This window comes from Paenibacillus sp. 1182, assembly GCF_017833915.1.
Taxonomy (GTDB): Bacteria; Bacillota; Bacilli; order Paenibacillales; family Paenibacillaceae; genus Paenibacillus; species Paenibacillus polymyxa_D.
In genome coordinates this window covers 1-115343 of record NZ_JAFICR010000015.1, presented here as the reverse complement: position 1 = coordinate 115343, position 115343 = coordinate 1, and the positions used below count along the sequence as shown (strand labels likewise).

Sequence of the window (115343 nt, the reverse complement as noted above, 5' to 3'; positions counted from 1 at the left end):
GTTATCATAGAGGATGCATAATTTATTCTCTGATCCTTCCGAAAAGCTGGTAGAGACGATAGGATTATGGCTGGAAAAGTGATAGAATAGAGATAATCGTTTTAATGTAAGTTGACTGCTCCTGTACCCATGAATTCAGATATACATATAGGGGAGTGGGACAACAAATGTCGGGTGAGTACGTGGAGTGTACCCGCTTACGGCGCTGTTTCATATAGAAGGGTCTACGATCCGCGTAAGGAACTGTTTTTCACGAAGCGCTGTTAGTATGGTGCTATTATGAAATTAGGTGGTATTATACGGAATGAAAGAACAATTTTCCAAGCTATTTGGTTTGACGGAGCGATCTACTGGGGACGAAATAAAACAAATTCCAGTTCGGGATATTGTCAGCAGTCCTTATCAGCCCCGTACCATATTTGACGACGAGAAGATTGATGAGCTATGCCAGACCATTAAGACGCATGGTGTAATTCAACCGATTGTCGTTCGTTTCCGTAATGGGCAATATGAGATTATAGCAGGGGAACGTCGTTGGAGAGCTGTCACCAAGCTGGGTATGGAATCTATTCCAGCTATTGTTCGTGAGTTTAATGATTCACAAGCTGCATCCATCGCGTTGATTGAAAATCTTCAACGGGAAGGGTTAACTGCGATTGAAGAGGCTGTAGCTTACCAAAAGCTGATTGATCTACATCAGCTCACCCAGGAAAGCCTCGCTCAACGACTTGGCAAAAGCCAATCCACTATTGCTAACAAGATACGGCTGCTTCATCTACCGGAGAGAGTGAAAGAGGCTCTAATGGAACGGAAGGTATCCGAGCGTCATGCTCGTGCATTATTGTCATTAGAGACTGAAGAACTACAGTACAAGGTTTTAGATGAAGTCATTGCCAAGGAACTCAATGTGAAGCAGACAGAGGCACGAGTTGCCTTTTATAAACAAGTATCCACTAATAAGAAATCGAAGCGGATTTCCTTTACCAAGGATGTCCGGCTTGCGCTGAATACAATTCGTCAATCCATTGATATGGTGTCTGGCTCAGGCTTGGATATCAAGACCAAGGAATCTGATCATGAGGATCACTATGAGATTGTCATTCAAATTCCCAAACGTAAGTAAGGGATGAAGCGTACAGGCGGCAGCAATTGCCGCTTTTTCTGTCTAACGCCGAATAAAACCGCAGCATACTCAATTCTATTCTGAAATTGCCGTTATCCCTAAGATAAGGACTAAGTAACGTCTCCATAGAGCGTTTTGCAGGTATGGAGTGTAGCAGGATTCCGATTAAATTATGAGGTGAATGAAGTGTCAAAAATAATAGCCGTAGCCAATCAAAAGGGCGGAGTAGGCAAAACAACTACTTCCGTTAATTTGGGCGCCGGACTTGCTTCCCTCGGCAAAAGGGTATTGCTCGTGGATATCGACCCGCAAGGTAATACAACCAGCGGTGTGGGTATCAATAAGGCGGATGTGGCAAATTGTATTTATGATGTACTCATTAACGAGGTTGATCCTAGCGAAGCTATTGTCAGTACACAGGTTGAGGGATTAGATATAATTCCGGCAACCATTCAGTTAGCAGGCGCGGAAATTGAACTGGTGCCGACTATTTCTCGTGAGTTGAGATTAAAAAGATCGCTTCAACTCGTTAAGCATAATTATGATTATATACTAATTGATTGCCCACCATCGCTGGGTATTTTGACGCTCAATTCATTGACGGCTTCCGATTCAGTCATTATCCCAATCCAGTGTGAATATTACGCATTGGAAGGATTAAGTCAATTGTTGAATACCGTGCGATTAGTGCAAAAACATCTGAACACCTCATTGCAAATTGAAGGTGTGTTGTTAACCATGTTTGATGCTCGCACGAACTTGGGTATACAGGTGATTGAAGAAGTGAAAAAATATTTTCAAAGCAAGGTTTATCAGACGATTATTCCACGCAATGTGAGACTCAGCGAAGCACCTTCACATGGCCAGTCCATTATTACGTATGATCCCCGTTCCCGTGGGGCAGAGGTATATATTGAGTTGGCAAAGGAAGTGGTATCTTATGAGTAAACGGTTGGGAAAAGGACTTGATGCACTCATTCCCTCCCTTACGGTCAATGAAGAGGATAAGGTTGTTGACATTCCGCTGAGCCAGTTGCGTGCGAACCCGTACCAGCCTCGCAAAACGTTTGATGAAGAGTCCATTAAGGAATTAGCCGAGTCCATTCGTCAGCACGGTGTTATCCAACCTATTATTGCACGTAGTGTATTGCGAGGATATGAAATCATAGCCGGGGAAAGACGATTTCGGGCATCTCAATTTTGTGGGAATCCGACGATACCTGTGGTTGTTCGTAATTTTACGGATCAGCAGGTGATGGAGATTGCTCTGATTGAGAATTTGCAGCGTGAGAATTTGAATGCTATGGAAGTAGCAGTAGCTTATCAGGGATTAATGGATCAATTTTCTTTAACTCAGGAAGAGTTGTCCATGAAAGTGGGAAAATCACGCTCTCATATTGCCAATTTCCTTCGCTTGCTCGCATTACCTGAAGAAGTTAAAGATCATGTTTCACGTGGAACATTGTCTATGGGACATGCTAGAGCTATTGTTGGCCTCAAAGATCCAGACATGGTGAAACAGTTAGCACAACAATGTATTGAACAGCAGTGGAGTGTTCGCGAGCTGGAGGAAGCCGTACAGCAGTTGGATCATAAGCCTGGTGAGGCGAAAGCCAAAGCAAAGGTACGAAAAAAGGACCCCTATATTGACCATATGGAAGAGTCCTTGCGTGAACGCTTTAAAACAACTGTGAAGATCAAGCATAATAAAGATAAAGGCAAAATTGAATTGAATTATTACAGTCAGCAGGATTTGGAAAGATTACTGGAGCTATTACAGTAGTTTGTTGAAATATGGACATGTCTCCTTGAGCAAAATGGAAAGTGAGATATGTCTTTGCTTTGTCTGGAATTGCAGGAATTAGAATGGTTTTGATGGATAAACTAATAGCCTTGTGTTATTTGTTTCGCTGTTCTCAAACGTATAAAATATAAGTATGCAGTAATATGATTTTTGGGGTAGAGGAGTAGAAGCAAGCATATGGCTGAATTGAATGGACTAATCATGGAACAGCTTGCCGGAATCGTTGCAGGGATCGTGCTTATTTTGCTCATCCTGTTGATTGTTATTATTGTGCAGGCTGCAAAGCTAAAGAAGATGCGGCGAAAGTATGAAACCATGATGGCAGGCAGTGGTGTCGAGAATTTGGAAACACTGTTGATTGATTTGAAGGTACAGATGGATACGATTGAGGATGAGCAGGAAACCCATCGTGCAAGTATGAAATCACTACGTAGTAAACTGACAGGCTTGAAGGGACATATAGGCATCAAACGCTATAATGCCTTTGGTGAGAGAGGAAGCGATTTAAGCTTCTCTCTGGCTATTGTAGACGACAATCAGGATGGTATGGTATTAACCGGCATTTATAACCGAGATGGCTCATATGTGTATGCCAAGCCTCTAGAAGCGGGACAATCCACCTATTCCTTATCACCTGAAGAAAAAGAAGCCGTCACTCTTGCGCAGCAAGCAGGACAGAACGGTAGTGCCACTCCTTAATCGCGGAGTATAGGCTGCCAGCAATGATATCTGATAATTTCATTACCAAATTTAGTCTTGTATTTTGCAGCACGAAGTATTCCATGAAGCCGCCGACGTTAACGATACCAGTCAAATGGATATCGCCGACCGGCGGTAATTCTTTATTTACACCTGCTCCAGGCTTGAGAGGACCATCTGAAACCTGAATGCATCCAACGCTGGAGGTTTGTCCAAGACATGCATCTATACCAATGATATAAGGCTGTTCATATCGGGCTTGTATGCCGTTCAGTGTCGTTTGCAGGTTCATGGCATGTACAGGCTCCTCTAATGTACCGTATAGGTTAAACAGAGGGCTTTTGTAGCGTGATAAATGCGTACCTACGAGCGGACCCAGACAATCTCCAGTAGAACGGTCAGTGCCGATGCAAATAATGACGATATTTTGCAGACTCGGTGCCTGATGGAGATGGAACAGTAGACGATGGATGATGGCTGATTGGATCCCGGGATCTGTGTGTGATATTTTTAAACTTAGGGGTTCTTGCCCCGGAATGAAGTCAGATGGATGAGTCATGGAATCTTCCTTTCGCTCTGTAGTGGAGTGTGAAGGTTACGCTCGCAGTACCTTGAGATAACAATTAGCCTGCGGGTAACATTTATGCTCAGGATAGTAGCTAGTATATGGATAAACTTATGCTTTTATACTCACAGGAAGTAGAATATTCATAGCCATATGTTTGAAGTCGGTAGATAAGCTTATATAGTGAGGATTTTGCAAAATCCTGATAGTAGGAAATAGAATTCGGGAAGCAGGAAGAGTAGTTCCCTTGTTTAAGGAGGAGTACAGCATGACCTTTATACATTGGTTGACCGATAATTTAGACACGGGTGACGTAGTGAAAGGTGCAATTCACTGGAAGGATGCTGTATTGAAATGGCTTACCGATAGTGCGATGTGGTCGACCTTTTTGTTTGTAATTTTGAAAATCGCGATTATTTTTATCATCACACGTATCTTTATTCGAGTTATTAATAAAATTATAGATAAGTCGATGCAACAAAAAGGAGATAACGGCAGGTTTCGATTGAATACAAGGCGGTTAACGACTGTTGGGGAACTACTGAAAAATGTAACCAATATTGTATTTAATTTCATTTTGATTATGCTGGTACTATCGCAAATGGGCATTAATCTCGGCCCTCTGATTGCTGGAGCTGGAGTGCTTGGATTGGCTGTTGGTTTTGGGGCACAGAGTTTGGTTAAGGATGTAATTACCGGATTCTTTATTATTTTTGAAGATCAATTTGCCGTAGGAGATGTCATTCAGACAGGTACTTTCAAGGGTACGGTGGAAATGATCGGGCTGCGCACAACCAGACTGGTGAGCTGGAAAGGTGAGGTGTACATTTTACCAAACGGCTCAATTACAACGGTAACGAACTTCTCTATGTCCAACGCGTTAGCGGTAGTGGATGTGCCAATGAAGGCCGAGCGTAGCCTGGAGGAAGCAGTTGGTTTGGTAAAACAGGCAATCCAAGGTATTGAAGAGTCCAATGTACAGATACTTAATATACCGGATGTGTTAGGGGTTCAGTCCATGACTACCTCAGAGTATATTGTGCGTGTTGTGGCAGAATGTATGCCGAATACAGGGGCCGTGGTAGAGCGTGATATTCAGAATAACATCAAGAAGGCCCTAGAGGATGAGGAACATCGTCAGGCAGCCTTGGAGACAGCGATAACCCTAGAAAAAGAAGATGAACAAGGAAGAAAAGGGGGAGAGAAGGGTGGAGCGTAAGTCATTTGAACTAGGGGACATTGTACAGATGAAGAAGCCTCATCCGTGTGGAACGAATGAAATGGAAATTATCCGCATGGGGATGGATATTCGAATCAAATGTGTCGGTTGCCAGCATAGTGTGCTGATTCCGCGTGCCAAGTTCGAAAAGAATATGAAGAAAGTGCTGCGATCAAAGGCTAATGCCGACGAGCAAAACACAGAAGCAAATTGAGCTAAGAAAGATGAATGGTGATGAACCAGAATCAGCTTGCGTCACAGTTGCAATGATGATATAATTATCCTTGCTGCGGAAAGGTACCCAAGAGGTCTAAGGGGGCTGACTCGAAATCAGTTAGGCGTCGCAAGGCGTGCGTGGGTTCGACTCCCACTCTTTCCGCCACTAACTTCATTAAATAAACCAATCTCTTACGTCTGTGACGTAGGGGATTTTTTGTTTGTGGAATAAAAGGTCAACAGACTGTGATAAAGTGAAAAGCACTAAGATAAACCATGAGAGTAAAGGAAGAAACAATTACAAATCTATTGGGATGAATAAGGCGTTATAGCAAAAAAATGCTCCTGACAGCGGGGAAATTATTGCCGTTAGGAGCACTCTTTTGTTATAGCTGGTTAGGCGGGTAATGATAGCGTTTTGTTTTTTTTGAGCCAGAGATCATCAGAAGGATCGCTGCAATCAAATGGAGAGCCCAGCCTACAAAGGGTATCCAGGCCAGCAAAGAAGTGAGTACTCCCCATACGGAGCCGTAGATCGCTTCCTGATTGCGTAACGACAGGATAAGTGTTACTGCATGCAGGACAAGCATAAATCCCAGAGCTGAGTAGCCGGTCCCCATGACAATAGCTCCCCCCACAATCGGTACGGCAAGCACCAATTCGAATATACCTGATATCCACTTTAATATTCGAGAATAGCTCATCTTTAAACCTCCGTAGATAGTAGGTCTTTGTACTTGGATATATTCTAGCAGAAGGAGCTGAATTAATCTGCATTTTACCAGGATATGCAAAAAGTCCGATAATGCAACAAAGGAGGACCACAAAGGTCCTCCATCGTAGGCGATACATTTTTAACAGGATACGATCTGTCCAATCACATCATGAAACTCGGTGTACTGACAAGCAATACCGTGTTGAAAAGACAGTGTCCTTTTACACAAACCTAACGCTTCTAATGCCCGGAATGGATCTCCTAACAGTTTGTCCGGCTACGTCGTCCAACGGAACCACACCTCTCTGTTGTATCGCCTAATCATAATATGGCCAGGATTCCGAGGAAATATACATTAGTGGACACGAGCTTTCGTTTTTTTCTTCCATTTGCGATTATGGTTGGCGGTCTCCGGAAAAGAATCGCCTCTTTCCAGCGTTACCTGCTGCGGATTTTGGATTTCAGTATGGAAGCTCTTTTCTCCGACCTCCATGTATACGCCGTCGTTTGGGACCTTATCCCCTGGTTCGAACTCAGTCTTTTCACCCATACGGTGGTGCCTCCTTAGATAAATGAATTTGAACTGCAACGGTTATTGTGCGCTGTCTTGAACAGAAACATGCGAAATCGGGTATACAGATAGTGAGTGAATCAAATGATTTCCTTTATATATGCGAAATTTTTGATGTTCTATAAAATTGTATAAAGCTAATGATATGCAGGTGTATTTAGCCGTGGTAGGCTTGTGTATTGAATTTGTAGGTTGCATTCAGTTGCTCGATTTGGTAAACTGTTTTAGTGCGAGCTTAGGCTCGTTCCTTGCTCTCAACTGAGATTGAGGGCCTTATGTCCATAAGGAGGTGTAAAGAATGCGCAAATATGAAGCGATGTATATTATTCGTCCTGACATTGAACAAGAAGCTGTTCAAGCGACAGTCGATAAATTCCAAGGTATCATCTCTAACGGCGGTGGCGAAATTACGAGTCACGATGTAACTAAACGCCGTCTTGCGTATGAGATCAAGAAATTCCGTGATGGTTCTTTCGTTCTGGTAAACTTCACAGCAGAACCTGCTGTTGTTACTGAGCTTGAGCGTATCATGAAAATTTCTGACGAAGTAATTCGTTATCTCATTACGAACGACGTAGCTTAATTATTGTACGTGATTATGTAATGAACAACGCTCAAAGGAGGGGATTGGATTGTTGAACCGTGTCATTCTGATCGGTCGTTTGACCAAAGATCCAGAGCTGCGCTATACACCGTCTGGTGTAGCAGTAACCCAGTTCACCCTGGCTGTAGACCGTCCGTTTACGAGTCAAGGCGGCGAACGGGAAGCGGATTTCTTGCCGATCGTAACCTGGCGTCAGCTTGCTGAAACATGCGCTAACTATCTTCGCAAAGGTCGTTTAACGGCTGTTGAAGGCCGTGTTCAGGTGCGTAATTATGAGAACAATGAAGGAAAACGTGTATACGTGACTGAAATTGTAGCTGATAATGTGCGTTTCTTGGAATCTAACCGCGATGGCGGTAACGGTGGCGGCAATAGCGGTGGAGCTGCGCGTGAGGAGTCTCCTTTCGGAGGCGGTAACAGCAATAGTGGACGCGGGAATAATAACTCGCGAAACAATCAGGATCCTTTTTCCGATGACGGAAAACCGATCGATATTTCGGATGATGATTTACCATTTTAATTGGGAAAGGACTGACAAAGAATGGGCTTCAGACAAAGAGAAGGCGGAGACGATAACAAAAGACCAGCTCGTCGTGGTGGTCGCAACAAACGTCGTAAAGTATGTTTCTTCACTGTGAACAAAATTACTCACATTGACTATAAAGATACAGACCTGCTTAAAAAATTCATCAGCGAACGTGGAAAAATTCTTCCTCGTCGTGTGACTGGAACAAGCGCGAAATATCAACGTATGTTGACAATCGCTGTTAAACGTTCCCGTCAAATCGCATTGCTTCCTTACACTACTGAATAGTAGTGGGTGGAAAAAAGAGACGTTCCCGATCCCGGGAGCGTCTTTTTTCGTGATCTTTTATATTGACAACAAGTGCCATCTATTGTAACTTACTAATAATACAATCCATGTTTACCCATAAACCATAGTATACCTTTTAATGGCTTGTGAAATTACAAGCTCCTCAACTCGCCAGAGTAAACAATTTAGCCTCCCGGAATGTTATTTTATATTACATGTAATCTTGTTTTTTGTCATTTTCCACAAGTAAAATTCATAAAGTTTACATAAATAGATATTTTGCATTTTTATATTACATAAAAAAAGATATTGACGTGATATTATTTTACACTTAAGATAAACCTTAATAAAAATGTAATGGTTGTTAACGCACAAAATTGACCAGAGGTCTAAAACACGTGTTTACGCTATTAAAGATAGTAAGGAGGATGTGCAAACTTCATTTTCAAACCTCAAGCTTTAACGAATCACCGCAGGAATGAGACAGGCTGTTAAATAAAGAACCGACTAAGGGGGATTAACAGGATGATGCAGACGAAGAAATGGGTTTCTTTGCTTATGATGCTTACGATCGTTGGTGTTCTGTTTGCAGGATGTAGCGGAGGTGCCAATGAGGCACAGCCACAGCAAGGCAATGCGGGCAATAAAACAGAGGGAAATGAAGCAAGTGCACCTGTTACGGAGGGCGTTATTAAAGCAACTGATCTGTCGCAAAACCCTCCGGGAGCGACTAATCGGAAAGATAACATTGTAGTAGGTATGACATCACCTAAAGGGGTATTCAACCCGCTATTCTGGCAAACGACTTACGATTTATATGTAGTCAGAACAGTATTTGATTCCTTCTTACAGGTGAAGGCGGATGGTACATATGAAAATAGTTTGGCTGAAAAGGTTGATGTATCGCCGGATGGTCTAAAATACACATTCCATCTGAAACCAGGTGTGAAGTATAGTGACGGCACCCCAGTAACCGTAAAGGATTATGCTTTTGTACTCAAAGTGCTGCATGATCCGAATTATGATGGAGAAACCGATGTATTGTCTTTTAAGATTAAAGGCGGTAAAGAATATCACGATGGAAAAGCAAATGATATCTCGGGGATCAAGGTCATTGATGATAATACAGTAGAGGTCACCGTTACAGAAGCAACAGCGTATACGAAGGATTTTCTGGGTGAGCAATACTTTATGCCAGAAGCTTATTACGGAAAAGGATTTAAAAAAGGTAACCTGGACAGCATCAAGGCGCTTAATAATAAGCCGATCGGCTCTGGTCAGTACGTACTGAAGAGCTTCTCCCCAGGTCAACAAGTCGTATTGGATGCGAATCCAAACTACTTTAAAGGCGCACCAAAGGTGAAATCAGTTATTTTTAAAACAACAACAGAAGAAACGAACCTGTCTATGCTGCAAACGGGCGAAACGGACATGGACAACATCACAGTTACGGAAGACAATGTAGAGGAATTAAAGGCTCTAGGCTTCTTGGACGTGAATATTATGCCGACAAATGGCTATGGATATATAGCGTTTAATCACAAGGAAAAGAAATTTCAGGACCCTAAAGTACGTCAAGCTCTAACGATTGGTTTGAACCGCAAAGAGATTGTGCAGGGCGTGTATGGTCCATATGCGAATGTTATTAACATTCCACAATCTACAGAATCTTGGTCTTATACGGATGAAGGTATCAACAAATATGAATTTGATACAGCTAAGGCGAAGGCTTTGCTGGATGAGGCAGGCTGGAAGGTTGGTGCTGACGGAATTCGCGAAAAGGGCGGAGAAAAGCTGACCATTAACTTCTCTGCGACTGCTGATAATCCAGTTGTAGAGGCCTTGCTACCGATCATGTCCAATAACTATAAGGAGCTAGGCATCAAGCTGACTTCCGAAACTTTAGATTTTAACGCCATTATGGATAAAAAGGATACAGGCAAGTTCGATATGTTCTTCGCGGCTTGGGGCTTAACTCCAGACCCGGATACAACAACTTTTATTACGAATGGTGCACAAAATGATATCGGCTATTCCAATAAGAAGGTCGATGAACTAACGCTTGCTGGTAAGCATGAGCTGGATCAAGAGAAACGGAAACAGATTTACAAACAGCTCTATCAAGAATTGAACAAAGATCTGCCAACTATTTTTATGTACCAACGCAGAGATATGTGGCCAGTTAATGGACGTGTATCTGGCTTAGAAATTACTCCATACAAAGATTTTGAGTTCACTCTGCATAACGCTCAGATCGCTCAATAAGGGTTGCCAAACGTATGCTCAGCTCTCACGAGCTGGGCATATCACTTTATTCGTCTGGAGGAATGAATATGAAGCAGTACATTATTCGAAGACTGCTGCAACTCATCCCCACACTTATTGGCATATCTATTATCGTATTTGCGATTTCAGCCATGGTGCCGGGTGATTATATTACAGCCAAGCAGAACCCAAATATGACCGCCGAAAAGGCGCAGCAGCTACGACATATCTACGGGCTGGATAAACCGGAATACCAACGCTATTTTATATGGGCCGGTAATATGTTAAAGGGGAATATGGGGGATTCATTACAGCATAAGCAGCCGGTAACGAAGGTCATTGGCAATTATGTATGGAACTCATTTATTATCGCTTTTTTTAGTCTTATTTTCAGCTGGTTGATTGCGGTTATTGCAGGGGTATTTTCAGCCAAGTTCCAATATTCGTTATTCGATAAGTTTGTCACATTATTTATTTTCTTATGTATGTCGCTGCCTTCATTTTTTATTGGTCTATTGGTCATCAAAATATTTGCCCTGGAGTGGGGAATTCTCCCGGTTGGGGGCATGACCACAGCAGGGATGGAGCCAGGCTCATGGGCTTATATGGTGGATGTTCTCAAGCATATGTTCCTGCCGACACTCGTACTTACGATGCTGAGCACAGGAAGCCTGACCCGGTATTTCCGTACAGGCATGTTGGAGGTCATTCGTCAGGATTATATTCGTACCGCACGCGCCAAAGGCTTGAAGGAACGGACAGTTATTTTCAAGCACGCACTGCGCAATGCACTGATTCCAGCCATCACACTACTCGGCTTCGAGCTTCCGGCCTTATTTGGCGGGGCGATGATTCTGGAGAAGGTATTTGTGTGGCCAGGTGTGGGTCAGGTTTATCTGGAGTCGATTAGTATGCGGGATTATCCGTTTATGTTGGGCTTCACGATTTTCTTAGCGTTACTTACGCTTATCGGTAATTTGCTCTCTGATGTATTGTATGGCATGGCAGATCCAAGAATTCGCTTGAAGTAGGAGGGATACTATTGTCCGCAGAAACAGTCACGATTGAAACGAATCAAAAGGCGGCGATCCGTCCTGAAGCGTCTCCATGGAGAATCGCCGTTCGCCGTTTTAACCAAAACCGTCTGGCTTTGGCTGGTCTCGTTATATTAATTCTGATGGTTGTCATTTGTAGTTTTGGACCGATGATTTCACCTTATCATTTAGATGATTACAGGCTAGCTGACAAAAACTTATCGCCTAATGCTAAGTACTGGCTCGGTACGGATAAGTTTGGTAGAGATATTTTGCTGCGAACAATGCTGGCTGGCCGTATTTCCTTGACGGTAGGGCTGGTCGCCACGTTTATTTCGGTCATGATCGGCGCAACGCTGGGTGCGCTGGCAGGGTTTTATCGTAAAGGCGTGGATACGGTTATTATGCGGATTGCCGATATTTTCATGGCACTCCCTACATTACCGCTACTTATTATTTTAGGTGCTGTTCTGTCGGATTTGAAGGTCGATCCGTCGAATCGCATTTATTTTCTGATGCTCATTATCGGGGTCCTGAGCTGGACTAGCTTGTCCCGTCTGGTCAGAGGGCAGATTCTTACGCTGCGTGAACAGGAGTTCATGCAGGCGACGGAAGCGCTAGGCTTGAGAGACCGTCGCAAAATATTCCGGCATTTGCTGCCGAACACGATTCCTACCATTATTGTTACGGCTACGCTTGGAGTAGCGGGTGCGATTATTACAGAATCTGCGCTCAGCTACTTGGGAATCGGTGTTGTGCCGCCCACACCTTCGTGGGGGAATATGATATCGGCTGCGAATAACCTAATTGACTTCCGCAAACGGCCTTGGATATGGGTTCCACCGGGAATGTGTATTCTCATTACAGTTGTAGCGATTAACCTGATTGGCGACGGTTTGCGTGACGCACTGGACCCTAAAATGAAGAAGTAGGAGACGAACGTTTATGAAAAATGCTTTGATTGAATTTCGTAACCTGAAAACCCACTTTCATACCTCTAGCGGAACTGTCAAAGCGGTCAATGACGTCAGTTTTAAAATTCGTGAGGGTGAAACGCTCTGTGTGGTAGGGGAATCTGGCTGCGGTAAGAGTGTAACAGCGATGACGATGATGCGGCTGATTGATTCTCCCCACACCTCAGACGGTGAAATCTGGTTTGAGGGCAAAAACCTCTTAACGCTTAATAAAGGTCAAATGCAGCAGATTCGCGGCAATGACATTTCGATTATTTTTCAGGAGCCCATGTCTTCTCTGAATCCCGTGCTTACGATTGGGGAACAGATCACGGAGCCATTGCTGATGCATACATTAATGAGTAAAAGAGAAGCACATGCTCGGGCAATTGAGCTGATTAATTTGGTGGGGATTTCACGATCGGAAGAAATATTTCATTCCTATCCTCATGAATTGAGTGGCGGTATGCGCCAGCGGATCATGATTGCCATCGCATTAAGCTGTAATCCGAAGCTATTGATTGCGGATGAACCAACAACGGCACTGGATGTTACGATTCAGGCGCAGATTCTGGATTTAATGCGGGATTTGAAGGATAAGCTTAAAACCTCCATTATGCTCATCACGCACGACTTAGGCGTTGTGGCAGAAATGGCTGACTATGTGGTCGTTATGTATGCTGGAAACGTCATTGAAGAGGCGCCTGTCATTGAGCTGTTTAAAAATCCGCAGCATCCATATACTCAAGGCTTACTAAAGGCGAAGCCCGTCATTAATCAGAAAATGGATCGACTGTATTCCATCCCAGGACAGGTTCCAAACCCGATTGAGTTGGGGGAAAATTGTCATTTTCATGATCGGTGCTCCCATTGTATGCAAATTTGCAAGGATCAGGCTCCTCCCTTGAATGAAAAGGAGAATGGTCATAAGGTTGCCTGCTGGCTATATGAGAAAGAAGGAGGGCAACGGATATGAGCGAGCCTTTGATTCAAGTGGAAGGGCTGAAAAAGTATTTCCCGATCACAGGCGGGATTTTTCAGCGTACTGTCGGACATGTGAAAGCAGTCGATGATGTATCCTTTAACATTCATAAGGGTGAATCCTTCGGTCTGGTAGGAGAATCGGGTTGCGGCAAAAGTACGATTGGACGAACAATTCTCAGATTGATGGATAAGACAGAGGGATCGGTACGATATAAAGGAGAAGACTTGCATGCGTTAAACAAAGAGCAGATTCGTGCGCTTCGTCCGAAGTTGCAAATCGTCTTTCAGGACCCTTTTAGCTCACTGAATCCGAGAATTAAGGTCGGTGAAGCCATTGGAGAGGCGTTGCTGGATCACGGGTTGATTGATCGTAGTGAGCTGCGGAAGAAGGTCAATGAAACGCTGAATATTTGCGGCCTGTCCTCGTATCATTATGATCGGTATCCGCATGAGTTCTCTGGCGGTCAGCGTCAGCGGATCGGGATTGCACGGGCTTTGATTTTGAATCCTGATTTTATTGTGGCTGACGAGCCGGTATCTGCTCTGGATGTGTCTATTCAGGCCCAGATCATTAACTTGTTAAGTGATTTGCAGCAGGAACGCCAATTGACCTATCTGTTCATCTCGCATGATCTAAGTGTAGTCGAGCATCTTTGTAGCCGGATTGGTGTGATGTATCTGGGTTCAATGGTAGAACTTTCCTCCAAGGAGGAACTGTTCAGTAATCCACTTCATCCGTACACGAAGGCGCTGCTATCGGCAGTACCGATTCCCGATCCCACGATTAAGAGACAACGGATTGTGTTGAAAGGAGACATCCCATCTCCGGCCAATCCGCCTTCAGGATGCAAGTTTCATACACGTTGTCCTATGGCAGAAGCACGTTGTAAAACAGAGATTCCGGTATACCGCGATGCGGGCGATCAGCATTTTGTAGCCTGTCACTTTGCCTAAAATATAATAATTAGGACAGCAAAATATCCGTCATCCTGAAGCAGAATTGACGGATATTTTGGCGTGGAATAAAAAAGGTAAAAAAATTGTATCTTTTTTTCGAAAAATTGCAGACAAAATGGATTTTTCATCGTCTAATAGAGTATGGAGGTTATTACGATGATGAAAAAACACTGGATACGTTGGGCTATTGTCGTCCCGTTACTTATTATATTGATTTTTATTACACTTGGACCCCGCCTGTTGATCGGAAAGCCGAATGTGGATGCAGAGGCAGCGGTGCTGATGGACATGCATACTGGGGAATTGCTGATGGATGTGAACGGTGATACACCTATGCCTTCCGCAAATATGTCCAAGCTCATGACCGAGCTATTGGTGCTGGAGGATATTCGGGCCGGACGGTTAGGTTGGAATGATGAAGTGCGAATTAGCCGTTACGCGAGTACGGTGGGTGGTGTAAATCTGTCTCTTCGGTATGGTGAAAGGATGACCGTATCCGAGTTGTTCCAGAGTATGGTTGTGTATTCAGCGAATGATGCCGCTGTCGCGTTAGCCGAGCGTTCAGCAGGGAATGAATCAGCTTTTGTGAAGCGTATGAATGGAAAAGCTGCTCAAATTGGGTTGTCATCCGATAGTCGCTTCAGCAATGCCTCTGGTGCAGGTCAGAGTGAATTGGGGCCGAATCACCCTGAGGATATTCAGGGAGAGACGAAAATGACAGCAAGCGACACGGCGAAGTTGGCCTCCTATTTGATTACGTCACACCCGGAGATTTTGAGAACGTCCAGTCGTACGCAGATGGAGTTGAAGGATAAAGGCATCTACATTAGTAATACGAACTGGATGCTGCCTTCCTTGGCTGGACCGTACTCTTATGCAGGAACAGACGGACTGAAAGCAGGGTACACAAGCGATGCTGGATACTGCTTCACGGGTACCGCTGAGCAGCATGGAAGACGGCTAGTTGCTGTGGTGCTGGGTGCTCCGAGCAAGGAAGAGCGTTTTGAGCAGACCCGGAGGTTGTTCGATTATGGTTTTGCCCTGTCGACTTCTTTTCCGGTGCGACTACAAAATTTGGCGAAACTGGCTCCACATTAAGGGAAAAATGACTTTGAAAGCTACATAGGATACGAATAAAAACATGAATTGGGGCTTTGACCGTGAGGTCGAGGCCCTTTTTGGTATGAATTCGAGGAGCTGACCACGCCATGACACTTTTGACAACAAGGTAGCAGACCTTTTATGCTTTGAGGGGAAGTTTTCGCTTCATGAGGGATCAATTCGGTTTAATGAAGAGATGGGATTTGTGACGGAAAGAAGGAAGGTACCGGTTATGGAGAGAAGACATAGGAGAAGGACCCGTGGAAAGACCAAAAAGAAAAAGAGGTTTACCGCTCTATATATTTCATGTATTGTTTTATTTTTGATTGCATTGGGAGGCTACCTGTTCCGCAAACAGCTGACACTGGTGGCTTTTGACTGGTTTGTATCACCGACGTTGGAAAGCAAGCTGGAGAAATCCTATCAGCCCCGACAATCCGGGGAACAGCAGCAGCAAGAGACAGTAGCTTACCGTAAGGAACCTTTTTCGGTACTGTTATTGGGTACGGATCAAAGACCCAATGAAAAGGCGCGTGGTCGCTCGGATACGGTTATGTATGCGGTAGTACGGCCCGCGGAATCGCGTGTGCTTCTGGTTTCTATTCCAAGGGATACGTACGTACAGATTGCCGGACATGATCCGAATCGCGATGGCGAGGATGATTTTGATAAGTTGGGGCATGCTTATGCGTTCGGAGGCGAAGATATGTCCATGGCTACAGTAGAGAAGTTGATGGAGCATAAGCCCGATTATTATGCTACGATTAATTTCCAGGGTATTCAGGATGCGGTGAATGCGGTGGGTGGAGTTGTGCTTCCAATCGACAAGCCCATTGAGAATAAGAATCCGCTGCATATCAAGTTCCGTATTGAGGCGGGCAAGCCGCTTTATAATGGTGAGGAAGCCATGTATTATGTTAGATATCGGGAAGATAGCGACTTCAATCGTACCAAACGACAGCAAATTTTCCTGAACGCTATGGCGGATAAGCTGCTGAATATCAACGGAATTACCAAGATTCCAGAGTTGCTCGATATTATGGGAGCCAATTTCAAAACCGACATGGAACCTACTTTTATTACTGGGCTTGGCAAGCAGGCTATTTCACAGGGGAATCCGCAAATTTCAAGTTTTACGATTACGGGGGAAGGGTTCAAGAAGAAGGGCCTGTATTATGACCGGGCTAATGAACAGGAACTTGAATATGCCAGACTCATAATTGCCAACTGGCTAGATTCCGATACAACCCCGCAGACGCTGAGGCTTCCCGACAAGCAGGACATTCAGTGAATAATCAATTGATTTATATTTGATTTTGAGGGGGATTCGTTTCTCATGAATATCGCTTTTTTCTTGCTTCCCAAACAGGAAGTTGCTTGTGTAACGGCGGATGCTACTTTACGGCAAACGTTGGAACGGATGGAATATCACCGTTTTACAGCGGTTCCTATTTTAGATAAGGAAGGTAGATATACAGGTACGGTTACAGAAGGTGATCTGTTGTGGCATATGAAAGAGTCCGAGGGAAAAATCACCTTTGAAAACGCTTCTAAGTTTATGCTTAAGGACGTTCCGTTGCGGGTTACGATGAAGCCCGTGTCCATTGATGCTAACATGGAGGATTTAATCAATTTGGCTAAGGTACAGAACTTTGTGCCCGTTGTAGATGATATGGAACGGTTTATTGGCATTGTACGTCGGAGCCAGATTATTGAGTATTGTGAAAAATTTGTATCCAGGGAATCGCTTAATACTTCAAGCTAAAATAAGCAACAAAGCTGCTCCGAAAATAACAATTTACCCTACAGTTATTTTCAGAATAGGATATGCTATAATGGAGAATAAAGCTTTTTCAGAGGGGTGTGACTCTTCATCATATGCCTAAAGAAATGGATGTAGTTAAACGAGCCAAGGTTATTGAATGGCTTAAAACAGAGGTGCTGGACCAAGTCTCCCGTTTGTTTAAGGCAATGTGGGAAGGCAGTACAGCCCGCATTGGTGATTGCTTGGCGAGCTTAGTGATGAGCAGTTATATTTTGGGGAGGCGCCTTGGAGTGTCTTACCGTGAATTGGATGATCTACTCATCGACAAGCTAAGAAAGCACAGAAAAGAAGGACACCAGCTGGAGGATTGGTATCAGGACATTTCCGCACTGGAAGAACATATGCGTAAGAGGTGAAAACGTTGAAATTCCGCTTGGCAACTGTAGCATGGAGCGTCATTTATTTGCTTCTGCTGCTGACTCTATTGACACCATTAAGAATCATTACCGTATTTTTGCTGATTGTGCCTGGCGCTGTATTGTTTTCATCGCTGCCTTTCAAAGGATTTCTGGTCCACGTCATACCGGTGCTGCTCATTATAGCGCTACTCGATGTGTATTCGCTGCTCCCTGCGATTTATTTTCTGATTCCTTCAATCATGATGGGACGGATATATAAAAAGGGAGGACCTGCTTTTCAGGCGTTGATGACCGGAATGGGCATTATTTTAGCCGAGTTGTTGGTTGTTCTGTTTATCGCCACGTATTCCTTTGGGTTTGATCTTGCACAGTATCTTCGTGATCAGGCTGCGATATCGGCAAGTATTGTACAGCAGGTTTTGAGTGCTAATCCGATGTTTTCAAACATGAATTGGACGGCAGAGGATACGCAGAAACTCGGCACAATGCTGATTGGAAAAATTCCGTATGTGCTGATCGTGACCTCGTTCATATTGGCAGTGATTACGCATGCTTTGGCACGTCCGGCATTGAGCAGTCTCGATGTACCAGTACGCAAAATGAAGCCTGCCCGCGAGTGGAGGCTACCGCGCGCGCTGATCTGGTATTATCTGCTGGCAATTGTAATTGAATGGATAGCAGGGTCTTCCGATAGCGGCTGGATTCAAATGGTCTCCATTAGTATGCTGCCGCTGATTCATGCATGTTTTATTATCCAGACAATTGGTTTTGTATACTTCTGGACGCATAGCCGTAAAATGAGCCCGGTGATTGCGTTGCTGCTGTCGCTCGTCGTTCTGGTGTTCCAGCCGCTCCGCATTATAGGTATTATTGATTTGGCCTTTCCGCTGCGTGAAGCTATTACAAGATCAAAGAAATAGGGTGAACAGTCATGCCTAAATTTCTACAAAAACGCTGGCACGGCTATCAGACGGTCTGGGCGTTTTTGCTGCTGCTGGTCCTTGTCATATGTATTTCCATGTACAACTGGGAACTGGGTGTGATAGGACTGTTGCTGTCATTCTTGCTCGGCGGGCTGATGCTGAAGACGGAATTGGATTTTCGTCGGGAACTGAATCAATATATCAGCGGTCTTTCCTTCCGGATCAAGCGGGTGGAAGGGGAAGCGATTAGCACATTGCCGTTCGGCATCATTTTATACAGTGAAAATCGAACGGTAGAATGGCACAATCGGTTTGCCGGGGAGATGTTTGAGGAGCAATCGCTGATTGGTGAGTCTCTTCATGATTTGTTTCCTCAACTCGCAGGTGCCCTAAGCACCAAAAAGGAAACAAAGGAGCCTGCTCGTGAGCTGAAGGTGGAGCTACAGCATGATGAGCGTCATTATCAGTTTCTGATCGTGCCCGATGAGCGTCTGATATATTTGTATGAAGTCACGGAGTTGGCGGTGCTACGCAAGCAGTATGAAAACGAGCGATTGGCGCTCGGTATCGTCATGCTCGATAATATGGACGAGGCTGCTCAGGGGATGGACGATCAGCAACGCACCGCGCTTATTGCGAAGGTGTCAAGTGAGATTACATCCTGGGCTAATCAGTACAATATTTATTTGCGTCGATTATCTTCTGAGCGTTATCTCATTATGCTAAACCATAAAGCACTTCAGGAGCTGGAGCAAAGTCGATTCGTCATTCTGGATACCGTAAGGGAAATGACGGCGGATTTGAAAGTACCGATGACACTGAGTATTGGCTTGTCCTTCGGTGCAGAGAGCATCAAGGAGCTAGGCGAGCTGGCCCAATCCAGTCTGGATATGGCGCTTGGACGTGGGGGCGATCAGGCAGCAGTGAAGGCGGGACAACGCCTGTCCTTTTACGGAGGCAAGTCCAATGCTGTCGAGAAGCGTACCAGAGTACGTGCCCGAGTGATTGCACATGCGTTGCGTGATCTGATGCAGGAGAGCGACCGCGTGCTGATCATGGGACACAAAATACCGGACATGGATGCGGTGGGAGCTGCCATCGGTGTGTGGAAGGCTGCGGCACTTTACAATGTAGAGGCACATATCGTACTCGATAAATCCAATCCGTCTATCGACCGAATGATGGAGCAGGTAAACAAGGATGAGAATCTATCGCAAGCGCTCATGACACCAGAGCAGTCGCTCCAGCTGATGACTGAGCACAGTCTGCTGGTCGTGGTGGACACGCACAAGGCCTCCATGACGATTGAGCCGCGTCTGGTGCAGACAGCTAGTCGGGTGGTTGTTGTTGACCATCATCGTCGGGGCGAGGAATTTATTAACGATTCGGTTCTGATCTACTTGGAGCCCTATGCGTCATCGGCCTGTGAGCTGGTGACCGAGCTGCTGCAATATATTCATGAGAAGGTCCAACTGACACCGCTGGAGGCAACATCACTGCTGGCAGGGATTACGGTGGATACCAAGCATTTTTCCCTGCATACAGGCTCGCGTACATTCGAGGCAGCCGGCTTTTTACGGCGTAGCGGAGCAGATACAGTTATGATCCAGCGCATGTTAAAAGAGGACTTGGATGAATATATTGCTAAGGCGGAAATTATTAAGCATGCTAAAATGATATATGGGCATATCGCAATTGCGGTAACTGAGCCCGGACAGAAAATACCGCAGCTCCTGATTGCTCAGGTGGCGGATTCATTACTCAATATGACGGATGTACTGGCCTCCTTTGTGGTCAGTGAACGTCCTGACGGCCTGGTGGGGATCAGCGCCCGTTCACTCGGACGCATGAACGTACAGGTCGTCATGGAACGGCTAGGCGGCGGAGGACATCTGACGAATGCGGCGGTTCAGCTGGATTGCCCGCTGGAGGAAGCTAAGCGCAGAGTGGTCGACGTGCTGGCCGAAATTGATGGGGAAGAGGGGTTATTTGAATGAAAGTGATATTCATTAAAGATATGAAGGGCCAAGGCAAGAAGGGGCAAATTAAGGAAGTGTCGGACGGTTATGCAGCGAATTTCCTGTTGCCGCGTGGTGTTGCCCGTCCAGCGACAGAAGGAAATATGAAGACGCTGGAAAACCAGAATGCTGCTGAGGAAAAGCGCAAGCAAGAGGAAAAGGAAGAGGCGCAAGCGCTCGGCAAAAAGCTGGAAGAGACAACGGTTCAGCTCAAGGCGAAGGCTGGTGAAGGTGGACGACTGTTCGGCGCGATTACAAGCAAGCAAATCGCGGAGGCAGTAGCTAAAACTGGTATCAAGCTGGACAAACGCAAAATTGAGCTGGAAGAACCGATTCGTACGTTGGGCGTGACTCAAATGACCGTTAAGCTTCATCCTGAGGTCAAAGCTACGCTGAAAGTACAGGTGACTGAAGAATAATTATGGGCGGCGAATTTTTTGATCGGATTCCTCCGCAAAATCTGGAGGCTGAACAGGCGGTTATCGGGTCTATTTTGCTCCAGTCTGAAGCACTGATTACCGCAATGGAGCGGGTGCAGACCGAGGACTTTTATGATAAGGCTCATCAGATGATTTACGAAGCAATGATTGAGCTGGGTGAATCCGGACAGCCGATTGACTTGGTTACGCTGACCTCGAAAATTCAGGACAAGGGACAGCTAGAGGATATCGGTGGTGTCAGTTATCTGGCGAAGCTGGCTCACGGGGTGCCAACAGCGGCTAACGTAGATTACTATGCCCAGATCATTGAAGAAAAAGCGATGCTTCGTCGCTTGATTCGTGCAGCTACGCAGATTGTGAGCGAAGGCTATAGCAGTGGCGAGGATGTCGCTGGTATGCTGAGCGATGCTGAGCGCAAGATTATGGAGATATCTAACGGGCGCTCAGGTAGTGGTTTTATTGCCATCCGCGATGTCGTGATGGAAGTGTTTGACCGCGTTGAATTGCTGCATCAGAACAAGGGCAATACGACTGGGATTCCGTCCGGGTTTGTTGATTTGGACAAGATGACGGCGGGGTTCCAGCGCAATGACTTGATCATTGTGGCCGCCCGTCCATCCGTAGGTAAAACAGCGTTTGCTCTGAATATTGCGCAAAATGTTGCGGTTCGGGCAAAGGAGACAGTAGCCATCTTCAGTCTGGAGATGTCGGCCGCTCAGCTCGTGCAGCGGATGATTTGTGCCGAGGCCAATCTGGACGCGAACGTCATGCGGACAGGTGAGTTTAAAGGCGACGACGATTGGGCGAAGCTGACGATGGGCATTGCAGCCTTGTCAGAGGCGGAAATCTATATCGATGATACACCCGGCATCACTGTGGCGGATATCCGTGCCAAATGCCGCCGTCTCAAGGCGGAAAAGGGACTGGGTATGATCGTAATCGACTACTTGCAGCTTATTCACGGACGAGGCAAAGCAGGCGAGAACCGGCAGCAGGAGGTATCTGAAATCTCACGGACATTGAAGCAAATCGCTCGTGAACTTGAAGTGCCTGTAATTGCCCTCTCCCAGCTGAGCCGGGGTGTGGAGCAGCGTCAAGACAAGCGGCCGATGATGAGTGACTTGCGGGAATCGGGTTCTATCGAGCAGGATGCTGATATCGTGGCGTTTCTGTACCGGGATGATTACTATAATCAGGAAACAGAAAAGAAGAATATTATTGAGATTATCATTGCCAAGCAGCGTAACGGCCCGGTCGGTACGGTAGAGTTGGTCTTTCTCAAAAATTATAATAAATTCGCTAATTACGAGCGTGCCCATTCGGATGCGTTCGCCGGATAACATATTAGTATCATTAAAAAAGGCTCTTTCGACGCGGATTTCGCGATCTCGAAGGGGTCCTTTTTTATAGAATTCACATATTTTCATATAAGGAATGAAACTCTCAATTACGAACAATACTATTTTCATGTAATATAATGTTCGCTTTTTATTTGACTTTAAAAAATGGTGCTGTTACACTTATAGTGCTGCTTCAACGCAGTGGGGAGAACATTACGCCCGGGGCTTTCCGAACCTACGGAATGTCTGCGACGGACGTTTTTTCCTGCTGTCCGAGAGCGCTCCATATCTGCTCGCTCAGGCGGTTGAAGTCGGATATGCGTAGTGTGTCAGCTCAAAATCAGAGTGTCTGTGGGCACTCCACGGAGGAATGAAACATGTCAACTGTAGTCGTTGTGGGAACACAATGGGGAGACGAAGGCAAAGGTAAAATCACGGACTATCTGGCGGAAAGCGCTGAAGTAGTGGCCCGTTACCAAGGCGGAAACAATGCTGGTCATACGATTCTCATTGACGGTAAAAAGTACAAGCTGAGCCTGATTCCATCCGGCGTTTTTTATGAAGATAAAAAGTGTGTTATTGGCAACGGCATGGTCGTAAATCCAGCCGCTCTTATTGAAGAAATTACTTACATTCATGATAATGGATTTTCCACAAAAAATCTGGTCATTAGTGACCGCGCACATGTGATTATGCCGTACCATATGACGCTGGATGTGCTGGAAGAAGACCGCAAAGGTCCTAACAAAATTGGTACTACCCGTAAAGGGATCGGCCCTGCTTATATGGATAAAGCTGCACGTAACGGTATTCGTATTGCTGATTTGCTGGATGCAGAGGAATTCGAAAAGAAGCTGCGCCATCAAACGAAAGAAAAAAATCAAGTGATTGAACAAGTATATGGCGGCGAGCCATTGGATGTAGAAGCAATACTAAAACAGTATCTGGAATATGCTGAATTTATCCGTCCTTATGTAGGAGATACATCTGTCGTGTTGAATGATGCAATTGACGCAAATCAAAAGGTACTGTTTGAAGGTGCGCAAGGCGTTATGCTTGATATCGACCAAGGTACGTATCCTTACGTTACGTCCTCCAACCCGTCGGCTGGCGGCGTATGTATTGGTTCCGGTGTGGGTCCATCCAAGATTCAACAAGTCATCGGTGTAGCTAAATCGTATACAACTCGTGTTGGCGATGGACCCTTCCCAACTGAGCTGAACGATGAAGTCGGCGATTACATTCGTGAAACAGGTCATGAGTACGGTACGGTTACAGGTCGTGCTCGTCGTGTAGGCTGGTTTGACAGCGTCGTTGTGCGCCATGCCCGTCGTGTCAGTGGATTAACGGGTCTTTCCCTGAACTCGCTGGACGTATTGACTGGCCTGAAAACGGTGAAAATTTGCACAGGTTACAAGTACCGCGGTGAGGTGATTACGCATTATCCGGCTAGCCTGAAAATGCTGGCGGAGTGCGAAGCGGTATATGAAGAAATGCCAGGTTGGAGCGAAGACATCACTGGCGTGAAAACGCTGGAGGAACTGCCTGAGACTACACGCAATTACGTACAACGCGTGTCTGATCTGACAGGTATCCCAATTGCTATTTTCTCGGTTGGGCGTAATCGTGATCAAACGAATCAGGTGCTTCCGATTTATTTGTAGGACAAGAATGATATAGCTATTAATACATGTTCAAAGAGAGAGGCTGTTAGCAGCCTCTCTCTTTTTTTATTCTGTGAAGTGTTAAATGGTATCTTTCCCTTTACATAATCTTATCTTCCTTGTCGATTTGTGATAACAAACCCTCTCTATAATCCAAATAGAAAAGAGATTTGGACGTCTAGACGTCTTGAGAGGGATGAATTATGAACTGGTATCTTCGCTCACTCGGCACACGCAAAATTGTTGAATTCATCGTGCTTATCATTTTCGTCATCTTTTTCCTGGGGCCTCTGACCAATCTCCTCCTCTTGGCGGTTTCAGGAAAATGGCAGTATCCTGCACCGCTCCCGCAGAGCTTGTCACTGGAATGGTGGAAGTTCGTACTTACCCAGGATGATGTAGTCAGCTCGATTTCCCTATCCTTCCTGATTGCGATTACCGTTACGGTCTGCTCCATTATCGTATGTATTCCTGCTGCTTATGCCTTTGCACGAATTTCTTTCCCGCTCAGTAAGTGGTTCCTTTTCTCATTCCTGCTTACGCATGCTTTTCCGAAAATGGGTTTGTATGTGTCCATTGCCGTGCTATTCTACCAATTCGGTTTGATGAACACTTTTGCAGGCATTGTGCTCATCCATATGGTAAACACACTCATGTATATGACCTGGATTCCATCCTCTGCCTTCCGCAGCGTACATCGCGCACAGGAGGAGTCGGCGCGGGATGCTGGAGCCGGACCCTTTCGGGTGTTTTGGAAAATCACCTTTCCTATGGCGCTGCCCGGCATTGTGGTCGCCTCCATCTTTACTTTTCTTGCTTCACTGGATGAAGCACAAGGGACACTCCTTGTCGGAACGCCGGACTATAAAACAATGCCAGTCATCATGTATTCCATCATTGCTGATTATCCGAGCACAACAGGTGCTGTTTTCTCAGTCATTCTAACCCTGCCAACGATCATTCTGCTATTGGCAGCCAAGCGTTTTGTAAGTGCCGATGTACTGGCAGGCGGATTTCAGGTGAAATAACGTAATTGGTCAAAAGAGGAGTTTGCAAAATCCTGAAAAAGGAGCCTAAGCTAATGCCCATTCAATTATCCATTCAAGAGTTAACCAAGCGCTTCAAGACAGGAGACGGAGTCAAAGGCATTTCACTTGACGTGATGAAGGGAGAGCTGGTGACACTGCTGGGACCTTCCGGCTGTGGTAAAACAACCGTGCTTCGCTCCATTGGCGGTTTTTTGGACCCGGACAGTGGCGACATTCAGATTCAGGGTAAAAGCGTACTCAAGCTGCCGCCCGAAAAACGTCCGACGGCTATGGTGTTCCAAAGCTATAATTTGTGGCCGCATATGACCGTGTATGACAACCTGGCTTTCGGGTTGAAGATTCGAAAGGTGAAGAAGACAGAAATTGACCGTCAGGTGAAGGAAGCGCTAGCGCTGGTTCGGCTAGAGAGCGCAGAGCGTAAAACGCCGGGACAGCTCTCGGGAGGTCAGCAGCAGCGGGTAGCACTCGCTCGGGCTTTGCTGCTAAAGCCTGATGTATTGCTGCTGGACGAGCCTTTTTCCGCGCTTGATGCCAAATTGCGCATGGAGATGAGAGAGGAGCTGCGTGATATTCAGACCCAGACAGGAATGACGATGGTGTTCGTCACCCATGATCAGGAGGAGGCGCTGTCCATTTCCGACCGAATCGTCGTTATGAATGCGGGCCGGATTGAGCAACTTTCTTCGCCGCAGGAGATTTATGACAAGCCACAGTCCCTTTTTGTAGCGGGTTTTATTGGCCGTATCAATTTATTAAAGGGGGTGAGCACAGGTCGCAGTGTCTCTGTGAGCGGAATACCGTTTGCACAAGAGCATGAATACACAGGTGAATCCATGGTTGGTGTAAGACCAGAGGATATTGTTCTGACGACGGAAGAAAATGGTTCTCTAGCCGGAACAATCAGACAAGTGATGATTCTAGGGCATTATGCGGAAGTTTCGCTGGATAGCGGTACCCATCATCTGAAAATGTTTGTGCCGCGTGAACGAGCGGCCGAGCTGCGCAGTGGAGAGCACATCAGATTCAGCTTCAGTAAAATAGTTACTTTTCCAGCAGCACAGTGAAGATTCACGATCAACCTCTATATCGCATCAATGTCCGTCACGAACGCATCATCTGATGATGCTGCGAACTTGTGCAACTATCTAAAGGAGGCAACAACGTGTTTGGGAAAAAGAATATGGGTCTGGTTTTGGCAGGGGTACTTAGTTTATCGTTGTTGGCTGGTTGTGGTAACGGCGGTAATGCCGCCACGGCTACAGGGGAAGCCAAGTCTACAAAAGCGGGGGCCGCTACGGGAACGACGGAAATTTCCTTGTACACTGGAGGGTCTCTGAACGTCAAAGAGCTGTGGGAAACGTTAATCAAGGACTTTGAAGCTAAAAATGATCACGTTAAGGTCAAACTGGTGTATTTGCCAGCAGGGACCGGAGGCGCATCTACACTGGATCGCCTGATTGCAGCCAAGAAAAGCGGGCAAACCGATACAGATATCGACCTGTACGAAGGCAGTCTGGATGACATCACCAAGGGGGTAGGCGAGAAACTGTGGGAAACGGTTGACGCTGCCAAGGTTCCAAATTTGAAGAATGTTGATGAAACATATCTCAAGCAAGTCAACAATCAGGCCATTCCATATCGTGCCTCTTCGGTTGTCCTTGCCTATAACAGTGCAAAAGTAGCGACGCCTCCGAAAACAGCCGACGAGCTGTACACGTGGATTCGCCAGCATCCAGGCAAGTTTGCTTATAACGATCCGTCTACGGGTGGGTCAGGCAGCTCGTTTGTGAACACGGTGATCTATAATTTCCTTCCGCCAGAGGCGATGAACAGTGATGATCCGGCAAATATGAAGAAATGGGATCAAGGCTTCTCACTGCTTAAGGAGCTGGGCCCTTCAATGTACCAAAAAGGAGTCTATCCTAAGAAGAACCAAGGCACGCTTGATATTTTGGCGAGTGGAGAGGTTGATATGGTTCCAGCCTGGTCTGATATGGCGCTCGAGCAGCTGGCTAAAGGGCTACTTCCAGACACGGTGAAGCTGACACAGATCGACCCTGCTTTTACAGGAGGCCCTTCTTATCTGATGGTTCCTTCGCTCTCCTCCAAAAAAGGAGCCACTCAGGAATTCTTGAATTATATACTGACGCCTGAAGCGCAAACGGTGGTTATTAATAAAATGTACGGCTACCCGGGGATTAAGTGGAATCTGATGCCAACGGAGCTGCAAGAGAAATTCAACAGTGTATCTTCTGGATACCGCAGCTTTAACAGCGGAGAGCTTCAGCAGGAAATCTACAAACGCTGGCAAAGTGAAGTAGCGGGCGGTTGATCATGAGTTCATTGTCAAGAAGGGGGATGCTGGGGCTTGCCCTGGTCATCCCGTCTTTTCTCATTTTGCTGGTCGTCGTTATTATTCCGATTCTCTATGCCGTGAAGGAAAGTTTGATTGATCAGTATGGAACGGGCTACGGGCTGGCCAACTATATTCGGCTGTTCACGGAACCTGCCATGCGTAGAAATATCATGTATACCATTAGTGTCACGCTAGTCTCGACGGCCCTTACTCTGGTCATCAGCTATGCTTTGGCGATTTATCTGAGATTCGGCAAAGGGGTTGTCGTGAAGTGGATAGGCCGGTTGTATTTTATTCCGATGTTTGTTCCCGGTGTAATTGCAACGTATGCGATCATTACCATGTATGGCAATCACGGTTGGGCTGCACGTCTTTTGCTGCCGCTTGGAATTGAAACGATCCCGAGGATTATTTATGACTACAAGGGTCTGGTGCTGGCTAATTTGTGGTTCAACATTCCGTTCGCAACCATGCTGCTCAGCTCGGCACTTGCCAGCATTCCAAACGCTGTCGTCGAAAGTGCCAGAGATGCTGGAGCCAGCACGATGCAGCTGTTTGGTCGCTTTATTTTACCCCTTTCCTATAAAACGATGTGGGTTGCGGTGACCTTCATTTTCATGGGAATCATGGGCAGCTTTACGGCTCCCTTCCTGATCGGTGCCAACTCACCACAAGTGTTGGGTGTTGCGATGCAGCAGGTGTTTTCCAGCTATCAGGAGACGCATACGGCCAGCGCAATGGCAGTGTTTATGTTTTTACTGTGTTCCTTTATGGGCTACTTTTATATTCGAACAATGGTGAAGGATGCGGATGCCAGCTAGACCGTCGTTATACACTAAGGAGGTTACAGGGATGAACAGCCAAGCAGAGGTGCAAATTACCGGGTTTAGTGGGCGAGTGTGGGAAAAGGATTTGCTGGATTGCGGTTATCGAATCGCCTTACACAAGGCTGAGGTTGAACTCAGTCCGGGAAACGGATTCCGGTTTAGATTCTCCATGCCAGAAGACGGATACGCGGAGCTTGATCTGTTCGCCAGATCAGACAGTGACTGGGCTGCGGCAGATCGAGAATCTGCCTTCGTACGTCTCTATCTGAATGAAGCCTATAATCAAGATGTCATTTTGTACTATGGCAGCAGTCAGGGAGTGTATACCCGTTTGTTGGGATATCTAAAAGAAGGCGATTATGAGGTCTATGCCGAATTTCGCGAACTGGAATCGGCTCCGCTTGTATCTCGAGCATGGATTGATGGGGTTGAAATGCGCTGCGTGGCTGATTCCTCTCCAAGAGCGCTGATTTATCGCCATACCCCGCTTTTATATGGCCGCAATCTGTCACATCCCTATGAGAATCGCTTTACGGATACACCACTTGTTTTGTTCTATTCCATAGAAGTGAACGAGGGGAAGACGGTCATCGAATACCAGATGATGTTCAGCCATGAAGATGAGGGAACGCCCGCGCCGCTGCTTATGAGCAAATGGGGAAGAACCACTGATATCGAATGGATGTACCGCGTCGAGCTAGATGCAGGGGGCAATGTTCTGGAAGCTGTTTTCCAGGGGGCACATCATATTACGACTGCGTTTAATGGCAGTTATGATCTGGGTGGCCATCCTGTTCTCCAATCCGCAACAACCAATGGAAACTTTAAGGATGACATTTCATCGGACTATCGTTTTATGCTGCCGCCTGCTTTCCAGTGGAAACCAGAGGAAGAGCCGCGTGAGGCGGTCATGAGCCGTTTTCCTTTTGCCTATCAGGTCACTGGGTGGGAGATGGAACGTCAGCAGGAGCTGGAAATGCCGTCACAAGCGTCTTCCATTGCACTTGCACACCAGCGTAGCTATGTGTTTATCCAGACTTCCAAACGTCCCTTACGGGATTCAGGCAGAGAATCGTCTCCAGGATTCAGGCCGGGCTTCAATCGGCGCGAGGAAGATGCATGCGTCGATATCCAGCTTCGTCTTCACGGCTCGGAGCAGTGGTATTCATCATGCCACCATGATCTGAGACTCGGGGAGTTTAGAGCCGCTTATGAGGGGGCAGAGTCACATTTTTCTACCACGGTCAAGCTATCTGGAGAGGCTGTGCTTGAGGATATAGCTGAAATTAGAGCCGTATTGCTGGAAGGCGGTGCGGACAGCATGGAAGTGGCTGGACTGTGTGCCTTTACGTTAAACGAGGATAATCTCCCGCAGTTTCCAGGTATTCATACAGACCGGGTGATTGAGCTGACGCGGCTTCAACCCGTAGGTGTTTTATGGACAGCCGACAAAGACGTGTCGGGTGATGAAGGACATCCTGTGAATGATATGGTGAAGCAAGTTGTGGATGAACCGTCCAGCCAGGATGGGCAGTCATGAGCAGGCTGCTGTATGTGGAGGGAACGGTCGATAGAACCTGCACCCAGAGCCATATTACGTACTCCTTCCATATTCCGCAGCCGACTGAAACGATTCGTATTCACTTCTCTTACACGCCCAAGTTATTGGAGGATCAAGAGCAAGCACGAGGAATCATTGAGGAAAGCATGTGCAAATACGGATACGACGAGTCGGGGCATTCATCCGATCTATGGAAGAAGTATATACCGCTGCAAAATTTATTAACGCTGTCTGTCGATGATCCTGTCCGTCACCGGGGAAATGCGCACCGTCCCGAGATGCAGCAGGAGCATTGGCTCGGTTCGTCTGCGGCTTCGCCGGGGTTCCTTGCAGGAGATCATCCGGCGGGCATGTGGCGGATTACGGTCAGTCTGCATGCCGTTGTGACCGAGACGCTTGCCTACCAAATTCATGTATTGGGGGAGGAAGCAGCATATGCTTAAATGGATTCCAGCTGAGCTTCACACCCATACGCTTCACAGCGACGGCAAGCACACGCTGGAGGAGCTTGTTCAAAGCGCAGTGGATCTGGGACTTGAATGCATCGCTATGACGGATCACAACACGCAATCGGCACTTGCGGATCAGGAAGGGGTTCAGCGGCAGTTCGGTCTCCCGATCATTTCAGGGATGGAGTGGACGACCTTTTACGGGCATATGCTGACGCTTGGGGTTGACCGCTTTATCGACTGGCGTGTGCTGGGGCCAGATGACATTCATGAGGGGATTCGGCAGGTGCATGAGCAGGGAGGCATTGCAGGGATTGCCCATCCGTTCAGGATCGGAAGTCCGATCTGTACGGGGTGCTTTTGGGAGTACACGATTCAGGATTGGCACGAGGTGGATTATATAGAGGTCTGGTCAACGCTGATGCCATCTATTAAGCGGGATAGCCAGCGGGCGTTTGCCATGTGGACCGATTTGTTGAATCAGGGGTATCGCATCACTGCCGTAAGCGGTCGGGACTGGCATGTATCTAAACCGGATGATTCACTTCCGGCTGTTACATATCTGGGGGTTCATGATGAAGCAGAAGAGCGAGAAGGTTTAGAAGGCCGGGCAGTTGAGGCGATTCGCCACGGTTCAGTGTCAGTTACGATGGGACCGCTACTGACGATGTGGGCGCAGATTAAGGGCAGAGAACATCGTTATCACATCGGCGAATGTATAGAGCTGACTGTAGAGGATCCACTATCTGTGACGGTTCAATTGAATGTAGAAGCAAGAGCAGCCCATTATAATCTCAAGCCTCAGAATCTTCGTCTTCTGCTGACAAGTAGTCAAGGCATATGCTCGGAGATTCAGATCCCTGCCCAAACAGGAGAATATACGCTGTCATTGCAAGACCCGCTAGGAAAGGGCTGGATACGAGCGGAGCTTTACGGCTGCATGGAAGACTGCGTGATGATGATTGCTTTTACGAATCCGATTTATATGGCTTAACACAATAGAAAGGCTGGGCTTCGGACGGTGTCAACCAAACAAGAGAACATCAAGCGGCGTATAGAAGAATATATGAAGGTTAATCAAATGGGTCCGGGGGATCGGCTGCCGTCGGAAACTGCACTTTCCCAATCGTTTCGTGTCTCGCGTACGACGCTGCGGGGAGCTATTCGCCAACTGGAATCGGAAGGTAAGTTACTAGTAAAACACGGGAGTGGCACGTTTGCGACTTGCCCGCTACCGAGTATTCCAAGCTCGCTGGACCGCCTGTACAGCATCGGGGACATGATTCGTTCGGCAGGGCTACGGGAAGACGAGCAGCTGGAATCCATTCAGAGAATTTCGGTTTGTCCTCCTGATATTGCCGAACAGATGAGATTTTCCGAGCATGAGCCCATGATTGCTCTAGAGCGTACACGTACTGCCAACGGAGAGGCTGTAGCCCACTCTATAAACTGGATGCCAGAGAAATTAGCCGCTCCCATTTTGGAAGATGACTCTTTTTCAGGCTCGCTTTTTCAGAGTCTTGAGTTCAAGGCGGGGGTACGAATTGTTGGAGCCTATTCCGAGCTTACCGTTCCAAACTATGACGACGCACATATGACACGTCTGCTGAAGCATCCGCAGGCTACGGTATTACTATTGAAGCAGCTTCACTATGATGAAATGAACAGGCAGGTGCTGTATTCCCTCGATTATGTCCGCAGTGACATTTTTCGTTTCTGGGTGCGTCGTACACGCTAATTCAATTAGAATGTGGCATCTCCTATTGAATGGTGCTAGTTTTACATATTTCATGGGTTAAAAATCGTCATATCTCGTCAATACTGATCTATATGCACTTCATGATGATACACACATGGCAGGATGCGTATAAGGAGGTAACGGGATATGAGGTGGCTTGGATGGCTGCTCAAAAAAGGAATGACGGTCGTGTTGGTTAGCGCACTAACGCTGGCAGTGACAGGTGTAGTCGTTAATGCTTATGTTCAATCGCTGCTACGGCAGTTTAACATTCAGCTTGATCAACAGCCCATATGGGGATTGGGTTGGCTAAAAGGCAGCGCGGGCACTGACCAAAGCACAGACACGGGGAAGAACAAGACGACAGGAAGTGGCTCGGGAAGTGTAACACCGCCTGATGATGCGTTGCCTGTCATGGGACAGGGCTTAGAAGAAAGCGGAAGTGAGGCAGGTGGCGCAGCCAATGGCAAGGTATCTCAGGAGGGGGCTGCGTCGGCCGGAACATCAGGCAACGAGTCACGGAAGCAGGCAGAAGGTACAACTACACCCGAAACGAGTATTGAAGGCCATGATTTAGTGATTACGCCCGACCATTTGACAGAGAAGAAGAACAACTTACCGGCTGCACAGAAACAGGAAATTTTTGCGATTCTGATGAATAAGCTGCCGCCGGAGGAGATGCAGAAAATATCAGCCGCGATGGAAGGCGGTCTCACTGAGCAGGAGCTTCAGGATATTCAGCAGGTGCTTGCGAAGTATTTGACCAAAGAGGAATATAACAAGCTGATGGCTTTGCTTAAATAAGTATTTTACAAAAATCCAATAAGCGACTTCCAATGAACAAGATATAGAGCGAAATGGGTTAGTTTGTCTAGATGAATTCATGGGCAATGCTTATGCTCAAAATAGGACTGTAGAATCCGCGCCATGCGCGGATTTTTTTGCGTGTCAGGAAGTAATTGGGGTGTAGTTGAATTCTTTGTAAAGGCTATGTTAAAGTAAACAGTGTTGTGAAAAGGTTAAATTTTTGAAACCTTTTACGCAACTATGCAATGATAGATAGCGACTAATATCATAGATGCTTGTGAATACAGGCTAAATTCATAGTGTGAAAGACCAATAATGAACGCATTTATATAGAGATAAGATATGCTGAAAAGGAGAGAGTCATGAAGGTTTTGAGGGAGCAGGATTCACCAGACAGCAGGAATGAAGGCTCAAACGTTGCAGACAAGCCTGCTGTGGAAGCGGGGAAAATAGCAAAGTGGTTGAGCGTTCGGAGAAAATGGTTGAGCTGGACGGCAGGCGGTGTGGTGATTGCAGGCAGTCTTATTTTTGCAAGTAATCAGTATGTCGGGGCTAACACAGTTCCTTATTATAAAGTGTATGTAAAGGGCGTCGAGGTCGGAAATATCTTGAATGAGCAACAACTTAAACAGCTATACGCAACGAAGAGCAAACAGTATAAGGATAAGTATCCCGGCGTGGATATGGTGCTCAATACGAACGCGGTAACGACAGATATTGAGAAGGCATATAAAGCGGATATTGACAGCGCAGCTACGCTGAAGAAGCTGGATGGTATGCTGACAGCGTATGCCAAAGGGGTAGAAGTGAAGGTCAACGGACAGACGGTTGGCATTGTAAAGGACAAGGCGACTGCACAGGCGGCTTTAAAGCAAGTGCAGAAGAAGTACACACCTGTGGGTGAGGGTACATCTTCAGGCATCAAGGGGCTGGTTCGCAAAACATCCGTGGGCAGCAGCCATGCGAGTGCTAGTACTAAAACCCCCAAAGCATGGCTGGAGTCTGCCAGTATCCGTGAGAAAATCGCGTACGAGCCTGTGAAAGCAGACCCGAACAAGGTGCTGACGGAGGCAGAAGCAGTCAAAGTGTTGACTGAGGGGCGTGAGGCTCCTATCACGTATACAGTGCAAGAAGGCGATTCTCTGTCGTCGATTGCAACTAAATTTAATATGACCGCTTGGGAGATTAAGCAGAACAATCCCGGCTTGCGTGAGCTGTATTTGCAAATTGGGGACGAATTGAAGCTTACTGCTCCGAAGGTTCCGGTTACGGTGCGAACAGTAGAGAAGGTCGTCGAACAGATTGCCATCGAGCCTGAGGTTGAGATTCGTCAGAGCGATGAACTGAAGGCAGGAGTTACCAAAGTGGTCAGACCGGGACAAGCAGGTCTTAAAGAGATGGACTATCGTTTGACCAAGGAGAACGGTGAGGTCGTGCAAGAGGAATGGCTCGGTCAAAAGGTGCTGCATCCGTCTATTACTGAGGTGGTTCTTAGAGGAACGAAGGTTGTAGGAGAAGGCTCAGGACAGTTTGCTTGGCCGGTGTCCGGCGCATCGATGTCGAGTAGCTTTGGCGCACGTTGGGGACGTATGCATGAGGGTGTCGACTTGGTCGGTAGTGCTGACATTCACGCATCAGATGAAGGCGTGGTATCATTTGCAGGTCAGCAGAATGGATACGGCAATGTCATTATGATCGATCATGGAAACGGCTACCAAACCGTGTACGGGCATTTGAGCAGCATTGGCGTTCATGTAGGACAGGTGGTTCAGCAAGGCGAGTCGATCGGGGTCATGGGGAACACAGGGCGCTCGACCGGGACGCATCTGCATTTTGAAATTCGTAAAGATAATACGCCACGCAACCCAATGACGTATTTAAGATAGGTTGGATGTTTATAACGAGAGTTACATGATTTATGAGGATCAATGAGAAAGGCCATGTTTTTCTGCATGCTTAACAGTAGGTGCAGGCATGGTTTTTTTCTGCGTAAAGAAAAGGGTCTGAAGAAGTAATGGAATGACGCACGGGTATGATAGAATAGAATAAGCATCTTATAGGTACTGACAAACGAAAGTTATTATAGAGGATGATCCGTGAAAAGAGGTGAACGCTGTATGCAAGGAACGATTCTGGTAGTGGATGATGAGCAGCCCATCGCTGATATTTTGAAATTTAATTTAGAAAAAGAGGGCTATCAGGTGATTTGCGCCTTCGATGGAATCAGCGCGGTGGATATTGCGGTCAAGCAGCAGCCTGATCTGATCCTGCTGGACCTGATGTTGCCGGGCATGGACGGCATGGACGTATGCCGCGAGGTGCGCGGACATCAGCTCCAGACGCCGATTATTATGCTGACCGCTAAGGACGGCGAAATCGACAAAGTGCTGGGGCTGGAGCTGGGCGCGGACGATTATGTAACAAAGCCGTTCAGCACGCGGGAATTGCTGGCACGAGTGAAGGCACAGATGCGCAGACAGCAACGCGGCGGGGCAGGCGCGTCGGAAAGCCGACCGCAGGAAGATAAGCAGGGGCTGCGTGTGGGCGACCTCTTTTTTGATACGGATATGTATACAGCTTACAAAAACGGAACACCGCTTGACCTGACGCACCGCGAATATGAGCTATTGCACTATATGGCTAAGAATGCCGGAAAAGTCATGACGCGGGAGCATTTGCTCCAGGCAGTATGGGGCTTCGAATACTACGGGGATGTGCGGACAGTGGATGTGACCATTCGGAGGTTGCGCGAGAAGATTGAGGAGAATCCGAGCAAGCCGGAGACCATCCTGACACGCCGTGGCCTTGGATATATCGTGAGCGGGGGCAAAGGTGGCCTGCGGGCATGAAATGGCTGTCTTTCTTTCGTACCATTCATGCAAAGCTGATTATTATTTATGTGCTACTTATCTTGGTGGCTATGCAGCTGATAGGGGTTTATTTTGTCAGCTCGATGAAGAACTCCCTCACGAGTAATTTTACGCAGGATTTGCAAGCACGGGCGGAGATGCTGTCCGTGCTGGCGGAGCAGGATCTGAGTGGCAGCGACGGCAAAATGGAAGAGGACAGCGTGGAAAGTCTACGTGCACGCGTGAATAATTTATTCGATTTCAGCGGCGCGGAAATTCAGGTGCTGGATGCCAGCGGGAAAGTATTAATTACTTCCCAAGGTTCACACGCCGATTATGTCGGACGCAAAAATACGCAGACAGTAGTCAGCCGCGCACTCCAAGGAATCCGAGATAACGAGGAATACATGGTGGACGAAGATAATGTCCGCAAGAAGGTCGTCGCCAAGCCCGTTATCAGCCAAGGCAAGATTGTCGGCGCGGTATACATCGCCGCTTCAATGACCGAGCTCTACGATACGATGAAACGCATTAACAATGTGTTTCTCTCAGGTATGCTCATTGCGCTCGCGTTGACGGCTGTGCTGGGCGTGGTATTGGCCCATACGATTACGCACCCGATCAAGGTAATGACACGCCATGCAACGGAGGTTGCCGAGGGCAAATTCGACCAGCAGATGCCTGTATTTGGTGAAGATGAGATCGGTAGGCTCAGCGTGGCCTTTAACTATATGACAGGCCGTCTGCGTGAGGCACTGTCCCAAAATGAAGAGGAGAAGGAGAAGCTCTCCTCCATCTTGACCAATATGAGCGACGGTGTGGTCGCTACTGATGACAATGGCCGGGTCATTCTGGTCAACCGTCGGGCCAGCGCCATGCTGGGCGTGAACGAGAACGAAATGACCGGCAGGCATATCGCGGTACTGCTGGGGATCGACCCGGAGGAAACCGAGGCCCTGTATAGCGGTTCTTCGGCCTCCACGCTCTTGCAGCTGGAGCCAGCTGGTCAGGATGAACCCATCGTCATCCGTGTGACATTCACGCCGATTCATCGGCGGGAAATTGGCATTACGGGGACGATTGCCGTGCTCCAGGACGTGACGGAGCAGGAGGAGATGGAGACGACACGGCGGGAATTCGTAGCGAATGTATCCCATGAGCTGCGCACTCCGTTGACGACCATCCGCAGCTACGCTGAAGCGCTGGATGACGGCGCGATGGCTGAACCGCAGCTCGCAGAGCGTTTTGTGGGCGTGATCCGCAACGAGACAGAGCGTATGATCCGGTTGGTTACGGATTTGCTGCATCTGTCACGGCTTGATTCCAATGAGGCGCCTTTGCGGATGCAACCAGCGGATGTGATGGAGATGCTGGACGAAGTCGCAGATCGGTTTTCTTTTCAAATGAAGCAAAAACACATTCGCTCAGGGATGTTCGTAGAGCAGGGAATCGGTAAAGTCGTGATCGACCGGGACCAAATTGAGCAGGTGCTGGACAACCTGATGTCCAATGCGCTGAAATATACGCCAGATGGCGGAAGTATTCGGATCGAAGCTCGCCGCAACAGTGAGGGAATGCTGTCCATTTCGGTACAAGACACCGGAATTGGTATTCCCAAAAAAGACTTGGACCGGATTTTTGAACGGTTTTATCGTGTAGACAAGGCGAGATCGCGCAATATGGGCGGCACGGGACTGGGACTGTCGATTGCCCGGGAAATTGTAAAGGCACATGGGGGCCAGATTTTTCTGGAGTCGGAATACGGTCAGGGAACCTGCACGACCTTTACGCTACCCATGTCGAGTGAAGGGAGGGAAGCACAGTGAAGGAACGCTTGAAGTCCTGGACGCTTATTTTGCTGGTTGCTTCCAGCCTGGTACAGACTTATTTTTTGATTTACCGCCTTCCAGGCAGTGATTCTGTACTCACTTCAGAAACGAACTATGTCAAAACCGAAAGCATGGGGCAGGAGAAAAAGATTGAGAACCTCGTGTTTCCTGATAAGATGCTAATTCACCAAGGTGAGAAGAAGCATACCGTTTTTTATCCGGGTGTTACTTTTTACGATTTAATTTATACACGGCTGGAAAGCCGAAGCTTTAACAACTTTCAACGTCGAAGTATTCAATCGGCGGACTGGGCGCAGATTCGCAGCGAAAACGAAGGCATCGAATTATCCTTTTCAGGCGGAGTCCCGGTTTCATTACTGGAGCGGGTTATGCGTCTGACGCCGGATTCGGTGTTTCAGGGAGAGACGATTAACCGCATTTGGATCTATATAGACGAAAAGAATGCCAAGCCACACGCGCTCTTTTTCAGTGCCAGAGGCGATGTGGTGTATGAGGCGAACCAGTTCGATATGACAGTAGAGGACATCCGCCAGCATGTGAATTTCGGTAAAAATGCCCCGTTGTACGAGCTGGTAAATAATCAGTACTACATTCCCGTGGATGATCTGGAAACTACGCAGCCTGTAGTGTATGCTGGATTGTTTACGACAGAGCAAATGCAGCGGAATTTGTTTTTCGATCCGGGGATTACGCGTAATATTCAGGAGAAGGACGGCTCCCAAATTTATACGGATAGCAAACGTAGTCTGCAAATCAAGCAGGAGCAACGTTGGATGAGCTATACCGATCCGAGTGCGCCAGGAGCGGGTGGAAGCAGCCCGATTAGGGATGTGCTGGCCGCAGTTGATTTCGTGAATCAGCATGGCGGTTGGGATGCTTCGTATCAGCTGAAATTGAGAAGCAGTGATGAAAATCGTACATCTGTGATGTTTCAGCAGTATTATGGTGCTTATCCAGTGCTCGACACACCATCGTTCCGCTTTGGTACGATTTCGCTGCAAATCCAGCAGGAAACGGCTTCTGTCTATGAACGTTCGTTGCTGTATCTCAAGGGAGGAGAGCAATCCTCGAAGAAGGTTATGCTGCCGGGCGGCGAGCCTTTGAAGAAGCAACTGGAGACTGTAGGCAAAGGGAAGACGATTCGGGATCTGACTCCCGTATATCAACCGGAGCTGACCAATGATGGATTGAAGCTTGCTCCTGAATGGCGCGTTTCGTTCGGTGACGGTTCTGTTGCAGAAATTCTTGCTGTTCCTGTAACGACAGCATCCAACACAACACAAACGAAGCCAGACCGGGAGACAAAGAGGTGACAGGAAGGGGGAACGGGAATGGATTGGAGCCGCGCCAAAAACGTATTGATCTGTACATTTTTGCTGCTCAATGTGGTATTGGGTTACCAATTGTGGCATGATGCGCAGGAAACGGCAGGGCCGAGTCTGGATTTTACTTCATTGGATGAAAATACGCAGCGTTTAATGGAAGAGAAAAGCATTCAGGTGCTGGCTCCGATTCCCGGCGATACCCCGCAGCTGCCTAAACTCTCTTACACATACGTTCATAGTGGAGAAAAGGATGATCGTGTGCAGCTGGTGAAGCCGGTGGACAGCAAACTGGTATTCACTCATGATGCGTTAGTTGAGGCATTGGAGCCACAAATCAAGGATATCGATAACTTTCAGTACGATCCGCTGGATGTTCAGGAGGAATTGGCATCCGGACAAGCAGATGCTTTTGTACTTCATCCGCTGGTTCAGGGCAAATGGCCGCTATTTAATGTGAAGCTGGCTCTGTTTTACAGCAATCAAAAGATTACAGGGTATCGCAAAATTAAGGTCGAGCTCCAGCCTTCGGATGAGGCAAAGAAAATGCTGCCTGCGTCCAAAGCACTGGCAAGGCTGATCGACGGCTATTTGCCGCGTGATACGATTGTGAAGGATATCCGGCTCGGTTATTACGGACAGACCTTTAACTCCGATAGTCAGGTGGCTGCCCCCGTGTGGCGGTTTATGCTGGACAACGGAAAAGGTGTGTATTATGTGCAGATGAACGGAGATGTCATTAGTCCAAAGACAGAACATACAGAAGGGTCTTGAACAGATATGGGGATTTCATTTACCGTGCTGTCGAGCGGTTCGACCGGCAACGCTACCGTTGTGCGGAACGAAGACACGACATTGCTCATCGATGCGGGTCTCAGCGCGAAGCGTATTGACGAATTGCTGAAAGAACGCGATCTGAGCGGAGAAGAGTTGGATGGTATTTTGGTCACGCATGAGCATTCCGATCATGTTAAAGGACTAGGCGCCATGGCGCGTAAATATAATTTACCTATATATGCTAACGAGAAGACATGGTTTGCCATCAGCAATGCTGTTGGGCAAATTGCAGATGATAACCGTAGAATATTGGAGACAGGCGCAACGCGGGAATTTGAATCATTACGCGTGGAGTCTTTTGGTATATCCCATGATGCGGCCGAGCCTGTAGGATATAGCTTTTATGATGGGGCGGAGAAGCTGAGTGTAGCGACCGATCTTGGCTATGTCAGCGACAAAGTGAAACAGGCGATATCAGATGCGGATGTATTGGTGCTGGAGTCTAATCATGATGTGGAAATGCTGCGTATGGGTCGTTATCCGTGGAACATCAAGCGCCGTATTCTCAGCGATATCGGTCATTTATCTAATGAGATGGCGGGCGCGATTCTTAGCGAGCTGCTGACAGGACGGACGAAGCGAACGTATTTGGCACATTTGAGCCGCGACCACAATATGATGGAACTTGCGAAGCTGACTGTGCGTGGGGCGATGGAAGACCGCGGCTGTTTTTACAAGGATAGTGAGTTTCGATTGTGTGATACGTACTATGATCGTCCTACACCTTGGGATAAGGTAAGTGAGCCATAAAGCTGTCCAGCTCGGCGGCTTTGCGTTCTACCTCTTCACGGGTCACTACGCCTTTGTCCACCAGTAGTTCAATCAATGTACTTAGCGCCAGTGTATTGCGGTAATGCTCGTCTTTCAAATCCGCCAGCTTGGCAGCCATGCGAACTTCATCCATAGCCGAACGATGTGAATTCATCATATATTCCTCCTAAAAAATATTTTAGAAATGGCGTGCAATGAGCTTGGTTCTGCCTGTGGTTTTGCTAAGTGCTGTGATACAATAAAGCTAACAACGAAAAGCTTTCTGAAGGAAGGCTCTCATCGAAAGTATAGGCAGCTTTAAGCGGACGGGAACAGGCCAGAACGTCTCTATGAGACGATCATTTTGTAATAGAATAGAAGACTTGTTACTATTGTAGTCCATTGGTTTGGAAATCATTCCTCTTTTTTCCTCTATTCGGAGTCAGATTCGGCGTGTATGCTAATTTATGAGATTCGGTTGCTTAGGAAGGCACCATTTGTGGTGATTAATAAGTAGGCCGGAACGATTGGTTGCTGGATTCCGATGATAAGGGATATTCAATCCATTTGAGATGTTCAACGGAGCAGGTTCTCTGTAGCATAGGTTGGCGCAAGCCCGAATAGCCCTAATTTTTTAGTGAGTGTCGGTGCATGACAACGAAGGGGAGAGGATTAGCATGGGCTTGTTTGAGGACGATTTTTATTCAACGAAGGTATCCACACGTGCGGCTAAAAAAATGGCATTTAAGGCACGCCGTGGAGGACGGGGACGTTGGCCACACAGGAAGCGTGGAGTAAGTCCGGTGCAAGCTGCTGTCATTAGCGGTGCAGTCAGTGCAGTGATTGCCGTGCTTCTGTTCAGTTTTATTACAGGTCTGCCCTCCACTACAGCGGTAAGCGGAGCCAGTCACTATCCCTTGCGGCAAGCAGCGGGTGACCCGTATGACCGGATTGTGCAGGCGGCAGCCAAGGTGCGCCCAGCCGTCGTTAGCATCGTGAATCTGAAAGATGAAGAGGGTAAAAGTACGGAACAATCCGCGCTTGGATCGGGTGTCATTTTCCGAGTGAGTTCGGGCAAAGCCTTCATTATGACGAATAACCATGTGGTCGAAGGATCAGATGATCTGGATATTGTAACGGTAGACGGTGTCAGAAAAGAGGCAAAGCTGATCGGGAAGGATCGCATTAGTGATATCGCGGTACTGGCAGTTGACGATAAAGGCATTAGCACAGTAGCGGATATCGGCGACTCCAGCAAACTTCGTCTGGGTGAAACGGTCATTGCTATTGGCAACCCGCTTGGCTTGGGAGATACGCTTACCTCCGGTATAGTAAGCTATACGAATCGCATCATTCCGATTTCCATTAATCAGGATGGGGTATATGACTGGGAGCAGCATGTCATCCAGACCGATGCGGCGATTAATGAGGGAAACAGCGGCGGCGCGCTGGTCGATCTGGACGGACGTGTGATTGGCATCAATACGATGAAAATCGCTGATACTGGTGTTGAGGGACTTGGTTTCGCTATTCCCGCCAATGAGGTAATGAAAACGGTGAATGAACTGGTTGAGGACGGCAAGATCACCCGGCCTTATCTGGGGGTATACACGGTCGATCTCAATAATGAATATGCACCGCTGGATGAAACTCAGCGCAAGGAGCTCAAGCTGCCGGACAGCGTGAAGAATGGAGCAGTCGTTCTGGAAGCCCACGGTCCTGCCAAAGAGGCTGGCTTGAAGCTGAACGATGTCATTACAGCGTTTGATAGCGAACCGATTAACTCTACGCTTGATTTGCGTCGCTACTTGTACGATAACAAGAAAATTGGCGATGAGCTGAAAGTTACTTTTTACCGGGCAGGCAAGGAAGAAACGATGACGTTAAAATTAACAGATAAGCCGGAAGGCTAAGGTATGATTATAGGCTTAACTATAAAAAGGCGTTCACCGGCTTAGTTCCGGGAACGCCTTTTTCGATCTTCTGCTGCGCCTTAGATTAAGATGTCGTTCCCGTTACACGGGTTCCGCTCTTAGTGATCTTGTATGTCACCACATCGCCGCTCCAGAAGTGGAACTTCAGCGTGACTTCACCATCTTTTACACTATTAAAAAATTCAGGCAATAGCTTGATCCCATTGGCATCATAGGCAGGGGAAAAGGTATTGCCAAATTCTTTATAAGGTGTCCAATCCTGTGGACCGGCATTACCACCATTCGTATACACGGCTTCCATCGTGGCAAGCTGGCTACCACGGAAGTCTGTTGGAATGGTAAAGGCTTGAGTAGTCCCTTCGACAGCACTTAATTTTGGGGTATCATACACGACGACTCTAAAATTCCAGTCTGCCCCCTTGTTAAACTTAGCGGTAATGGCGGCATTCTCCCCATATTTACCGGAAGTGGTCAGGCTGGTGAGCAAGCTGGCCTTGAACGTTAATGTATCTCCGCTCAGCGTATAGTCGGTGCCCTGTTTCAGTTGCTTGCTGTTAGCACTGAGTGTGTTCAGCTGATTGCCGTTCAGGTTTAAGGTGACTTTGGTGTCCTGAGCAGAGGTGCCTTTCTTCAAGTGAATGAGGTCACGGTCTGCATTGGAGGAACGCCCTTTTAGGCTGGCTTTAATAACATTAAAGAGTTCGGGATCAGACCATTTGTACGTTGTGCGATTAAAATGCTGGCCGTTATCCCAGAGTATGCCTGTTATTTTCTTCTCCTTCATGTAGTAGGTCAGGAACTCGAAGAATTTTAGCTTTTCGCCCTGTTCAATCACGCCTGTATGTTTATCGAAGCCGAGCAGGCCATATTCACCGACAATGACCGGAATCCCCTTGGCTACAAAGGTGTTATAGACGTTATCAAAGGTTTGGATGATATCGTTTTTAGTATCTTTATCAAAAGTAGTATGGCCTGCAATATTTACACTGAAAGGCCAATAACCATAATAGTGGACGGTGGCAATCAGGTTGGGATCGTTCAGCTTGGTTATCGTGTTGTACAGCTCATTGATTTTGGTCTGAGCAGGTGCGGTGTCCAAACCAGGCAGAACAAGGGGACGAGTGGCATTTTTACCGCCAGAAGCACGGACAATTTTGTGGAAGGATATATTCAGTTCCTGGAGCATCTGGTTCATTTTCGCTTCATCCGTAGTCCCTCCTTCGGAGAAACGGGGTTCGTTAATACTTTCGAACATCAGCTTGTTAGGCTGGTCTTTAAAGCGCGGGGCAATTTGTTTCCATAGTGCGTTATAGCGAGCTAGCACCTCATCATGTTTGGGCTCCATACTGCTTACCCACGTCCATGAATCATGATGGACATTGATCATGACGTACAGATTGGCATCTAGTGCCCAGCGAACAACCTCTTCCACACGGTTCATGTAGGCAGACTCAACGGTATAGTTCGGTGCTGCTCCAATGTGTTTATCCCAGGTGACCGGGATGCGTATGCTTTTGTACCCTTGGGCAGCAATTTGCTGAATCAACGCCTGGGTAATGCGCGGATTGCCCCAGGCTGTCTCATCCGCGCCGACAGCATCCAGAGAATTTCCTAAATTCCATCCAGGCTGCATGGCTTCTACATACGATTGCATGCTGCTCGCAGCCGCAGCTTGTGGTGCTTGTTCGTCAGATTCGGCAGCAGCGGCGACGGATGCGAACGTAGATAACAATAGAGTGATGGCAAGCGTCAACGACAGCAATGAAACGGGTCTTCGTTTTAACATAACAGGCCCCTTTACAAAGTTATTTTTGAAAGCGCTTTCTAATAAAACACTACCATACTATTTGAATATGGAATACCTGTATAATTCATGTAAAAATCATGTGTTTATTAGATATTTTAAATTTGTAAGCGTTATTATTGAAAAAATACAGAAATGAGTGTAGAATCTATGACCCTACAAAATCCTCAAATACAAAAGAAAGAAGGAGATGAATATGAATAAGTGGGACACGGAAGAGGCCATTCGACGCTGGGATATGCATGCAGAAAACTTTACGGCCAAGTACACTGAGGAAGGGGATCGATCTCGCGAAGTCCTGCTGAATCCGGCATTGCAAGCCTGTATGGGGCCCCTTGAGGGCAAAAAAGTGCTGGATGCCGGCCGTGGCGAAGGTTATCTAAGCCGGAAAATGGCCAAGGCGGGTGCTTTGGTAGAGGCTGTCGATTACTCGACAGAGATGCTGAGGCTAGCCAAAGAGCGAACGCCGTCAACGTTGGGAATTACATATCACCATGGCAATCTGGAAAAGCTGGAGATGTTCGGGGACCAGAGTTTTGATCTGATCGTGTCCAATATGGTCATACAGGACTTGGCTCAATATGAACAGGCGATTGCCGAAATGCAGCGGTTATTAGTTCCAGGAGGTAGCTTTATTTTTTCTATTCTGCATCCGTGCTTTCTGACGCCGCAGAGTGGATGGGTGAAGGATGAGACAGGAAAAAAGCTGTATTGGAAAGTGGATCAATATTTCAATGAAGGCCCATTGGAGCAAGCGATTCCTTATGATCAGGAGGAAAAGCTTTTGTATTTTCACCGTACGCTGGGCAGCTATGTATAGACCATTGTTGAGGCGGGTTTGTTGTTGGATGGAATGATCGAACCGAAGCCGTCTGCTGACATGCTGGATAAATTTCCCCATTTACGTGAAGACCTGAACGTCAGTAATTTCCTCATTTTTAAGACCAAACGTCAGGGATAGTAGGCAAGCCCTTTCCTTTCCGCGTCAAGTGTGGTAGAACAAAAGAAGGCAGTTTTGACACACTTACAACAGGAAGAGCTTCAAACGGAAAGGGATGCAACTGGAATGTACGTGGTATGTAAAGAGCATGTGGAACTGGCAATTGATATGTTCGTCGATGAATACGAGGATGCACCGGATGTCGTCGATCTCAAGGAAACGAAATTTTCGGATTGGGACCCTCCAGTGAAGTGCAAGGAATGTGAGAACAAAGCCGAGTTTTTGGTCGTCTAAAAAACAAGCACGGGCGTTTCGGGCAGAAACGTCCTTTTTGTATACCAGGATTTATTGCAAAAACACCCATACATAGAGCTATATTTATCCCTACCACGTACTGAGACAGGAGTGAACGATGGATGGACCCTTTACTGCATTCGTTATTTCGTCCGCTTCAAGTCAATGGAAGTGATTTGTCCACGTATTATATCGAACAAAAGCCGTCTGCCGCGCTGAAAGCTTACGTGGCCTGTTATTGGGAGTCCGGTCCGGCTAATAGGGTGGTAGAGGGGAATCTAGCAGCTTCGTACGAAGACACCGCTTTGTTAAGCCTGCCGCAGGAAGAAACCATGGAGCGGGTATTACCTGACGGCTGTACGGATATTCTATTAGAATACGATCCGGTGAATAAGCGTCAGGAACTCTCGTACTGCGGGACGTTTACGAATCCGTTCGTGTCTACCAGACAAGCAGGGTCCGAGACACGTATTTTTGCGGTGCGGTTTTTTCCGGGTGGTGCGCATTATTTTCACGGGATGCCGACTCACTTGTTTACAGGCGGTAATTATCGCTTGGAAGATCTCTGGCCCGAAAGCATCACCATCATAGGTGAGCGCATTATGGAAGCACAGAATTTCAATGAACGGGTGCGCATCATGGATGAGTATCTTAGCCAGCTTCTGCTGCGCCAACGCACGAACGATTGTGATCTGATGAAAAACCTGCTGCATCGCATCTTCGTAAGCGGCGGGAGTGTAGGGGTTAAGGAGCTGGCGGAGTGTGAGGCGATCAGTGAAAGGCAGATCAATCGTAAGTTTGGACAATGGATCGGAATCAGCCCCAAAAAGTTCAGTGAAGTCGTCCGCTTCCAGAGCGTTCTGCACAGTATCCAAAGCGGCGGGGGGCTGGATTGGACGGAGATGGCATTGAAGCATAGCTTTTTCGATCAGGCGCATCTGATCCGCGATTTTCGCAGGTTTTATGGAGACTCCCCGCTTACCGCAGCTAAGGATTTACGGAGGTTGTCCGATTTTTACAATACACGCCCAGAGGCTTCGGCTATACTCAAAATATGAACAAGAATGGCAAAGGAGAGATGTGAATATGAGTGGAACGCTGCAAGTTCGAGATCATTTGCTGAATGAGCTGGAGACGGGAGTACGGACGGGGGAAGCCTTGATCCGTAAAATACGCCCAGAGGATTGGAACTTTCGTCCGCAAGAAAATTTCCGCTCACTACTGGAGTTAGTACATCACTTTGTGCTTATTCCTGCTTCGGATCTTGCGATTATGCAGGAGAAGTCTGAGGGTGAAGTGGGAAGCATTGAAGGCAGCCTGTCCGGGGTGGAAGATCCCGAGCGCTTAGCTACGACTTTCAGGCAGAATTTTGAGGCTTATAAGGCTTACATTCTATCGCTTAGCGAAGAAGATTATCTGAATCGCTCGACGAAGGCCTTTTATATGGAGCATGGACATCTACAGGTCCAATGGCAGATCGAGACCGTGACGCATGTGTTCCATCACCGTTCGCAGATCTATAATTATTTGAAGCAATTGGGGCATGAAGTGAGCTTTTTTATGTTGTATGCTTAAGTATTTTTATAAAAGGTTTAGAGGGCACCTGTGAGGTGCTCTTTTTTTGTTTTATTCAAGGCTTTTTAGGGTGGGAATGGCTTAGTCGAACGCGCGTGAAACTTCTTTACTAACTCGTCTGAGAATGCCGATTTGCTCCTCATTCAATCTGCTGGTCAACGCGACAAATTCATCTACTGCCTCTTGCCGAATCGTTTCGTCTTTAGTCATATGTTCTTTGGAAAACATCAATTCACTGATAGACACGTTTAAGGCAGTTAACACTTTCTCCAAGGTATCAATAGAAAAGTTTCTTTCGCCACGCTCTACCGATCCAATATATGCATCATCTAATCCTGAAAGTTCCGCAAGTTGTTGCTGTGTTAATCCCTTAGCCTTCCGAATCGTTCTAATTCTTTCTCCAACCGAATTCCGTAATTTTGTCATATTAGCCACCTCTCCTAAAGGTTAGGAGAGTATCGATGTAATTAGCAGAGACATAAAGGCGGTAAAATTTATTGAAAAAACTGCGATTAAGTACTATAGTTAATTTATTGTACTACTTATTTGGAGTTTCACAAAGGAATATATTAAGAGCGAGTGCTTTTTATCCTAGTCATTTTAAAGGAGGAACCCTCTTTGCGAACTTCTATCCTGAAATCACTCAAACCGGACATCATTGTTGAAATGTTAGAGATGGCTGTGGCTTTTGAAAACTGGAAAAAGGTGATGGAGACGGCGGATATTTTGTACCAATGTGTACAGCGTATCTATGAAGAACGGCAGTATCATAAAGCAATGAAATTACCCATCCCGCATGTCCATTTAGAACGTCCGTTGGTATATTATTTCGGGCTCAGTCACCTGATGTGTGGAATGGCTCACCAGAACCAGGGTACATATGAGCAGGCAAGGGAGTGTATCTATAAGTATGCTGAGCTGGGGTGGATGGAGGATTTAAAGGAAGAAGACATTCAGGTTGTCGAGGAGTTCAGGTTTTTAGCCAAAACTAATTTATATGCAGTAGATATTTTGTCTGGAAATATAGAGCTGATCGAGGAATACGTAGCCTTTTTGCAGGATAATCTAGAGGAAATATTACCGGGACTGAATACCATTTTACAGGCAGCGCTTATGTATCATTTGGATGTAGGGGATATTTTACATACGTTTGCAGAGCAGATTGATGAATTCGGGAATTATGAAGATGCAGAGAATGTATCTTACTATTATAGCTACTGCTTTCATTTGGCTTTGTACTATCGGAAGTATGATAGGTTACAGGATGCGGTGAAGCTTACTGTGCAGGCGATGCAACTAGCCGATCAGTCGGGTAACGATCGTAATTTCAAGAAATGTACAGCATTGTTTGAGTCCCTGCGCGAGTCTGCGAAAGCTGAACAAATCAGCGAATATCGGCAGATGCTAGTGCAGTGTCTTGATGAATATGAAACGGATAGGCATTTCATTGTGAAGAGCATAAATGAATGATCCGCTATAATCTGAACAGGGAATAGGCTCGTAGTGGAGAGGAAATAGATAGGTAAGAGACGTTTCAGGTGCTAAAATAACTATGTTACAGGTATGTTTTTAAGTTAGGGATCGTAATTACGATTTTACATTATCATTCGACATAGATAGGGGTATGGAATTTGTTTATTCAACTTATAGGTGTGGGGAAGTTAAAAGAGAAGTATTTGGTCATGGGCATTCAGGAATACGCTAAACGGCTGGGGCCATACATCAAGTTTCAAATGATCGAAGTAGCCGATGAAAAGGCTCCTGACACACTGAGCGAAGCGGAGGTTCGACAGGTCAAGGAGCGAGAGGGAGAGCGCATCCTTGCTCATGTGAAAAATGAAGCACATGTCATTGTGCTTGCCATCGACGGCAAACTGTGGAGCTCCGAGGAACTCGCAGAGGAATTGGACAAGCTCGGCACCTACGGTACAAGCCATGTTGTCTTCGTCATTGGCGGAAGCCATGGACTCTCTGACGAAATCATCCGTCGCGCCCAGCAGAAGCTGAGCTTCGGAAGAATGACCCTGCCTCACCAGCTGATGCGATTGGTGCTGGTAGAGCAGATTTATCGGGCGGTGAAGATTAATCGGGGGGAACCGTACCATAAGTAAATGAGTTTTATTGTTTGTTGCTCTAATTTAAATATAAGAAGTATTCTTGTATCTAGTTGAAAATAAAACAAGGCAACACCTCTATAATGGATGTTGCCTTAGTAATTTACGAAATAATGGATTATTACATCAAAGGGCAATTTGTTTTAATAAACGAATTTAAAAGAATATTGAAATAGAAACGCCTTACGAAGAAAGTGGTAAGGTGTTATAAAAGACTATATTAAAACTAATGAACTAGAACTATTTTTTTTAATCACTTTTAAGTTTTTTTTTGCCCAATATGCTAAAGGAATTGCCATCGCCTTTGCTAACATAACTGGTACAGCATTCCCAATCTGTTTATATTGTTTGTCTAGTCTATTATTTTTTTGTACATTTGTGTTTCTTCCATCGGAAAATATAAACCAGTCTGGAAAAGTTTGAATACGAGCAATTTCTTTTACAGATAAACGGCGATGTAGAGATTCATCTCCAGGAAGATTCCACTTATCCTTTTCTAACTTTATCATTTCAGGACCGCCAGGATGTAAAGGTGCTTGTCTACCAGAAGCTTGAATTGTGAAACTTTGTTCAATCCACTTTTTCTTTCTGTTTCGTGATAAGTAAATTGGCGAAAATCCTCCTTCAAACCAATCTCCAGGATTTATTTCGAGGTCCTCAATTGCGTCCTTTAATGTTACAAAGGGTAGTTTTCCTTTACCGTGGGTCGGCTCTGGATAGTCATATTCAAAATCCAAATCGTCTCGGATTCCAACAATAAAAACCCTTTCTCTCAACTGTGGTACACCGTAATCTCTAGCATTAACCAATTTGAATTTTACATTATAACCAGCAGATGCAAAATCCTGCACAATTTGATTAATAACTTCACCTTTACCTAACGTCAGCATACCTTTTACATTTTCCGCAATAAATGCAAATGGTTTTGCATGAAAAAGGCAACGGATAAAATGTATATAAAGGAAATTTCGCTCATCATCTATTAATCGTGGACCAGCTTCACTGAACCCAGGACAAGGGAATCCTCCAAGGACAAAATCCGCCTTTGGAAATTCTTTAACTTTTCGTATATCTAGTTGTTGTTGAAATACTGGAGGGAAATTTAACTTGTATGATTCATTTGCTTCTTTAAAAAGGTCATTTGTATATATTGTATGGAAGATACTTTCCTCTCTAACTGAGTTATACCAATCCTTATCTTTAAAAGCTCTGAGGGCCTCCTTTTCCCCAATAGCTGCAGCAAGTCCCGCCAACTCTAGTCCTAAGTCTAAACCGCCACAACCTGAGAATAAGCTAATTACATTTATTTTATCTTCTCGATAATCCAAGTTAGGTAGTTCAAAATCATCTTTTATATTTTGAATTGTTTCTTGTTCTTCTTTAATTTTTTCTAGAAGGAGTTGCCTTACCTCATTTGAGTCGTAATCTTTTAAAGGTCGGTATTTAGCTCGTCCTCTTTCTTCAACTTTCACTACCCATACCTCCCTAAAGATGATAATCTACTTTTTATTCTAACATCTACAACGTGATAAGGCCAGTATTTTCTTTTATATAGGCATTAATTAACAGTATAATGTAATTAAGTTATAATATTTGGGAGGTAAGATTTATGAAAAAGAATCCTAGACTTATTGGGGATGAACATGTTAAAGATGTTTATCAAGCCCTGCTTAAATACATAAAGAACGAATCCATTGATTACTATCCAAAAACAGTTACTCAAACTGTACTATATATTACAAATCTTTATCCTTATATAGAGTCTGTTAAGTATAAATTTGACACAAATAATCCTGATCAGGAAAAGGATTTGACTTTGTATGTTAATAGCAACCAAACAATATCAGTTAATCTTTTTCTTGTTAGAAAAGGCGGTAGAATTCAACAAAAAAACCCTGGGGCAAAAAGCTTCTTTTCAAAATATTTTTTATCTGAAAGACTGCAATTGAAGTTTAATCAACTATTTGAGATGAAATACCAAAACTTTCTAAATGAACTCGTGGAGTTAAAATTAGGGGAGCATTATGTAAAAGATATAAAGGAATTAAAAAAACTGGTATCTGGGTACTTCCCAAAATTTACAGATGAAATTAACCCATATAGGGATTTATTTTTATACAATTTAAGAGAATTATGTTTCTCCTTGCTGAAGGATTTCTACAACGAAAGAAATGAGGGCTTTTTTCATGCGTATAATGTTTTTTTTATGACAGAAGACGTTAATATTATAACAAGCTATGGTAAAACCCAAAATGATGTTAATGTAGAACAGTTTGATCCAGGTACACCTCGATTTAGCGATATTCAAATATATAAATCTGGAAAGAATGCAGTTGGGATTAAGTATGGAGAAGTAGCACTAACTTTAAGGTTTAAATTTGAAAGTAGCCCAACTTCTTCAATAAAGCTCGCTGCAAGCTATGACAAATTTCCGGATGAATCCGAAAAAGAAGAAATTAATTTTGTTACAGTAAAGGAAATGCAGTATTTATTAAACAACCATCAATATACACATAACTCAAACAGTAGTAATGCAATTGGAAAATGCCACGAAGCTATTACCTACTTCTATTTCTTGAAAGAATTCCCTAATGTTTCACAGGTAGAACCAGATGAATGTGTTCAGTTGATGAGGAAGTATTATTCACTTGTGAAACCACAAGTGTTAGAAAAGTTATATAATTCAACTTCTTCCCTCGTTCCAGTTATAAGAGAAAAATTGTCACAAAAATATAATAATTTCCAAATAAAAAGCGTTGAGCTAGTTCCTGAAAGTTACATTAATGACAGGCTTGATACTGGTGATCTGCAGCTAATTCTGATAGTCAATAAAGAGTATATTGTTGAAAGCATTTCTCTAAAAGCCCTAGCTAAAAGAAATAGTAACATTACTACTAAGAACCCAGGAATCGGAACAATAATTGGTCCAACATATTTTAACATAGGCACTCTGGAACCTGTAGTAAACGAAGTAAAATCAAAATTCCAAATAGGTGAGTTAAATCATAAAGAGAGTTTAGAAGTTTTAGCTGCAGAACTTGGGTTAAAACTAAAAGAGGCAACACAGGAACAATTAAAAAGGGGCATCGAAAATCTCCTTGGCAAAGCTATGTTGGCAGTTACATTCTATGATGACAATGTGAGTATTTGTAAGGAACATTCAAAAATTGATGGTAATATAACCGTCTACATAAAAACACCTACAGCAATTCAAAATAAACTAGCTTGGCATAATGACTTGGAGGCAATTAACCTTCGTGTAAAGTTTAGTCGCGGGCAAAACCATGGCTGGTCTACAGTTAAATTGACATCAGAGTACCGATTAAAGTAATATATATTACTTTTGGAAGGGAGGGGAAATGAATTTCAATGATTTGAATTTCGAGAGAAACCCGGACATCGTCGGTTGGCTGAAGATTGACGGCACCCTTAGTACCCGGTCATACAGAATCCACAGGATGCGCAGTACTATCTTAATTATGATTTCGATAAAAAGAAAAGCAAAAGCGACTTCCCCTTTTTGGACGAGCACAGCTGGATCAACGCCTCGGACATTTTGCTGATTCACGGGCATCACATGGAAAGCGGCTTGATGTTTAAAGATTTGATGAAGTACAAGAAAGAAAGCTTTTATAAGGAGCATGCTAGTGTTCGGGAGTAGCTTTCTCCTAATTGTAGTCATCGCTATCGAGGTTTAAATTTCGATTACTTTTTGGGGAGCCACGTTCCCGCAATTTTGAGTTAATAACTTTGAATTTTAACCAACTAATAATCCGCTTTACTAACTCCGATGGCTGTAAAGACTGCATTCGAGATGGTACTCTGAAATCACCGAATCAATCTCTGAACTTGCCAAGCTCACTTTAAAGGTATGTTTGAGGGAAGTTTCTTTCATGCAAGCGGTAAATCAGTTTCAAGGTTCCGTTCAAGCATTAGTATATTAATTATATTTTAATCTGGAGAAATCACTCAACATAAATGTAACTCGTTAAATTTATCCTCTGTCTATGAAAAAAGACCCTCTCAAAACCAACTCCTACCCACTCTTCCGATTTCTATGCTTTAATAAAATGAGCAGTATCAACAAGAAGCGTTGAAAGTGGGATTCTATGAAGCGACTAACGATTGGCCTGTTCGCCCATGTGGATGCAGGTAAGACAACTTTTGCGGAACAGCTGCTGTACCATACGAACAGTATCCGGTCGCGGGGGCGGGTGGATCATCAGGATGCGTTTCTGGACAGCCACGACATCGAGCGGGCAAGGGGCATTACGGTGTTCGCAGATCAGGCGGTAATAGAATATAAGGGAGATAGCTATTACATAATAGACACGCCTGGACACGTCGATTTCTCCCCGGAGATGGAGCGGACGATTCAGGTCATTGATTATGCCATCCTGATTGTAAGCGCAGTTGAAGGTGTCCAGGGCCATACGGAGACGGTCTGGCAGCTGCTGCGCAAGCATCGGATTCCGACGTTCTTCTTTATTAACAAGACGGATCGGATCGGCGCGGATGCAGGCAGAACCGAGGAGGATATCCGTCAGCAGTTGACGGGGGATGTATGCTGCATTACACAGAGCTTCGCTGACGGCATAGTCGGCGAGCCGCTGCGGGAGTGCATGGCGGAGCGGGACGAAGCCTTGCTGGAAGCGTTCCTGGAGGGGAGAGAGGATACCGGCTTCTGGCTGGAGGCCCTGCAGAGGATGATAGCGGCGAGTCTCCTCTTCCCCTGTGCTTACGGCTCTGCACTTCAGGATACAGGCGTCGTTGAGTTTCTGGATCAGCTGCATCTGCTGACAACAACCACTTATGACGAGAATGCTTCGTTCCAGGGGCGGACTTATAAAATTCGGCACGATGCAGGCGGAGCGAGACTCACGTTCATTAAGGCGCTGGGTGGTCGGCTGAAGGTGAGGGAACAGCTTAGTTACGAGAGCGGCGGGGTTCAATATGACGAAAAAGTTACGCGGCTCTTCTTGTTTAACGGCCTTAAATCGCAGCCGGTGGAACAAGTGGAAGCCGGCGATTTGTTTGCGGTTGCCGGCTTGTCCGCCGCCGAAGCTGGGCAAGGCCTTGGGTCGATATCAGACAAGTTAACTTACGATTCGGAGCCGACGTTACAGTCCAAGGTATTATTCGACAATTCAATACATGTACAGAAGGTGCTCGGTGCTTTTCGCACGCTGGAGGCGGAGGAACCGTCTCTGAACGTCGTTTGGGATGAGAAATTGCAGGAGATTTCTATCCGCGTCATGGGATTGATTCAACTGGAAGTGCTGGAGCAGCTTGTTAGAGAGCGGTTTGGCTTTGCTATCTCTTTTGGACAACCGGAAATCTTGTATAAGGAAACGATTCAATCGGCTGTGAAAGGGTACGGCCACTTCGAACCGCTCAGGCATTATGCGGAAGTGCATCTGCTGATTGAACCGGGAGCAAGGGGCAACGGCATCATGCTCGATAGCAGATGTCATGCCGATGATCTGAATGTCAGCTATCAGAATTTGATTCGGAATCACCTCTATGAACGGGAGCATCACGGACTGCTGACCGGCATGCCGGTCACCGACGTGAACATTACGCTGCTGAGGGGACGCGCGCATAAAGAACATACCCATGGCGGCGATTTTCGTGAGGCTGCCTTTCGAGCACTACGGCAGGGTCTGGAGAAGGCGGACAACGTGCTGCTGGAGCCCTTTTACGATTTTAAAATCAAGGTCGCTATCGATGAAATGGGCAGGGTGCTGTCCGATATTCAGCGTGCTTCAGGTACTTTTAATCCGCCGCAGACAACCGGAATGCAAGCGGTGGTCACGGGCAGGGTGCCCGTGTCGACTTTCATGAACTACAGTGCCGAATTTGCATCCTTTACGCATGGACGAGGCAGTATCCGCTGCGTGTTCAGCGGCTACGACCGCTGTCATAATACGGAGGAAGTCATAGAGCGGATGGGCTACCGCAAAGAGGCAGACCCATTGTATACATCCTCCTCTATCTTTTGCGCCAAGGGGGCGGGTTACTCGGTGCCATGGGATGAGGCGGAAGCCAAGATGCACCTTGAATTAGAACCCTAATCGCACATATTTCCAGGATTCAGGTGAATAGTAGGTAGATTTAGGGTGAACAATCTTTATAATGGAAATAAGATATATTTTATAGGGCTAAGGAGAAATTGTCGTGAAACCGACGCAAGGAATAGAAGCGCTGGCGGCGGAGATTGCCGAGGTGGCTAGGACGTCCTTTCGTACTCTTTTTGAAAACGGCGAACGTTACTATTACTGCACGCTATTTACTACTGGAGAGGGACATGCGCCAAGCATCTCCGCCTGGTCATGGGAGGCCTTGGAGAGGGAAGCGGCCAGGCAAGGAGACGAAAGCGACACGCCGGGATCAACGATTGCGGAACTCATCAAATGGTCTTATGCCGATTCACCCTATTGTTGTTACGAGGAGGAGGACTTCGATGATGTTAAACAATTATTTATGGAGCGTCCTTCCATTGCGGAGCTTGAAGCTGATGAATGGAATCGTGAATTTGATTCGAGGCTGAAGGCCATGGAGCTGGCGATGAAAATGCTCGATAATGAAGGCGTGTTTGCCTTGAATCAACCGCGAGAGGCTGTATGCGTCCTTGTCGAGGTCATGCCGCCGGATGAGATCAACACCGAAATCGCCCTGCGTTTGAATCAGGCGGAGTCTCCGGCAATGCAAGCATGGTTGGCGGAAGCGGCGGAGTGAGGGCATTCGTGTTTCTTGAGGGAGATGTTGTAAAATGCCTACGGAAAATCAAATGAATATTTTAGTTGAGAGAACAGATTGTATTCTTTATTATGCGGGATCGCCTCTATCGAACGAACATAGTGCAGGCTGGATCGGCGGGAATGCACCCGAATTTTTTGATGATCAAGAAGACCTCATCCAAGAAGGTAACCCAAAATATGTTTTTTACTTGAGCCTCGTCCATCCCTTTAAACCTGAGAGCATGATTTCGATCTTCATCCCTGAAGACTATGAGGAGTATTTGGAAAATAACATTTATCCTAATTGCCCGATCAAGGTGATTGAGCATCCCATTTCGACTGAAAGCGTCAAAGATATGTTTACTAACCCGGGTCTTATAAAGCATGTAATTTCAAACGGGGAACTAAGCCATGACGAAAAGTCGATGGATCAGCCTTATTTGATCAAAGTAGGCGGAAACCCGAGACTTATTCAAAATGAAGACTATTATTTTGCGAAGCTGAGGGAGGAGTCATTCTCTTTTTTATTTCAGGTAGATGAAGATGGCTACCCCGAAACGTTGCTTCAAGAGGATTACAATTATCCTTTTGGTTTTGGATCACTATATATTTTTGCCAAAATGGGGACGACTGAGATACAACATCCAGTAGCGGGTTTTTGGCAATTCTCTTGATATAGCGTGGGGATCCTCGGGAGGACTTGAACGGCGGTGAGCCCGCCAAGCGATTTTTGGCGTGCGTATGTCCTATTCGCACAAGCAGGCAGCCCGCCCCTGGCGTAAACTGAATTATAATCAGTGAGCGAGGTGAACTTCCATGGCACAATCGAAGGAGATGCGTGCACGGGCTAAGAAATTTCAAGGCCGTCCGGTCTGTGTCACCCTGCACAGCGGAGAGACCTACGTCGGCTACATCACCGACGTTAATCGCGGCGGGTTGATACTTGCCAGTGCTGGGGCTCCTCCACGCGCTTCTTCCGGGAGGCAAAATAATTCCCAATCTCTCAAACGCAGAGCCAGTTCGCATGCCCCGGGCGTCCGTCTCGGCAACCGGAAAAGCGGCGCACGTAAACCGTCTGGCCGTTCGCGCTCCCGCAAGCCGGACGCCAAGGTGTCGGCATTCCTGTCGATGATGGGCTCGCTGTTAGGCGGCCTTGGCGGCTCCACTGCAGGCGCAGGAGGGCTTGGCGGTATGCTCGGCGGCGGTTTGCGGCTGTTCGGCATGATCCAGAAATTTGTCCCGGTCGTGAAGATGGGCTACGGCATGATCAAGTCCATTCGCCCGTTTCTCGGCGCCGTTAAAGGCTTGATGCCCCCGGCCAGTCCGGCCACGCCGGATAACGAATAATCGTATATCTGTGAACTGTAAGCTCCCTTTGAGTGGTCAAAGGGGGCTAGTCCACAAACCATTATCACTACCACTGTCTAATCCAAATCGGTTTTAACTCGGAATAGCCCATTTCCTTTAGTAAATCCCAGGCATGATCCAGAACGTGAGGCTTCCCCTGGACCCAAAGTTCTTGTCGTTTTGCCATCAAGAAAGAGATGATTTCAGCAATATGTTTGGGTTTACCTAGATGGATGACAGTTTCTATTTCATTATTTTGGGCTGAAATGTCATAAAAGGACCAAAAAGTATGAGGCTCTTCTTCAGGAGGATTCGCCTGAAAGATGAGCGTGATTTTGATGTTTTTATTCTCTTTCGGAGATAGGTTTAGGATGAAGCGAGACCCGCCTGAGTACCAATAAACGAAGGCATAACCGTCGACCGTAATATTTCTTAATTGGCTTTTCATTATTTTCTCCCTCACGATATGTTGTTTAAAATGAGCTGCGTTTGATGAGTCTCTAGATACATAACACTTTAAAGAGGTACGTCCCATAGAAAAAATAATAAAATTGCTGGATAAGCAAACAAAGGAAACCTGGCTATGGTCAACAGGAGGGTTCAAATATGTGGTTTGGCAAGAAAGAAACGCAAATGGATCGAATAAAAAACAAACTGAGCCAAGCTATGCGCAAAGACGCGGATTTCTCAGTGTTTGGATCATCCTCACATCAATACAGGGTTAAAGAGAAGCTTACAGCAAAAGAACTGGCGGACTGGCAAGCCCACAATCAGGTCACACTTCCTGAGCCTTATGCGCTGTTTTTAACGAACATCGGCAATGGAGGCGCCGGACCTTATTATGGAATATATTCAATTGGAAAGGCAACTTCCTACACCGAGTGCCAAGCGCTCCTTGCAAAATCCGTTCTGTACCCCGGGATGACCAAAGAGGAATGGAAACGTCTAATTGAGCCCCTGACCAAGGACGAGGACATTCCCGATGAGGAATACGACGACACCTGTAATAAGGTGTTGGGCGGCATGTTGTGCATAGGCACCCAAGGCTGCGAATACGACATGTATCTCGTACTTGAGGGGAAATATAGGGGGAGAATTGTGTACACCTCCGATTTTCATCCTGATCATCCTTTTTTCTTTGTCTATGAAGACAGCTTTCTGGACTGGTACGAGCGCTGGCTGGATGAAATTATTCTGGATTATGATATCGGGTGGTTTGGCAGTCGAATGCCGGGTGATGAGAATGCGCTGATCCAGATTTATCAGAGCGCTCCAAACGAAGAAATCCAAGCCAAAGCGCTTGATGGAATGTTCAAGTTTAAGAAAGTCTCTCAGCTAACCCTTGCTTTTTTGAAAAAAATTGCGGAGCAAAGCCCCAAAAATCGGACCACAGCCATTTGGCTCATCTCCCAAACTTCTTTTGACACGGGTAGAAAATATCTTCTGGGGCTGTTGCAATCGGATGAACACGGGGATTTTCTGCAAGCTTTACAGATTCTGCACGCTACCAGTAAAACTGAGGATTTAACGGAGTTTATTCCAGTGATCTTGCAAAGGCTTGACCGGATTCACGACCCGGAAACGTTGCGTTATGCAGGGTATATCTTGGAAGAGTACGGTGCGATTACGCTCCAGAACTTTGCACCTTTCTTGTGTCACGCCGACCCGAAAATGCATACCACTGCCATCTATGCCGCGCGCAGTTGCGAAAACAAGCTGGGAAGCTGGCAGATCATTGAACAGATGTTGATGGGGGGCGGCCCGCAGGTTCTGAATAACTTGATTTTATACTGGGGCATTATTCCACATGAGAAGCTGCTGTCTTACTATAAGGAGGTATGGCCGAAATACAAAAGCAATCCGAATTTCAGAGAAAAATTTATCGGTTGTTTGCGAGAACTGCATTTGCCAGATGATTATTTCGACAAAGACGAATCGTAATGAAGGCGTACATGCATTATCCATAAAATGTAAACGAAATCGGATTTACGAGGAAGCCGAAAAAATGCTAAAACGCTACTGACATCCCGTTGTCAGTAGCGTTTTTGTATATTAGGAGTATGCGAATATCGCAGTGCTTTGAGAGGGGGCGGCCTTTCTCAAAATCTTATTATAGAGGTGGAACTTATTCATGAAAAATATCAATTGGGAAGTTGATCCGGACCACAGCTCCGTCGAGTTTTCGGTGACGCATTTAATGATTAGTAGAATTAAAGGAGTATTCGAGCATTTCCAAGCGATCTTGAGTTTTGACCCCAACAATTTAAAAACCATGGGTATTCAGGCTTCCATAGATGCAAATAGTATTACAACTCGCCAATCGCAACGAGATGAACACCTGAAGAGTGACGACTTCCTTCATGCAGCCAAGTATCCAACCATTACGTTTCAAAGCACCAGCTGCGTCCTTGCTGGCGAAAGGCAATATGAACTTACGGGCAATCTAACTCTGCATGGAGTAACCAAACCCATCACTTTTCATACCTTTTTTGAAGGACTAAACAAAGACCCTCGTGGCCGGGAACGTGTAGGATTTCATTCAACAGCCAGTATTGACCGCAATGAATTTGGCTTGACATTCAACTCGCCTCTGGAAAAAGGCGGGGTTATCGTCGGAAATGAAGTGAGAATCGAGCTTTATATCGAGGCAATTAGAATAGAATAGCAGTCCTAAAGGCCATCCTTTTAGCGGGGTGGTCTTTAAACTTGTCGTTACAGGTAGGGCGGTGAACCGTATCACAAATAAGGGCGGAAATTTTGAAGCAAAACAGTTTTGTTTTCCATAAGCATGAATTAGAATGTGGACTAAATGCAAATGCTTCGATAGAATATCATTCTATATTGTTGTGTTTTTTATTAAGGCGGATTGGGGAGGTAATCATGGGAAATACGGATAAGTTTGAAATGATAGCTAATGTATATGACACTTCTGAAAGAATTCAAATTGCAAAGGCATCATCTGATGCCATTCGTGAGTATGTAGTTGACGCTAATAGTAAGAATGCTATTGATTTTGGGTGTGGAACAGGTCTTGTCGGAATGAGCTTGTTAAATGATTTTAATTCTATGCTTTTTCTGGATACTTCACAAAACATGATTAATCAAATAAAGCAAAAAATTACTGATCTTCACATTCAGAATGCAGATACATTATGTTTTGACTTTGAAAAGGAAGGTCTAACGGATTTACATGCGGACTATATTTTTATGGCTCAGGTTCTGCTCCATATTCATGATGTTGAATTTGTTTTATCCAGATTATTTGATGTTCTAAATGAAGGAGGACATTTACTAATCGTAGATTTTAATAAAAATGAAAAAGTAGTTTCAGATATAGTTCATAACGGGTTTAATCAAGAAGAGCTGGCTGACATTATGACTAAAATAGGGTATAGAGATATTCAATCCAAAACTTTTTATAATGCAAGTAAAATATTCATGGGACAAGATGCATCTATGTTTATCCTTGATTCTCGAAAATAAACTTTAGGCAGAAATCAGCTCTCCTTATAGTTAGCGGTTCTAAGGTACAACGAAATAAAAGGCCGCCCCTTATGAGACAGCCCATGCTTCTTGTACGGTTTTAAACTTATGATTCAATCTGTGCCTAGTAATGAATTAATTATGTTCAGGTGGCTTTTTTATAAACCAACCCAGCGCCAGAATAAGTATTGCCAGAATAAATTCAATCCAAAAAACCGTTTGTAGACCGGAAACCATGCTTTGTGTCTTCTCATGCATCGCAGTGGGATTGAGCGAATGGTGAAGATAATGATTGGCTCCAGACGACATGATGCCGACGAACAATGCGATGCCAATTCCCCCTGCAATCTGTTGGAGCGTATTATATATGGCTGTGCCATGAGGAACCAGGTGACGTGGAAGTTGATTCAATCCTGTCGTCTGAGCCGGCATGACGACGAATGACATGCCTAAGAATAAGAGGATATGATTGAACAGAACGGAGCCTTGTGTTGTATCACTGTCGATGCCGGTAAACAGCCACAACGATATGGCGATCAGGAATAGCCCGGGCACAATGACGAGTCTCGGCCCGAATTTATCGAGTAATTTCCCCGATACCGGCATCAGCATTCCGTTCAAAATGCTACCCGGCATTAGAAGTAAGCCTGTCGCGAAAGCTGTCAACTTCATCACATCCTGCATATAGAACGGCAGCAATGTTGTTGTGGCGAATAGAACCATCATCAGAATTACAATCAATACCGCAACCAGAGAAAAAGTGGAATGCCGGAATACGGAAAGATTGATCAACGGCTCTTTGATCTTAAGCTGGCGCCATACAAGCAAGAGCAGGAAAAGGCTACCTATTGCAATCGATCCGTAACCTTCTGGCTCAAGAGAGACACTTGTTTGGCTGAAGCCATAAGTGACGCAGCCGAAACCGACGGTTGACATCACAATGGATACAAGATCGACCCTTGGCTTGGTCAGTTCTGTCACGTTCTTTAAGTACACGAATGCATAAACCATCGAAAACAGTGCGACAGGAATCACCATGTAGAACAGCCATCGCCATTGAAAGGTATCGATAATTAAGCCAGACAAAGCCGGCCCGATGACAGGGGCGACCATGATGACCAGCCCCATGAGACCCATGGCGGCACCCCGACGTTCTGGAGGATAGAGAGCGAGAATCGTATTCATCATCAACGGGATCAATAATCCTGTCCCGCAAGCCTGAACAACCCTGCCCATCAGCAAGATTCCGAATCCCGGGGATACTGCACACAAGCAGGTACCGGCCAAAAATAACGCCATCGCAGACATAAACATCTGGCGAGTCGTGAACCATTGCTGTAGTAATGCGGTCACCGGCACCAGTACGCCGATCACGAGCATATACCCCGTCGATAACCATTGTATGGTCGAAGCAGCAACGTTAAATTCTCTCATCAACGCAGGAAACGCATTGGTAAGTAAATTTTCGTTAAGAAACGCGACAAATGTACCGATGAGTAGAGCGGTTAATATTGCCCCTCTCTTCATTCCTCTTGCATCTTGATCCTGATTGTCCATCTTCTACCTCCCGATTGTTCATTACGTTCCGTCCATTGTTTGTATATCGCTTAACCCGCAACGCCTGAAGATCATTTTACGTGAAGTGGGATGAATTGGAAAAATCGAAATTGCCCATCATACTCGGAAATTCATTCATATTTCGAAAGCATAAGGGGGGCTCCACCACGGTGTCGCTCATTCGCGCATTATTTCTTGACAAGATGAGGTTAGGGGATTATGATAACGTGCCGGTCAACTCTATAAGGCAAATAAAATCAAAAAGGCTGACTTTTCGTAGTGCCTTGGCACTGGAATCGTCAGCCTATCGTGCAGATTATCCTACACCATCACTTTCTAACAAAGAATAAAAATTATCACGGTCTTGGTCATCAAATTACCCTAACAACTTCATGTCCGCCATACATGTCTATTTCCTCACCGTACCTATTGTAGAGCGCGATCATATTGCCATCCTGATTCAACTCCAAGTACCCATAACATTTTGCTTCAGGAACTTCACCGTAAAAGAGCGTAAATTTGATTTTGATCACTCTGTGCATGCAGATCCTCCCTTCCTGTCTTTCGTATTGGCTTTGAATATATATAGTATTCTCCATAAAATGTCAAGAGATAAGGTTTCTACGTATCTCTAAATGTTATTCAATTAATAATGGCAAGCTCAATATATGGATAGTGTAAATTTCAAGCTTCTAAGTTTTTGGTGGGCAGTTTTTGTTTAGCCGTGCGATCCAAAATTGCCGTACACACAGTAACTACTGTTGTTTTTCCCCATTAGGTTCGCAGACCGCTTTCGCTTTGTGTCATATGACATTATGGCACTGGCGGATTTGACATCAAGAGCCGTAGGATACGATGACTACTTGTAAAGGATGTGGGCTCTTTGATGACAAGAACCGTCGTCAGCTTTATTCAAAATGGCTATTTCCTACTGCTTACTTTCGCTACCGGATTGTTTTACTTTTGCTTTTATCTGGTCGCTCTTACATTAGGCTTGAGTCTTTCGTTTACCGTCGCGGGCGTTCCTCTGATTACTCGCATTTTGCGAACTACAAACACCTTCCTGCAATTTGAACGCACACAGACCAAGATCTATACGGATATTACCACAGAGCTTTACGTTAAACCAATAAACACCGATGACTCTATCTGGCTTCAAGCAAGGAAGGAGCTGCTAAATCGGCGCAACTGGATCGCTATCGGCTGGCTGATGCTGAAGCTTCCGGTGGGGATTTTAAGCCTCATTAGTGCAGCCTTGCTTTATATAACTCCACTCGCAATGATTGCGGCCCCGCTCCTCTTTCCACTATTTAATTATTATTTTATGGGTGTACCTATAGATACTGTGATAAAATCCGTACTGGTTTCGGCCTCAGGAGTCATATTCACTATGGTGAGCTACAGGCTTGCGAACAGCTTCACGCGTATGCTAGGAGGCTACACCCGTCGTATGATCAAGAGTGTGAACCGGTAGCCGGAATGTCCCGGTCTGGATTTAAAAGTATTGTTGGATAATGATCTGCTCTATAATAGTTACGTAATGTCATACTGATAGTTCTTAGGGGTTGATGGTTTTGTTCGATATGGTAAAGCAGTGGTTCTGGTACGACTGGTTCATGCTTATGATCCGCTTGATTTGCAGTACTTCTCTCCTGCTCACTATCATAGAGCGGCAAGCTCATTTCACGCTGCCGCTTTGGGTTCTTGTGTTTTGGCAGCTTATTGCTTTTTCCGTTCCCTGGCTGTGCTTGCAGCTCAATTATAGATACTACCTGCTTACCGAGATTGTGATCCCGGGCGGGCTCTGCTTGTATTTAGTTTTGTTCTTTCCAGAAGCCTACCTCACATTCCTGGTATATGCATTTTTGATTGCCTCTAATAGCAAACAAAGAACATATCTTTGGTCAGGTCCTTTATCGATATTGCTCCTACCCGCTATAATTAAGCTGCTTGCAGAGCAGATTGATTTTTGGATTATGACCATTCAATTCGGGACGGCTTATGCATTCGGATTTTCCTTCCATTTATTGATGGTCAATCATCGTCAAAGTGAAATTATACGCGAGCAAAATGCGGTGCTGGAGCAGTACTTGTCCCAAATCGAGCGCATCACGCTGGCCGAAGAGCGGAATCGGCTCTCCAAAGAGCTCCATGATACCGTCGGTCATGCGTACACTTCCCTCATTATGGGGTTGGAAACCTTGCGCCCTGAGCTAGAGACGGATACAGGAACGAAACGGCTCGATTCCCTATTGAACCTGGCCCGGGAAAATATGGATGAAGTGAGAGGCTATGTGCATCAAATCGAATCGCCGCATGAAGAACTCCCACTGCTTCAGTCTTTGCGGAAGCTGGCAGAGGAGTTTCAGGAGCATGCTAAGGTGTCGGTTCGTTTCCAGGCCTTCGGGGAGGAATACCCTGTAACGAAGCAAGCGAAGATAGCGCTGTATCGCTGCTTGCAAGAATCATTGACGAATGCCGTGCGTCATGGACACTCGACGGAGATTACGGTTTCAGTGCAATTCGAGCCTCAGCAGACGAGGCTGGAAATTCAAGATAACGGCCGTGGGATGGAACATGGACGGGATGGTTTCGGCTTGAACGCCATGAAAGAGCGAGCGATGAATTTGCAAGGTCATGTTGGCGTCTATACCCAACCGGGCGAAGGCACCCTCGTTACCTGCACCCTGCCACGACAAACGGAGCTTAAGGATGATGTCATCCGTCTGTTGGTCGTCGATGACCAGCCTTTTATCCGTGAAAGTCTACGGATTCTTCTCGAGGAGCAGCAAGATTTGCAAGTCGTAGGGGTGGCAGAAGATGGCGAGCAAGCCATCGAACTGTGCAGACAGGTTCAGCCTCAGCTGGTGCTCATGGATTTGGACATGCCGAACCTGGACGGAATCTCCGCATCCCGTACCATAAAACAAACGTGGCCCCACATCCGCATCTTGATTCTCACCACGTTCGAAGATACTGGACAGGCTCTGGAAGCGCTGCGAAGCGGAGCGGACGGATACCTATTGAAGTCGATGAAGCCGGTAGAGCTTGCCGAAACAATACGTACGGTCTATCGCGGAGGCACGCTGATCGATCAGGAGATGTCGCACAAATTGTTTGCTCAGCTGGAAGCCGCCAAGAGCGGAGACGTTCCGTCGACAACCAAAGTGGCTGCGACCTATGATTTAACTTCACGGGAGCTTGAAATTTTACAGTTCGTGTCGAAAGGACTGCGATATAAAACCATTGCTTCCAAATTGTATTTATCCGATGGTACGGTTAGAAACTATGCGTCATCGGTCTATCTGAAGCTGGGGGTTCGCAACCGAGAGGAAGCAGTGCAAAAGGCCCGGGAGGCAGGGCTTTTGGAATAAACCTTACGGTTCGATGCGGATTTTCGTTGGATATGGAGGAAACTAAAAACAAGCGGCAGCATCAGCAGCCGCTTGTTTCTTATTGTACAAGAAAATCCCCAGTTTTGACGGGGGTTCAGGAAATCTTATATAAAGTACCATTATAGGAATTGGCAATTACAAAAAGGCAGATACCCCCCTTGTGAGGGAAGCCTGAGACCAATCGCGGTCGGCAGACTTTCGGTACGCCTCCTTAGGTGCCTGCTAGTACCGTGCCCTTATCGGTTGGCTTTTGCTTGCCCATAACATCCTCGAATGGGCGAGATGAGCCAAAAAGCGCGAGTCATGGGGAAATCCCCCCTGCACTCGCGCTTTTTTTCGTTAATCCCGAAGTAAGCACTGTCCTTTACGGTAGAAAATTTACTTAATCCTTTTGAATTAGTGACTGATTGGCAACGTATAGTAATTAAATGCTTGATCCAACAAGGCACTGGCTTCTTGACGCTTCAAAAGCTGTTTGGAGCGGAAGTCTATGGAGCCGTCTAAATTGATCTTGGTATTCGGGTCCATGATACCTTGGGAAACAAGAGCTGTGATGGCTTTAACTGCCCAAGCATCCGTTTCGCCACCCAATTTAACCTTAATTCCAGGCTCAACCTGTTTCAGGTTCTGGATCATTACCGCCGCCATTTGTCTAGTGATAGGAGAATTAGGCTGATAATTACGTAGTCCGGCCATCATCTGTTTTGTATTCGGTTCAATCATGAAAGGTTGTTTATACCACCCGTGGGCGCGCAGCAGCACTTCTGAGAATTCTCTCTGAGTCATCGTTCCTTTCGGATCGAAGAGGTGGGCTGATTTTCCGCTCATGACTTTCAAAGCATTAAGGTTGTTTATATATGGAATATATTTACTATCCGCAGGTACATCAGAAAATGGTGAATCAATGTTTATTTTTTGCGCATAAGCAACGAGGTCTGGGAGTTGCATGTAATACAAATATGCAATATGGCCTGCTTGATTTTTATTAAACGTCAATTTATTACCTGATTCATCTTCAAATAATAAAGGGTGGATCATTTTTAGTGTATGTTTGCCTGATGTTCCTGTCTCCATTATTAATTTCCCGTCCGAATACGAAACCTTCGTCCTTAAGGCAGCGATACGCGTGTTTTGGTATAATCCCACGTAGTCTTGGGCCTGCTGCTCACTTATTGTCGCGTAGGTTGACTTTGGAAGTTCTGATTTTCTCGGATAATAATGATTCATAAATTCCTCATACACGTCAAGACTCATCATGGAGTCGTTATTGTAGGACATGTACATTGCTGTATTCTTCTCAGGCAGAATAACAATCAAGGAAGAATGCCCTGTAACATTTCCTCCTTTTAGAATCACATGCTGATTATTCATCTTCTCTTTGAAGTAGCCTTCGAATCCAATTGTTGTGACCGGGAACTCCTTATCAGGGAATAATTGGTATGTGTGCATTTGCTCTATGCTCTTTGGACTCACTACTTCTTTACCTTTGTACTTGCCTTTGTTCAGGTGCATAATAAGGTACTTCGCCATGTCATCTGCTGTTGAGACGATACCGCCTTCAGGTTTTTCCGTTGGTTTAAACCCGTCCAAGGGTATCAGTTCGCCTGTTGGTCCATAGTGAGCAGCCATTCTGCTTAACAATTGGGGGGTAAACCGCACATTCGTCGAATTCATACCTAACGGTTTGAAAATATTCTTTTCCATATATTTGGAATATGACATACCCGTTACGTTTGCTACAGCATATCCCGCTAGCATGAAACCAAAATTGTCATAAGTGTACGCTTCTCCTGGAGTCCTGACAACAGTTGGCATATTTGATGCAATGAACTTCTTCATCGGAAAATATTTGTCCGCGTATTCTGGATGCATTTCCATGGAAATATCTGGTTCATCAAATCCACTTGAATATGTAAGTAGATCAAACATCGTCAGTTTTTTTCCTGTTTTATTCGGAACCTTTATTCCTCCTAAATACTCTTGGATATCGCGTTTTAAATCCATTTTCCCCTTATCGACCAACTGCATAGCTGCCAATGCAGTGAATGACTTTGTAACAGAGCCGATTTGGAAAACGGTATTTTTATCAACAGGAATTTTTTTGCCCTTGTCGGCATACCCGTAACCTTTGCTTAGCATCACTTTCCCACCTGCAACGACCACAAAATTAGAACCAACTGTATTATACTTCTTCATCTTGTCCGCAAAAACGCCATCCGCAAAAGCTTCTAGTTCCTTAGCATCTCGCGGTCCCTCCAAGCTAGCCTTCTCAGATGCAACTGGTACGTTAACGGGTGCGGCAACTGATGCGCCGTTGGGTGCCATACACGCGGTAGTTACCGTAGCAGATAATAGTAGAACCGCGAGACTGGTGTGAATCATTTTTTTCATGAATGATTTCTCCTTGAAATGTATTTTTGCCTTATAGCGTCCGGCAAAACCAAGTATGGCAAAGGACTTGTCATACCAACAAGTTACATTTCGCCACCCACCATACCAAGTCACTCCAAAGTGTCATATGACAATTAGGCACTAGGTTTAAAGGGCGATGGTTCATTCAGAAAAAACGGAAATTCACCACAGTTACATATCCTTTTTCACTTCAGTTTCTTCTTAACCGTCTCTCCTTCAATTAACACAGGCTGATAATAGGTGTGGTTACGTAGATCCTTTTTCCCTTGAAGTTTCTTAATAACCCAATCGGCGGCATCACGTCCCATTTGTTCCTGGGGGTGCGTTAATGTCGTTAGTTTGATGTTTGCATTCTTGGAAATATAGGAATTATCTTGACCAATAATGGATAAGTCTTCGGGCACCAATATCCCAAGTTGTCTGCATACATGTACAACTTCTAATCCTACCTCGTCGTTATAGCAGACAATTGCGCTTAACTCGTCTCTTTGTTCGGTCAGAAATTTCCTCAAATTGGTGGACAAATCCTGCTTCGTTTCAGTATAGAATGAGAGCACTTGCTCGGGGTGAAACCGTAATTTGGCTTCTCCAAGCGCTTTGATATAGCCTTTCATTCGATACTTTCCTTGTAAATCGTCCATTTTGGCAATGATACCAATCTGTGTGTGTCCGTTAGCGATCAATTCTTTGGTTGCCAGATAGCTGGATTGTACGTCATCGAGGCAGAAGTAAGGAACTTCCAACTCTTCATAATAGGCATTAATCATGATGAAGGGAACATCCTGTTCCTTGAACGTCAGATAATAAGCGATATTGGGATTATATAGATTGCTCTTCGTAGGCTCAATGATCAAACCATCCACACCAAAGGACAGCATCATCTCCAAGGCTTTCTTTTCCTGGGCGACATCATTATTGGTACTCGCTAATAGTAATGAATAATTATCTTCATTTAATCTGGCTTCAATCCCGCGAATTATCGAGGGGAAGATGTAATCAGAGATGTAGGTCGTGATGACTCCGATGGTTTTATTACTGGAGTTCCCACCAGTCTTTGAGCGGAATTGGTTACTGACATAGGTGCCAGATCCTTTTTCACTTCTTAAGAAACCTTCGTTGGATAGTTCCAAAATAGCCTTCCGAACCGTCTGACGACTAACTTTATACTTATCCTGCAAAGCGAATTCCGTTGGAATTTGTTCTCCTACGCTGTATGCCCCTGAAAGAATATTGCTTTTTATATCCTCAAGGATGACCTGATACTTTGGTTTCACTTTATTCCTTCTTTCCAAGTTGTTCTAATACTAATTAATGCATCTATAATATTTGTATGTACATATTTTAGCATAATTATGAGTTTATTATAATCTATTGTCCTATCTGTATAAATACTAAAGTTAAAACTAGAAAAACACTCGGTTTGTCAAATTATTTGTAAGTATAACTACGGTTTTGTGTTGACAAATGTACGCACAAAAAATATACTAAGGCTGTAAACAAAAGAAAGCGCCTTCTTTCAATTAATGCGATTATAACAGTTGTTCAGAGAGAGGAGTAACGTGAGCATGGATCAAGACATTAAACAAGCGATTACTAAGGGAGAAACCTCACTTGGTATCGAATTTGGATCCACACGTATCAAGGCAGTGCTGATTGATCATCGTTTTGAAACCATCGCATCTGGAAGCTATGAGTGGGAAAACCTCCTGGTAGATGGATATTGGACGTACAACTTAGAGAGTATTATTATGGGCCTGCAAGAGGCTTATCGTGAAATGAAGCAAGAGGTTGAGCAAAAATATGGAGTCACCCTTCGTACGGTTGGTTCTATAGGATTCTCTGCAATGATGCACGGCTATATGGCTTTTGACAGCAAGGGTGAGTTGCTTGTTCCGTTCCGGACTTGGCGGAATGCGACAACCGGGGTTGCAGCAAAAGCTTTAACTGATAAATTTCAATTCAACATTCCTGAGCGATGGAGTATTGCTCACTTGTATCAAGCGATATTGAACGAAGAGCAACATGTCCCTCATATTGATTTTATGACGACGTTGGCTGGATATATCCACTGGCTGCTGACTGGCGATAAGGCAATTGGTATCGGAGACGCGTCGGGGATTTTCCCAATTGATGAGACTACACATGATTATAACGAGTCGATGGTTAAGCAGTTTGATGAACTCATTGCAGCCAAAGGCTACGATTGGAAGTTACAAGATATTATTCCTAAAGTTCATATCTCAGGCGAGCAGGCAGGTGTACTAACCGCAGCGGGAGCGAAAATCTTAGATAAATCCGGAGATTTACAACCTGGTATTTCGCTTTGTCCTCCAGAAGGTGATGCGGGAACAGGGATGGTCGCTACGAATAGTGTGAGAAAACGTACTGGCAACGTGTCTGTGGGAACCTCGGTTTTTGCCATGATTGTATTAGAGAAAGACCTTTCAGCGGTATATCCGGAAATTGATCTGGTGACCACACCGAATGGTAATCCGGTCGGCATGGTTCATGCCAACAACTGTTCAAGTGATCTCAATGCTTGGCTGGGCTTGTTCCGTGAATTCTATGAGGCCATGGGGCACAAGGCGGATCCGAATCAATTGTTCAGTGTGTTGCTGAATAAGGCTTTGGAAGCGGATCCAGATGGCGGTGGTTTACTCAGCTATGGCTATTTGTCAGGGGAGAATATCACCGGAATAGAGAAAGGCAGACCGTTGTTTGTCCGCTCTCCTGAGAGCCGTTTCAATTTGGCCAATTTCATGCGGACTCATCTGTTCACTGCATTTGCTGCTTTGAAAATCGGAATGGATATTTTGACGAAGAAAGAATACGTCGCAATTGACAGCATTCTGGCTCACGGTGGTTTATTTAAAACCCCTATCGTCGGACAAAAGATTGTTGCGGCTGCTATGAATGTCCCGGTATCCGTGATGTCAACAGCTGGAGAAGGCGGAGCGTGGGGTATGGCTATTCTGGCTTCTTACATGATGAACAAGGATCAACAAGAAAGTCTGGAAGACTTCCTCGACCAAAAAGTATTTAGAGATGTTGAGGGACAAGAAATTCATCCTGACGGTTCCGATGTTAAGGGGTTCGAAACATTCTTAGAACGCTACACACAAGGCCTGGCGATTGAGCAGGCTGCTGTAGATAATCTAGTGGAAAACTGGAGGAATTGACGTGTTAGAGCAGCTGAAAGAAGAAGTATTTCAAGCCAATCTCGATTTGCCTAAACATGGACTCGTGAAATACACCTGGGGTAACGTAAGCGCTGTTGATCGTGAACGTGGCTTATTCGTTATCAAACCGAGTGGTGTTAGTTATGACACGATGAAACCTAGCGATATGGTGGTTGTTGATTTTGACGGCAATGTTGTTGAAGGAGAGATGAGACCTTCATCGGATACACCGACTCATGCCGTACTTTACAAGCACTACGCAGAGATCGGCGGTATTGTGCATACGCATTCGACTTGGGCGACGATTTGGGCTCAAGCAGGCCTGGATGTACCTGTAATGGGGACTACTCATGCAGACACCTTCTATGGTTCTGTTCCCTGTGCTCGTTTCCTGACACAAGAGGAGATCGACCGTGGTTACGAAGCGGAAACCGGCCGTGTCATCATCGAAACTTTTGAGCAGCGCGGGCTGGATATTTTAGCAGTGCCAGGTGTCCTGCTTAAGGGTCACGCTCCCTTCACTTGGGGGAAAGATGCGAAATCCGCAGTTATGAATAGCGTCGTGTTGGAAGAAGTTTCGAAAATGAATTTATTCGCACGGGAATTGAATCATTTTGCCGAAGAATTGCCGCAGCGCATTCTAGATAAACACTATTTGCGCAAACATGGGAAAGATGCCTACTACGGGCAAAAGTAAGACCAACTAAACTAAAAACGAAGAAAAGAGGATGAATGTTATGTCAACAGTAGGTACAAAACAGTTCTGGTTTGTCGTAGGTTCACAACATCTGTATGGAGAAGAAGCATTAGCAGAAGTCAAAGCACACGCACAAGAAATGACCGATGCCCTAAATAAGAGCGGCGTTCTGCCTTATCCGCTTGTATTGCAAGATCTGGCGGTTAGTGCAGACAAAATCACCAGCCTTATGAAAGAAGTCAACTATCGTGATGAGGTTGCTGGTGTCATCACTTGGATGCATACTTTCTCACCTGCAAAAATGTGGATTCGCGGTACTAAATTGCTGCAAAAGCCGCTACTTCATTTGGCCACACAGTACAATGAAAGCATTCCTTGGGCTACAATTGACATGGACTTCATGAACCTCAATCAGGCAGCTCATGGTGACCGTGAATATGGGTTTATCAACGCCCGCTTGAAGAAACAGAATAAAGTGGTTGTAGGTTACTGGGAACGTGCAGAAGTGCAAAAACAAATCGCAGAGTGGATGGATGTAGCGGTTGCTTATAACGAAAGCTTCAATATCAAAGTCGCCCGCTTTGGCGACAATATGCGTAATGTTGGCGTTACGGAAGGTGATAAGGTCGAAGCCCAAATTCAATTTGGATGGACTGTTGACTACTTCGGAATTGGCGACCTCGTTCAGTACGTCAATGCTGTGAAAGAAGAAGAGATTGATGCTTTGTTTGCGGAATACTCTGAACTTTATGAATTCGATTATGGTACTTATAGCAAGGAAGCTTGGGAAGCCAGTGTAAGAGTGCAAGCAAGCTATGAAATTGCTATTAAACGATTCCTGGATCATGGCGGCTATACTGCCTTCACTACGAACTTCGAAGACCTCTATGGTATGAAACAGCTCCCTGGTCTTGCCGTTCAACGTTTGATGGCACAAGGATACGGATTTGCTGGTGAAGGAGACTGGAAGACTGCAGCGCTCGATCGCCTGCTTAAAGTCATGAGCCATAACCAATCCACTGGCTTTATGGAAGACTACACCTATGAATTAGCGGCTGGTCAGGAATCGATCCTTCAATCCCATATGCTTGAAGTTGACCCAACGTTGGCGAGCAACAAGCCTAAAGTCATCGTTTCTCCGTTAGGTATCGGCGATCGTGAAGATCCAGCCCGTCTGGTATTTGACGGCAAGGCAGGAGACGGTGTGGTTGTTTCTATGGCTGACTTTGGCACCCATTATAAACTGCTGATCAATGAGGTTACTGCATTTGAACCGACAGTTCCTGCTCCAAATCTTCCGGTAGCCCGTGTACTGTGGAACGTGAAGCCTAACTTCCAGGATGGAGTTAAGGCATGGATTGAGAACGGTGGCGGTCACCATACTGTGGTTTCCTTGAATCTAACCACAGACCAAATTGTGACTTATGCAAAACTGGTTAACCTGGAATACGTAATTATTAAATAACTAGAAGATAGCCATCTATAAAAGCATTGGGTCAGTCCTTAGGATCCAATGCTTTTTATTGGTTTTCTAAGGATGTCGAGATAAAGGAAAGGTTCCTAAGCTATCTGGCGATATAACGAGATAATTGGATTCTCCTTAAGGTAATCATTTAATTCATAAGGATGTGATACTATGGCGAATGTACCAGCTACGAAAACGAAACTGGTTATCGTCGAAGGCATACCTGGCTCTGGCAAATCCACATTATCTAGATACATACATGACATGTTAAATACACATCAAATAGAATCGGAACTATTTTTAGAAGGAAATTTACGGCATCCCGCTGATTATGAATCGGTTGCATGTATGCCGAACGAAGAACTTGATCGGCTCCGATCAATCTATTCCGAGGTGTTTCATTACATTGATCCGTTCGTATCTTTGAATGGCAACGACTCTTTAATCGCATATGCGCTTGCGCAGCAATCAGCCCAAAATAAAATTCCTTCTAGTTTGTATGAGGAAATCCAGCGTTATGAAATCTACGATGGAGTACCCGTGGAAAAGTACTGCGAATTGATGATCCAACGTTGGAAGTCTTTTGTTAAAGATCAGCGAGAAAAGGAAAAGCTAATCATACTCGAATGCTGTTTTTTACAGAACCCAGGGTGTGCATTACTCGCCCGGCATGATGCTGGAAATGATCGATTTGTTCGGCATGTATTACAGATTGCGGAGCAAATTCAGGAGTTAAATCCAATTTTGTTCTATTTGAAGCAACCTGATGTGCGTGAGACGATTGAGCGAGTAAAAACGATGAGATCTCAAGAATGGTTAGATTTCACGATTTGGTACCATACAGAGCAAGATTATGGAAAGAAGAAGGGGCTTTACGGGTATGAGGGATATATTCAGTTCCTTGAACATCGACGAGAGCTAGAATTACAAATTATTGAGCAACTTCCTTTTCAATCGTTTATTATGGATAACTCCGATTATGATTGGGTGAATCAACAACAGACTGTTTCGAATATCATGATGAAGTATTTATAAACCATGAAGCTCATTCGAGGAAACGTTAGTGCAATTAGAAAGGGCCTGTCCCGTAAAGATTGGCCCAAAAACTTGCCGTTACAGGCAGCCCTGTGACTCTCATGTTTTAAAAGTTCAGTAGAGAGAAGGTTATAAGCTATGAGTGATTATGGTCCAGATCTATTTAAAGGTACCGCTTGGTACTACTCTAGGTATCGACCTCCTTATCCTTCGTCGCTTATTCGGTTTTTAGTTAACAAGTTTTCTCTGAATGGGGAAGGTCGCTTGCTTGACTTAGGATGTGGAACGGGTCAGCTAGCTCTAAGATTTAGTGATTGGTTTGAAGAAATAGTAGGTGTAGATACTGAATCAGAAATGCTAGATGAAGCAAACCGTTTGTCCAGTGATAAAAGGTTGGACAATGTTAAATGGGTACAAGGAAGGGCGGAAGAGCGCGTATGTGACTGGGGTGTCTTTCGCCTCGTTATAATTGCGAAAGCATTTCATTGGATGGATAGAGAGTCCATTCTTGACATTCTGTATAACAGTTCTGATACTAATGGTGGCGTAGCTATTATTGATAATACTGGGAAGCAGGAACCCTTACTTTGGCAACTCAAGGTCAACGAAGTAGTGAGACGTTGGCTAGGAGACGCAAGAAGAGCTGGTAATAGCACTTACACTCCCCCAAAGGAGAGGTATGAGGATATTGTAAGAAAATCTGGATTCAAAAATGTCCAAAGACATATTTTACCGAGTTATTCATATACATGGACTGTTGATTCGATCATTGGAAATCTGTACTCTACATCATTTGCTTCAAGACGCCTTTTTGGTGATAATTTAGTACGATTTGAAAATGATTTAACATCTGTTCTACTAGATATGGACTCCACGGGTGTGTTTACCGAAGAATTGTCAGTGTCTGTTATTACTGCTAGTAAGTGAAGCCCCAATAATACAGCGTGTTGAGATCCATTCTTATTATTTTGCAAAGAAAATTCTCACTTTTTAGCAGAAATGATTTATAATTATCAGATAATAGACAATATAATTTTTAAAAGATTATATTTTAGTTATAATAGAGACAGAAAAGATATGTTCCTGAGTGGAGCCTTGCTTCTTGTATCACCTAAGCAGGAGGGCCTGCTCTTTTTTGCAAATATAAGAGATAAGGAAGGTTTTTATGAATAGCATTCAGAAAAATACAGACGTTATCTTAATTGGTGCCGGAGTCATGAGCGCGACTCTGGGATCATTGCTAAAAGAGTTAGCACCAGAATGGGAAATTAAAGTGTTTGAGAAACTCGCAAACGCAGGAGAAGAAAGCTCTAACGAATGGAATAATGCAGGTACAGGCCATGCTGCACTGTGCGAACTGAACTATACATCCGAAAAAGCTGATGGATCTATAGATATTCGTAAAGCTGTAGACATTAATGAGCAGTTTCAGCTTTCAAGACAGTTTTGGTCTTTTCTTGTAAACAGCCATTTGATTCGTAATCCTCAGGACTTTATCAAGCCAATACCTCATATGAGTTTGGTAACAGGAGAGAAAAATGTATCTTTTTTGAAAAAAAGGTTTAAAGCGCTTTCAACTATTTCTCTATTTCAAGGCATGGAATTTTCCGACGACCCTGAAAAGCTGAAGGAATGGATTCCGCTAATTATGGAAGGCCGTACATTGAATGAACCAATCGCGGCAACCAAAATCGACTCTGGAACAGATGTCAACTTTGGTGCTTTAACACGCATGTTGTTTGAGCATTTAAAAAGTAAAAACGTTGAGATCAATTACAAGCATAGTGTAAAGGATATTAAACGTGCGAGCGACGGCTCGTGGAAAGTCAAAGTCCATAATCTGGATAACGGTAAAATCGAATACCATACTGCCAAATTTGTCTTTATCGGTGGTGGGGGTGGAAGTCTACCTTTGCTACAAAGAACCGGTATTCCTGAGTCCAAATATATCGGGGGATTCCCGGTAAGTGGACTATTTATGGTATGTAACAATCCTAAGGTTGTCGCCCAGCATCATGCGAAAGTATACGGTAAAGCTAAGGTTGGTGCTCCTCCCATGTCTGTTCCGCATCTGGATACAAGATATATCGGTAACCAAAAAGCACTGCTATTTGGACCGTTTGCCGGCTTCTCACCGAAGTTCTTGAAAACGGGCTCAAATTTGGATTTGATCGGATCTGTAAAACCCAATAATCTCATCACGATGTTGGCGGCAGGCGCAAAAGAGATGGCATTGACCAAATACCTGATTCAGCAAGTGATGTTATCGAATGAAAAGCGTCTGGAAGAATTACGCGAGTTTATTCCGAACGCCAAAATCGAGGACTGGGGGATCGTGGTAGCGGGTCAACGTGTGCAGGTGATCAAAGATACGGAGGGCGGTAAAGGAACACTTCAATTTGGTACAGAAGTGGTTAGTGCTGCTGATGGTTCGATAGCTGCACTGCTCGGCGCCTCTCCGGGTGCTTCTACTGCTGTTCACGTTATGCTGGAAGTATTGGAAAAATGCTTCCCACAACATATGGAAGAGTGGGAACCAAAAATAAAAGAAATGATTCCTTCTTATGGGGTGTCACTAGCGGAAAACCCAGAGCTTTACCAAGAAATTTATGACTCCACAACGGAGGTGCTCGGTCTGGGCGAAAGGGAACCGCTTCATCGTTAATTTTTACATGGCTAGTAACTCGATCATCCAAATATTTTTAATAAAAAGCACAGTAATCTTACGATATATTTTAGAGTCCAATAAGCAACAACACCAAGCGGTGGGAAGAAAATCCCCACCGCTAAAAATGTTTGTTTAACAAAACAAAGTTTTGCAATCCTTCTGCATTTTCGATGTCACATGGATGAACAGCTTCCATGGTAAAGCTTTATGTATGAATAGATAGGGGCGCACTCACAAGAGGAGGTGCCCCTATCTATTTATGTTATATTTGTGCGGTTGGACGGATCACGATTTCGTTCACATCAATGTCAGCCGGTTGTTCAATTGCGAATCCAATTGCGCGGGCTACCGCGTCTGGTGTCATGGCTAGTTTATCCCGGATGACGGCGAGTTGATCTCTTATAGCCGGGTCTGTTAAACTTTCGGTGAAATTTGTCTGCACAATACCTGGCGAAATGATGGTTACGCGCAGTTTATCACCAGCCTCCTGGCGCAACCCCTCTGAGATGGCGCGTACGGCGAACTTCGTACCAGAGTAGACCGACTGGTTCGGAACGGTCTTGTGTCCTGCTGTAGAAGCAGTGTTCACGAAATGTCCGAAACCCTGTTTGCGAAAGACAGGCAACGCTGCAGCAATGCCATACAAAACGCCTTTAATGTTGACGTCAATCATGTGCTCCCAATCTTCCACGCGCAGATCATCGAGAGGGGATATAGGCATAACGCCAGCGTTGCTGACGAGAACATCCAGCTTCCCGTATCGTTCGCAAGCCAAAGTAACGAGGTTGCACAGATCCTCGCGCCGTCTAACGTCAGTGCGTGCATAGACAGCTTCGCCACCCCTATTCGTAATACGTGTCGCCAGTGCTTCAAGGCGGTCCACCCCGCGCGCCCCAAGCACGACTTTTGCTCCACGCTCGGCAAGCAACAGTGCTGTTGCTTCTCCAATTCCGCTGCTTGCACCTGTAATCACGACGACTTTGTTCTCTATTCTTCCTTCCAAACTCATAGCCCCATCCTTCTTTCTTTGATCTATTTGCCTTAGGCCCTTTGTTGGCCTTGCAAGTAAATTTTAAGTAGAATTCAATTGAGACAGGTAGACCGATCAAGTCCAATTCTTGCCTAATCCTATTCGGCGTGCATATAATTAGCACATCAATATTAGCGTTCAACGGAAAGGAAGGTGAAGCATGAATGGTTTCGTCTCCTCCCCCCTCTGATATTTCTACGAATCTACAAGAACTGATTCGTCTGATTGATCAACGCGCGTCTTCGGACGGTACGTTTGTTTCGTCTGTGCCAGGACTTTATTTCAGACGTGCAAGCCATGTGTCCGAGCTGAATCATACGGTCCATATGCCCTCCCTGTACGTGGTTGCGCAAGGCTCAAAGACAGCAATGCTGGCTGGAGAAAACTATGTGTACGATCCAACAACCTACATGGTCACATCAGTTCAACTTCCCGTAACTGGTAAAATAACTCAAGCCTCGTCGGAGCTTCCTTATCTCAGTCTTCAATTATCCATTAGTCCAGACGCCATCCTGGACATTATCAAGAAGAGTCCTCCTCCATGTAACGTTAAGACTGGACGCGGCATACTGGTGAGCCAATTTGACCCTCTGCTGCTTGATGCGCTGCTTCGGCTTGTCAGACTTTCGGATACGCCTGCGGATATTCAGTTTCTTGCGCCGCTTATCACGCACGAGATCCTTTATCGTGTATTACAAGGTGAGCAGGGAGCTTTAATCAGGCAATTTGCCGTAGTTGGCAGCTATGCACATAGCATCTCCAAAGCGATCCATCTGATTACCCGCGATTACTCTAAGCCTCTTGTGATCGAGGAATTGGCGAAGGAAGTAAACATGAGCCCTTCTTCCTTACACAAGCACTTTAAAAAGGTAACGGCTATAAGTCCTCTGCAGTATCAGAAGGCCATTCGACTGCAGGCTGCACGCCGCTTACTGCTCTCGGAGGGATTGGAGGCCGCCACTGTAGGCTTTCGCGTTGGCTATGAGAGTCCTTCGCAGTTCAGCCGAGAATATGGACGCATGTTTGGACGGCCACCGATGAGTGATGTTAAACATTTGCGTAATTCTCTTAGTGTCTCAGTTGATTGAGAAGTTTATCGGGTGATCCGTGGAGGTTAATATGAAAACTTTCATTTACATGGTGAGACATGGCGAATCACCAAAGACGGAAGGAAATGAAAGAACAAGAGGTTTGACTGATAAAGGTAAGTCAGATGCTTTTCAAATAACTGAGTTATTGAGAGGAGAGGGGATCGAGGTTTTCGTTTCAAGTCCATATCAACGGGCAATCCTAACCATTCAAGAATTAGCTCAATGCTCAGGACAAGAAGTTTTAATACTCGAGGATCTTAAAGAAAGAATTTTTTTGAATGAAGACAACCGAATGCCCGATGATGAATTATTCCCTTTGTTAGATAAGTCATTTTCTGATCCCAACTTTGCTTTAACGGGAGGAGAGTCTAATGCAGTTTGTCAGAATCGAAGTATAACAGTCTTAAAGGAATTGCTAATAATCTACCGAGGACGGAAAGTCGCATTAGGCACTCATGGAGCTGTAATGACTTTAATGATGGGGCATTATGACAAGCAGTACGATTTGAATTTTTTACTACACACATCCAAGCCAGACGTATACAGAATGGAATTCAATGATCAGGAATTAGTTGAGGTGAAAAGATTGTGGAACATGCCGTAATAGTTTGTGAGGAAAAGGTATAAGGACTATTCTCCAAAAAGAGACCACCCCTAAAAAAGGATGGTCTCTCTTCAAAGCTTTTCTTTTATAGCTATTGCGGTGAACCGTTAAGCAGATCCTCGGCTATTTTTACCAGGTCTTCCTTGGTCAGTGGACTGTCCTGGTTATCAGATATGTTGAAGTGTAACCGTCTTTTTTCATCAAGCCAGCCCAGTCGGTTTTTTCCGGCCTCCAAGGGATTGCTTGTTTTGCTTGCCCTGATGTAATAGGCCTTGGTTCCTTTAATTGTCAGTTGCTCAGCCGAATCCTGTTCATTTTGCATGATGGTTGTCTTTGTGACTTCAGGAGTGTATTTGGTGACGGTAATGTTTACATAGTCGTTTCCTCTCGCATACCGGGCAAAGGAGGTGTCTGACTTGTCCCAGCTCAGCTTTTGAATAAACAGATGTTCACCCTCCGGTGCAGCTTTGGCCTGTTGCATCAGTTTATCGGTTAAAGCTCGATATTCCTTTTTATCCATCATCCTAGGATATGCAGCGCCTGGATAGACGTATCCGAATTCAAACTGATAGCCATCCGGTAGATGAGTGGGGTTGCTGAATAATGGAGCCTCAGTTCGCTTGATTTCATCTTGTAAGCTGTTGAAACTTGAAAGTTCAGCTGGCTTGTACGCAAACAGGGCCGGATTAGATAGGTTGTTCTGATTCATAGAATCATCCTTGACGTAATAGGCGGCATACTCTCCGGGCTGCAAGCGATCTTTCACTTTTTCGTTCCACTGTGCGTAGGTGGAGGTATACGTTTTCGAGGCGTCCGTTTCGGCAGGTGTTTTGGCGGTATTTAATACAACGTCGCCCTTACTGTTGCGGAATTCAAGATATTGCGAAGCGGCGTATCCGGTCACAGAAGCCCCTAACACAAAAAGTAAGATCATAATGGGAGCGGTAATGCGCGGTTGAAGACGCATTTTTACAATGAACCCCTTTTTGGGCGTCACCTTTTGGTAGACCTGTTCCATCACTTTGTCAGAAACGTCAAAAGCTTGGATTTTTAGGACACTTTCTGGTTCTGTCAGCTTGTCCATGTTTTTTAAGTCTTTGTCTTTTGGATCGGTGTATTTCAGATTTTGTTCCTGATTTCTGCCTTGTAATTCACGCATTTCGGGTCCTCCTTTATGGGTTCCATCATTTTTTTGAGCTTTGTTTTTGTTCTGCCGTATTTTTTCTTGATAGCTTCCTCGCTCTTGTTCATAATTTCCCCGATTTCTCCAAACGTTTTTTCTTCAAAAATGCGCAGCACCAACAGGTTTCGTTCTTCTGCATTCAGTTGGTCTAATGCCCGGCTCAGCGGTTCACTGAAAAGCTGACGTTCCAAAACCTGCGCAGCACTGTCTGAAGTCATATTAGTTGAGGTGAACAGGGTAATCTTAAATTTGCGCTGTAGATTCTTCCTGCGAATCAAGTTCAGGCAGTGATGATAAGCCATTTTATACAGCCAGGAGGAGAAGCCCATTGTCGGTTTGTACATGTTAATTTTTTCAAAAGCTTTGACCAAAATATCCTGTACGGCTTCTTCTGCCTCATGCTCACTTCCTAATAGCCGCCAGCAATACACAAATATCTGACGCTGATACTCCTTCACAATGTAGGCGTAATCCTGGATTTCGCCAGCTTGAACTCGTTTGATTTTGTATTCGATTTCCTCATTCAAAAATTTAGGCACCTCCTCTGATCAAAAAGAAAACTATACCTGTATAACAAATGAAGATGACCGAAAGGGACACCTTTTCTAAATTTTTTTAGTATTAAATCTACTCTCTAAGAGAGTACGATAAAGCAGAACAATTATCACCAACGTTGTTGGTTTCATAGAGCTTGGATTTTTATTGTGGAAATAAATAGAATGATGAAGTATACCTATCAAAAATTTGAAAAGAGATTGTAAAAATATAAAAAGGAGATAAGAAATGAGGGTTTATGATAATAGGGGAGTCCAGATGGTGGTTGCACTTTTATATCCTGTTATAGCATTTGTTATATTAAGTAATAGTCATAGGATAGGTTCATGGACTATCCCGGCCATTATTGCAATTTTGTTTTGTCTGTTATGGAAAAATACTCTTTATGTAATCATCTCTAATGCCTTGATGTGGATTGTATCCGTACCTATGTGGTGGCTGCTAGTTGAACGTGTGAAAACAGACCAGGGCGCTGAAATTTTCATTTCGTCATTACCATTCATTATATTGTTATACATATTTGCTGTATTGCTACCCGAAATTTCAATTGTTCTATTTAGACATTACATTTTTAATAAGTTTAGACGTCGTAATAGTAAGTAATCTCTGAAACGATTCAGGAGTGCTTTTCCAAAACAACCTATGGATTAGGTAAAGTGGAAGGAATGAGAGATAAAATAAAATTAAGTTAAGTTAAGTTAAGTCATTGATAAGGTGAAGATGACTATTGGTTTTATCCAAGAGAGCACACAATTTTCTTGCAAATTCAAAATGGAAAGATGAATTAAACGATCAAGAGGTAAACTCGGCAATCCCGCCCGTTAGCTAACGAAAACTATCGGCTGTACGGGCGGGGTTGCCTCACCTTCTTTTATGCAGCATACTTCTACTTATTATTCCCTTTGCGTACCTTTAACAGCTTACCCTTTACGGTTGTATTCTTCATAATCTCAAGCACCAATGGACCCTTGCCATTCAGAATCTCGACATCTGTCACATTATCTAGAATCGTAATGATCCCGATATCATCTGCGTTGACTCCGTCAAGCTTAGCGATGGTCCCCACGAAGTCGACTGCTCTAAGTTTTTTCTTCTTACCACCGTTAAAATTCAGCTTCATAATCTGTTGGTTTAATTGCTCGCGCTTATCTTTTTTGAGTGCGGTTTTTACATGCAGTTTTTGCTCAAAATCTTCTCTACGGAGGTCAACAGCCTCTTCTGAGGGAGCCTTTACCTGCGGAATCGCGAATCCAATATATGCTTCGATATCAGCTAATCTTCGGCCATCCTTAGGAGTGATGAGGGAAATGGCCTTCCCCGTTTTGCCAGCACGTCCCGTACGTCCTGTGCGGTGAACATAGCTTTCCTTCTCAAGGGGAATATCGTAGTTAATGACATGGGTGATATTCGTGATATCAATTCCTCGTGCGGCAACATCTGTTGCAATCAAGTAACGAAATTGACCCCTTCTGAATGCATTCATTACCTCAAATCGCTCGTCTTGCTCCATGCCACCATGAATGCGATCACATGGATATTCAAGATCAGCCAATGCCCTGAATAATGTATCTACATTCTCCTGCGTACGACAGAAAATAATGCAGCTGTCAGGATTCTCAACAATGAGCAGATCTTGCAGTAGTGCCAGCTTGTCTGACTCCTTCACCTGAATAAGAGAGTGATCAATTGTAGCGGTCGTTATACCAGTCGCTTTAATCTCAATTCTAACAGGATCTTTCATATATTTACGTGACAGTGTGGCTACGTCCTCAGGGAAGGTAGCGGAGAATAACATGGTAACCCGATCACTAGGCAGCGCTTGAATAATCGACTGAACTTGCTCGATAAAGCCCATATTCAGCATCTCATCAGCTTCATCAATCACGAGATAGGCAATCCGATCTAACGGTAACGTCCCTCGTTCAATATGATCCAGTACACGTCCTGGCGTACCTACAGCCACATGCGTCCTTTGTTTTAACTCAGCCTTTTGGATATGAAAAGGATGTTTCCCATAAAGGGGTGTTGCTTTGATCCGCTTAAAGCGTCCAATATTCGTGATGTCTTCGGTGACCTGTAACGCGAGTTCACGGGTTGGCGTCAGGATTAAAGCTTGGGGCTTATTCTCATTCCAATCTACTAGCTCACAGATTGGAATGCCGTAGGCCGCTGTTTTGCCGCTACCTGTTTGCGATTTGGCGACAAGATCCTTCTTTTCAAGCGCCACTGGAATGACTTCCGTCTGAATCTCTGTTGGCGTCTCATAGCCCAAGCTATTCAGCGCTCTTACAATTTCTTCACTTAATGTGTAATCTGTAAAATGCTTCTGACTCATTTTCAACCTCTTCTGTGCTGTATTTAAGTACCATTACATATATCATGTCATCGTGTACCGAACTTATACTCATCTAGTATACTCTATATCCAGACAGCAAAGGGAGGCCATGAAGGCACGGGTATCAGCATGTTTCCATATCCGCATGCGTGAAAACATGTGTTACGAACAAAGGGCACCCAATCGGGTGCCCTTTGAACTGCCGTTAGCGCGGAAAATCGTATCAAAAGTATTGTTACGATGAAAAGTGAACCCAATCTCTCCCTTGGACAGCATCCATCTTTTTAAAGAAAATTTGAGCGCGTTTATTCTCGGTAGAAGTTATCCAGGCCATATGAGCATAGCCTTGATTTCGTGAGTATTTTTGACATTCTAAAAAAAGCTGTGTTTCTACTTCTGTATCTCTAAATGGTTCCAATACAAATAGATCGTTCATAACAGTGACTTTGTCTGCTTTCATCGTGCTAAAGGTAAAGAATAATGTAGCAAAGCCGATTAATTCTCCATTTTGTTCCGCCACAAATTGTATACCGCTTTGCTGCTCAAAAAGGGTGTGTATCAAATTATGGATTTTTTCGATAGGTGGCCTAGGGTTTTGATAAAAACCAACGATGTATTCATACATTAACTCGGTTAAACTGTTTAAATCATCAGGCTTAGCGTTCCTTATTAAAAATGACATTAGATGCACTCCCTTTTTTATTAGTTTTGAATTATTATACACAATAAAGCATATATATTCAAAATTAAGTTCATTCCGAATTATTTAAGAAGTGTAAGTGTCACCTCTATCGTGTTATTAATAAATGATCGTTCTGGACGAGACTTTATCATTACGGTCATTCCAATTAACGATACGACTAGCGCCTGTGATACAGCCTTCGCATCGAGCCTGACCTCAAGCTCACCTGATTGTATACCTCGTTCAATGGTTTCTTGAAAAATGACCGATAGGTACATTTGATGTTCCCTTGTAAGAACTTCAAATTTCTCATCATGAGGTGCAAGTTCAACCATTGTATTAATGCAAAAGCATCCTTTTCTAGGGTTTTCCGCATATTCCTCTTCAACTACATCCTCAAAAAAAGTGCGAAATGCTTCTTTTACAGATGGAATGCTTTGAAGTTTGGTTCGGATCAGAGAAGCGCGGGACATCATGTATTTGCGCAGCGCAGCTTCGAACAATTCTTTTTTGCCCCCAAAAGTGGAATATATACTAGGTCGTTGAATTTCCATTCTGGAAGTTAAATCACTCAATGAAGTAGCTTCATATCCCTTTTCCCAAAATATTTGCATAGCTGCATCTAATACTTTTTCTTCGTCAAATTCGCGGATTCTTCCCATAATCAATACCTCTCGTTACTCTTGATTTTATTTTTAGTTCAATGACTCTGATCATAGTTGTCACGGGTCTTTATTTGCATACCGAATAGTATGTTATTATTTTATAATTAGCCCTTTAGATTGTCAAATGCAGGTTGATTTATCCCGACAAGAGGGAAATCAATATGATGATAAATCAAAGTTTTTTAACCGTTTTTATTGACAGTATTCTTTTTAATGAGTTATATTTACTGGGAAAAATATCTTACCGATCAGTATGATATTTAATCGATATTTAATTGGCATACAAAGAAAGCTACTAGAATAGGAGAGATGGACCATGGAAATAGGTATTACTTCGTTTGTAGAAACAAAACCTGACGTTCAGACAGGTGAAGTGATTAGTCACGCACAGCGGTTGCGTGAAGTTGTCGAGGAAATAGTCCTTGCTGATCAAGTGGGACTTGATGTGTTTGGTGTAGGTGAGCATCATCGGAAGGATTATTCGGCATCTTCACCAGCAGTTGTGCTGTCTGCGGCTGCAGCACAGACGAAACGGATTCGACTGACCAGTGCAGTAACAGTGCTTTCTTCAGCTGACCCTGTTCGCGTTTTTCAGGATTTTGCTACGCTGGATGGCATTTCAAATGGACGTGCGGAGATTATGGCGGGTCGGGGTTCCTTTATTGAATCTTTTCCACTGTTTGGCTATGACTTGGAAGACTATGATGAGCTGTTTGAACAACATTTGGAATTGCTCCTTAAGATACGGGAGTCCGAAAAAGTAACCTGGAAGGGCGGGCATCGGCCAGCGATTAACAATTTGGGTGTGTATCCACGGCCGGTTCAAAATTCTTTACCCATATGGGTTGGCAGCGGGGGCAGGCAGGATTCTGCTATCCGGGCAGGTCTGTTAGGACTACCCTTGATGCTGGCGATCATTGGCGGGAATCCGGTAAATTTTGCACCACTTGTCCAGCTTTATAAGAAGGCAGCAGCGCACGCCGGTCATGATGAATCGAAGCTTAGGGTTGGGTCGCATTCGATAGGATTTGTCGGAGAGAATAATGAGCAAGCTGCAGATACATATTTCCCTTCTACGATGGCAGGTATGAATAGATTGGGCAGGGAGCGGGGCTGGGCACATTATGATCGTTCTAGCTACGATGCCGCGCGCAGCTTTGAAGGTGCGCTGTATGTCGGCGATCCAGTGACTGTTGCCCAGAAGATTATTCACCTTCGCAAACATGTAGGTGTTACTCGCTTTATGCTGTATGTTCCGTTAAGCACGATGCCGCATGCGGAAGTGATGAGAGCCATTGAGCTGCTAGGAACAGAGGTAGCACCCCGAGTTCGGAAGGAAATAGCCAAGTGGGAAGCGGAGACGGAGAAAAGATTATAAAAACCAAACATAGGAGTGATTTGCGTGGATTTTGAAAATCGTTTGTACCCAGAATTAAGGTCAGTAATCGCACAATTTCCTGGTTTTCAACTGGAAGAGAATTTAAAGCTGAGCAGAAGCTATTTGTCGAGTCCTCCTATTGAGCAGTCGGAGCACGTACGCACGACAAGCCGGATGATTCCGAGCATAGCAGGCGAGATATTAGTCAAAATCTACGAACCTGCCCAGCGAACTGACGTTAGGCTTCCGGCCATGCTGTGGATTCACGGGGGAGGCTATGTGATGGGACATCCTGATATGGACGATGCTTTGTGCGAACGCTTCGTGCAGGCAGCCAAATGCGTCGTCGTATCGGTCGATTACCGACTTGCTCCCGAGCATCCCTACCCAGCTGCCATCGATGACTGTTATGCGGCTTTGACGTGGATGACCGACGAAGCGGAGCTGCTGGGCATCGACGTAGATCGGGTCGCAATTGCCGGAGCAAGTGGGGGCGGCGGTCTGACCGCAGCACTTGCTTTAATGGCTCGTGACAAAGGCGGGCCAGCCCTCATTTTCCAAATGCCGCTGTATCCGATGATCGATGACCGCAGTATTACGGTGTCAAGTCATGAAATTACGGCAGATAACGCACCATGGAACCGGAAGAACAACTTGGCGGCCTGGAACATGTACTTGGGCAATCGTACCGAAGATAGCGAGGTGTCCCCATATGCAGTGCCGTCGAGAGCGGAAAGCTTGGCTGGCCTGCCGCCGACCTATACGTGCGTAGGCCAGCTCGATCTATTCCGAGATGAGACGATCGAATATGTGGCACGTCTTGCCCAAGCGGGCGTAGACGTTGAATTCCATCTATATCCCGGCACATTCCACAATTTTGAAGGGATGGTTCCACAAGCAGAAGTAAGCCAACGTGCTAGCCAAAGTTATGTAGACGCAATTGCAAGAGCCCTTAATCCATAAACTATTAAATGGGCAGTCTCCAAAGTGATATGTTCCCAAAAAAGTAGACAGGTTAAAACTTGCTACTGTAAGGGGGAGCATATCACTTTTTGCATCAACCTTTTTTTGTCATTTCGGAGTTGTTTGGGATAAAGGAGCACCAGGTTTTCAGTCGCCTCGCAATGATGTAAAGTTTTTCGGGTAAAATCTTTACTTTTACATGTAGCGGATAATAACCTTTCATTCTTATAATTGGAAATGTAAGCGATTTATTTAGAGGTAGGATTAAAAACTATATGTATGAGGAGGAGATTGTATGTCGAAATTTAAAGTGGGCAAGTTGGTAAGCAGCTTGGCGTTGGCGGGTATGTTGTTATCATCAGCTCTGATAAACCCGGCTAGTGCCAGTATGGCGAACGGTGGCAAATTCCTCGGGAATATCATTGCTGGAAGTGTCCCTGCAAGTTTCGGAACGTACTGGAACCAGGTGACGCCGGAAAACTCGACTAAGTGGGAATCGGTTGAAGGCAACCGTAACAACATGAACTGGTCGCAGGCGGATACCGCCTACAATTATGCCCGTAGCAATGGCTTCCCGTTCAAGTTCCATACGTTGGTATGGGGTGCCCAGGAGCCAGGTTGGGTTAGGGGGCTGTCGGCTGCTGATCAGAAAGCGGAAGTGACACAGTGGATTAAAGCAGCAGGTCAACGCTATCCGAATGCGGAGTTTGTAGATGTGGTGAATGAGCCGCTGCATCAGAAGCCGTCCTATCGCAATGCCATTGGTGGTGACGGGTCGACCGGATGGGATTGGGTCATATGGTCGTTCCAACAGGCCAGACAAGCCTTCCCCAATGCCAAGCTGCTGATCAATGAATATGGAATTATCAATGATCCTTCGTTAACCGACCAATATGTCAATATTATTAATCAGCTCAAGAGCAGAGGCCTAATTGACGGAATTGGTATTCAATGCCACCAGTTTAGCATGGACACTGTTTCAGTTAACACGATGAACACTGTACTGAACAAGCTGGCGGCAACAGGATTGCCAATCTATGTGTCGGAACTGGATATAACTGGCGACGACAACACCCAGCTTGCCAGATACAAGGAGAAATTTCCGGTATTATGGAAGCATTCTGCGGTGAAGGGAGTTACGCTCTGGGGGTATATCCAGGGACAAACTTGGAAGCCGAACACACATCTGCTGAATTCTAACGGCACGGAACGCCCCGCGCTTCAATGGTTGAGACAATATGTGCAAAGTTAAACTATAGGTGGCACTTAAAACCCAACAGATGCAAACTTTTGCCAAATGTCTGGGATGGGTAGATGTTTATTTGAAGAAGTCTTGGCTGAAATGTTATACGCCCAAGGCTTCTTTTTATTTAGCTTAAACGTAACGTATCAAAACCTAATCCAACTCAATTAGGCTTACATACCCAAGCCATATTTTTAACCCACTTGAAATAAAACCGTCTGGACGGTATAATAAAGTGGGTGGTGATCAAAATGAATACAACTAAAAAAACATTAAAAAGAGAATTAATTCTTAAAGCGGCCTCCATAATTGTGCACGAAGAAGGAGTAGAGAAGTTAACGTTAGAAGCGGTGGCTAAGAAAGCGGGAATAAGTAAAGGAGGGTTGCTTTACCATTTTCCGAATAAGGATGAATTGATTTTGGGAATGGTTGAGCAACTATCGACCAGCTTTGTCTCCGAATTTAATGAGAGAGCAGAAAACGATATGCATTCCAAAGGAAGATGGACTCGCGCGTATATGAATACATCATTTTCTGGCGATCGAAATGCAAGTGACCTGTATACCGCTCTTTCAGCAGCACAGTTTACGAACCCTCAAATGCTAAAGTTACTTCAGGACGAGTATGAGAATATCCAAAATAAAATTGAAAACGACGAATTGGACCCGATTCGTTCCACGATAGTCCGATTAGCTATAGACGGCTTGTGGTTTGCCGAGATGTTTGGGCTTGCTCCTCCCGATGAAGAAATGAGGCAAAAAATGATGGAAGAATTAAAAACATATATAAAGGAGAATGAATAATGGCTTATCTTTTCTTAGCAATCTCTATTGTTGGCGAGCTTATTGGAACTTCAATGCTGAAGGCTTCAGAAGGTTTTACGAGACTGTATCCGACTCTATTCATGATTGTTGCGTTCGTGATCTCTTTTTTCTTTATCTCCTTATCTCTTAGGACACTACCTCTAAATATGACTTATGCCATCTGGTCAGGGGTAGGGGCTGTAGCTACAACGCTGATTTCAGTATTGATTTGGAAAGAAAAAATCAACACAGGAAGCATCGTAGGTATTGCTTTAATTGTGATTGGTGTAGTGGTGCTGAACCTATTTGGTGCAGGACATGGTGAGGCAAAAGGAACAACAGAAGCAACGAGTTCAATCGTTCAAAGATGAGATAAAGATTTTCGGGCCAGGGATACCAACACGCTTGAAGGCACAAGGGCATTCGTCGAGGAAGTTTTTGTGCCGTACAGCGTGTGGGTATGATTGTTAGTCAGTGCTGCAGCTAATCCAGAGGACTAAATCAGCATTTAAATTTTTTTGATTGAATAAAAGATATAACTAGTCTATAATATCGATTATCAAACATTCCATATCCATAATACGGAAGAAAGGAGTTCGTTTATGACGTGATTTCTTCTTATTATAGATATTAGAACGCTTTAAAATCTATTTCGTAGAAGGGAAGTCTAATGAATGACCCAGTCTTTATTTGATCCCGAAATATGGAAGGCTGCTTGGATCAAAGATCCGGAAGCTGGTGTGAATCGAATGCTAAGAGCGGGAACAGTACCGGCTCATTCGTTTGATGATATGGCAAGGGCAAGAAGCTTCCACCAGCAGGCATTTAATGAAGAGGGAATAAAGAGAACAGCCAGAATTATGGGATGGCTAAGGACACAGGGAGTTACCATTAGAGACTCCTCTATCCTGGATATTGGTGCTGCCTCTGGTGTCTTCAGTATTCCTTTTGCAGAGGAAGGGGCCCATGTTACCGCCGTTGAGCCTTCAGGACCGTTGACAGCCTTAATGGAAGAGAGTATTAAGCCATCGATAAAGGGAAACGTTAAAATCGTGCGGGAACCATTTGAAGAGTTATCTATTGAGACGAATGGATGGCAAAACAAATTTAATTTGGTCTTTGCGTCTATGTGTCCAGCTATTTTTGGTTGGGAAATGGTAGAGAAGGCGCTCGCTTGTGCTAGTCAGTTTTGTTACATCAGTACGATTGCTGGACCTAAGGAGCATAGTCTGATTCAGGAACTGCGCCCTGTAGTCGGAACCAAGGAAGATCCAGTACAAACTTCGGATATGTTCTATATCATCCAACTATTAAATATATACGGCTATTCTTTTCAAACTCTGATTACTCGTGAAACTCAAACCATAATGATGTCGGTGGACGAGGCGGTAAAACATACATTAGGCTGGTTCTCATTCTTCGGGATGCCAACAGATGAACAGTCGCTACAGAAAGCAGAAACCTATTTAAGAAAGACGTACGCAGGGAAGAAAATCCCTGTTCAGCAAGGAGGACGATTTGGTAAAGTTCTGGTCCGATTAAAGGATCAACACATGTATTAATCGTTTTGTCATGTAGCTTTTATTTATGATATAGACACAAGAGCGTTGTGGGGAAAATGTACTCAAAATAAGAGCCCTAATGAAGGGAAGAACCAGTTCATTAGGGCTCTGGAGATTTACTACGACTATGGTTCACTGCCAGTTTGTATGAAAGGACCCTGCTGCATCACTTCGTTCATAAGTATGGGCACCAAAATAATCCCTTTGTGCTTGCAAAAGGTTAGCATTTGAAATGCCTGTCCGGTAACTATCGAAATAAGTAAGTGAAGCACTTAAACATGGAAACGAAATACCAGAATTAATACCCTCACAGACTACTTTTCGCAATCCCAATTGATACTCTTTAACCTTTTCAGCAAAATACGGGGCGATTAAGAGATTAGCCAAATTCGGCTGTTCTTGATATGTTTCGCTTATTACATTTAAGAATTTGGCACGAATGATGCAACCACCACGGAAAATAAGGGCAATATCCTGTAAAGGTAAATTCCATCCGTAAAGCTCAGAAGTCATTTTATATTGTATAAATCCTTGCGCGTAGGCACAAATTTTACCCATATAAAAAGCTTGTCTAATGTACTCAATCCACACATTTTTATCTAAACTTCGCTGATCAATCTCTGGGCCTGTCAGGATATTTTCTGCATAAACTCGTTCTTCTTTTAAAGAGGAGATGTAACGGGCAAACAATGACTCTGTAATAATGGATGATGGGATTCCATGATCAATTGCTTGAATACTTGTCCATTTACCTGTGCCCTTTTGCCCTGTTTTATCCAGAATCACATCGATCAGAGGTAAGCCTGTTATTTCATCTTTTTTTCGTAAAATCTCTGCGGTAATTTCGATTAAATAACTTTTCAGTTCCCCTTGATTCCATGTTTCAAAGATGTCGGCAATTTCATTAACAGATAAACATAGCCTCTTTCTTAAAAATGTATAGACTTCTGCGATTAATTGCATATCTGCGTACTCAATTCCGTTATGTACCATTTTTACAAAGTGACCGGATCCTTTTGGACCCATATAAACACAGCAAGGATCTCCGCCCACTTGGGCTGCTATTTTTGTTAGAATAGGAGCTGCTTTTTCATATACGTCTTTATCTCCACCAGGCATGATTGAAGGTCCATGTAAAGCCCCAACTTCGCCGCCGGAAATACCGATTCCTAAATAACCGATTCCTTTTGACTTCAATTCATCATATCTACGTTCCGTATCTTTGTAATGGGAGTTACCACCGTCCATGATCACATCGCCTGCTTCAAGGAAGGGTACTAATGTACCTATTACCGAATCAACCGGTTTGCCCGCTGTTACCATAAGGAAAATTTTCCTTGGAGTTTTTAAGGAGCAGACAAAATCTTGAATTTCGTAGTAGGGATGGATGGAGTGACCTTCACTTTTTTTGACAAGATCGTCCGTTAAATCCCTCGTATAATTATAGACAGCGACTTGCTCGCCTTTACCAGCCATGTTTAAGGCGATATTACGGCCCATTACCCCTAAACCAATGACACCAATTGTGTTGGACATTTTTTCTGCTCCTTTTGTTTGAAATGAATAGGCCGTAGATCCTCACTTATAAACTTAGAAGATTCTAAGAAAAATAAGTGGGGGATCTACCGCCCGGGAATCGTGGTTTATACGAATAAACTTAGTACTAAAATAAATCCTAATCCGGCTACCGAAATGATGGTCTCAAGCAATGTCCATGTTGCAAATGTTTCTTTCATGCTTAAACCAAAATACTCTTTAAACATCCAGAAACCAGCATCGTTAACATGTGAAGCTATTAAACTACCCGCTCCCGTGGCGAGCACAACTAAAGCAAGATTAACGTCGGATTGTCCTAACATCGGTATAACTAAACCAGCGGTTGTTAAAGCTGCAACAGTTGCAGAACCTAAGGAAATACGTAAGATTGCAGCGATGATCCAGGCAAGTAAAATGGGTGATAATGTAGTTCCATTGAATAATTCAGCTACATAGTCGCCTACGCCGCCATTAATCAGTACTTGTTTGAAGGCTCCGCCGCCCCCAATGATTAAGAGCATCATCCCAATATGAGTAATAGCCGTTGTACAAGATGCCATTACATTTTTGATTGGGATTTTTCTTGCTATTCCCATGGTGTAGACAGCTACCAGTAAGGAAATTAACATGGAAGTTGATGCATCACCAATAAAACGGATCGCTGCTAGTAAACTATTATCTTCAAATCCCATTGTTTTTTGAAGCAAAGTTATAATCGTAGCAATAGACATTAAAATGACAGGAAGCATTGCAGTAAATACACTGATTCCAAATCCAGGAGTTTCCTCGGACTTAAATACTTTTTGTTCACCTAAAGAGGCAATATTACCAGTTTTCGTAAATGATGCAGGTACGAGTTTTTTGGCAAGCTTCGTAAATACAGGTCCAGCTAAGATAACGGTTGGAATGGCAATAATGAAACCGTAAAGTAAAACCTCACCAAGGTTCGCGCCATATTCACGGGCAATAACTGTCGGCCCTGGGTGTGGAGGTAAGAAACCGTGTGTTACGGATAAAGCTGCAATCATCGGAATACCGAGATGTAAGATAGAAACCTTTAATTGTTTTGAAATGGCAAATACGATTGGAATTAACAATACTAATCCTACCTCAAAAAATAGCGCCACACCGATAATGAATGAAGCAGCTACGACCGCCCATTGAATATTTTTTTCACCAAATTTGTCTACGAGGGTCATGGCAATTCGTTGAGCACCACCAGAATCAGCGATCAACTTACCTAACATCGCTCCAAGTCCAAAGATTAACGCTAAGTGACCAAGGGTTCCGCCTAATCCGGCTTCGATGGTTTTAACAATTTCTTCTAAAGGCATTCCAAGTGCTAAAGCGACGCCGAACGATACAATGATTAATGAAATAAAGGTGTTCAATTTGAAGCCCATGATTAAAACGAGTAATGCTAAAATTCCAATCGCTACGATAACTAATGGCATTGTAATTACCCCCTGCTTTTTATCTTTTTAGTGTTTAATTAAGCTTCTTTGATAATTGGAAATCCGTGTATAATCGTCTTCTAATACTCTGGATAGGTTAATGAAAATCGGCAGCAATTTCCTGTATTCCTTGGTTGCTTCTTCTTTTGGTGTATGTTTGTTGGTACTGCCAACCATTTCAGAGACGACTTCAAAGGACTGGATTTTTCCGGTGGCATACAAGCCTAAAATACAAGCTCCTAGACAAGAACTTTCGTAGCTTTCTGGAACGACGACTTCAGATGCGAATATATCGGACATCATTTGCCGCCAAACATCTGACCTCGCGAAGCCTCCAGTAGCTTGAATTCGGGTCACAGGACCGTCCATGCATTCAGTTAATGCCAAAAATACGGTGTACAAATTGTAAATGACTCCTTCTAGGGCTGCGCGAATCATATGTTCTTTCTTATGTGACATCGTCAAACCGAAGAATGAGCCACGTACGTCTGGATTCCATAAAGGCGCACGTTCACCAGCCAGGTATGGATGAAATAACAATCCGTCAGATCCTGGTCTTACACGTTCAGCAATCTTGGTTAGTACATCATATGGATCAATTCCTAGTCTTTTCGCTGTTTCTACTTCTGATGAGGCAAGTTCGTCACGGATCCAGCGAAGGACCATCCCGCCATTGTTCACCGGCCCCCCAATAACCCAGTGCTTTTCTGTTAAGGCATAACAAAATATTCTTCCCTTTTCGTCTGTTTGAGGCTTGTCTATAATGGTTCGAATGGCACCGCTTGTCCCAATTGTGACGGCAACCTCGCCTTTTCGTATCGCATTTACACCTAGATTAGAAAGGACTCCATCGCTAGCTCCAATAACAAACGATGTTTGTGGATCGATCCCCATCTTTTTTGCTAAATCTGAATCACAGTTGGTAAATATCTGGGTTGTTGGCACGAGCTCAGATAATTGAGAAGGGGTTATACCCGCAATTTTTAATGCTTCTTCATCCCAATCTAATTTTTCTAGATTCATCATGCCCATGGCAGAAGCTAGGGAATAATCCACTACATATTGATCAAAGAACTTTTTGAAAATATATTCTTTAATTCCGATATACTTTTTAACCTTGACAGCGGTTTCAGAAAGATCATTCACAATCCAAGCTATTTTTGTTAAGGGTGACATGGGGTGAATGGGTGTTCCTGTTCGTTTATAGACTTCATGGCCATTCAGCTCATCTTTTATTTTATGTGCCCATGCTTCACTTCGATTATCTGCCCAAGTAATACAAGACGTAAGCGGGCGGTCATGTTCATCCATCGCAATGACACTATGCATGGCACTGCTAAATGAAACAAACGATAGCTTTTTTTGTGAGTGATATTTCATGATATTCGAAATGGCCTGTAGGACAGCCTGAAATATCTCTTCTGGATTTTGTTCAGCTGTCGCTATGTCCGGTGTATAAAGCGGGTATCCAATATTCTCTTGTTGGATGACTTCGCCCTTTTCGCTAAATAGAACGGCTTTCGTACTTGTGGTCCCGATATCTACACCCAACATATAGTTAGTCATTTGGTTGCACGACTCCTTTAGATAGCATTTGTTGTGACATCCATAGGTCTTCTACTTTACCTTGAACATCATCAAAGTTTTCATGTAAAGACTTGATCATGAGGTCTCTATCTTTTGCTTTGATTGCTTCAATATAAAGTTCGTGATTGTTTATAATCCGTGTAAAATCTTCATACTTTTCTTTGAAACGCATACGCATCGACAAAAGAATGAGACTTTCCATAACAGGCTTTAGATTATTCCAAATCATCAGAATATGAGAATGATTGACTGCACGAATAATCGTTTCATGGAATAAGACATCTTGATATGAAAACTCATCAGCATCACCATATTTAATGGCGACTTTCATCATTTCGAGTATTTTACTAAGTTCCTTCGCCAAATCATCAGTGTCCATGTTTACAAGACGTTCAAATACGAAGGATTCTATGAGCAGACGGACATCATAAATTTCTTCTATTTCTTTTTCTGATAAACCAATAACAACGGCTCCCATTCTTTCTAATCGAATGATATTTTCGGATGCCAGTATTTTTAACGCTTCACGAATGGGTGAGCGACTTACAGTGAAATCAGCAGCTAGTTTATTTTCAGATAATATGGTACCGCTTTCAATCCCGCCAGAAATAATGCGCATTCTAAGCTCGGAAGTTACGCGATCACCAGCTGAGGCTTTTAAAAGCCATTTGGAGGGATATAGGAATTCTGATTCGACCATCATTTCACCTTCTCAATTAATCAAGTATACTTGTATACAGGTATTATAATCTTAAATTTTAAATTTGCAAGCGTATTCATTGAATTTGTTTTGTAAGCCTGTTCGGACTTTTTTGTGCAAATGCACAATCAATTTCGTCTGTTCTTCAATATTTTTCACATACAGCAATCGATATAATGAAAGCGTAATCAAAAATTGCCCGGGGGGTTAGACAGATGGAAGGATTGACGATCAGTTGGATAGGGGCTCTGGCAGGGCTGGCTATTGCAATTATTCTGATATTAAGAAAGCTGAATCCGGTTTATGCTTTATTTTTGGGAGCTATTGTAGGCGCTTTATTGGGCGGAGCCAATCTGGAGCAGACGATCAGCGTGTTAATAAGCGGTACGCAAAGTGTGATGGGGACGGTCATTCGTGTGCTTGCCGCAGGTGTATTGGCAGGCGTAATGATGGAATCCGGGGCGGCGGAGACGATTGCGCAGGCTATTGTAAAGAAATTTGGCGGTAGTAAAGCGATACTCGCACTAGCCTTAGCGACGATGATTATTACGGCGGTAGGTGTATTTATTCCCGTTGCCGTGCTGATTGTGGCACCTATTGCATTGTCGGTCGGTAACAAAATGGGGATTTCCAAGCTGGCGCTCCTGTTGGCTTTGTCTGGAGGCGGAAAAGCGGGGAACATCATCTCTCCCAATCCTAATACGATTGCGGCGGCGCGCGGATTTAATCTGGATTTAAGCCACGTGATGTTGGCGGGCGTGGTTCCTGCGATATGCGGTTTAATCATGACTGTATTGGTGGCATCTATGTTGAAAACCAAAGGTGTGAAGGTGTCCGACCAGGATATTATGGACAGTGATGTCGATACATCGAAATATCCAGCGTTGGGACGGGCGATTGTAGCCCCGCTGGTAGCTGTTATTTTGCTGATGATTAACCCGATTGGTTCCATCTCCGGCATTGAAGCACTTTCGAGTTTCAAGGTGGATGCGATGTACATTTTGCCGATCGCCGGGATTGTGGGTATGCTGGCCATGGGACAAGGGCGCAATATCCTGAAGTATTCGGCCTCCGGTTTAAATAAAATGACAGCGACTGTGCTGATTTTGATCGGTGCAGGCGGGATTGCCGGTCTGATCTCTGCCTCCAACTTGTCTGCACAGGTGGTTGGCCTGATTGAAGCTTCGGGAGTTTCCGGTACATTTTTGGCACCGCTTGCAGGTATTCTGATGGCAGCCGCCACGGCGTCCACCTCGACGGGAGTTATTTTGGCGACAGGCTCGTTTGGGGAAGCCATTCTGAACATGGGAACGGCCCCGCTCGCCGCAGCTGTGATGGTGCATACAGGAGCTACAGTCATTGATTCCTTGCCGCAGGGCAACTATTTTCACGTCACGGCAGACAGCATGAAAATGAGCATTAAACAACGGATGGGATTGATTCCTTACGAAGCTATTGTGGGTGGGACGATGGCAATTGTAGCGACACTCATGTATGGATTTTTACTTTAATATTTACAATGGGGTGAGAAGATGAGAGAGAAAACATTTGTGCTGGCACCAGATTCTTTTAAAGAAAGCATGACGGCTAAAGAAGTGTGTATCGCGATGGAGAAAGGACTGCGCAAGGTCTATCCAGCAGCGAATTACGTCCACGTACCGATGGCGGACGGCGGTGAAGGAACGGTGCAGTCACTGGTGGATGCGACAGGCGGACAGGTTCGTTATATTGAGGTGACAGGACCACTTGGAGAACCTGTAACTGCTGCATACGGCTTGCTGGGAGACGACACCACGGCGGCAATCGAGATGGCATCCGCCAGTGGAATCCATCTGGTTAACAAGGATAACAAGAACCCGTTAAAGACAACCACCTACGGTACAGGGGAGTTAATCCGTGAATGTCTGAACCAGGGAATTCGAAAAATTATCATCGGCATTGGCGGAAGCGCGACGAATGATGGCGGTACAGGAATGGCGGAAGCACTGGGCGCCAGATTTCTGGATGCAACAGGCAATACTCTTCCGCGCGGTGGCGGTAGTCTGGGCGAGCTGGCCAGTGTCGATATTTCATCACTGGATGACCGGTTGCAGCAGGTACAACTGATTGTAGCCTGTGATGTGACAAATCCGCTGTGCGGAGAGCATGGGGCCTCTCAAGTATTCGGGCCACAAAAAGGGGCAACCCCGGAGATGGTGCAGCAATTGGATGCCAATCTTGCCCATTATGCCGATGTGGTGAAGCAGCAACTAGGCAAGGATGTGCGCGATCTCCCAGGCGCAGGCGCAGCAGGTGGATTGGGTGCGGGCTTATTGATTTTCACTCAAGCGGCGCTGCAAAAAGGCATTGAAATTGTGATTGAATACACCGGTTTAAAACAAAAGCTTGCCACGGCCGATATCGTTTTGACGGGGGAAGGCGGTATTGATTTTCAGACTAAATTCGGTAAAACTCCTTATGGAGTAGCTCAGGCGGCCAAACAGTCTGGCAAAAAGGTTATTGCGGTTGCAGGTTATATCGGGGAAGGGATCGACACGTTGTACAAGGAAGGAATAGATGCGGTGTTCGGCATCGTACCGGGAGCCTCGGAGCTCGGTAAGCTGCTGGCCGAAGGGCCGCAAAACGTAGAGCGTACGTGCGAGAATATCGCAAGAGTACTTCAATTCAGCGAGAAGTGAACCGAATAATACGAGCGCTCGCCTGTAATCCCGAGCTTAGCTAAAGCCGGATTGACTGAGAAATTGGGAGTGCGGCGAGCGGATACATGATATTTCTGGCGTATGGTCAGGGGCGTGAAACAGCTGTTCATTGATACAGTGCCAATAAGCCGTGCGTAAGCTCAAAAAGCTGAAGGAGATTCCGGGGATCTTTACCAGTTAAGGTATGGATGCGCTTCAGGCGGTATTGCAGCGTATTTCGGTGAATGTTTAATTCATCTGCCGTAAAGGAGACACTGCCGTTATGGTTAATAAAGCTTCGCAGCGTATCCAGCAAATCCACGGTATCCTCCAGCTTGCTCACCAGATAGATCGTGTTCGTCAGGTTCGTTTGACTCAATTTGACCAGAAATTCGACTTCCGCAAAAGAAATTTTTTGCACAGGCGGGCGCAAAGCCAGTAAAACATTCATAGCTGACTTGGCTTGCATATAAACATCCGCAATGTTGTGCTCTTGTCTGCTGACCGTAATCAGCACATCGGGATGGCTGCGCACAAGTGGCTCTAGCAGTTTGTCTGTCGGTTCCTGATTTTGTATTAGGACGAGATAACAATCTTCCTCCATACGAAAGGATGGATGCTGCATGAATATATTGGACAACTCGGCTAAATGAGCTGGATCAGCAGGCAGATACTTTACATATACAGCCGAAGTTTTTAGAAGCAAATCAATGTGATATTGAGCTGCTTCTTTTTTTATTTTTTGCGTATAGGCTCCCTGATGATTCAATAACATTTCCAGCACAGATTTTTTGCGATTGGCTTCATAGGCCAGATGCTCCAATGAGATGCGCTGTTCAATTAGGAGAGATACTGTAGTTTTAACAATATTGCAAAAAGGACGCACTTCATCGGGATTGCCTGAAATACCAATCACGCCAACTAACTCATGATGAATGACAATCGGTTCGTTGGTTCCCCTTTTCTCATAGTGGCCGTCCTGCCACACTTCAATCATTTTCCCGGTTTCGAGCGCCTGAACAGCGCCTTGGTGAATGGTTCCGATTCGTTCACTCTCGCCGCTGCCAATGATGATGCCTCGTTCATTCATTATATTGATATTGTATGGAATATCCTTCATCATTTTGTCTACGATGTCTTGGGCTTGTTTTTCGGAGAGCTGAAACAAATCCGGATTCCTCCTTTATCTATCGTGATATAGTGTACCTTAATGTACTACCTTTATGAAAGGGTTTCCAATTTATTGTGCATCTGAACAATATGATAAGGCAGGTCGCCGAGCATGTCAGTCCATTTTATCATAGATGTGAAGAATCGTTGTACGCAAAAAGACAGGGCTCTAAGGAGCACCTGCTTTTTGTGTCTATCCTTTTTATTGCCAGCCACGCTGACTAATGACGAACCTCGCGGAAGCTATAGATAATGTTGTGTAGTTCTTTCTTTAAACGGCCGTCTTTAGACGCTGGGGCATATCCTAGCACCTGGTAGTAATCCTTTTCGGTCTCTATAATCGCTACGTGGGTGATATATTTATCCACATCTTTTTTACCTTTAATCGCGAACTCAAGGGCAGGATATCCATGAATGGTTGTATTAGAGACAGGTCCTACACTGGACAGGTTCCACTCTTTGGTTAAGTTATTTTCAGCTTTCTTACCATACTGTTGGAGAGTTATATTGCCCAATTGCTTTTTCGAGTGGGATAGTACCACAACGGACTTATGAATGTACGGATTAAATATCGCAATCTCTGCTTTTCCTTCACGGTCCGGATCTGTTGACCAGTCCAGTGGGGCTGTGATTTGAAATCGTCCATCTTTACTCACATAGCTTTGCTCTTTCTTGCTCACTGGAGCTTCAGGAGGCGCGTAACTATTTGCCAGTATAAAAATAGCATTTACAAACGAGGCTCCCAAGATCACCATGGCGGTAAAAAATATAAACAGCGAACGTTTCATTGTCTTTTTGCTAATCGGCTCTAAATCCCGTACCTTTACAACATATGTACCTGCAGCTAAATCACCAATTCGTTGTCTTGATGCAGTTACTAACACGCTGATACCAGCAGGTATCCCACCCATTAGCAACGGATTGGTATCGATTAGCCTGAGCAGCGTACGAATGAGTGATTTAAGAAAACCAGGAGGCTTACCTTCCCCGGTAACCACCTTAATACGAAAGACGAACTTACCCAGCGTATAGCCTGTGTAACCTTCCAAAAGCAAATAATAGCTGAAGAAAGCAATAAGCAGAATACAACGGGATGCAATCGCTAAAGGCCAAAACCATCTATCCGTTATTTGAATGACAGAAATAAAGAAACAAATATACCCAAGATAAAAAAATATGCAATCAAAAACTGTTGCTCCCCACCGTCTAAACAGAGTAGAGTTCCCGTATGTTGTTGATAACGCCGCCATCCTGTTTGGATCTACCCCATAATTTTGACCATGCCGAATGTACATCTGTCTTGAGGATTCCTGCGGGTTGTGTGGTACGTGCTGTTCGTCCAAAAAATACACCTCTTCTTAATAATTAAAAACACACTCCTTATATTAACGGTCATTTTACAATCCATGTTTAGGAAAACATTCTATAAACAAAGAAATTATTATAAATATCCCTTCCTCTCATTTACTCTATAATTGGAAGAAGAAAGTAACGATAGACTCGGGAGGTATGGGTATGCAAGAAGAGCTGGCAGAAGCGAACAAGGCAGCAAGAGGTGAGAATGTGAAAGGTGAGTTCCCGGTTATAACGACCGAACGTCTCGTATTACGAAAAATGGTAGCGACGGACAGCAAGGACATGTTGGAATACTTTTCAGATGAGCAGGTTATGAAGTTTTATGGACTGAGCCCGTTTGAGTCTGAACAGGATGTACTGGATGAGATCAGTTGGTATGATCGGATTTTTGAGACAGATCAGGGAATACGCTGGGCTCTTCAAACGAATGAAGGTAAAATCATCGGTTCTTGCGGGTTTCATAACTGGGACCAACGTCATCACCGGGCAGAAATGGGCTATGAATTGTCCAGAGACTATTGGGGCCAAGGGTTAATGTTGGAGGTACTTGCAGCTGTAATCGACTATGGGTTTAATACCCTCTCATTGAACCGCATTCAGGCGCTAGTAGAGCCAGAGAATGCACAATCCTTGCGTTTGCTCGAAAAAGCAGGCTTTCGGCAGGAAGGGCTCCTCTCCCAATATGAATTTACGTCCGGGAAATATGATGATCTTTACATGTGCGCATTGGTCAAATCAGAGTATATCAATCGTTCTCAGAAATGATAGATGAGGTGAATCAAGCGGGGGAGCATGGGTAGGAAGAAGGTTGATCATTGTACAACATGATCGACCTTCTTTTTGGATAAAGCAATAAAAAACCCCCTAAAAAAGGGGATTGGTGCTGGGGGTTGTAGGGTTACAATTCGTGTCGCTAAGATCAGGATTGGTAGAGAGGTCGCGATAATGGCTGAGCTTATATTCAATAATTTTTTGGGTCTCCATCAGTCTGGAGATTTCTTGTTGAATCTTCTGATTATGTTTTTCAAGTAAGGAGTGTCTAATCGGAATGGTGCTGTTGCCTTGCATCGAAAGTTCTCGATAATGCTTCATTTCCTCTATGGTCATTCCAGTGGCTTTTAATCGGGTTAAAAAGATAATCCCCAGAACCTGATCTCTACTGTAGAACCTGTGTCCGTTAGCCCTTCGTTCTGCATAGGGCAGCAAGCCAATTCGCTCATAGTAGCGTATGGTATCCTCTGTTAAACCTGTTAGTTCTGCAGCTTGACTAATAGAGGTTATGGTCTCCGGAATTTCCTGCAAAGTATCCCACTCCTTAATTGTAACGATTACCAAGGAACTTCTCCATTCGCGTCGAAAAACCCTCCTGACGGCCCGTCATTATTTAAAGTGGCTAAACGAACAACGACAGCAGCAGCTTGTTGTACCGAACCCGGTCCTGTAAAGCCATTTAAGTCAGTGGCGGTAAAGCCAGGATCAGCCGAATTAATTTTGAGAGGTGAGTCTTTGAATTCTTTGGCAAGGGTGACGGTGAACATATTAACCGCTGCTTTGCTGCTATTGTAGGCAAGCAAATTAAATTGTGCATGCTCATGCTCAGGATCGCTATTATAGGTTAACGAACCAAGGCCACTCGATAAATTAACGATTCTACCGCATGGAGATTCTTGCAATAAAGGCAGCATGGCTTGCGTCACCGCGACCAAACCGAAAAAGTTCGTTGCATACGTTTCTCTTAAATCGTCTAAAGAGAACTGACTTGGAGGAGTGGCTCCTCCCAAAGATATACCGGCATTGTTGATGAGTACATCAAGGGAACCGAATTCTTGTTTGATCTGTTGGACTGCGGAATCAATCGTACTGTGATTCGTCACGTCTAACAAAATCAATCGGGCTTTTACTCCCTCATTAGCCAACTTAGCCACCGCTTCCCGGCCGCTCTGCTCATTCCGTGAGCCAATCAGGATTGTATAACCCATACCCCCCAATTGTCTGGCTGTTTCATACCCGATGCCTTTGTTGGCCCCAGTAATAAGAACTGTTTTTCCAATGGTCATGAGTGATTCCTCTTTTCATTATTCTTGAATTTGGCGGCCACCATGCTTTAAATGTACTACTTGGAGTATACTTAAAGTCAACACAAAACCAGCAAAAATATAGCTCGAAATGCCCTGGACATTCTTTAACTTGGAAGATGGGAGAATGGAATGAATAAAAGGCAAATGGAAATTTTACGCATGTTGTTAACTGAACCGGACCGGTTGTGGTTAGCGCAGGATCTGGCGGATCTGACCGACTGCTCTGAAAAGACGATCCGCAACGATCTGAAAGTAATTGAAGATTATATCGTCAAGCATTCTGATGCCAATCTGGTGAGAAGGCCGGGACGCGGCATTTATCTGGAGATGGGTGAAGCGGATCAGAATGAATTGTTCCATCGACTGTATGCGGACGAGAGTACGGCCCAACATGAGTCGGATGAGGAAAGGGTACTGCATCTCGCCTATCGGCTCTTGATGAATGCCAAGCCTGTGACCATCCAGGATCTAGCTTCACAGTATTATGTGAACAAGACGGTAATTCGTAGAGATATGGAGAAGATTGATGGCTGGCTACACAGCTTTGATCTGGCCTTAATTACCAAGCAGCGCGTAGGCTTGACCATCCTAGGCTCTGAGAAAAATAAGCGCATCGCTTTGGCGCGGATGAACCAGCTGATTGACAGTCCTGAGTTAACAGGACAGTTGATGCGCAAACAGTTTGAATCGCACGAGATTACAACCATAAATCATGAATTAAAAGCATTGCAAAAACGCAATGAGCTCAGCTTTACTGACGAAGCTTTCGAAGCTCTAATGCTGCATATCCTCTTAATGGTCAAACGAACCAAGATGGGACAACCCATTTCCCTCTCCAAGCAGGACATTGCCTTTTTGCAGGAGAGACGCGAATTTACATGGGCTATGTCTTTTTTGCAGCAGTTGCAAAAGTTGTTTGCCGTGCCTTTTTCCAAGGAAGAGACAGCGTATTTAACTCTGCACCTGCTTAGCGGGAAGTTCCGTTACCAGCAGGAGGAAAGAACAGGAAAACAAGGTGAGCTGGCAGATAGCCACCCGCTTTTGCCTGAGTTGATTGAGCAGTTAGTCCGGCGGATGTCCGAGCTGAATATGATTGCCTTTTCCAAGGACAAGATGTTGCTGAAAGGATTGAATGTCCATTTATATACGACCCTGAACCGTCTTCAATATGGGTTGACCGTGTCCAATCCTATGCTGGCCGAGATCAAGAAGATGTACCCCTACATGTTCGACCGAGTTATTATTACGCTGGAAGAGGTGGGGAAATGGATCCGGTTATCCTTCCCCGAGGAGGAAGCGGCGTATTTAACGCTGCATTTTCAGGCTTCTGTGGAGCGATTGCACCAGAAAGAGAGTCATCCCCAGAGAGCCATCATCGTGTGTCACATGGGCATTGGTATGTCCCAACTGCTGCGCACCAAGGTGGAACGTAAATTTCCGGCTGTACATGTGGAGACAACCCTTTCCAAAGCGGAAGTCCAGGACTATCTGGCAGCTCAGGAGGTGGATCTCGTCATTACCACTGTAGATCTCCCAGAGATAAACATTCCGCACATTCTCGTCTCTCCCTTGCTGGATGCCAAGGACGAACGTCGACTGGAGCAAGTGATCCGACGACTGGATGAGCCGGAACATAGGGCGGCAGACGAATCTGTATTTTTTAAATATACAACACCTTTTTTGGTCTTTCCCCAGCAGGAAGTGCAGCATCCGGAACAATTGATCTCCAAGCTGGCGCAAATACTGGAGGACAAAGGATATGTGGAGCCCGGTTATGTGGACAGCGTACTGGCGCGAGAAAAAATGTCGGCTACGACGATTGGGGGAGGCATAGCTATCCCGCATGGCGGTTCTGAATGGATAAGGCAGTCCTCTATTGTAATCGCTACCTTGAAGCAGCCGCTTACCTGGGGGACCGAGAAAGTAGAGCTTGTGTTCTTGCTTGCGGTTAAACAGGATGGGCGGGAAGAGATGCGCCAGTTATTCAAGGAATTGTCCCTGATCAGTGAGCAGCCTGCTTTGGTTCATGCTTTATCTAAGGAGACTGATGCGATGAGATTATTAGGGAGAATGAAGGGATAAACTAAAATCAAAAGCTGTACTCTGGAGCAGGACTTATAGATAAGTCCTGCTTTTTGTCGGTATAATTCCGTTTTTCCGAAAGTTCCGGTAAAAAGTTCGTCCGATAACAGCAAGATAGGCGTTTATACTATCAATGTAAGCGGAAACAACAGAGAGAAGGGGAATGACTATGAAGATATTAGCGATTACCTCATGTCCTAACGGAATTGCACATACGTATATGGCAGCTGAGAATCTGCAAAAGGCAGCAGCAAAGCTGGGCATCGAAATGAAGGTCGAGACGCAAGGCTCCATTGGAGTCGAAAATCAACTGACCGAGCAGGATATCCGTGAGGCAGATGGCATTATTATTGCAGCGGATAAAACGGTGGTTAAAGACCGCTTCGTCGGTAAGAAACTGCTGGTCGTTGGCGTACAGGATGGCATTCGCCGTCCAGAAGAAATGATCCAGCGGGTGATGAAGGGGAATGTACCTGTGCACCAAGCAGAGTCACGTACTGCCGAAGGTAGCTCACAGGAGAACAAACCGAAACAAAATCCCATCTACCGACACTTGATGAACGGTGTGTCCTATATGGTACCCTTCATCGTCATTGGGGGATTGCTCATTGCCATTGCGTTGACGATTGGCGGTGAGAAGACACCAGGCGGTCTGGTTATACCGGACGGTTCATTTTGGAAGACGGTTCAGGATATCGGCTCAGCTTCGTTTACCTTTATGATACCGATCCTCGCCGGATTTATCGCAATGAGTATTGCGGATAGACCGGGGCTTGCACCGGGTATGGTTGGCGGATTCATTGCTGCGAACGGCAGTTTTTATGGAAGTGAGGCGGGGGCCGGATTTATCGGCGGGATTATCGCTGGTTTTCTGGCGGGTTATGTTGCACTGGGTATTCGGAAAATGAAGGTTGGGCGAGCGTTACAGCCGATCATGCCTATTATTATTATCCCTGTATTGGCATCGTTAATTGTTGGATTAATCTTTGTCTTTGTGATTGGTGCTCCAGTCGCACAATTGTTTGAAGCTTTAACGGGCTGGCTTGCAGGTATGCAAGGTACAAGTTCAATTCTACTAGCATTGATTCTAGGTGCGATGATCTCCTTTGATATGGGCGGCCCTGTGAACAAAGTTGCTTTCTTATTCGGTTCGGCCATGATCGGCGAAGGGAATTATGAAATTATGGGGCCAATCGCCGTTGCGATTTGTATTCCGCCGATTGGGATGGGACTTGCAGCGATGATCAACAAACGTAAATTTGCACCTGCGGAACGCGAGGCCGGGAAGGCAACATTCACGATGGGGTTGTTCGGGATTACCGAAGGTGCGATTCCATTCGCGGCGCAAGATCCACTGCGTGTTATTCCCAGTATTATGGTAGGGTCCATGGTCGGTTCTGTCATCGCCATGTTGGGAAATGTAGGTGATAAGGTAGCTCACGGTGGACCGATTGTAGCTGTACTTGGTGCAGTGGACCATGTGCTTATGTTCTTCATTGCCGTTATTGTCGGCGTAGCCGTATCGGTTGTCCTGGTGAGCTTGCTGAAAAAAGATATTGCAGCAACTGTAACTCCGGATGCTGCTGGGGAAGCGATGCCTGGACATTCTACCGCAGGAGCTGGGCAATCTGCGATTACTACAACGACTGCTGCGGCGGAGTCATCTGCATCAACAACTGTCACAAATAACGGGCCAGCAGTGTCTTCGCAAGCCATGCACATTGAGAAACTGACGGATATTGTAACGATGGATCTGATTAATTTGGATCTGGAAGGAACGACACGAGATGCTGTGGTTGATGAAATGATCGGAGCACTTGAGAGAACTGGAGCCGTAAGCTCTGCCAGTGATTTCAAACAGGCGATATTAGCCAGAGAGGAAGAAGGCTCCACAGGCATTGGAATGAATATTGCCATTCCTCATGGCAAATCGGAAGCTGTCCTGAAGCCAAGCGTGGTCTTTGGCATCAAGCAAGGCGGTGTTGACTGGAATAGTGCAGACGGAAGTGAAGCAAAACTGATCTTTATGATTGCCGTACCGCGCAACAGCAAGGAAAATGCGCATCTGAAAGTGCTGCAAATGTTATCGCGTAAGCTGATGGACGATCATTTCAGAGAGGCGCTTCTGGCAGTTACTACGAAGGAAGAAGCATATCAATTGCTGGATCAGGTGCATTAATTCAATGCGATAAGAACCTAAAATAAAGAAAAGAGGCTCCCGAAGTTTCAGCCGGGAGCCTTTTTTTTGAGAAGGTCTTTGCGTGAGTCAGCGGCGTTCACCGCGTGATATAAGTATGATGCCGAGAAATACAAAGCCTGCACCAGCCAGATGAGCAAATGAGAAGGATTCACGGAGGATGATATAGGACAGCAGCAGTGTGCTGACGGGAATACAACCCGTGTATACAGCTGCTGTACTAGCCGGTACTCTTGATACACCCCTAAACCATAATACGTAGCCTAATGCGGTGACAAAGATACCATAATATAAGACTAGCCCAATCTCCCCTACACCAACGTGGTTAAAGTTGAACTGTTGGGCCTCCACAAAGGAACAAGCCAGGAACATGAGGAATGAAAAGAGTGTTATATACATGGTTCCAAGCAGGGAAGAGACATGGCTGGATAGCATCTTGCGTAACACTGTCAGTGCCGCTTCTCCGAACACAGCAGACAGAACAAGCAGCAGGCCAATGAACGAGGTTGCGTTAGGAGCATTGAACCAGAGCGCCGATATGTGAGGTACTTGTAGTGCCAAAACACCGAGCAGTGAACAGGCAATCCCTAGTCCGGGGCGGAGCGTAATCTTTTCTCTCAGCAGCACATACGAAAGAAGTACAACAATAGCTGGGGTTAAGCTAGTTAAAATTCCGCTTTCGGAAGCAGAGGCGTAGGCCAGCCCGTACAGCATTAGGACACGGAAGAGAAACATGCCGACCAGTGCTTGAATGAACAGGATTAAGGCATCCCGTTTGCTGATCCTTAATGAATACTTTTTGATGAATACAATGGGTACCAAGAACAGAAGGGCAACAGCCAGACTGGCAGATTGCGATAAAAAAACAGGCAGCTGCATCACGACCAGTTTGCCGACTACCACAGAACTGCCGACAATGGAAGTGGCGATCACTAATTCCATGTAAGTCGAAAAGGTTGGTTTGTTCATTTTATCTCACCTCTTGTACAGATATTGATATATACTGTAGCAATAGAAACTGGGCACTTGTAGATCCAGTTGAAGAGGTTTTCGACAGTACCGCTTGGGGGGTAGCTATGTGGTTATCTATCGATAAGAATGTGACAGTTCCGATGCTGCGTCAGGTATATCAAGCAATACGGGACCGTATTTTAGCTGGAGAACTGAATGCAGGGTATAAACTTCCTTCGACCCGGGTGCTGGCCTTACAGTTGAACGTTTCCCGGAATGTTATCCTCGAAGCTTATGAAATGCTGCTAGCCGAAGGCTTAGCCATTGCGCGCTCAGGTTCAGGAACCTATGTAGCCGAAGGGGCCGTCCTTCCAGGTTATGTATCCGCACCGCCTATCGAGGCGTCTGCGTCTGCAGTGGAATCTGCATATTCAAATGAGATGTCGGTAATTTCCTTCCGGACAGGCCTTCCTGCATTGGAATTATTTCCGCGCAAATCATGGGCTGACTTGCTTCAGAGCGTATGCAAAGAGGCTCCTGATCTGGCACTAGGTTATGGCGATCCTGCTGGAGAGCCTGAGTTACGCAGGGAGCTAGCCGACTATTTGAGTCACACCAGAGGAGTGAAAGTCAGCCCGGAACATATTGTAATCACTAGCGGAGCAGTACAAGCGATTCAGCTTGTCACCCGTCTGTTACTGTCAGCTGGAGATGAAGCCCTGGTAGAGGAACCGACAAATGAAGATTTAAAAAGCATTCTGGCGGCCACAGGAGCCACACTGCGGAGTATGACTGTTGATGATTCGGGAGTTATAACAGCCGATCTGCCGCAAAAGAAACACCCCAAACTGGCATATCTGACACCCTCGCACCAGTTCCCGCTGGGGGGTATCTTGCCGATCCAAAGGCGGATCGAGCTAATTCAGTATGCAGCCCGGACAGGATGTCTTCTGCTCGAAGATGATTATGACAGTGAGTTCCGGTATGACGGGGTGCCCGTCCACTCCTTGCAGAGTCTGGACCCAGAACGGGTGCTATATGTCGGGACGTTTAGCAAAATATTATTCCCCGCGCTGAGGATCGGCTATATTGTTCTTCCCTCGTCACGAGTCGCTGATTTTATCCGTTTAAAGCAACTGGCGGATTACCAGACGGCGAGCCTGGAGCAAATTGTGTTGAGTCGGTATATCAGGAAGCGACTCCTTCATAAACATGTACATAAGATGAAGAAAGTGTATGCCAAGCGTCGTCAAGTCCTGATTGATAGCCTTGAGCAGCATTTTACAGGGCAATATCGGGTGTGTGGCCGATCGGCGGGTTTACATTTGGTAGCAGAGTTTCAGTTCCCGTTCCGAGAGGATTTGCCGAAATGTCTCCATAGTCAAAATGTATTTGCGGCACAGCTTGAAGGGAACCGGCTGCTCATGGGCTATGGGCATCTAAAGGAAAATGAAATTCGTGAAGGGGTTCGCAGAATCAGGAACGCACTGCAACGGTAGTAAACGCGAAAGCAGCCTATCCTTAGGTGAGGATAGGCTGCCCTTTTCATAGCAAGATATTGTGTTCCATCATCACTATTCATACGAGGTTTGAGCCACGCGTACTAGCATATGGGCAAGCGCATGCTGCTGCTCCTTGTCCCCCGCTTTCCACAGCTCCTGGAGGAGCTTCTCCTCGCTGTTTCGAGGTTCTTCTTTGGCTGCCAGATATCCAGCTATCTTCTCAGCTGCTTTTGCGATCAATTCTTCATTCAAACCAATATTTTGAGCCATTTCAATCTTGTCGCTCAAATAACTTTTGAATGAATCAAAGCTGCCCAGAATGTCATCCTTTTTGTTGTCGTCTATCCGATTTAATACGTCATCTACCTTGTTCAAGGCCACTTCGCCTTCCTTATTCACAACATGATCGTGCTCTGCCATTTCTAACGCCTCCTCAAGATCGTTTTCTAGGATAAGGACTGCTTACGGTACGGTAGTACTTACCCCGGCTAACCAAAATGAAACCGATGAGAAGCGGAGTATTGCGGAGGTAATCGCTACATAAAGTCAAAAAAATAACGAATTACGTGGAAAAAGACGGGTGAGGTGTAGGTCAAACTATCCACCCGGCTTAAATAGCTTTTTTTCAAAGCATCGAACTTATCATCATCGCCGATTAATAAATCCCGCTTCAGCACGGAAACCGTTAAACTGCCAAAGAAACCGCTCAAGCTGATCAGCATGCCGAAAATAATTCCAAATTTCAGGTCAAACGGCGTCAGATAGGGATAGATGAAATAGGAAGCCGCTATAGTTACGGGAAAAGCGAATGCAAAGCCTTCCCAAGTTATATTGGGATTGGATGTCGGGACGATTTTCCGTTTTCCGAAATAGAGTGATGCTAGATAGTGTACGACATCATTGAGCTGCGTCAGTACCACTAGAAAAAGTACAAGTTTCGCTCCGTATTGCGGCGTAGCAAACTGAAAATAGGCCAGATGACTCAACCCGAAAACCATCAGCATGAGTCCCCACTGGGTCGAGCTGACACTGCGCAGAAATCCAACCGTTCCTTTGTTGATCAATCGCGGGAGCGGTAGCAGTAAGAATACATAGATAGGAATAAAAACAATAAACATTCCGTACCACCCGATATAAATCCAATAAAATTGTACGGGAATCGCCAAGTACGCCCATAGAAACAATCTGCGATCAGCTTTTCTGGATCTAATCATGGAAAAGTATTCTTTTAGCGCAAAAAAGGTGAGTGCCATCAGGGAAAGCAGTGAAACAATCGGATTGAAAAGAGTTGCCAAGCAAAAGATAAAGAACATACCCCACCATGTCTTGATGCGAAGCCCAATCCCTGCATAGTCTTTGTCTGGCTGTGTTTTGACTACTACTATGTAAATCAGATGGATGACCAATAAGGCTGTAAAAATAAGGATTAACGTTAATATCGAACTGTCCATTACCACTCACCAACTTATCGCGAAATAGGGTTCCATTAGGGTTCCTATGTTATTATGAAGGAATAATTCCAACTTGATAAGGGGAAATTTCGTAAATGGTAGCAGATCAATCCGTCTTTATCTTGCTTACGAATACGGGAACGTTTCTTACGAGAGTCATTAAAAGCTATACGAGAGCGCCATACAATCACGCCTCCATTTCCTTCAACCGGGAACTTTCGGAGTTATACAGCTTCGGCAGAAAGACCCCTAATAACCCTCTGGATGGTGGTTTCGTGAAAGAGGATATTAAGACAGGTACATACAGCAGATTTCCGAATACAACATGTGTTATCTACCAGCTTCAAGTAACCGACCGTGAAGTTGAAAAAATGAAGCGAGTTTTACATGTATTTATCCGAAGTCGTCAAAAATATATGTATAACTTACTGGGTTTGATTGGTATTGCACTCAAAGAACCAGTCGAGTTCAGCAATTCTTATTTTTGTTCGCAATTCGTCGCGGAAATTTTACAGCGATCCGGCATAAAAATATGGAACAAACTGCCCGCTCTTGTTACGCCAGACGATTTTCGGCAAAGTGATCGATTCCATTTGATCTACGAGGGGAAATTGAGCGAGTATGATCCTCAAGCTTGAGGACCAGCACCGCATGACCTAGACCCCTTCCGGCACAATTACCTCGATATGACGCGGTAAAATACCAAGCTCGATAGGCAAAGACGGCCCTTCCTCACCATCTACATTCGTACTGACCGGTTCTGCGGAGCTGACACTTACATGCTTTGCAGTAAAGTAAACGATATCACTATGATCCTTCAGGTTGCCTAAAAATAAGGATATGCTGGCCGTCACGGTGTTCAATATATTGAGGTTTTTAAAAATAAAGCAGTGAAGCAGACCATCGTCAACAGTCGCATCGGGTGCCAGTTTCTCGAATCCGCCAACTGAATTGGTTAACGTGGCCAAAAAGAGTGGGGACTTTCCTTCCCAGGTCTTGTCATCATAGCGGACGATAAGTGAGTGGGCTGGATGGCTGATAAGCTCTTTCATGCCTTCTTTGAAGTAGGCAAATGTGCCAAACATGGATTTATCGTCTGACGATACAGCTGATAGCGATTCAGCAAGCGAACCTGTAGCAACAACATTGGCAAACATTCGGCCGTTTAAGAGGCCCATATCTACGTTTTTCACGCGGGCAGAAGTCAGTGTACGGATCGCCAGCTCGGGACTTAGCGGAATTTGCAAGGCACGGGCAAAATCATTGACTGTCCCAAGGGGGATAATCCCCAGTCTTGGACGGTGGTCTTGATCCATGAAACCGTTGATGGTTTCGTGAAGTGTGCCATCTCCACCGATGGAAACGACTAGGTCACAAGCTTCCTCACACGCATTAACGCAAAAACGGGTGGCGTCCAGTTCCTTCTCTGTCTCTTTAACCGTAACAACGTATCCTTGATCACGTAGAGTTTCTTCTACGTTTCTGACATGTTGGAGGGATTCCTCTTTGCCGGAAGAGGGATTTACAATGATCATAGCTTTCTTCATATACATGTTCCTTTCTCTAGGGGAAAGTTTGGGTTACCCACTCTTACCCGCAAAGCAGACCTTTAGACTCTAGATTAGACATGTGTTATATTTTTAGTTACTATATAAAAGTAAATAAAATCTGAATGGAGGATTTCATATGAAAATCGCATTAACAGGAGCAACAGGGCAACTGGGTTCCATCGTGGTAGATACGTTGCTTACATCTGTCTCCGCAAACGATCTTATTGTTAGCGTAAGAAATCCAGAAAAAGCAGAGAACTTACGGTCTCGTGGCGTTGACGTTCGTCACGGTGATTTTGATAAACCGGAGACGCTGGACCAAGCGTTTGCTGGAGTAGATCGACTGCTGATTATATCCGCAGACGGGGATAATGATACTAGAATTCGTCAGCATAAAGCGGCTGTTGATGCTGCTGTGCGTGCTGGAGTAGGCTTCATCGCTTATACTAGCGCTGCCAATGCCGCTGACAGCACTCTATTTCTTGCGCCCGTACATCGCATCACGGAGGAGTTCATTCGCGAGTCAGGTATTCCTTATTCCTTCTTGCGTAATAATTGGTATCTGGAGAATGAGGCAGGCACGATCCGATCCGTACTCGCGGGTGCTCCTTGGCTAACCTCGGCAGGGTCCGGTAAAGTAGGTTGGGCTACCCGCGCAGATTATGCGCAAGCAGCTGCAACTGTTTTGTCTGGTGAAGGACATGAGAATACAATATACGAGCTCTCCGGTAAGCCGATTACCCAAGAAGAGTTTGCAGCGGTACTTGCTGAGGTTCTGGGCAAAAACGTTCCTGTCCAGCAGGTGGATGATGCTACGTATGCCGAGGTTATGCTCGGTGCGGGAGTCCCGGAAGGAGCAATCCCTATTGTGGTTGGTATTCAACAAGCGATTCGTGAAGGAGCCTTGGATGTCGTAAGCAGCGATTTTGAGAAGCTGTTGAAACGCCCCCTTACACCGCTTAGCCAAGGAATTAGTGAACTGATCAAGCAAATCCAAGCATAATAAACGTGCCGTAAAGCGGATGCTGCCTACGTAGGCAACATCCGTTTTTAGTTATATGTTCACCTATGGACATTTTCAGCAGACAGAACGCTTACATATGAGGTGCAACAATACTCAGATTAGTTTCATCCATGAGTGGAATCGTGACGGATTATCCAATATACTTGTAGGGAACTCCAAGGAAGACTTGGAGCAAGCTTGGTCTATCCAGGGAAGCTTAGCACAGCAGTAGAATTTGAAAATGAATGGAGTACATAATACCATGTCTAATTTACCAAATTGTCCTGAATGTAATTCAGAGTACACTTATGAGGATCGCAGTCTTTTCATTTGTCCGGAATGCGCTCATGAGTGGTCTACCGAGCCAGAAGCAAGTAGTGAAGACGTAAAGGTCGTCAAAGATGCGAATGGTAACATCCTACAGGATGGTGACTCTGTAACTGTCATTAAAGACCTTAAAGTGAAGGGAAGCTCATCCGTCTTAAAAATTGGCACCAAAGTAAAAAACATCCGTCTGGTGGATGGCGATCACGATATTGACTGCAAAATTGATGGTTTTGGAGCAATGAAGCTAAAATCGGAGTTTGTAAAAAAGAATTAAAATGTAAGAAAGGAGAAGCCGAGGGCTTCTCCTCAGGCTGTCGAGAAAGTCTCGACAGCCTATTTTATGTTAATTTTGTTTAAGACGACACCGCGTTAATGTTGTATAATATAGGTAACTATTGTA

General features: G+C 45.1%; 106 protein-coding genes, 1 tRNA gene and 3 pseudogenes. 80 read left to right on the top strand and 30 right to left on the bottom strand.

Going from position 1 to position 115343, the window contains the following annotated elements; translation table 11 throughout:
- The first annotated feature begins 304 nt into the window (after positions 1-304).
- From noc to JOD82_RS24615, 4 genes are all read left to right on the top strand, one after another.
- Positions 305-1123 carry a nucleoid occlusion protein gene (gene noc / locus JOD82_RS24630; RefSeq protein ID WP_029518966.1) on the top strand — a complete coding sequence of 273 codons (819 nt, stop codon included), beginning with the start codon at positions 305-307 and terminating at the stop codon, positions 1121-1123.
- A gap of 186 nt (positions 1124-1309) precedes the next feature.
- A complete protein-coding gene (locus tag JOD82_RS24625; protein WP_023991152.1) occupies positions 1310-2071 on the top strand; it encodes a ParA family protein in 762 nt (253 codons plus the stop codon).
- Positions 2064-2906: a ParB/RepB/Spo0J family partition protein gene (locus JOD82_RS24620; RefSeq protein ID WP_029518964.1), complete on the top strand. Its 843-nt coding sequence runs from the start codon at positions 2064-2066 to the stop codon at positions 2904-2906. The genes JOD82_RS24625 and JOD82_RS24620 overlap by 8 nt, the downstream gene beginning before the upstream one ends.
- Positions 2907-3104: 198 nt before the next feature.
- Positions 3105-3626 (top strand): DUF4446 family protein, encoded by a 522-nt coding sequence (locus JOD82_RS24615; protein ID WP_069012576.1) that lies wholly within the window; start codon positions 3105-3107, stop codon positions 3624-3626.
- Here the strand turns inward: JOD82_RS24615 and yyaC are convergent.
- Positions 3580-4185, bottom strand: a complete 606-nt coding sequence (yyaC, locus tag JOD82_RS24610) for a spore protease YyaC (protein ID WP_025723135.1) — start codon at positions 4183-4185, stop codon at positions 3580-3582. The genes JOD82_RS24615 and yyaC overlap by 47 nt on opposite strands.
- 274 nt (positions 4186-4459) lie before the next feature.
- On the opposite strand from yyaC, the gene JOD82_RS24605 reads away from it, so the two are divergent.
- The 3 genes from JOD82_RS24605 to JOD82_RS24595 all read left to right on the top strand — a co-directional run bounded on the left by JOD82_RS24605 (position 4460) and on the right by JOD82_RS24595 (position 5792).
- Positions 4460-5410, top strand: a complete 951-nt coding sequence (locus tag JOD82_RS24605; RefSeq protein WP_209950130.1) for a mechanosensitive ion channel family protein — start codon at positions 4460-4462, stop codon at positions 5408-5410.
- Entirely contained in the window at positions 5400-5624 is a 225-nt protein-coding gene (locus JOD82_RS24600) for a DUF951 domain-containing protein (protein WP_025723137.1), read from the top strand. Before JOD82_RS24605 ends, JOD82_RS24600 begins: the two co-directional genes overlap by 11 nt.
- A 77-nt stretch (positions 5625-5701) precedes the next feature.
- Positions 5702-5792 (top strand) — tRNA-Ser (locus JOD82_RS24595).
- A 220-nt stretch (positions 5793-6012) separates the two neighbouring features.
- Here JOD82_RS24595 and JOD82_RS24590 read toward each other — a convergent pair.
- Positions 6013-6330 carry a hypothetical protein gene (locus tag JOD82_RS24590; RefSeq protein ID WP_013312804.1) on the bottom strand — a complete coding sequence of 106 codons (318 nt, stop codon included), beginning with the start codon at positions 6328-6330 and terminating at the stop codon, positions 6013-6015.
- A 366-nt stretch (positions 6331-6696) separates the two neighbouring features.
- Positions 6697-6891: a YjzC family protein gene (locus JOD82_RS24585; protein WP_013312803.1), complete on the bottom strand. Its 195-nt coding sequence runs from the start codon at positions 6889-6891 to the stop codon at positions 6697-6699.
- Positions 6892-7210: 319 nt separating this feature from the next.
- On the opposite strand from JOD82_RS24585, the gene rpsF reads away from it, so the two are divergent.
- The 32 genes from rpsF (at position 7211) to JOD82_RS24425 (ending at position 40588) form a co-directional block, all read left to right on the top strand.
- Positions 7211-7495: a 30S ribosomal protein S6 gene (gene rpsF, locus JOD82_RS24580; protein ID WP_013312802.1), complete on the top strand. Its 285-nt coding sequence runs from the start codon at positions 7211-7213 to the stop codon at positions 7493-7495.
- A 49-nt stretch (positions 7496-7544) separates the two neighbouring features.
- Positions 7545-8036: a single-stranded DNA-binding protein gene (ssb, locus tag JOD82_RS24575; RefSeq protein ID WP_013312801.1), complete on the top strand. Its 492-nt coding sequence runs from the start codon at positions 7545-7547 to the stop codon at positions 8034-8036.
- Between the two features lie 21 nt (positions 8037-8057).
- Positions 8058-8330 (top strand): 30S ribosomal protein S18, encoded by a 273-nt coding sequence (gene rpsR / locus JOD82_RS24570; protein WP_013312800.1) that lies wholly within the window; start codon positions 8058-8060, stop codon positions 8328-8330.
- Between the two features lie 525 nt (positions 8331-8855).
- Positions 8856-10595, top strand: coding sequence for an ABC transporter substrate-binding protein (locus JOD82_RS24565; RefSeq protein ID WP_209950129.1), 1740 nt, complete (start codon positions 8856-8858; stop codon positions 10593-10595).
- A gap of 68 nt (positions 10596-10663) precedes the next feature.
- On the top strand, positions 10664-11626 hold the full coding sequence (locus JOD82_RS24560) for an ABC transporter permease (RefSeq protein ID WP_023991143.1): 963 nt from the start codon (positions 10664-10666) through the stop codon (positions 11624-11626).
- An 11-nt stretch (positions 11627-11637) separates the two neighbouring features.
- Positions 11638-12561 carry an oligopeptide ABC transporter permease gene (gene opp4C / locus JOD82_RS24555; RefSeq protein ID WP_029518954.1) on the top strand — a complete coding sequence of 308 codons (924 nt, stop codon included), beginning with the start codon at positions 11638-11640 and terminating at the stop codon, positions 12559-12561.
- A gap of 13 nt (positions 12562-12574) precedes the next feature.
- Positions 12575-13558 (top strand): ABC transporter ATP-binding protein, encoded by a 984-nt coding sequence (locus tag JOD82_RS24550; protein ID WP_069012451.1) that lies wholly within the window; start codon positions 12575-12577, stop codon positions 13556-13558.
- Entirely contained in the window at positions 13555-14520 is a 966-nt protein-coding gene (locus JOD82_RS24545; RefSeq protein WP_013312795.1) for an ABC transporter ATP-binding protein, read from the top strand. Before JOD82_RS24550 ends, JOD82_RS24545 begins: the two co-directional genes overlap by 4 nt.
- A gap of 159 nt (positions 14521-14679) precedes the next feature.
- The gene (locus JOD82_RS24540; RefSeq protein ID WP_069012452.1) at positions 14680-15621 is read left to right on the top strand and encodes a D-alanyl-D-alanine carboxypeptidase family protein; all 942 of its coding nucleotides are present in this window, start codon (positions 14680-14682) and stop codon (positions 15619-15621) included.
- A gap of 235 nt (positions 15622-15856) precedes the next feature.
- Positions 15857-16915, top strand: coding sequence for an LCP family protein (locus JOD82_RS24535; protein ID WP_069012453.1), 1059 nt, complete (start codon positions 15857-15859; stop codon positions 16913-16915).
- A gap of 45 nt (positions 16916-16960) precedes the next feature.
- The gene (locus JOD82_RS24530; protein ID WP_013312792.1) at positions 16961-17389 is read left to right on the top strand and encodes a CBS domain-containing protein; all 429 of its coding nucleotides are present in this window, start codon (positions 16961-16963) and stop codon (positions 17387-17389) included.
- A 113-nt stretch (positions 17390-17502) separates the two neighbouring features.
- The gene (locus tag JOD82_RS24525; protein WP_013312791.1) at positions 17503-17805 is read left to right on the top strand and encodes a MazG-like family protein; all 303 of its coding nucleotides are present in this window, start codon (positions 17503-17505) and stop codon (positions 17803-17805) included.
- A gap of 5 nt (positions 17806-17810) precedes the next feature.
- Positions 17811-18728 (top strand): DUF2232 domain-containing protein, encoded by a 918-nt coding sequence (locus JOD82_RS24520; protein WP_209950128.1) that lies wholly within the window; start codon positions 17811-17813, stop codon positions 18726-18728.
- Between the two features lie 11 nt (positions 18729-18739).
- Complete coding sequence (locus JOD82_RS24515) at positions 18740-20728, top strand: DHH family phosphoesterase (protein WP_209950127.1); 1989 nt, start codon at positions 18740-18742, stop codon at positions 20726-20728.
- A complete protein-coding gene (gene rplI / locus JOD82_RS24510; protein WP_013312788.1) occupies positions 20725-21168 on the top strand; it encodes a 50S ribosomal protein L9 in 444 nt (147 codons plus the stop codon). The genes JOD82_RS24515 and rplI overlap by 4 nt, the downstream gene beginning before the upstream one ends.
- 2 nt (positions 21169-21170) lie before the next feature.
- The gene (gene dnaB / locus JOD82_RS24505) at positions 21171-22529 is read left to right on the top strand and encodes a replicative DNA helicase (protein WP_013373892.1); all 1359 of its coding nucleotides are present in this window, start codon (positions 21171-21173) and stop codon (positions 22527-22529) included.
- A gap of 377 nt (positions 22530-22906) precedes the next feature.
- Positions 22907-24193, top strand: coding sequence for an adenylosuccinate synthase (locus JOD82_RS24500; protein WP_029518946.1), 1287 nt, complete (start codon positions 22907-22909; stop codon positions 24191-24193).
- A gap of 203 nt (positions 24194-24396) precedes the next feature.
- Entirely contained in the window at positions 24397-25221 is an 825-nt protein-coding gene (locus tag JOD82_RS24495; RefSeq protein WP_069012367.1) for an ABC transporter permease, read from the top strand.
- A 53-nt stretch (positions 25222-25274) separates the two neighbouring features.
- Positions 25275-26306: an ABC transporter ATP-binding protein gene (locus JOD82_RS24490; protein ID WP_029518944.1), complete on the top strand. Its 1032-nt coding sequence runs from the start codon at positions 25275-25277 to the stop codon at positions 26304-26306.
- 98 nt (positions 26307-26404) lie between these two features.
- Positions 26405-27574: an extracellular solute-binding protein gene (locus tag JOD82_RS24485; RefSeq protein WP_209950126.1), complete on the top strand. Its 1170-nt coding sequence runs from the start codon at positions 26405-26407 to the stop codon at positions 27572-27574.
- A gap of 2 nt (positions 27575-27576) precedes the next feature.
- Positions 27577-28419: an ABC transporter permease gene (locus JOD82_RS24480; protein ID WP_209950125.1), complete on the top strand. Its 843-nt coding sequence runs from the start codon at positions 27577-27579 to the stop codon at positions 28417-28419.
- A 31-nt stretch (positions 28420-28450) separates the two neighbouring features.
- Positions 28451-29965 carry a hypothetical protein gene (locus tag JOD82_RS24475; protein WP_209950124.1) on the top strand — a complete coding sequence of 505 codons (1515 nt, stop codon included), beginning with the start codon at positions 28451-28453 and terminating at the stop codon, positions 29963-29965.
- Positions 29962-30429 carry a hypothetical protein gene (locus JOD82_RS24470; protein ID WP_069012365.1) on the top strand — a complete coding sequence of 156 codons (468 nt, stop codon included), beginning with the start codon at positions 29962-29964 and terminating at the stop codon, positions 30427-30429. Before JOD82_RS24475 ends, JOD82_RS24470 begins: the two co-directional genes overlap by 4 nt.
- The gene (locus tag JOD82_RS24465; protein WP_029518939.1) at positions 30422-31429 is read left to right on the top strand and encodes a CehA/McbA family metallohydrolase; all 1008 of its coding nucleotides are present in this window, start codon (positions 30422-30424) and stop codon (positions 31427-31429) included. The genes JOD82_RS24470 and JOD82_RS24465 overlap by 8 nt, the downstream gene beginning before the upstream one ends.
- 27 nt (positions 31430-31456) lie before the next feature.
- The gene (locus JOD82_RS29645) at positions 31457-32173 is read left to right on the top strand and encodes a GntR family transcriptional regulator (protein ID WP_029518938.1); all 717 of its coding nucleotides are present in this window, start codon (positions 31457-31459) and stop codon (positions 32171-32173) included.
- A 147-nt stretch (positions 32174-32320) separates the two neighbouring features.
- The gene (locus JOD82_RS24455) at positions 32321-32977 is read left to right on the top strand and encodes a hypothetical protein (protein WP_209950123.1); all 657 of its coding nucleotides are present in this window, start codon (positions 32321-32323) and stop codon (positions 32975-32977) included.
- A 365-nt stretch (positions 32978-33342) separates the two neighbouring features.
- Positions 33343-34866, top strand: coding sequence for a M23 family metallopeptidase (locus JOD82_RS24450; protein WP_209950122.1), 1524 nt, complete (start codon positions 33343-33345; stop codon positions 34864-34866).
- 231 nt (positions 34867-35097) lie between these two features.
- The gene (gene yycF, locus JOD82_RS24445; protein WP_025723159.1) at positions 35098-35829 is read left to right on the top strand and encodes a response regulator YycF; all 732 of its coding nucleotides are present in this window, start codon (positions 35098-35100) and stop codon (positions 35827-35829) included.
- On the top strand, positions 35826-37655 hold the full coding sequence (walK, locus tag JOD82_RS24440) for a cell wall metabolism sensor histidine kinase WalK (protein ID WP_029518931.1): 1830 nt from the start codon (positions 35826-35828) through the stop codon (positions 37653-37655). The genes yycF and walK overlap by 4 nt, the downstream gene beginning before the upstream one ends.
- Positions 37652-38992: a YycH family regulatory protein gene (locus JOD82_RS24435; RefSeq protein ID WP_209950121.1), complete on the top strand. Its 1341-nt coding sequence runs from the start codon at positions 37652-37654 to the stop codon at positions 38990-38992. The genes walK and JOD82_RS24435 overlap by 4 nt, the downstream gene beginning before the upstream one ends.
- 18 nt (positions 38993-39010) lie before the next feature.
- Entirely contained in the window at positions 39011-39775 is a 765-nt protein-coding gene (gene yycI, locus JOD82_RS24430) for a two-component system regulatory protein YycI (RefSeq protein ID WP_029518929.1), read from the top strand.
- A gap of 6 nt (positions 39776-39781) precedes the next feature.
- Positions 39782-40588, top strand: a complete 807-nt coding sequence (locus tag JOD82_RS24425; protein WP_023991120.1) for an MBL fold metallo-hydrolase — start codon at positions 39782-39784, stop codon at positions 40586-40588.
- On the opposite strand, the gene JOD82_RS24420 is transcribed toward JOD82_RS24425, so the two are convergent.
- Complete coding sequence (locus JOD82_RS24420) at positions 40557-40763, bottom strand: hypothetical protein (RefSeq protein WP_025723164.1); 207 nt, start codon at positions 40761-40763, stop codon at positions 40557-40559. The two genes, JOD82_RS24425 and JOD82_RS24420, sit on opposite strands and share 32 nt — an antisense overlap.
- Before the next feature lie 502 nt (positions 40764-41265).
- Between JOD82_RS24420 and JOD82_RS24415 the strand changes: the two genes are divergently transcribed.
- Positions 41266-42501, top strand: a complete 1236-nt coding sequence (locus tag JOD82_RS24415) for a S1C family serine protease (RefSeq protein WP_029518925.1) — start codon at positions 41266-41268, stop codon at positions 42499-42501.
- Between the two features lie 85 nt (positions 42502-42586).
- Here the strand turns inward: JOD82_RS24415 and JOD82_RS24410 are convergent, their stop codons facing one another.
- Positions 42587-44308: a cellulase family glycosylhydrolase gene (locus tag JOD82_RS24410; RefSeq protein WP_209950120.1), complete on the bottom strand. Its 1722-nt coding sequence runs from the start codon at positions 44306-44308 to the stop codon at positions 42587-42589.
- A 214-nt stretch (positions 44309-44522) separates the two neighbouring features.
- On the opposite strand from JOD82_RS24410, the pseudogene JOD82_RS24405 reads away from it, so the two are divergent.
- The 4 genes and pseudogenes from JOD82_RS24405 to JOD82_RS24390 all read left to right on the top strand — a co-directional run bounded on the left by JOD82_RS24405 (position 44523) and on the right by JOD82_RS24390 (position 47135).
- Positions 44523-45287: pseudogene (locus JOD82_RS24405) on the top strand (class I SAM-dependent methyltransferase).
- A 105-nt stretch (positions 45288-45392) separates the two neighbouring features.
- Entirely contained in the window at positions 45393-45560 is a 168-nt protein-coding gene (locus JOD82_RS24400; RefSeq protein ID WP_007433184.1) for a CxxH/CxxC protein, read from the top strand.
- Positions 45561-45682: 122 nt separating this feature from the next.
- A complete protein-coding gene (locus JOD82_RS24395) occupies positions 45683-46618 on the top strand; it encodes an AraC family transcriptional regulator (protein ID WP_209950119.1) in 936 nt (311 codons plus the stop codon).
- A 28-nt stretch (positions 46619-46646) separates the two neighbouring features.
- Positions 46647-47135, top strand: a complete 489-nt coding sequence (locus JOD82_RS24390) for a DinB family protein (RefSeq protein ID WP_209950118.1) — start codon at positions 46647-46649, stop codon at positions 47133-47135.
- 81 nt (positions 47136-47216) lie between these two features.
- Here JOD82_RS24390 and JOD82_RS24385 read toward each other — a convergent pair whose 3' ends face one another.
- Positions 47217-47561, bottom strand: a complete 345-nt coding sequence (locus JOD82_RS24385; RefSeq protein ID WP_209950117.1) for a helix-turn-helix domain-containing protein — start codon at positions 47559-47561, stop codon at positions 47217-47219.
- Positions 47562-47753: 192 nt separating this feature from the next.
- Here JOD82_RS24385 and JOD82_RS24380 point away from each other — a divergent pair, with 192 nt between their 5' ends.
- A complete protein-coding gene (locus JOD82_RS24380) occupies positions 47754-48605 on the top strand; it encodes a DNA-binding protein (RefSeq protein ID WP_209950116.1) in 852 nt (283 codons plus the stop codon).
- Positions 48606-48766: 161 nt separating this feature from the next.
- Positions 48767-49246, top strand: coding sequence for a 23S rRNA (pseudouridine(1915)-N(3))-methyltransferase RlmH (rlmH, locus tag JOD82_RS24375; RefSeq protein ID WP_209950115.1), 480 nt, complete (start codon positions 48767-48769; stop codon positions 49244-49246).
- A 218-nt stretch (positions 49247-49464) separates the two neighbouring features.
- Here the strand turns inward: rlmH and JOD82_RS24370 are convergent, their stop codons facing one another.
- Positions 49465-50721, bottom strand: a complete 1257-nt coding sequence (locus JOD82_RS24370; RefSeq protein WP_209950114.1) for a DNA cytosine methyltransferase — start codon at positions 50719-50721, stop codon at positions 49465-49467.
- Positions 50722-50858: 137 nt separating this feature from the next.
- Between JOD82_RS24370 and JOD82_RS24365 the strand changes: the two genes are divergently transcribed.
- The 6 genes and pseudogenes from JOD82_RS24365 (at position 50859) to JOD82_RS24345 (ending at position 57336) form a co-directional block, all read left to right on the top strand.
- Positions 50859-52580: a hypothetical protein gene (locus JOD82_RS24365; protein WP_209950113.1), complete on the top strand. Its 1722-nt coding sequence runs from the start codon at positions 50859-50861 to the stop codon at positions 52578-52580.
- 49 nt (positions 52581-52629) lie between these two features.
- Positions 52630-52898 (top strand): annotated as a pseudogene (locus JOD82_RS29375) (class B sortase); the annotation flags it as partial.
- A gap of 460 nt (positions 52899-53358) precedes the next feature.
- Positions 53359-55323, top strand: a complete 1965-nt coding sequence (locus JOD82_RS24360) for an elongation factor G (RefSeq protein WP_209950112.1) — start codon at positions 53359-53361, stop codon at positions 55321-55323.
- Positions 55324-55426: 103 nt separating this feature from the next.
- Positions 55427-55987 carry a DUF4303 domain-containing protein gene (locus tag JOD82_RS24355; RefSeq protein WP_209950111.1) on the top strand — a complete coding sequence of 187 codons (561 nt, stop codon included), beginning with the start codon at positions 55427-55429 and terminating at the stop codon, positions 55985-55987.
- A 34-nt stretch (positions 55988-56021) separates the two neighbouring features.
- A complete protein-coding gene (locus tag JOD82_RS24350; protein ID WP_209950110.1) occupies positions 56022-56663 on the top strand; it encodes a hypothetical protein in 642 nt (213 codons plus the stop codon).
- Between the two features lie 142 nt (positions 56664-56805).
- Positions 56806-57336 carry a hypothetical protein gene (locus JOD82_RS24345; RefSeq protein ID WP_209950109.1) on the top strand — a complete coding sequence of 177 codons (531 nt, stop codon included), beginning with the start codon at positions 56806-56808 and terminating at the stop codon, positions 57334-57336.
- Between the two features lie 67 nt (positions 57337-57403).
- Here the strand turns inward: JOD82_RS24345 and JOD82_RS24340 are convergent, their stop codons facing one another.
- Positions 57404-57784 carry a hypothetical protein gene (locus JOD82_RS24340; protein ID WP_165145499.1) on the bottom strand — a complete coding sequence of 127 codons (381 nt, stop codon included), beginning with the start codon at positions 57782-57784 and terminating at the stop codon, positions 57404-57406.
- Positions 57785-57942: 158 nt separating this feature from the next.
- On the opposite strand from JOD82_RS24340, the gene JOD82_RS24335 reads away from it, so the two are divergent.
- From JOD82_RS24335 to JOD82_RS24325, 3 genes are all read left to right on the top strand, one after another.
- Complete coding sequence (locus JOD82_RS24335) at positions 57943-59277, top strand: SMI1/KNR4 family protein (RefSeq protein WP_209950108.1); 1335 nt, start codon at positions 57943-57945, stop codon at positions 59275-59277.
- 190 nt (positions 59278-59467) lie between these two features.
- Positions 59468-60001 carry a YceI family protein gene (locus tag JOD82_RS24330; protein ID WP_209950107.1) on the top strand — a complete coding sequence of 178 codons (534 nt, stop codon included), beginning with the start codon at positions 59468-59470 and terminating at the stop codon, positions 59999-60001.
- A gap of 215 nt (positions 60002-60216) precedes the next feature.
- On the top strand, positions 60217-60819 hold the full coding sequence (locus JOD82_RS24325) for a class I SAM-dependent methyltransferase (RefSeq protein ID WP_209950106.1): 603 nt from the start codon (positions 60217-60219) through the stop codon (positions 60817-60819).
- Between the two features lie 135 nt (positions 60820-60954).
- Here JOD82_RS24325 and JOD82_RS24320 read toward each other — a convergent pair whose 3' ends face one another.
- The gene (locus JOD82_RS24320; protein WP_209950105.1) at positions 60955-62376 is read right to left on the bottom strand and encodes an MDR family MFS transporter; all 1422 of its coding nucleotides are present in this window, start codon (positions 62374-62376) and stop codon (positions 60955-60957) included.
- Between the two features lie 316 nt (positions 62377-62692).
- Positions 62693-62918: pseudogene (locus JOD82_RS24315) on the bottom strand (hypothetical protein).
- A 344-nt stretch (positions 62919-63262) separates the two neighbouring features.
- Here JOD82_RS24315 and JOD82_RS24310 point away from each other — a divergent pair.
- On the top strand, positions 63263-63850 hold the full coding sequence (locus tag JOD82_RS24310) for a sensor domain-containing protein (RefSeq protein WP_029518899.1): 588 nt from the start codon (positions 63263-63265) through the stop codon (positions 63848-63850).
- A 100-nt stretch (positions 63851-63950) separates the two neighbouring features.
- Positions 63951-65750, top strand: a complete 1800-nt coding sequence (locus JOD82_RS24305; RefSeq protein WP_209950104.1) for a helix-turn-helix transcriptional regulator — start codon at positions 63951-63953, stop codon at positions 65748-65750.
- Positions 65751-66167: 417 nt separating this feature from the next.
- On the opposite strand, the gene JOD82_RS24300 is transcribed toward JOD82_RS24305, so the two are convergent.
- Both JOD82_RS24300 and JOD82_RS24295 read right to left on the bottom strand, forming a co-directional pair.
- On the bottom strand, positions 66168-68162 hold the full coding sequence (locus JOD82_RS24300) for a serine hydrolase domain-containing protein (protein ID WP_029518897.1): 1995 nt from the start codon (positions 68160-68162) through the stop codon (positions 66168-66170).
- Between the two features lie 206 nt (positions 68163-68368).
- On the bottom strand, positions 68369-69457 hold the full coding sequence (locus tag JOD82_RS24295) for a GntR family transcriptional regulator (RefSeq protein ID WP_029518896.1): 1089 nt from the start codon (positions 69455-69457) through the stop codon (positions 68369-68371).
- Positions 69458-69748: 291 nt separating this feature from the next.
- On the opposite strand from JOD82_RS24295, the gene JOD82_RS24290 reads away from it, so the two are divergent.
- The 6 genes from JOD82_RS24290 (at position 69749) to JOD82_RS24265 (ending at position 77224) form a co-directional block, all read left to right on the top strand.
- Complete coding sequence (locus tag JOD82_RS24290; RefSeq protein WP_069012329.1) at positions 69749-71362, top strand: xylulokinase; 1614 nt, start codon at positions 69749-69751, stop codon at positions 71360-71362.
- Between the two features lies 1 nt (position 71363).
- Positions 71364-72059 (top strand): L-ribulose-5-phosphate 4-epimerase, encoded by a 696-nt coding sequence (locus JOD82_RS24285; RefSeq protein ID WP_013373853.1) that lies wholly within the window; start codon positions 71364-71366, stop codon positions 72057-72059.
- A gap of 40 nt (positions 72060-72099) precedes the next feature.
- Entirely contained in the window at positions 72100-73524 is a 1425-nt protein-coding gene (gene araA, locus JOD82_RS24280; RefSeq protein WP_029518894.1) for an L-arabinose isomerase, read from the top strand.
- Positions 73525-73695: 171 nt separating this feature from the next.
- Positions 73696-74559 carry a P-loop NTPase family protein gene (locus JOD82_RS24275; protein WP_069012328.1) on the top strand — a complete coding sequence of 288 codons (864 nt, stop codon included), beginning with the start codon at positions 73696-73698 and terminating at the stop codon, positions 74557-74559.
- 138 nt (positions 74560-74697) lie between these two features.
- The gene (locus JOD82_RS24270) at positions 74698-75486 is read left to right on the top strand and encodes a class I SAM-dependent methyltransferase (RefSeq protein ID WP_029518892.1); all 789 of its coding nucleotides are present in this window, start codon (positions 74698-74700) and stop codon (positions 75484-75486) included.
- Between the two features lie 238 nt (positions 75487-75724).
- Positions 75725-77224 (top strand): malate:quinone oxidoreductase, encoded by a 1500-nt coding sequence (locus tag JOD82_RS24265; RefSeq protein WP_029518891.1) that lies wholly within the window; start codon positions 75725-75727, stop codon positions 77222-77224.
- Between the two features lie 265 nt (positions 77225-77489).
- Here the strand turns inward: JOD82_RS24265 and JOD82_RS24260 are convergent, their stop codons facing one another.
- Positions 77490-78236: an SDR family oxidoreductase gene (locus tag JOD82_RS24260; protein WP_049817054.1), complete on the bottom strand. Its 747-nt coding sequence runs from the start codon at positions 78234-78236 to the stop codon at positions 77490-77492.
- A gap of 185 nt (positions 78237-78421) precedes the next feature.
- On the opposite strand from JOD82_RS24260, the gene JOD82_RS24255 reads away from it, so the two are divergent.
- Positions 78422-79345, top strand: coding sequence for an AraC family transcriptional regulator (locus JOD82_RS24255; RefSeq protein WP_029518889.1), 924 nt, complete (start codon positions 78422-78424; stop codon positions 79343-79345).
- Between the two features lie 31 nt (positions 79346-79376).
- Entirely contained in the window at positions 79377-79952 is a 576-nt protein-coding gene (locus tag JOD82_RS24250) for a histidine phosphatase family protein (RefSeq protein ID WP_209950103.1), read from the top strand.
- Positions 79953-80043: 91 nt separating this feature from the next.
- On the opposite strand, the gene JOD82_RS24245 is transcribed toward JOD82_RS24250, so the two are convergent.
- From JOD82_RS24245 to JOD82_RS24225, 5 genes are all read right to left on the bottom strand, one after another.
- Positions 80044-81111, bottom strand: a complete 1068-nt coding sequence (locus tag JOD82_RS24245; protein WP_165145527.1) for a DUF4367 domain-containing protein — start codon at positions 81109-81111, stop codon at positions 80044-80046.
- The gene (locus tag JOD82_RS24240; RefSeq protein ID WP_029518886.1) at positions 81072-81662 is read right to left on the bottom strand and encodes an RNA polymerase sigma factor; all 591 of its coding nucleotides are present in this window, start codon (positions 81660-81662) and stop codon (positions 81072-81074) included. The genes JOD82_RS24245 and JOD82_RS24240 overlap by 40 nt, the downstream gene beginning before the upstream one ends.
- A gap of 914 nt (positions 81663-82576) precedes the next feature.
- Complete coding sequence (locus JOD82_RS24235) at positions 82577-84025, bottom strand: DEAD/DEAH box helicase (RefSeq protein ID WP_209950102.1); 1449 nt, start codon at positions 84023-84025, stop codon at positions 82577-82579.
- Positions 84026-84260: 235 nt separating this feature from the next.
- Complete coding sequence (locus tag JOD82_RS24230) at positions 84261-84707, bottom strand: GNAT family N-acetyltransferase (protein WP_029518883.1); 447 nt, start codon at positions 84705-84707, stop codon at positions 84261-84263.
- Between the two features lie 80 nt (positions 84708-84787).
- Positions 84788-85369 (bottom strand): TetR/AcrR family transcriptional regulator, encoded by a 582-nt coding sequence (locus tag JOD82_RS24225; RefSeq protein ID WP_209950101.1) that lies wholly within the window; start codon positions 85367-85369, stop codon positions 84788-84790.
- A gap of 319 nt (positions 85370-85688) precedes the next feature.
- On the opposite strand from JOD82_RS24225, the gene JOD82_RS24220 reads away from it, so the two are divergent.
- The 6 genes from JOD82_RS24220 (at position 85689) to JOD82_RS24195 (ending at position 91321) form a co-directional block, all read left to right on the top strand.
- Positions 85689-86750, top strand: a complete 1062-nt coding sequence (locus JOD82_RS24220) for an LLM class flavin-dependent oxidoreductase (protein WP_209950100.1) — start codon at positions 85689-85691, stop codon at positions 86748-86750.
- Between the two features lie 24 nt (positions 86751-86774).
- On the top strand, positions 86775-87713 hold the full coding sequence (locus JOD82_RS24215) for an alpha/beta hydrolase (RefSeq protein ID WP_209950099.1): 939 nt from the start codon (positions 86775-86777) through the stop codon (positions 87711-87713).
- A gap of 295 nt (positions 87714-88008) precedes the next feature.
- Positions 88009-88965, top strand: a complete 957-nt coding sequence (locus JOD82_RS24210; protein WP_209950098.1) for an endo-1,4-beta-xylanase — start codon at positions 88009-88011, stop codon at positions 88963-88965.
- 242 nt (positions 88966-89207) lie between these two features.
- On the top strand, positions 89208-89759 hold the full coding sequence (locus JOD82_RS24205; protein WP_209950097.1) for a TetR/AcrR family transcriptional regulator: 552 nt from the start codon (positions 89208-89210) through the stop codon (positions 89757-89759).
- A complete protein-coding gene (locus tag JOD82_RS24200) occupies positions 89759-90130 on the top strand; it encodes a DMT family transporter (protein WP_209950096.1) in 372 nt (123 codons plus the stop codon). Before JOD82_RS24205 ends, JOD82_RS24200 begins: the two co-directional genes overlap by 1 nt.
- Before the next feature lie 303 nt (positions 90131-90433).
- The gene (locus tag JOD82_RS24195; protein WP_209950095.1) at positions 90434-91321 is read left to right on the top strand and encodes a class I SAM-dependent methyltransferase; all 888 of its coding nucleotides are present in this window, start codon (positions 90434-90436) and stop codon (positions 91319-91321) included.
- 132 nt (positions 91322-91453) lie between these two features.
- On the opposite strand, the gene gnd is transcribed toward JOD82_RS24195, so the two are convergent.
- The 4 genes from gnd to JOD82_RS24175 form a co-directional block, all read right to left on the bottom strand.
- Entirely contained in the window at positions 91454-92857 is a 1404-nt protein-coding gene (gene gnd, locus JOD82_RS24190) for a decarboxylating NADP(+)-dependent phosphogluconate dehydrogenase (RefSeq protein WP_209950094.1), read from the bottom strand.
- Between the two features lie 107 nt (positions 92858-92964).
- Positions 92965-94311 (bottom strand): GntP family permease, encoded by a 1347-nt coding sequence (locus tag JOD82_RS24185; protein ID WP_029518877.1) that lies wholly within the window; start codon positions 94309-94311, stop codon positions 92965-92967.
- Positions 94312-94338: 27 nt separating this feature from the next.
- A complete protein-coding gene (gntK, locus tag JOD82_RS24180) occupies positions 94339-95877 on the bottom strand; it encodes a gluconokinase (protein WP_165145537.1) in 1539 nt (512 codons plus the stop codon).
- Complete coding sequence (locus tag JOD82_RS24175) at positions 95870-96601, bottom strand: GntR family transcriptional regulator (RefSeq protein WP_209950093.1); 732 nt, start codon at positions 96599-96601, stop codon at positions 95870-95872. Before JOD82_RS24175 ends, gntK begins: the two co-directional genes overlap by 8 nt.
- Before the next feature lie 212 nt (positions 96602-96813).
- Between JOD82_RS24175 and JOD82_RS24170 the strand changes: the two genes are divergently transcribed.
- Both JOD82_RS24170 and JOD82_RS24165 read left to right on the top strand, forming a co-directional pair.
- Positions 96814-98109 (top strand): GntP family permease, encoded by a 1296-nt coding sequence (locus JOD82_RS24170; RefSeq protein WP_025719225.1) that lies wholly within the window; start codon positions 96814-96816, stop codon positions 98107-98109.
- A 21-nt stretch (positions 98110-98130) separates the two neighbouring features.
- A complete protein-coding gene (locus JOD82_RS24165; protein WP_209950092.1) occupies positions 98131-99276 on the top strand; it encodes a glycerate kinase family protein in 1146 nt (381 codons plus the stop codon).
- A 127-nt stretch (positions 99277-99403) separates the two neighbouring features.
- On the opposite strand, the gene JOD82_RS24160 is transcribed toward JOD82_RS24165, so the two are convergent.
- Together JOD82_RS24160 and JOD82_RS24155 are read right to left on the bottom strand one after the other, a co-directional pair.
- Complete coding sequence (locus JOD82_RS24160) at positions 99404-100444, bottom strand: CdaR family transcriptional regulator (protein ID WP_209950091.1); 1041 nt, start codon at positions 100442-100444, stop codon at positions 99404-99406.
- Positions 100445-100667: 223 nt separating this feature from the next.
- The gene (locus tag JOD82_RS24155) at positions 100668-101798 is read right to left on the bottom strand and encodes an RDD family protein (RefSeq protein ID WP_312887712.1); all 1131 of its coding nucleotides are present in this window, start codon (positions 101796-101798) and stop codon (positions 100668-100670) included.
- 211 nt (positions 101799-102009) lie between these two features.
- Between JOD82_RS24155 and JOD82_RS24150 the strand changes: the two genes are divergently transcribed.
- Positions 102010-102567 carry a GNAT family N-acetyltransferase gene (locus tag JOD82_RS24150; RefSeq protein ID WP_039272193.1) on the top strand — a complete coding sequence of 186 codons (558 nt, stop codon included), beginning with the start codon at positions 102010-102012 and terminating at the stop codon, positions 102565-102567.
- A 99-nt stretch (positions 102568-102666) separates the two neighbouring features.
- On the opposite strand, the gene JOD82_RS24145 is transcribed toward JOD82_RS24150, so the two are convergent.
- Both JOD82_RS24145 and JOD82_RS24140 read right to left on the bottom strand, forming a co-directional pair.
- Entirely contained in the window at positions 102667-103137 is a 471-nt protein-coding gene (locus JOD82_RS24145) for a MerR family transcriptional regulator (RefSeq protein ID WP_245249130.1), read from the bottom strand.
- Positions 103131-103859, bottom strand: a complete 729-nt coding sequence (locus tag JOD82_RS24140; protein WP_209950089.1) for an SDR family oxidoreductase — start codon at positions 103857-103859, stop codon at positions 103131-103133. The genes JOD82_RS24145 and JOD82_RS24140 overlap by 7 nt, the downstream gene beginning before the upstream one ends.
- Positions 103860-104009: 150 nt before the next feature.
- Between JOD82_RS24140 and JOD82_RS24135 the strand changes: the two genes are divergently transcribed.
- Together JOD82_RS24135 and JOD82_RS24130 are read left to right on the top strand one after the other, a co-directional pair.
- Complete coding sequence (locus JOD82_RS24135) at positions 104010-105962, top strand: BglG family transcription antiterminator (RefSeq protein ID WP_209950088.1); 1953 nt, start codon at positions 104010-104012, stop codon at positions 105960-105962.
- A gap of 169 nt (positions 105963-106131) precedes the next feature.
- Complete coding sequence (locus JOD82_RS24130; protein ID WP_209950087.1) at positions 106132-108141, top strand: PTS fructose transporter subunit IIABC; 2010 nt, start codon at positions 106132-106134, stop codon at positions 108139-108141.
- Between the two features lie 87 nt (positions 108142-108228).
- Here JOD82_RS24130 and JOD82_RS24125 read toward each other — a convergent pair whose 3' ends face one another.
- Positions 108229-109128 (bottom strand): DMT family transporter, encoded by a 900-nt coding sequence (locus JOD82_RS24125; RefSeq protein ID WP_069012306.1) that lies wholly within the window; start codon positions 109126-109128, stop codon positions 108229-108231.
- 107 nt (positions 109129-109235) lie between these two features.
- Here JOD82_RS24125 and pdxR point away from each other — a divergent pair, with 107 nt between their 5' ends.
- On the top strand, positions 109236-110609 hold the full coding sequence (gene pdxR / locus JOD82_RS24120; protein ID WP_209950086.1) for a MocR-like pyridoxine biosynthesis transcription factor PdxR: 1374 nt from the start codon (positions 109236-109238) through the stop codon (positions 110607-110609).
- Positions 110610-110684: 75 nt separating this feature from the next.
- On the opposite strand, the gene JOD82_RS24115 is transcribed toward pdxR, so the two are convergent.
- Together JOD82_RS24115 and JOD82_RS24110 are read right to left on the bottom strand one after the other, a co-directional pair.
- Complete coding sequence (locus JOD82_RS24115; RefSeq protein ID WP_209950085.1) at positions 110685-111032, bottom strand: DUF3243 domain-containing protein; 348 nt, start codon at positions 111030-111032, stop codon at positions 110685-110687.
- A 116-nt stretch (positions 111033-111148) separates the two neighbouring features.
- The gene (locus tag JOD82_RS24110) at positions 111149-112063 is read right to left on the bottom strand and encodes a phosphatidate cytidylyltransferase (protein ID WP_165145549.1); all 915 of its coding nucleotides are present in this window, start codon (positions 112061-112063) and stop codon (positions 111149-111151) included.
- Positions 112064-112158: 95 nt separating this feature from the next.
- Here JOD82_RS24110 and JOD82_RS24105 point away from each other — a divergent pair, with 95 nt between their 5' ends.
- Positions 112159-112701 (top strand): hypothetical protein, encoded by a 543-nt coding sequence (locus JOD82_RS24105; RefSeq protein ID WP_039271982.1) that lies wholly within the window; start codon positions 112159-112161, stop codon positions 112699-112701.
- A gap of 18 nt (positions 112702-112719) precedes the next feature.
- On the opposite strand, the gene JOD82_RS24100 is transcribed toward JOD82_RS24105, so the two are convergent.
- Positions 112720-113610 carry a diacylglycerol/lipid kinase family protein gene (locus JOD82_RS24100; protein ID WP_209950084.1) on the bottom strand — a complete coding sequence of 297 codons (891 nt, stop codon included), beginning with the start codon at positions 113608-113610 and terminating at the stop codon, positions 112720-112722.
- A 139-nt stretch (positions 113611-113749) separates the two neighbouring features.
- Between JOD82_RS24100 and JOD82_RS24095 the strand changes: the two genes are divergently transcribed.
- Positions 113750-114616: an SDR family oxidoreductase gene (locus tag JOD82_RS24095; RefSeq protein WP_209950083.1), complete on the top strand. Its 867-nt coding sequence runs from the start codon at positions 113750-113752 to the stop codon at positions 114614-114616.
- Positions 114617-114878: 262 nt separating this feature from the next.
- The gene (locus JOD82_RS24090) at positions 114879-115217 is read left to right on the top strand and encodes a zinc ribbon domain-containing protein YjdM (RefSeq protein WP_069012300.1); all 339 of its coding nucleotides are present in this window, start codon (positions 114879-114881) and stop codon (positions 115215-115217) included.
- Positions 115218-115343 lie beyond the last annotated feature (126 nt).

Bases quoted from the DNA above. Each gene is read 5' to 3' on its own strand.
- JOD82_RS24235 (WP_209950102.1), bottom strand. From the start codon at position 84,025: ATGAGTCAGAAGCATTTTACAGATTACACATTAAGTGAAGAAATTGTA.
- JOD82_RS24260 (WP_049817054.1), bottom strand. From the start codon at position 78,236: ATGAGTTTGGAAGGAAGAATAGAGAACAAAGTCGTCGTGATTACAGGT.
- yycI (WP_029518929.1), top strand. From the start codon at position 39,011: ATGGATTGGAGCCGCGCCAAAAACGTATTGATCTGTACATTTTTGCTG.
- JOD82_RS24175 (WP_209950093.1), bottom strand. From the start codon at position 96,601: ATGATGGTCGAATCAGAATTCCTATATCCCTCCAAATGGCTTTTAAAA.
- JOD82_RS24470 (WP_069012365.1), top strand. From the start codon at position 29,962: ATGAGCAGGCTGCTGTATGTGGAGGGAACGGTCGATAGAACCTGCACC.
- JOD82_RS24360 (WP_209950112.1), top strand. From the start codon at position 53,359: ATGAAGCGACTAACGATTGGCCTGTTCGCCCATGTGGATGCAGGTAAG.
- JOD82_RS24325 (WP_209950106.1), top strand. From the start codon at position 60,217: ATGGGAAATACGGATAAGTTTGAAATGATAGCTAATGTATATGACACT.
- walK (WP_029518931.1), top strand. From the start codon at position 35,826: ATGAAATGGCTGTCTTTCTTTCGTACCATTCATGCAAAGCTGATTATT.
- JOD82_RS24365 (WP_209950113.1), top strand. From the start codon at position 50,859: ATGAAAAAGAATCCTAGACTTATTGGGGATGAACATGTTAAAGATGTT.
- JOD82_RS24335 (WP_209950108.1), top strand. From the start codon at position 57,943: ATGTGGTTTGGCAAGAAAGAAACGCAAATGGATCGAATAAAAAACAAA.
- JOD82_RS24125 (WP_069012306.1), bottom strand. From the start codon at position 109,128: ATGAACAAACCAACCTTTTCGACTTACATGGAATTAGTGATCGCCACT.
- JOD82_RS24410 (WP_209950120.1), bottom strand. From the start codon at position 44,308: ATGTTAAAACGAAGACCCGTTTCATTGCTGTCGTTGACGCTTGCCATC.
- JOD82_RS24245 (WP_165145527.1), bottom strand. From the start codon at position 81,111: ATGCGTGAATTACAAGGCAGAAATCAGGAACAAAATCTGAAATACACC.
- noc (WP_029518966.1), top strand. From the start codon at position 305: ATGAAAGAACAATTTTCCAAGCTATTTGGTTTGACGGAGCGATCTACT.
- JOD82_RS24560 (WP_023991143.1), top strand. From the start codon at position 10,664: ATGAAGCAGTACATTATTCGAAGACTGCTGCAACTCATCCCCACACTT.
- JOD82_RS24270 (WP_029518892.1), top strand. From the start codon at position 74,698: ATGAGTGATTATGGTCCAGATCTATTTAAAGGTACCGCTTGGTACTAC.
- JOD82_RS24400 (WP_007433184.1), top strand. From the start codon at position 45,393: ATGTACGTGGTATGTAAAGAGCATGTGGAACTGGCAATTGATATGTTC.
- JOD82_RS24530 (WP_013312792.1), top strand. From the start codon at position 16,961: ATGAATATCGCTTTTTTCTTGCTTCCCAAACAGGAAGTTGCTTGTGTA.
- JOD82_RS24385 (WP_209950117.1), bottom strand. From the start codon at position 47,561: ATGACAAAATTACGGAATTCGGTTGGAGAAAGAATTAGAACGATTCGG.
- JOD82_RS24220 (WP_209950100.1), top strand. From the start codon at position 85,689: ATGGAAATAGGTATTACTTCGTTTGTAGAAACAAAACCTGACGTTCAG.
- JOD82_RS24585 (WP_013312803.1), bottom strand. From the start codon at position 6,891: ATGGGTGAAAAGACTGAGTTCGAACCAGGGGATAAGGTCCCAAACGAC.
- JOD82_RS24590 (WP_013312804.1), bottom strand. From the start codon at position 6,330: ATGAGCTATTCTCGAATATTAAAGTGGATATCAGGTATATTCGAATTG.
- yyaC (WP_025723135.1), bottom strand. From the start codon at position 4,185: ATGACTCATCCATCTGACTTCATTCCGGGGCAAGAACCCCTAAGTTTA.
- rplI (WP_013312788.1), top strand. From the start codon at position 20,725: ATGAAAGTGATATTCATTAAAGATATGAAGGGCCAAGGCAAGAAGGGG.
- JOD82_RS24605 (WP_209950130.1), top strand. From the start codon at position 4,460: ATGACCTTTATACATTGGTTGACCGATAATTTAGACACGGGTGACGTA.
- gntK (WP_165145537.1), bottom strand. From the start codon at position 95,877: ATGACTAACTATATGTTGGGTGTAGATATCGGGACCACAAGTACGAAA.
- JOD82_RS24390 (WP_209950118.1), top strand. From the start codon at position 46,647: ATGAGTGGAACGCTGCAAGTTCGAGATCATTTGCTGAATGAGCTGGAG.
- JOD82_RS24535 (WP_069012453.1), top strand. From the start codon at position 15,857: ATGGAGAGAAGACATAGGAGAAGGACCCGTGGAAAGACCAAAAAGAAA.
- JOD82_RS24480 (WP_209950125.1), top strand. From the start codon at position 27,577: ATGAGTTCATTGTCAAGAAGGGGGATGCTGGGGCTTGCCCTGGTCATC.
- JOD82_RS24475 (WP_209950124.1), top strand. From the start codon at position 28,451: ATGAACAGCCAAGCAGAGGTGCAAATTACCGGGTTTAGTGGGCGAGTG.
- JOD82_RS24455 (WP_209950123.1), top strand. From the start codon at position 32,321: ATGAGGTGGCTTGGATGGCTGCTCAAAAAAGGAATGACGGTCGTGTTG.
- JOD82_RS24185 (WP_029518877.1), bottom strand. From the start codon at position 94,311: ATGCCATTAGTTATCGTAGCGATTGGAATTTTAGCATTACTCGTTTTA.
- JOD82_RS24420 (WP_025723164.1), bottom strand. From the start codon at position 40,763: ATGAATTCACATCGTTCGGCTATGGATGAAGTTCGCATGGCTGCCAAG.
- yycF (WP_025723159.1), top strand. From the start codon at position 35,098: ATGCAAGGAACGATTCTGGTAGTGGATGATGAGCAGCCCATCGCTGAT.
- JOD82_RS24140 (WP_209950089.1), bottom strand. From the start codon at position 103,859: ATGACCATTGGAAAAACAGTTCTTATTACTGGGGCCAACAAAGGCATC.
- JOD82_RS24100 (WP_209950084.1), bottom strand. From the start codon at position 113,610: ATGAAGAAAGCTATGATCATTGTAAATCCCTCTTCCGGCAAAGAGGAA.
- gnd (WP_209950094.1), bottom strand. From the start codon at position 92,857: ATGTCCAACACAATTGGTGTCATTGGTTTAGGGGTAATGGGCCGTAAT.
- JOD82_RS24310 (WP_029518899.1), top strand. From the start codon at position 63,263: ATGACAAGAACCGTCGTCAGCTTTATTCAAAATGGCTATTTCCTACTG.
- JOD82_RS24170 (WP_025719225.1), top strand. From the start codon at position 96,814: ATGGAAGGATTGACGATCAGTTGGATAGGGGCTCTGGCAGGGCTGGCT.
- JOD82_RS24230 (WP_029518883.1), bottom strand. From the start codon at position 84,707: ATGTCATTTTTAATAAGGAACGCTAAGCCTGATGATTTAAACAGTTTA.
- JOD82_RS24500 (WP_029518946.1), top strand. From the start codon at position 22,907: ATGTCAACTGTAGTCGTTGTGGGAACACAATGGGGAGACGAAGGCAAA.
- JOD82_RS24205 (WP_209950097.1), top strand. From the start codon at position 89,208: ATGAATACAACTAAAAAAACATTAAAAAGAGAATTAATTCTTAAAGCG.
- JOD82_RS24540 (WP_069012452.1), top strand. From the start codon at position 14,680: ATGATGAAAAAACACTGGATACGTTGGGCTATTGTCGTCCCGTTACTT.
- JOD82_RS24350 (WP_209950110.1), top strand. From the start codon at position 56,022: ATGCCTACGGAAAATCAAATGAATATTTTAGTTGAGAGAACAGATTGT.
- JOD82_RS24135 (WP_209950088.1), top strand. From the start codon at position 104,010: ATGAATAAAAGGCAAATGGAAATTTTACGCATGTTGTTAACTGAACCG.
- JOD82_RS24290 (WP_069012329.1), top strand. From the start codon at position 69,749: ATGGATCAAGACATTAAACAAGCGATTACTAAGGGAGAAACCTCACTT.
- JOD82_RS24115 (WP_209950085.1), bottom strand. From the start codon at position 111,032: ATGGCAGAGCACGATCATGTTGTGAATAAGGAAGGCGAAGTGGCCTTG.
- JOD82_RS24095 (WP_209950083.1), top strand. From the start codon at position 113,750: ATGAAAATCGCATTAACAGGAGCAACAGGGCAACTGGGTTCCATCGTG.
- JOD82_RS24415 (WP_029518925.1), top strand. From the start codon at position 41,266: ATGGGCTTGTTTGAGGACGATTTTTATTCAACGAAGGTATCCACACGT.
- JOD82_RS24550 (WP_069012451.1), top strand. From the start codon at position 12,575: ATGAAAAATGCTTTGATTGAATTTCGTAACCTGAAAACCCACTTTCAT.
- pdxR (WP_209950086.1), top strand. From the start codon at position 109,236: ATGTGGTTATCTATCGATAAGAATGTGACAGTTCCGATGCTGCGTCAG.
- rpsF (WP_013312802.1), top strand. From the start codon at position 7,211: ATGCGCAAATATGAAGCGATGTATATTATTCGTCCTGACATTGAACAA.
- JOD82_RS24545 (WP_013312795.1), top strand. From the start codon at position 13,555: ATGAGCGAGCCTTTGATTCAAGTGGAAGGGCTGAAAAAGTATTTCCCG.
- JOD82_RS24525 (WP_013312791.1), top strand. From the start codon at position 17,503: ATGCCTAAAGAAATGGATGTAGTTAAACGAGCCAAGGTTATTGAATGG.
- JOD82_RS24265 (WP_029518891.1), top strand. From the start codon at position 75,725: ATGAATAGCATTCAGAAAAATACAGACGTTATCTTAATTGGTGCCGGA.
- JOD82_RS24300 (WP_029518897.1), bottom strand. From the start codon at position 68,162: ATGAAAAAAATGATTCACACCAGTCTCGCGGTTCTACTATTATCTGCT.
- JOD82_RS24250 (WP_209950103.1), top strand. From the start codon at position 79,377: ATGAAAACTTTCATTTACATGGTGAGACATGGCGAATCACCAAAGACG.
- dnaB (WP_013373892.1), top strand. From the start codon at position 21,171: ATGGGCGGCGAATTTTTTGATCGGATTCCTCCGCAAAATCTGGAGGCT.
- JOD82_RS24090 (WP_069012300.1), top strand. From the start codon at position 114,879: ATGTCTAATTTACCAAATTGTCCTGAATGTAATTCAGAGTACACTTAT.
- JOD82_RS24320 (WP_209950105.1), bottom strand. From the start codon at position 62,376: ATGGACAATCAGGATCAAGATGCAAGAGGAATGAAGAGAGGGGCAATA.
- JOD82_RS24110 (WP_165145549.1), bottom strand. From the start codon at position 112,063: ATGGACAGTTCGATATTAACGTTAATCCTTATTTTTACAGCCTTATTG.
- JOD82_RS24620 (WP_029518964.1), top strand. From the start codon at position 2,064: ATGAGTAAACGGTTGGGAAAAGGACTTGATGCACTCATTCCCTCCCTT.
- JOD82_RS24450 (WP_209950122.1), top strand. From the start codon at position 33,343: ATGAAGGTTTTGAGGGAGCAGGATTCACCAGACAGCAGGAATGAAGGC.
- JOD82_RS24465 (WP_029518939.1), top strand. From the start codon at position 30,422: ATGCTTAAATGGATTCCAGCTGAGCTTCACACCCATACGCTTCACAGC.
- JOD82_RS24255 (WP_029518889.1), top strand. From the start codon at position 78,422: ATGGTTTCGTCTCCTCCCCCCTCTGATATTTCTACGAATCTACAAGAA.
- JOD82_RS24425 (WP_023991120.1), top strand. From the start codon at position 39,782: ATGGGGATTTCATTTACCGTGCTGTCGAGCGGTTCGACCGGCAACGCT.
- rpsR (WP_013312800.1), top strand. From the start codon at position 8,058: ATGGGCTTCAGACAAAGAGAAGGCGGAGACGATAACAAAAGACCAGCT.
- JOD82_RS24490 (WP_029518944.1), top strand. From the start codon at position 25,275: ATGCCCATTCAATTATCCATTCAAGAGTTAACCAAGCGCTTCAAGACA.
- JOD82_RS24225 (WP_209950101.1), bottom strand. From the start codon at position 85,369: ATGGGAAGAATCCGCGAATTTGACGAAGAAAAAGTATTAGATGCAGCT.
- JOD82_RS24495 (WP_069012367.1), top strand. From the start codon at position 24,397: ATGAACTGGTATCTTCGCTCACTCGGCACACGCAAAATTGTTGAATTC.
- JOD82_RS24515 (WP_209950127.1), top strand. From the start codon at position 18,740: ATGCCTAAATTTCTACAAAAACGCTGGCACGGCTATCAGACGGTCTGG.
- JOD82_RS24275 (WP_069012328.1), top strand. From the start codon at position 73,696: ATGGCGAATGTACCAGCTACGAAAACGAAACTGGTTATCGTCGAAGGC.
- JOD82_RS24210 (WP_209950098.1), top strand. From the start codon at position 88,009: ATGTCGAAATTTAAAGTGGGCAAGTTGGTAAGCAGCTTGGCGTTGGCG.
- JOD82_RS24195 (WP_209950095.1), top strand. From the start codon at position 90,434: ATGACCCAGTCTTTATTTGATCCCGAAATATGGAAGGCTGCTTGGATC.
- JOD82_RS24345 (WP_209950109.1), top strand. From the start codon at position 56,806: ATGGCACAATCGAAGGAGATGCGTGCACGGGCTAAGAAATTTCAAGGC.
- araA (WP_029518894.1), top strand. From the start codon at position 72,100: ATGTCAACAGTAGGTACAAAACAGTTCTGGTTTGTCGTAGGTTCACAA.
- JOD82_RS24200 (WP_209950096.1), top strand. From the start codon at position 89,759: ATGGCTTATCTTTTCTTAGCAATCTCTATTGTTGGCGAGCTTATTGGA.
- JOD82_RS24330 (WP_209950107.1), top strand. From the start codon at position 59,468: ATGAAAAATATCAATTGGGAAGTTGATCCGGACCACAGCTCCGTCGAG.
- JOD82_RS24130 (WP_209950087.1), top strand. From the start codon at position 106,132: ATGAAGATATTAGCGATTACCTCATGTCCTAACGGAATTGCACATACG.
- JOD82_RS24340 (WP_165145499.1), bottom strand. From the start codon at position 57,784: ATGAAAAGCCAATTAAGAAATATTACGGTCGACGGTTATGCCTTCGTT.
- JOD82_RS24395 (WP_209950119.1), top strand. From the start codon at position 45,683: ATGGACCCTTTACTGCATTCGTTATTTCGTCCGCTTCAAGTCAATGGA.
- JOD82_RS24565 (WP_209950129.1), top strand. From the start codon at position 8,856: ATGATGCAGACGAAGAAATGGGTTTCTTTGCTTATGATGCTTACGATC.
- JOD82_RS24105 (WP_039271982.1), top strand. From the start codon at position 112,159: ATGGTAGCAGATCAATCCGTCTTTATCTTGCTTACGAATACGGGAACG.
- JOD82_RS24165 (WP_209950092.1), top strand. From the start codon at position 98,131: ATGAGAGAGAAAACATTTGTGCTGGCACCAGATTCTTTTAAAGAAAGC.
- JOD82_RS24615 (WP_069012576.1), top strand. From the start codon at position 3,105: ATGGCTGAATTGAATGGACTAATCATGGAACAGCTTGCCGGAATCGTT.